This is a genomic window from Streptomyces sp. NPDC047869, assembly GCF_040704065.1.
Lineage (GTDB): Bacteria > Actinomycetota > Actinomycetes > Streptomycetales > Streptomycetaceae > Streptomyces.
Map to the genome: position 1 here is coordinate 56,619 of NZ_JBEYRK010000019.1, position 108,167 is coordinate 164,785.

93 protein-coding genes and 12 pseudogenes (1 of these 105 only partly in view) are annotated in these 108,167 nt (G+C 69.2%); 57 read left to right on the plus strand and 48 right to left on the minus strand.

What is annotated here, in order from left to right; genetic code table 11:
• On the minus strand, positions 1-1,079 hold the 5' portion of the coding sequence (locus AB0924_RS23935) for an APC family permease (RefSeq protein WP_358937236.1). 406 nt of this gene lie to the left of the window's left edge; the window shows 1,079 of its 1,485 coding nt (coding positions 1-1,079); it begins with the start codon at positions 1,077-1,079; its stop codon lies off the left edge, out of view.
• Between the two features lie 337 nt (positions 1,080-1,416).
• On the opposite strand from AB0924_RS23935, the gene AB0924_RS23940 reads away from it, so the two are divergent.
• Entirely contained in the window at positions 1,417-2,148 is a 732-nt protein-coding gene (locus AB0924_RS23940; RefSeq protein WP_358937238.1) for a TetR/AcrR family transcriptional regulator, read from the plus strand.
• A gap of 268 nt (positions 2,149-2,416) precedes the next feature.
• The gene (gene ppk2 / locus AB0924_RS23945; protein WP_358937240.1) at positions 2,417-3,412 is read left to right on the plus strand and encodes a polyphosphate kinase 2; all 996 of its coding nucleotides are present in this window, start codon (positions 2,417-2,419) and stop codon (positions 3,410-3,412) included.
• Between the two features lie 184 nt (positions 3,413-3,596).
• On the opposite strand, the gene AB0924_RS23950 is transcribed toward ppk2, so the two are convergent.
• The gene (locus AB0924_RS23950; RefSeq protein WP_366912513.1) at positions 3,597-5,225 is read right to left on the minus strand and encodes a HAMP domain-containing sensor histidine kinase; all 1,629 of its coding nucleotides are present in this window, start codon (positions 5,223-5,225) and stop codon (positions 3,597-3,599) included.
• Positions 5,226-5,257: 32 nt separating this feature from the next.
• Positions 5,258-5,920 carry a response regulator transcription factor gene (locus AB0924_RS23955; protein ID WP_358937242.1) on the minus strand — a complete coding sequence of 221 codons (663 nt, stop codon included), beginning with the start codon at positions 5,918-5,920 and terminating at the stop codon, positions 5,258-5,260.
• A gap of 151 nt (positions 5,921-6,071) precedes the next feature.
• Between AB0924_RS23955 and AB0924_RS23960 the strand changes: the two genes are divergently transcribed.
• Entirely contained in the window at positions 6,072-6,656 is a 585-nt protein-coding gene (locus AB0924_RS23960) for a PepSY domain-containing protein (protein WP_366912468.1), read from the plus strand.
• Between the two features lie 132 nt (positions 6,657-6,788).
• On the opposite strand, the gene AB0924_RS23965 is transcribed toward AB0924_RS23960, so the two are convergent.
• Entirely contained in the window at positions 6,789-9,338 is a 2,550-nt protein-coding gene (locus tag AB0924_RS23965) for a Helicase associated domain protein (protein WP_366912514.1), read from the minus strand.
• 444 nt (positions 9,339-9,782) lie between these two features.
• Between AB0924_RS23965 and AB0924_RS23970 the strand changes: the two genes are divergently transcribed.
• From AB0924_RS23970 to AB0924_RS23985, 4 genes are all read left to right on the plus strand, one after another.
• Positions 9,783-10,793 carry an aldo/keto reductase gene (locus tag AB0924_RS23970; RefSeq protein ID WP_358937246.1) on the plus strand — a complete coding sequence of 337 codons (1,011 nt, stop codon included), beginning with the start codon at positions 9,783-9,785 and terminating at the stop codon, positions 10,791-10,793.
• Between the two features lie 41 nt (positions 10,794-10,834).
• Positions 10,835-11,254: an SRPBCC family protein gene (locus AB0924_RS23975; RefSeq protein WP_358937248.1), complete on the plus strand. Its 420-nt coding sequence runs from the start codon at positions 10,835-10,837 to the stop codon at positions 11,252-11,254.
• 275 nt (positions 11,255-11,529) lie between these two features.
• The gene (locus AB0924_RS23980; protein ID WP_358937250.1) at positions 11,530-12,228 is read left to right on the plus strand and encodes a histidine phosphatase family protein; all 699 of its coding nucleotides are present in this window, start codon (positions 11,530-11,532) and stop codon (positions 12,226-12,228) included.
• 177 nt (positions 12,229-12,405) lie between these two features.
• Complete coding sequence (locus AB0924_RS23985; protein ID WP_358937252.1) at positions 12,406-15,198, plus strand: Pls/PosA family non-ribosomal peptide synthetase; 2,793 nt, start codon at positions 12,406-12,408, stop codon at positions 15,196-15,198.
• Between the two features lie 72 nt (positions 15,199-15,270).
• On the opposite strand, the gene AB0924_RS23990 is transcribed toward AB0924_RS23985, so the two are convergent.
• Entirely contained in the window at positions 15,271-16,389 is a 1,119-nt protein-coding gene (locus AB0924_RS23990; protein WP_358937254.1) for an AAA family ATPase, read from the minus strand.
• Entirely contained in the window at positions 16,386-17,051 is a 666-nt protein-coding gene (gene pnuC / locus AB0924_RS23995; protein ID WP_358937256.1) for a nicotinamide riboside transporter PnuC, read from the minus strand. Before pnuC ends, AB0924_RS23990 begins: the two co-directional genes overlap by 4 nt.
• A 343-nt stretch (positions 17,052-17,394) precedes the next feature.
• On the opposite strand from pnuC, the gene AB0924_RS24000 reads away from it, so the two are divergent.
• A complete protein-coding gene (locus tag AB0924_RS24000) occupies positions 17,395-18,186 on the plus strand; it encodes a hypothetical protein (RefSeq protein ID WP_366912469.1) in 792 nt (263 codons plus the stop codon).
• Positions 18,179-18,565, plus strand: a complete 387-nt coding sequence (locus tag AB0924_RS24005; RefSeq protein WP_358937260.1) for a GntR family transcriptional regulator — start codon at positions 18,179-18,181, stop codon at positions 18,563-18,565. Before AB0924_RS24000 ends, AB0924_RS24005 begins: the two co-directional genes overlap by 8 nt.
• A gap of 190 nt (positions 18,566-18,755) precedes the next feature.
• Here the strand turns inward: AB0924_RS24005 and AB0924_RS24010 are convergent, their stop codons facing one another.
• Positions 18,756-19,496 carry an alpha/beta hydrolase gene (locus AB0924_RS24010; protein ID WP_358937262.1) on the minus strand — a complete coding sequence of 247 codons (741 nt, stop codon included), beginning with the start codon at positions 19,494-19,496 and terminating at the stop codon, positions 18,756-18,758.
• Between the two features lie 409 nt (positions 19,497-19,905).
• Here AB0924_RS24010 and AB0924_RS24015 point away from each other — a divergent pair, with 409 nt between their 5' ends.
• Entirely contained in the window at positions 19,906-20,397 is a 492-nt protein-coding gene (locus tag AB0924_RS24015) for a GNAT family N-acetyltransferase (RefSeq protein WP_358937264.1), read from the plus strand.
• A gap of 161 nt (positions 20,398-20,558) precedes the next feature.
• Positions 20,559-20,960: a TraR/DksA C4-type zinc finger protein gene (locus tag AB0924_RS24020; RefSeq protein ID WP_358937266.1), complete on the plus strand. Its 402-nt coding sequence runs from the start codon at positions 20,559-20,561 to the stop codon at positions 20,958-20,960.
• A 315-nt stretch (positions 20,961-21,275) separates the two neighbouring features.
• Here AB0924_RS24020 and AB0924_RS24025 read toward each other — a convergent pair whose 3' ends face one another.
• Positions 21,276-23,357, minus strand: a complete 2,082-nt coding sequence (locus AB0924_RS24025; protein WP_366912515.1) for a SpoIIE family protein phosphatase — start codon at positions 23,355-23,357, stop codon at positions 21,276-21,278.
• A gap of 1,014 nt (positions 23,358-24,371) precedes the next feature.
• Here AB0924_RS24025 and AB0924_RS24030 point away from each other — a divergent pair.
• The 3 genes from AB0924_RS24030 to AB0924_RS24040 all read left to right on the plus strand — a co-directional run bounded on the left by AB0924_RS24030 (position 24,372) and on the right by AB0924_RS24040 (position 27,466).
• The gene (locus AB0924_RS24030; protein WP_366912470.1) at positions 24,372-25,586 is read left to right on the plus strand and encodes an MFS transporter; all 1,215 of its coding nucleotides are present in this window, start codon (positions 24,372-24,374) and stop codon (positions 25,584-25,586) included.
• A 313-nt stretch (positions 25,587-25,899) separates the two neighbouring features.
• Positions 25,900-26,619, plus strand: coding sequence for a peptidase E (locus AB0924_RS24035; protein WP_366912516.1), 720 nt, complete (start codon positions 25,900-25,902; stop codon positions 26,617-26,619).
• 1 nt (position 26,620) lies between these two features.
• Entirely contained in the window at positions 26,621-27,466 is an 846-nt protein-coding gene (locus AB0924_RS24040) for a DUF3626 domain-containing protein (protein WP_366912471.1), read from the plus strand.
• A 142-nt stretch (positions 27,467-27,608) separates the two neighbouring features.
• On the opposite strand, the gene AB0924_RS24045 is transcribed toward AB0924_RS24040, so the two are convergent.
• The 3 genes from AB0924_RS24045 to AB0924_RS24055 form a co-directional block, all read right to left on the minus strand.
• Positions 27,609-27,938 carry a hypothetical protein gene (locus AB0924_RS24045; RefSeq protein ID WP_366912472.1) on the minus strand — a complete coding sequence of 110 codons (330 nt, stop codon included), beginning with the start codon at positions 27,936-27,938 and terminating at the stop codon, positions 27,609-27,611.
• 354 nt (positions 27,939-28,292) lie between these two features.
• On the minus strand, positions 28,293-28,691 hold the full coding sequence (locus AB0924_RS24050) for an OsmC family protein (protein ID WP_358937274.1): 399 nt from the start codon (positions 28,689-28,691) through the stop codon (positions 28,293-28,295).
• A gap of 459 nt (positions 28,692-29,150) precedes the next feature.
• Complete coding sequence (locus AB0924_RS24055) at positions 29,151-30,464, minus strand: vanadium-dependent haloperoxidase (protein ID WP_358937276.1); 1,314 nt, start codon at positions 30,462-30,464, stop codon at positions 29,151-29,153.
• 566 nt (positions 30,465-31,030) lie between these two features.
• Between AB0924_RS24055 and AB0924_RS24060 the strand changes: the two are divergent.
• A pseudogene (locus AB0924_RS24060) lies at positions 31,031-31,135 on the plus strand (DUF4291 family protein); the annotation flags it as partial.
• Between the two features lie 14 nt (positions 31,136-31,149).
• Positions 31,150-31,284, plus strand: a pseudogene (locus AB0924_RS24065) (IS5/IS1182 family transposase); the annotation flags it as partial.
• 25 nt (positions 31,285-31,309) lie between these two features.
• Here the strand turns inward: AB0924_RS24065 and AB0924_RS24070 are convergent.
• Positions 31,310-31,621: a helix-turn-helix transcriptional regulator gene (locus AB0924_RS24070; protein WP_358937278.1), complete on the minus strand. Its 312-nt coding sequence runs from the start codon at positions 31,619-31,621 to the stop codon at positions 31,310-31,312.
• A 595-nt stretch (positions 31,622-32,216) separates the two neighbouring features.
• Between AB0924_RS24070 and AB0924_RS24075 the strand changes: the two are divergent.
• From AB0924_RS24075 to AB0924_RS24100, 6 genes and pseudogenes are all read left to right on the plus strand, one after another.
• Positions 32,217-32,459 (plus strand): annotated as a pseudogene (locus tag AB0924_RS24075) (DUF504 domain-containing protein); the annotation flags it as partial.
• A 374-nt stretch (positions 32,460-32,833) separates the two neighbouring features.
• Positions 32,834-34,303 (plus strand): ATP-binding protein, encoded by a 1,470-nt coding sequence (locus AB0924_RS24080; RefSeq protein ID WP_366912473.1) that lies wholly within the window; start codon positions 32,834-32,836, stop codon positions 34,301-34,303.
• Between the two features lie 66 nt (positions 34,304-34,369).
• The gene (locus AB0924_RS24085) at positions 34,370-34,768 is read left to right on the plus strand and encodes a roadblock/LC7 domain-containing protein (RefSeq protein WP_020937545.1); all 399 of its coding nucleotides are present in this window, start codon (positions 34,370-34,372) and stop codon (positions 34,766-34,768) included.
• Positions 34,769-34,771: 3 nt separating this feature from the next.
• Entirely contained in the window at positions 34,772-35,158 is a 387-nt protein-coding gene (locus AB0924_RS24090) for a DUF742 domain-containing protein (protein ID WP_358937282.1), read from the plus strand.
• Complete coding sequence (locus tag AB0924_RS24095) at positions 35,136-35,759, plus strand: ATP/GTP-binding protein (protein WP_358937285.1); 624 nt, start codon at positions 35,136-35,138, stop codon at positions 35,757-35,759. The genes AB0924_RS24090 and AB0924_RS24095 overlap by 23 nt, the downstream gene beginning before the upstream one ends.
• Complete coding sequence (locus AB0924_RS24100; protein ID WP_358937287.1) at positions 35,722-36,336, plus strand: GAF domain-containing protein; 615 nt, start codon at positions 35,722-35,724, stop codon at positions 36,334-36,336. Before AB0924_RS24095 ends, AB0924_RS24100 begins: the two co-directional genes overlap by 38 nt.
• A gap of 290 nt (positions 36,337-36,626) precedes the next feature.
• Here the strand turns inward: AB0924_RS24100 and AB0924_RS24105 are convergent, their stop codons facing one another.
• The 3 genes and pseudogenes from AB0924_RS24105 to AB0924_RS24115 form a co-directional block, all read right to left on the minus strand.
• Positions 36,627-37,079: a hypothetical protein gene (locus AB0924_RS24105; RefSeq protein ID WP_358937289.1), complete on the minus strand. Its 453-nt coding sequence runs from the start codon at positions 37,077-37,079 to the stop codon at positions 36,627-36,629.
• A gap of 186 nt (positions 37,080-37,265) precedes the next feature.
• Positions 37,266-39,459, minus strand: a pseudogene (katG, locus tag AB0924_RS24110) (catalase/peroxidase HPI).
• 510 nt (positions 39,460-39,969) lie between these two features.
• Complete coding sequence (locus AB0924_RS24115) at positions 39,970-40,716, minus strand: NAD(P)H-binding protein (protein WP_358937291.1); 747 nt, start codon at positions 40,714-40,716, stop codon at positions 39,970-39,972.
• Between the two features lie 190 nt (positions 40,717-40,906).
• On the opposite strand from AB0924_RS24115, the gene AB0924_RS24120 reads away from it, so the two are divergent.
• The gene (locus tag AB0924_RS24120) at positions 40,907-41,947 is read left to right on the plus strand and encodes a hypothetical protein (protein ID WP_358937293.1); all 1,041 of its coding nucleotides are present in this window, start codon (positions 40,907-40,909) and stop codon (positions 41,945-41,947) included.
• 392 nt (positions 41,948-42,339) lie between these two features.
• Here the strand turns inward: AB0924_RS24120 and AB0924_RS24125 are convergent, their stop codons facing one another.
• Positions 42,340-42,816 carry a MarR family winged helix-turn-helix transcriptional regulator gene (locus AB0924_RS24125; protein ID WP_358937295.1) on the minus strand — a complete coding sequence of 159 codons (477 nt, stop codon included), beginning with the start codon at positions 42,814-42,816 and terminating at the stop codon, positions 42,340-42,342.
• A 586-nt stretch (positions 42,817-43,402) separates the two neighbouring features.
• On the opposite strand from AB0924_RS24125, the gene AB0924_RS24130 reads away from it, so the two are divergent.
• The gene (locus tag AB0924_RS24130) at positions 43,403-44,308 is read left to right on the plus strand and encodes an NmrA family NAD(P)-binding protein (protein WP_366912474.1); all 906 of its coding nucleotides are present in this window, start codon (positions 43,403-43,405) and stop codon (positions 44,306-44,308) included.
• A gap of 199 nt (positions 44,309-44,507) precedes the next feature.
• Positions 44,508-44,591, plus strand: a pseudogene (locus tag AB0924_RS24135) (glyoxalase); the annotation flags it as partial.
• A gap of 408 nt (positions 44,592-44,999) precedes the next feature.
• On the opposite strand, the gene AB0924_RS24140 reads toward AB0924_RS24135, so the two are convergent.
• Both AB0924_RS24140 and AB0924_RS24145 read right to left on the minus strand, forming a co-directional pair.
• Positions 45,000-45,944 carry an MBL fold metallo-hydrolase gene (locus AB0924_RS24140; RefSeq protein ID WP_366912475.1) on the minus strand — a complete coding sequence of 315 codons (945 nt, stop codon included), beginning with the start codon at positions 45,942-45,944 and terminating at the stop codon, positions 45,000-45,002.
• A 146-nt stretch (positions 45,945-46,090) separates the two neighbouring features.
• Positions 46,091-46,888 (minus strand): DUF427 domain-containing protein, encoded by a 798-nt coding sequence (locus tag AB0924_RS24145; protein WP_366912476.1) that lies wholly within the window; start codon positions 46,886-46,888, stop codon positions 46,091-46,093.
• A 213-nt stretch (positions 46,889-47,101) separates the two neighbouring features.
• Between AB0924_RS24145 and AB0924_RS24150 the strand changes: the two genes are divergently transcribed.
• From AB0924_RS24150 to AB0924_RS24160, 3 genes are all read left to right on the plus strand, one after another.
• Positions 47,102-49,285 carry an MMPL family transporter gene (locus AB0924_RS24150; RefSeq protein WP_366912477.1) on the plus strand — a complete coding sequence of 728 codons (2,184 nt, stop codon included), beginning with the start codon at positions 47,102-47,104 and terminating at the stop codon, positions 49,283-49,285.
• 215 nt (positions 49,286-49,500) lie between these two features.
• A complete protein-coding gene (locus AB0924_RS24155; protein WP_366912478.1) occupies positions 49,501-49,926 on the plus strand; it encodes a hypothetical protein in 426 nt (141 codons plus the stop codon).
• Positions 49,927-50,194: 268 nt separating this feature from the next.
• The gene (locus AB0924_RS24160; RefSeq protein ID WP_358937307.1) at positions 50,195-51,409 is read left to right on the plus strand and encodes a hypothetical protein; all 1,215 of its coding nucleotides are present in this window, start codon (positions 50,195-50,197) and stop codon (positions 51,407-51,409) included.
• 566 nt (positions 51,410-51,975) lie between these two features.
• On the opposite strand, the gene AB0924_RS24165 is transcribed toward AB0924_RS24160, so the two are convergent.
• Positions 51,976-52,572 (minus strand): NAD(P)H-dependent oxidoreductase, encoded by a 597-nt coding sequence (locus tag AB0924_RS24165; RefSeq protein ID WP_358937309.1) that lies wholly within the window; start codon positions 52,570-52,572, stop codon positions 51,976-51,978.
• A gap of 227 nt (positions 52,573-52,799) precedes the next feature.
• Here AB0924_RS24165 and AB0924_RS24170 point away from each other — a divergent pair, with 227 nt between their 5' ends.
• Complete coding sequence (locus AB0924_RS24170; RefSeq protein ID WP_358937311.1) at positions 52,800-53,066, plus strand: hypothetical protein; 267 nt, start codon at positions 52,800-52,802, stop codon at positions 53,064-53,066.
• Positions 53,067-53,294: 228 nt separating this feature from the next.
• Here the strand turns inward: AB0924_RS24170 and AB0924_RS24175 are convergent, their stop codons facing one another.
• On the minus strand, positions 53,295-54,293 hold the full coding sequence (locus tag AB0924_RS24175; RefSeq protein ID WP_366912479.1) for a winged helix-turn-helix domain-containing protein: 999 nt from the start codon (positions 54,291-54,293) through the stop codon (positions 53,295-53,297).
• Positions 54,294-54,509: 216 nt separating this feature from the next.
• Here AB0924_RS24175 and AB0924_RS24180 point away from each other — a divergent pair, with 216 nt between their 5' ends.
• The 3 genes from AB0924_RS24180 to AB0924_RS24190 all read left to right on the plus strand — a co-directional run bounded on the left by AB0924_RS24180 (position 54,510) and on the right by AB0924_RS24190 (position 56,767).
• Positions 54,510-55,448: a hypothetical protein gene (locus AB0924_RS24180; protein WP_366912480.1), complete on the plus strand. Its 939-nt coding sequence runs from the start codon at positions 54,510-54,512 to the stop codon at positions 55,446-55,448.
• A 287-nt stretch (positions 55,449-55,735) separates the two neighbouring features.
• Entirely contained in the window at positions 55,736-56,164 is a 429-nt protein-coding gene (locus AB0924_RS24185) for a hypothetical protein (RefSeq protein WP_366912481.1), read from the plus strand.
• A gap of 231 nt (positions 56,165-56,395) precedes the next feature.
• On the plus strand, positions 56,396-56,767 hold the full coding sequence (locus tag AB0924_RS24190; RefSeq protein WP_366912482.1) for a hypothetical protein: 372 nt from the start codon (positions 56,396-56,398) through the stop codon (positions 56,765-56,767).
• A gap of 794 nt (positions 56,768-57,561) precedes the next feature.
• On the opposite strand, the gene AB0924_RS24195 is transcribed toward AB0924_RS24190, so the two are convergent.
• Positions 57,562-58,422, minus strand: a complete 861-nt coding sequence (locus AB0924_RS24195) for an SDR family oxidoreductase (RefSeq protein ID WP_366912483.1) — start codon at positions 58,420-58,422, stop codon at positions 57,562-57,564.
• A gap of 87 nt (positions 58,423-58,509) precedes the next feature.
• Between AB0924_RS24195 and AB0924_RS24200 the strand changes: the two genes are divergently transcribed.
• The 4 genes from AB0924_RS24200 to AB0924_RS24215 all read left to right on the plus strand — a co-directional run bounded on the left by AB0924_RS24200 (position 58,510) and on the right by AB0924_RS24215 (position 64,079).
• Positions 58,510-59,238, plus strand: coding sequence for a TetR/AcrR family transcriptional regulator (locus AB0924_RS24200; RefSeq protein ID WP_366912484.1), 729 nt, complete (start codon positions 58,510-58,512; stop codon positions 59,236-59,238).
• Positions 59,239-60,138: 900 nt separating this feature from the next.
• Positions 60,139-61,818 carry a SpoIIE family protein phosphatase gene (locus tag AB0924_RS24205; RefSeq protein ID WP_366912485.1) on the plus strand — a complete coding sequence of 560 codons (1,680 nt, stop codon included), beginning with the start codon at positions 60,139-60,141 and terminating at the stop codon, positions 61,816-61,818.
• Positions 61,819-62,095: 277 nt separating this feature from the next.
• On the plus strand, positions 62,096-63,091 hold the full coding sequence (locus AB0924_RS24210; RefSeq protein ID WP_366912486.1) for a hypothetical protein: 996 nt from the start codon (positions 62,096-62,098) through the stop codon (positions 63,089-63,091).
• Positions 63,092-63,389: 298 nt separating this feature from the next.
• Positions 63,390-64,079, plus strand: a complete 690-nt coding sequence (locus tag AB0924_RS24215) for a triacylglycerol lipase (RefSeq protein WP_366912487.1) — start codon at positions 63,390-63,392, stop codon at positions 64,077-64,079.
• 545 nt (positions 64,080-64,624) lie between these two features.
• On the opposite strand, the gene AB0924_RS24220 is transcribed toward AB0924_RS24215, so the two are convergent.
• Positions 64,625-65,806 carry a choice-of-anchor Q domain-containing protein gene (locus tag AB0924_RS24220; protein WP_366912488.1) on the minus strand — a complete coding sequence of 394 codons (1,182 nt, stop codon included), beginning with the start codon at positions 65,804-65,806 and terminating at the stop codon, positions 64,625-64,627.
• 225 nt (positions 65,807-66,031) lie between these two features.
• On the opposite strand from AB0924_RS24220, the gene AB0924_RS24225 reads away from it, so the two are divergent.
• Positions 66,032-66,625, plus strand: a complete 594-nt coding sequence (locus tag AB0924_RS24225) for a TetR/AcrR family transcriptional regulator (RefSeq protein ID WP_366912489.1) — start codon at positions 66,032-66,034, stop codon at positions 66,623-66,625.
• 265 nt (positions 66,626-66,890) lie between these two features.
• Here AB0924_RS24225 and AB0924_RS24230 read toward each other — a convergent pair.
• Positions 66,891-67,022 (minus strand): annotated as a pseudogene (locus AB0924_RS24230) (MerR family DNA-binding transcriptional regulator); the annotation flags it as partial.
• 456 nt (positions 67,023-67,478) lie between these two features.
• Here AB0924_RS24230 and AB0924_RS24235 point away from each other — a divergent pair.
• Positions 67,479-68,249, plus strand: coding sequence for an SDR family oxidoreductase (locus tag AB0924_RS24235; RefSeq protein WP_366912490.1), 771 nt, complete (start codon positions 67,479-67,481; stop codon positions 68,247-68,249).
• A 47-nt stretch (positions 68,250-68,296) separates the two neighbouring features.
• Positions 68,297-70,093, plus strand: a complete 1,797-nt coding sequence (locus AB0924_RS24240; protein WP_366912491.1) for an acyl-CoA dehydrogenase — start codon at positions 68,297-68,299, stop codon at positions 70,091-70,093.
• Between the two features lie 457 nt (positions 70,094-70,550).
• On the opposite strand, the pseudogene AB0924_RS24245 reads toward AB0924_RS24240, so the two are convergent.
• From AB0924_RS24245 to AB0924_RS24255, 3 genes and pseudogenes are all read right to left on the minus strand, one after another.
• Positions 70,551-70,664, minus strand: a pseudogene (locus AB0924_RS24245) (MerR family transcriptional regulator); the annotation flags it as partial.
• 109 nt (positions 70,665-70,773) lie between these two features.
• Positions 70,774-73,191, minus strand: coding sequence for an FtsX-like permease family protein (locus AB0924_RS24250; RefSeq protein ID WP_366912492.1), 2,418 nt, complete (start codon positions 73,189-73,191; stop codon positions 70,774-70,776).
• A complete protein-coding gene (locus AB0924_RS24255; RefSeq protein WP_358937341.1) occupies positions 73,188-73,880 on the minus strand; it encodes an ABC transporter ATP-binding protein in 693 nt (230 codons plus the stop codon). The genes AB0924_RS24250 and AB0924_RS24255 overlap by 4 nt, the downstream gene beginning before the upstream one ends.
• Positions 73,881-74,120: 240 nt before the next feature.
• On the opposite strand from AB0924_RS24255, the gene AB0924_RS24260 reads away from it, so the two are divergent.
• Both AB0924_RS24260 and AB0924_RS24265 read left to right on the plus strand, forming a co-directional pair.
• Positions 74,121-75,416 carry a histidine kinase gene (locus tag AB0924_RS24260; RefSeq protein WP_366912493.1) on the plus strand — a complete coding sequence of 432 codons (1,296 nt, stop codon included), beginning with the start codon at positions 74,121-74,123 and terminating at the stop codon, positions 75,414-75,416.
• Positions 75,413-76,099: a response regulator transcription factor gene (locus AB0924_RS24265; protein ID WP_366912494.1), complete on the plus strand. Its 687-nt coding sequence runs from the start codon at positions 75,413-75,415 to the stop codon at positions 76,097-76,099. Before AB0924_RS24260 ends, AB0924_RS24265 begins: the two co-directional genes overlap by 4 nt.
• Before the next feature lie 172 nt (positions 76,100-76,271).
• Here AB0924_RS24265 and AB0924_RS24270 read toward each other — a convergent pair whose 3' ends face one another.
• Positions 76,272-76,409, minus strand: coding sequence for a hypothetical protein (locus AB0924_RS24270; RefSeq protein ID WP_366912495.1), 138 nt, complete (start codon positions 76,407-76,409; stop codon positions 76,272-76,274).
• Between the two features lie 312 nt (positions 76,410-76,721).
• On the opposite strand from AB0924_RS24270, the gene AB0924_RS24275 reads away from it, so the two are divergent.
• On the plus strand, positions 76,722-77,921 hold the full coding sequence (locus AB0924_RS24275; protein WP_366912496.1) for a PP2C family protein-serine/threonine phosphatase: 1,200 nt from the start codon (positions 76,722-76,724) through the stop codon (positions 77,919-77,921).
• A 338-nt stretch (positions 77,922-78,259) separates the two neighbouring features.
• Here the strand turns inward: AB0924_RS24275 and AB0924_RS24280 are convergent, their stop codons facing one another.
• From AB0924_RS24280 to AB0924_RS24300, 5 genes are all read right to left on the minus strand, one after another.
• Positions 78,260-79,243, minus strand: coding sequence for an ATP-dependent DNA ligase (locus AB0924_RS24280; protein ID WP_366912497.1), 984 nt, complete (start codon positions 79,241-79,243; stop codon positions 78,260-78,262).
• 257 nt (positions 79,244-79,500) lie between these two features.
• Complete coding sequence (locus AB0924_RS24285) at positions 79,501-80,358, minus strand: zinc-binding dehydrogenase (RefSeq protein WP_358937365.1); 858 nt, start codon at positions 80,356-80,358, stop codon at positions 79,501-79,503.
• A gap of 149 nt (positions 80,359-80,507) precedes the next feature.
• Positions 80,508-80,714 carry a hypothetical protein gene (locus AB0924_RS24290; RefSeq protein WP_358940501.1) on the minus strand — a complete coding sequence of 69 codons (207 nt, stop codon included), beginning with the start codon at positions 80,712-80,714 and terminating at the stop codon, positions 80,508-80,510.
• A gap of 64 nt (positions 80,715-80,778) precedes the next feature.
• Positions 80,779-81,156 (minus strand): toxin Doc, encoded by a 378-nt coding sequence (locus AB0924_RS24295; RefSeq protein WP_366912498.1) that lies wholly within the window; start codon positions 81,154-81,156, stop codon positions 80,779-80,781.
• Positions 81,156-81,395, minus strand: a complete 240-nt coding sequence (locus tag AB0924_RS24300; protein WP_358940499.1) for a hypothetical protein — start codon at positions 81,393-81,395, stop codon at positions 81,156-81,158. The genes AB0924_RS24295 and AB0924_RS24300 overlap by 1 nt, the downstream gene beginning before the upstream one ends.
• Positions 81,396-82,313: 918 nt before the next feature.
• Here AB0924_RS24300 and AB0924_RS24305 point away from each other — a divergent pair.
• Both AB0924_RS24305 and AB0924_RS24310 read left to right on the plus strand, forming a co-directional pair.
• Positions 82,314-83,183: a hypothetical protein gene (locus AB0924_RS24305; protein ID WP_358940498.1), complete on the plus strand. Its 870-nt coding sequence runs from the start codon at positions 82,314-82,316 to the stop codon at positions 83,181-83,183.
• Entirely contained in the window at positions 83,180-87,448 is a 4,269-nt protein-coding gene (locus AB0924_RS24310; RefSeq protein WP_358940497.1) for a caspase family protein, read from the plus strand. The genes AB0924_RS24305 and AB0924_RS24310 overlap by 4 nt, the downstream gene beginning before the upstream one ends.
• A gap of 88 nt (positions 87,449-87,536) precedes the next feature.
• On the opposite strand, the gene AB0924_RS24315 is transcribed toward AB0924_RS24310, so the two are convergent.
• The gene (locus AB0924_RS24315) at positions 87,537-88,091 is read right to left on the minus strand and encodes a DUF6233 domain-containing protein (RefSeq protein WP_366912499.1); all 555 of its coding nucleotides are present in this window, start codon (positions 88,089-88,091) and stop codon (positions 87,537-87,539) included.
• Here AB0924_RS24315 and AB0924_RS24320 point away from each other — a divergent pair.
• Entirely contained in the window at positions 88,045-88,371 is a 327-nt protein-coding gene (locus tag AB0924_RS24320) for a plasmid stabilization protein (RefSeq protein ID WP_366912500.1), read from the plus strand. The genes AB0924_RS24315 and AB0924_RS24320 overlap by 47 nt on opposite strands.
• A gap of 124 nt (positions 88,372-88,495) precedes the next feature.
• Complete coding sequence (locus tag AB0924_RS24325) at positions 88,496-89,197, plus strand: diguanylate cyclase (protein ID WP_366912501.1); 702 nt, start codon at positions 88,496-88,498, stop codon at positions 89,195-89,197.
• 598 nt (positions 89,198-89,795) lie between these two features.
• Here AB0924_RS24325 and AB0924_RS24330 read toward each other — a convergent pair.
• Both AB0924_RS24330 and AB0924_RS24335 read right to left on the minus strand, forming a co-directional pair.
• A complete protein-coding gene (locus AB0924_RS24330) occupies positions 89,796-89,918 on the minus strand; it encodes a hypothetical protein (RefSeq protein ID WP_358940493.1) in 123 nt (40 codons plus the stop codon).
• Between the two features lie 63 nt (positions 89,919-89,981).
• A complete protein-coding gene (locus AB0924_RS24335) occupies positions 89,982-90,194 on the minus strand; it encodes a hypothetical protein (RefSeq protein WP_366912502.1) in 213 nt (70 codons plus the stop codon).
• 167 nt (positions 90,195-90,361) lie between these two features.
• Here AB0924_RS24335 and AB0924_RS24340 point away from each other — a divergent pair.
• Together AB0924_RS24340 and AB0924_RS24345 are read left to right on the plus strand one after the other, a co-directional pair.
• A pseudogene (locus AB0924_RS24340) lies at positions 90,362-90,884 on the plus strand (flavodoxin family protein).
• A gap of 323 nt (positions 90,885-91,207) precedes the next feature.
• Positions 91,208-91,924 carry a hypothetical protein gene (locus AB0924_RS24345; protein WP_366912503.1) on the plus strand — a complete coding sequence of 239 codons (717 nt, stop codon included), beginning with the start codon at positions 91,208-91,210 and terminating at the stop codon, positions 91,922-91,924.
• A 272-nt stretch (positions 91,925-92,196) separates the two neighbouring features.
• Here the strand turns inward: AB0924_RS24345 and AB0924_RS24350 are convergent.
• Positions 92,197-92,402, minus strand: a pseudogene (locus AB0924_RS24350) (nuclear transport factor 2 family protein); the annotation flags it as partial.
• A 169-nt stretch (positions 92,403-92,571) separates the two neighbouring features.
• Between AB0924_RS24350 and AB0924_RS24355 the strand changes: the two are divergent.
• Complete coding sequence (locus AB0924_RS24355) at positions 92,572-93,126, plus strand: hypothetical protein (protein ID WP_366912504.1); 555 nt, start codon at positions 92,572-92,574, stop codon at positions 93,124-93,126.
• A 182-nt stretch (positions 93,127-93,308) separates the two neighbouring features.
• Here AB0924_RS24355 and AB0924_RS24360 read toward each other — a convergent pair whose 3' ends face one another.
• Positions 93,309-95,234 (minus strand): cellulase family glycosylhydrolase, encoded by a 1,926-nt coding sequence (locus tag AB0924_RS24360; protein WP_366912505.1) that lies wholly within the window; start codon positions 95,232-95,234, stop codon positions 93,309-93,311.
• A gap of 399 nt (positions 95,235-95,633) precedes the next feature.
• Here AB0924_RS24360 and AB0924_RS24365 point away from each other — a divergent pair, with 399 nt between their 5' ends.
• The 3 genes from AB0924_RS24365 to AB0924_RS24375 all read left to right on the plus strand — a co-directional run bounded on the left by AB0924_RS24365 (position 95,634) and on the right by AB0924_RS24375 (position 97,662).
• Entirely contained in the window at positions 95,634-96,116 is a 483-nt protein-coding gene (locus AB0924_RS24365; RefSeq protein ID WP_366912506.1) for a hypothetical protein, read from the plus strand.
• A gap of 264 nt (positions 96,117-96,380) precedes the next feature.
• Positions 96,381-97,304, plus strand: coding sequence for a GNAT family N-acetyltransferase (locus AB0924_RS24370; protein ID WP_366912517.1), 924 nt, complete (start codon positions 96,381-96,383; stop codon positions 97,302-97,304).
• 181 nt (positions 97,305-97,485) lie between these two features.
• Positions 97,486-97,662 carry a hypothetical protein gene (locus AB0924_RS24375; protein ID WP_366912507.1) on the plus strand — a complete coding sequence of 59 codons (177 nt, stop codon included), beginning with the start codon at positions 97,486-97,488 and terminating at the stop codon, positions 97,660-97,662.
• Positions 97,663-97,882: 220 nt separating this feature from the next.
• Here AB0924_RS24375 and AB0924_RS24380 read toward each other — a convergent pair whose 3' ends face one another.
• From AB0924_RS24380 to AB0924_RS24390, 3 genes and pseudogenes are all read right to left on the minus strand, one after another.
• A complete protein-coding gene (locus tag AB0924_RS24380) occupies positions 97,883-98,770 on the minus strand; it encodes a neutral zinc metallopeptidase (RefSeq protein ID WP_358939953.1) in 888 nt (295 codons plus the stop codon).
• 268 nt (positions 98,771-99,038) lie between these two features.
• Positions 99,039-99,242 (minus strand): annotated as a pseudogene (locus AB0924_RS24385) (suppressor of fused domain protein); the annotation flags it as partial.
• A 119-nt stretch (positions 99,243-99,361) separates the two neighbouring features.
• Entirely contained in the window at positions 99,362-99,955 is a 594-nt protein-coding gene (locus AB0924_RS24390) for a hypothetical protein (protein WP_358939955.1), read from the minus strand.
• A 145-nt stretch (positions 99,956-100,100) separates the two neighbouring features.
• Here AB0924_RS24390 and AB0924_RS24395 point away from each other — a divergent pair, with 145 nt between their 5' ends.
• Both AB0924_RS24395 and AB0924_RS24400 read left to right on the plus strand, forming a co-directional pair.
• Positions 100,101-100,397 (plus strand): hypothetical protein, encoded by a 297-nt coding sequence (locus AB0924_RS24395; protein WP_358939957.1) that lies wholly within the window; start codon positions 100,101-100,103, stop codon positions 100,395-100,397.
• 176 nt (positions 100,398-100,573) lie between these two features.
• Positions 100,574-100,744, plus strand: a complete 171-nt coding sequence (locus AB0924_RS24400) for a hypothetical protein (protein WP_011113206.1) — start codon at positions 100,574-100,576, stop codon at positions 100,742-100,744.
• Between the two features lie 235 nt (positions 100,745-100,979).
• On the opposite strand, the gene AB0924_RS24405 is transcribed toward AB0924_RS24400, so the two are convergent.
• Both AB0924_RS24405 and AB0924_RS24410 read right to left on the minus strand, forming a co-directional pair.
• A complete protein-coding gene (locus tag AB0924_RS24405; RefSeq protein WP_366912508.1) occupies positions 100,980-101,222 on the minus strand; it encodes a hypothetical protein in 243 nt (80 codons plus the stop codon).
• 116 nt (positions 101,223-101,338) lie between these two features.
• Complete coding sequence (locus tag AB0924_RS24410) at positions 101,339-101,971, minus strand: MBL fold metallo-hydrolase (protein WP_358939962.1); 633 nt, start codon at positions 101,969-101,971, stop codon at positions 101,339-101,341.
• Positions 101,972-102,286: 315 nt separating this feature from the next.
• Here AB0924_RS24410 and AB0924_RS24415 point away from each other — a divergent pair, with 315 nt between their 5' ends.
• The gene (locus AB0924_RS24415; RefSeq protein WP_358939964.1) at positions 102,287-102,682 is read left to right on the plus strand and encodes a DUF2267 domain-containing protein; all 396 of its coding nucleotides are present in this window, start codon (positions 102,287-102,289) and stop codon (positions 102,680-102,682) included.
• A gap of 39 nt (positions 102,683-102,721) precedes the next feature.
• Here AB0924_RS24415 and AB0924_RS24420 read toward each other — a convergent pair.
• Positions 102,722-102,917: pseudogene (locus AB0924_RS24420) on the minus strand (hypothetical protein); the annotation flags it as partial.
• A gap of 7 nt (positions 102,918-102,924) precedes the next feature.
• On the opposite strand from AB0924_RS24420, the pseudogene AB0924_RS24425 reads away from it, so the two are divergent.
• Positions 102,925-103,188 (plus strand): annotated as a pseudogene (locus AB0924_RS24425) (RNA polymerase subunit sigma-24); the annotation flags it as partial.
• Positions 103,189-103,365: 177 nt separating this feature from the next.
• Here AB0924_RS24425 and AB0924_RS24430 read toward each other — a convergent pair.
• Together AB0924_RS24430 and AB0924_RS24435 are read right to left on the minus strand one after the other, a co-directional pair.
• On the minus strand, positions 103,366-103,569 hold the full coding sequence (locus AB0924_RS24430) for a cold-shock protein (RefSeq protein WP_143653936.1): 204 nt from the start codon (positions 103,567-103,569) through the stop codon (positions 103,366-103,368).
• Between the two features lie 534 nt (positions 103,570-104,103).
• Positions 104,104-104,610 carry a class I SAM-dependent methyltransferase gene (locus tag AB0924_RS24435; protein WP_366912509.1) on the minus strand — a complete coding sequence of 169 codons (507 nt, stop codon included), beginning with the start codon at positions 104,608-104,610 and terminating at the stop codon, positions 104,104-104,106.
• 186 nt (positions 104,611-104,796) lie between these two features.
• On the opposite strand from AB0924_RS24435, the gene AB0924_RS24440 reads away from it, so the two are divergent.
• Positions 104,797-105,637 (plus strand): IS5 family transposase gene (locus AB0924_RS24440; RefSeq protein WP_366912510.1). Its coding sequence is split into 2 segments (ribosomal slippage): positions 104,797-104,855 and positions 104,854-105,637, totalling 843 coding nucleotides; the frame shifts between segments, so codons are not numbered across the junction.
• 9 nt (positions 105,638-105,646) lie between these two features.
• Here AB0924_RS24440 and AB0924_RS24445 read toward each other — a convergent pair.
• From AB0924_RS24445 to AB0924_RS24455, 3 genes are read right to left on the minus strand one after another with little or no spacing between them, the layout of a single operon-like run.
• Positions 105,647-106,030: a hypothetical protein gene (locus tag AB0924_RS24445; RefSeq protein ID WP_366912511.1), complete on the minus strand. Its 384-nt coding sequence runs from the start codon at positions 106,028-106,030 to the stop codon at positions 105,647-105,649.
• Positions 106,031-106,070: 40 nt separating this feature from the next.
• Positions 106,071-106,931, minus strand: a complete 861-nt coding sequence (locus AB0924_RS24450) for an alpha/beta hydrolase (protein ID WP_366912512.1) — start codon at positions 106,929-106,931, stop codon at positions 106,071-106,073.
• Between the two features lie 9 nt (positions 106,932-106,940).
• On the minus strand, positions 106,941-107,372 hold the full coding sequence (locus tag AB0924_RS24455; protein ID WP_358939975.1) for a hypothetical protein: 432 nt from the start codon (positions 107,370-107,372) through the stop codon (positions 106,941-106,943).
• Positions 107,373-108,167 lie beyond the last annotated feature (795 nt).

Genomic DNA, 108,167 nt, shown 5'->3' on the forward strand with positions numbered 1-108,167 from the left:
GTCAGGACGGCGACGGCGGCGGAGATGACCGTGACGACGACGGTGCCGGCGGTGGGCCCGCCGTGCCGGGCGCTGATGCGTGCCCAGACGGGTCCGAGGGTGCGTTCGCGGCTCATGGCCAGGGTCAGTCGGGCGGTGGGGATGATGCCGGCCTGCAGTGAGGCGACGGCCGAGAACATGAGGGCGATCAGCGGGAGGGTGGCCCAGGGCTCGTCGGCGAGCCGGGAGGCGTAGTAGGTCAGGCCCTGGGGGCCGGTGTCGCTCATCTCGGAGGCGGTCATGACCCGCTGGAAGGCGACGGCGCCCAGGAGGAACAGACCGAGCATGGTGAACAGGGCGATGTAGCTGCCCCGGGCCGCGTCACCGGCCTGCTCCGTCTCCTCGGTGACCGAGAACGCGGCATCCCAGCCCCAGTAGAAGAAGACCGCCAGGACCAGGCCCTGGGCCAGGGCGGCGGGCGAGTCGAAGGCGAACGGGCTGAACCAGGACAGGGAGATGGACTGGTCGCCCGCGATCAGACCCCAGCAACTGAAGACCAGCAGCACGGCGTACTCGAAGACGAGCAGGTAGGTCTGCAGACGGGTGGCCTTGTGGACGCCGGTCACGGCGGTCACGGTGACCGCGGCGAGGACGAGCAGGCCGATCAGGGTGCACTGGAGAGTGGAGTTGGCGTCCAGGTGCCGGCCAAGAAGGCTGTTGACGCCGGCCTTGTGGGCGCACTGCACCAGGACGGAGCCGGTCACGGACGTGGTGTAGGCGAGGAAGACGACGCCGCCGGCGAGCGGGACCCAGCCGGCGATCATCCCGAGCCACGGGCCCATGCTGCGCCCGACCCATACGTATCCGGCGCCGCAGTTCGGTTCCGCCTTGTTCAGGCGGGCGTACGCGCTGGCGATGCCGAGCATCGGCAGGAAGCCGAGCAGCAGGATGAGCGGAGTCTGCCGTCCGGTGATCGAGGCGAGCACGCCCATGCCGATACCGATGCTGGTGGTCGCGGCGGTACTCGACGCGGCCAGTACGACGCCGTCGACGACGCCCAGCGATTTCTTCAGCTGTGGGGACGAAGTGGTGTGTTCCATGGGCAACCGGTCCAGGGTGGCGGGACGCACGCGCGGCGTCCGTGAGCGGTGGAGGAAGGGGTACCGGTGCGGCGGCCGGGGCCGCGGTGGTGCGCGGACCGTCGCCGCGTCGCGACGTAGGAGTGGTGGATACGTCGGACCCGCCCAGGCGCGGCCGTGCCGCCGGACTGCCGGTCAGGTCGGCCCGGACCGACCCGACCCGCGCAGTGACCGTCGGTACGAGCCGCACGGACGTGTCGCGCTGGTGGAGCCACATCAAACAGCTCTGGACTTTTAAGGTCAATCGCGTTGTCATAAGAGCGGTCTGCCGCACCTTCCCTCATGGATCGGAGTCCGGGTGAGCACCTTCGATGACGCGGATGACGCCGTCCCTGCCAGCCGGCTCGCGGCCGGTCGGCGGCGCCGTACGACGCGGACGGGCACGGTGCTCAGCCAGGAGCTGATCGTGCGGACAGCGATCCGGCTGCTGAGCCAGCACGGCCACGACGCGCTGGGCGTGCGACGCCTCGGCATCGCGCTGGGGGCCGACCCGTCGGCGCTGTACCGCTACTTCCGCAGCACCGACGACCTCGTCCTCGCGGTCGCGGACGAACTGATCGGGATGAGCCTCGAAAACGTGCGGGCCACCGGTGACTGGCGTGATGACCTGCGCCTTGTCGGGATCAACCTGCACCGCACGTACACCGCCCACCCTCATGCCGCGGTGCTCGCCGCCTCCCGGGTCACCCGTCGCCCCAACGAGATGAGAGGCGTCGAGCTCGGCCTGGGCATCCTGCGTGGCGCCGGCTTCGGACTGGAGGAGGCGGCCCTCTACTACCACCGGTTCATCGACTTCACACTGGGCTTCGCAGCCATCGACGCGGCCGCCAACGCCCTGCCGTCGGAAGCCGGTGCGGCCGACCGCGCGGCCTGGCGCGAGGTGTACGCCTCGCTGCCGCCCGACCAGTACCCCCGCATCGCCGAATCCGCCCACACCCTGGCACGGACCATGAGCACCAGCGCCTACCCAGGCGCGCTGGAGGTCTTCCTGGACGGACTGCAGGCCGCACTCGACCGGCACGCCCGGTGACGGCGGGCCGGGACGGACCGATGCCGTCGCCCGCCGGGCCAAGCGGGCGCCGGGTTCGAGAATGACGTCCCGGGCGGGCGCGCCGAGGCCGCCGCTGCATGAATCCGAGTCCCCTGCACTACCGCTGCGGTGCGGGAGCGCTGCGATGCGGCGGTTGAAACCAACCCGAAGCAGTACAAGGTCCGCAGTAGTGCGCCTGGTTCCGGCCTCCCGGGGCACGCGGAGGGGAGATCACCGGTCCCAGTGAAGAGGTGGAGAGGCGGGGCGCGTGGCCGAGCAGGAGCAGGTGCTGGACGCACAGGGGAGTCGGAGCACCGGGCGGGAGGACGACCTGTTGCACGGGCTCGCGGTGGACGATCGGCAGCCGGAGCGGCCGGTGCTCCTGGACGGCGACGGCCGGCCGATCGAGACCTGGCGGGAAAACCACCCGTACGACCACCGGGTCGGGCGACGCGAGTACGAGCGGACCAAGCGGATCCTGCAGATCGAGCTGCTCAAGCTGCAGCGGTGGGTGAAGGAGACGGGGCAGCGGATCGTCGTGGTCTGCGAAGGGCGGGACGCGGCCGGCAAGGGTGGCGCCATCAAGCGGTTCACCGAGCGGCTGAACCCCCGTGGTGCCCGTGTGGTCGCGTTGGACAAGCCCACCGAGCGGGAGGCGGGGCAGTGGTACTTCCAGCGGTACGTCACCCACCTGCCGGCTCGCGGCGAGATCGTCTTCTTCGACCGGTCCTGGTACAACCGGGCGGGAGTCGAAAGGGTCATGGAGTTCTGCTCGGAGGAGGAGTACCGGCAGTTTCTCGAGCAGGCACCGCTGTTCGAGCGGTTGCTGACCGATGACGGCATTCTGCTGGTCAAGTTCTGGTTCTCGGTGTCGCGTGCCGAGCAACGCACTCGGTTCGCGATACGGCAGGTCGACCCGGTGCGCCGCTGGAAGCTGTCCCCGACCGATCTCGCTTCGCTCGACCGCTGGGACGACTACACCGCGGCCAAGGTCGACATGTTCCGGGCGACCGACACCGCGCACGCGCCCTGGACGGTCGTGAAGAACAACGACAAGCGGCGGGGCCGGCTGGAGGCGATGCGCAGTCTGCTGAACCGGTGCGACTACCCGGCCAAGGACCTGGCGGCGGTGGATACGCCCGATCCGCTGATCGTCGGCGCGGCGGACACTCTGCTGGAACCGGGTGAGCAACCAACGGCTCTCTCGCCGACACCGCTGGCAGGACCCGGCGGCGGGCCCGGGAACCATCCGGACCCGAGCTGACGGTCGGGTAGCCGACCCCTTGATGAAGAACTGGCGCGCTGGTCCGCGGTGTCTGCCCGCATGGCAGTTGAGTTCCGCCCCGTTCCCGGCCCGCGGCTCGCGTGGTCCCCGTACGGAGCGGGCGGTTCGTCTCCGGGCAGGTTGGTCGGCTGCGGCGGGTGCTGTCACACAGGCGCCGGCCTTGTCAGGGCTCTGGGGCGTACTTCGGGGTTGCGTGCGGTCGGCGGGGTGCGGTGGCTGCGGGAAGGCGTAGTTCGAAGAGGGCACCTCCGGACGGTGCTTCACCTGCGGTGAGTGTGCCGCCGTGACGGCGCGCCACGTCGCGGGCGATGGGCAGGCCGAGACCGGCGCCGCCGTCGTCACGGGCACGGGCGTCGTCCAGTCGTACGAACCGTTCGAAGATCCTGCCGCGCTCGGCGGCCGGTACCCCGCCGCCGTCGTCCGCGACCGTGAGGACGATCCGGTCGCCTTGCCCCTGGACGCGCACGACGACCTCGGTGCGGGCGTGGCGTTGGGCGTTGTCCAGGAGGTTGCCGATCACCCGGTTCAACTGACCGCGTGAACCCGCCACGTGGTGTTGCTCGCCGGCGTCGACGGATATCGGTGTGCGGTCCGCGGGACGGCGCCCGACCTCCTCACGGACCAGCTCGCCGAGGTCGACCGGTGCCTGCCCGGGCCGCTCGCCGGCGTCGAGCCGTGCGAGGAGCAGCAGATCGGCGGCGAGGTCCTGCAACCGTTCGGTGTCCTTCACGGCGCCCGGTACGTCCAGGAGTTGCGGGTGGGCCGAGCCGACTTCGAGTTGGGTGCGCAGCGAGGCGATGGGGCTGCGCAGTTCGTGGGAGGCGTCGGCGACGAAGCGGCGTTGCCGGTCGACGGCGGCCTCCAGCGCGGTGAGCGTCTCGTTGGTGGTGCGGGCCAGATGGGCCACTTCGTCGTGCGAGGCGGGTTCAGGCACGCGCCGGGAGAGATCCTCGGAGGCGGTGATCGCCGCCATCTCCCGCCGAATGCCCTCCACGGGGGCCAGAGCGCGTCGTGAGACCAGCCAGGTCACGCCGCCGACAGCCGCCAGGACCAGCGGAAGTCCCGCCAGCATCGCCAGCGCGGTGCTGCGGACGGCGCTCTCGCGGGTCGCCAGCGAGGCGCCCGCGTGGACCAGGACCGTCCGGCCGCCGAGGTCGGTGGCCTTGATGGTGGCGAACCGGTAGGGGGCACTGCGGCCGTCGACCACCGCCCGTCCAGAGCGTTCCTGAACAGTGTCACCGATGGTCCCGATGGCCGGGTCCTTCGCCTGGGGCGTCGGGTCGGCGACGCTGCCGTGGTCGTCGGAACCGTGGTCGTCCGATGCGCTGTCGTGCGAGCCGCTGTCGTCGCTGCCGCGGTCCTTGTCCCGGCCGCGGCCCCCGCCATGGTCGTCGGCCGTTTCACCGCCGAACCGGGAGGAGGAGGCCGACGATGGCGATGGCGTTGGTGTCGGGGAAGCGGACGGGGACGGGGGAGGGGAGGAAGCGGCGGTCCGCGGCACGCGCACGGCTGTCACACCGGTGCCGCTGATGCTCTCCAGACCCTTGCCGACGGCCAGCAGGTGCCCGTCCTTGTCCGTGACCTGGACCGGGATCCCCTCCTGGGCGCCGTCCGGCAGCGGCAGCCGGGCCTCTCCGCCGCGCCAGGTGGCGACCTGGAGGGCGATCCTGCGGGCCGTGTCGTTGGCCTCGTTCTGCGCCTGCTCGGTGAGGTTCATGCGCAGCGACACCAGCACCGCGACCCCGGCGGCCACCAGCGCGACCGTGACCACGGCGGTGGCCAGAAGGACCATCGTGGCCTTCACGGAACCCAGCAGCCGCCGCTTCACGAGGCCACCATCCGGTAACCGGCCCCGCGCACGGTCTGGATCGTGTCGGTGCCGAGTTTACGGCGCAGCGTGCTGATGTACACCTCGACGATGTTCGGGTCGCCGTCGTAGGCGAAGTCCCAGACGTGCTCAAGGATCTCGAGCTTGCCGACCACCTGTCCGGCCCGTGTCACGAGCTGTTCCAGCACGGCGAACTCCTTCGCGGTGAGCGTCACTTCCCTCTCACCCCGGCACACCCGGCGGGTGGCCGTGTCGACGACGAGACTTCCGACGCGCAGAACCGGCGACGCGCCGGCGGAACCGCTGCGGCGCAGCAGCGCCTTCACCCGCGCCACCAGCACCATGTAGGAGAACGGTTTCGTGAGGTAGTCGTCGGCGCCGGTGTCCAGGCCTTCCGCCTCGTCGTACTCGCCGTCCTTGGCCGTGAGCATCAGGATCGGCACATCGTGGCCCGCAGCGCGCAGGGCCGCGCAAACCCTGTAGCCGTTGAGGCCCGGCAGCATGATGTCGAGCACGACCAGATCGTGGACGCCCTCGGCAGCCAGACGCAGGCCCTCCCTCCCGTCGTGGACGACGTCCACGGCGAAGCCCTCGGCCCGCAGGCCCTTCGCCAACGAGAGCGCGAGCCGCTTCTCGTCCTCCACGATCAACAGGCGCATGGGCCAAGCCTCCCAAACGGAACCTGAAGGGATCTTCAGGTTGCTTCAGGTCCCCTTCAGCTTCCCCCCGGCACATTGGCGTCACCGAACAGACAGGACACAGAACAGCTACGACACGGGCCGGGCAGCCGTCCGGCCGGGGAGGCTCGACATGAAGCGCACCACTTCCATCGCCACCGTCCTGGCGGCCGCCGTACTCATCGGCGGCAGCGGGTACTCGGCGCTCGCCATGGGCGGCACAGACCGGCACGGCGGCGGTCCCGAGGACCGACCGTCCGCCACCGCTTCGCCGGCACCCTCACTGTCGACGTCGTCGACGTCGCTCACGGCCGCCCAGGCGGCGGCCGCCGCGCGCAAGGAATACCCGGGAACCGTCACCGAGGTCGAAGTCGACGGCGACCACCCGGGTTACTGGGAGGTGCACATCGTCGGTGCCGACCGCATCCGGCGCGAAGTGCGCGTCGACACCCGCACGGGCGCCGTCATCCTGGACCGGCGCGTCGGCGACCACCGCCCGGGCGACGACCACGCAGGCTCCACCGGCACCGGCGCCCGTCGGAGGAGTGGCCATGGTGGATCCACCAGTATCGGCGACGACCGCCCGGAGGATGACCACGGCGTCCACGGCCGCGGCGACGACCGCCTGAAGGCGGGGGACGATCAGGCCGGTGACGACGACGGACGCGGCCGGGGCCGGGACCACGACCGTGGCGGCCACGGAGTCGACGACCACTGACGTGACGGCGCGGGCGGGGCGGTGCGCGGCGGGTCGCGTGCGTGCGACGAAGTCCGGTACTCCGCTGCGCCGTCACCGCAGACCAACGCCGGCTTCGCCGCACTCACCCGGCTCGTGCCCGGGCGCGCTGGACTATGCCCAGCGCATGCCGATGGCGGAGAGTTGCTCGATGCGTTCCGGTGACAGGGCCGCGGCCCTGCTTCGCTGGTTGCTGACCCATGCTCCGAGCCTGATCGCCCGCACCTCCTGGTGCTCACCGCTCCCGTTCACGTCGCCGTCGCCGTCGATGCGTTCGATATGTTTGCGGGGTACGCGAAGATGTCCTTCGCGCTGGTAGAACTGCTTGGCGGCGGCGAGGTTGAGCGCCCACTTGTCGGCCTGTGTGCGGCGCGGCTTCGGTCTCTCGCCGTCGTCGGCGGGTTGGACGCCGAGGACGTGTTCGAGCATCCACTGTTGTACGCCGGTGAGTTTGTCGAAGCCGACCCGCTGGGCTCGTACCCACCGTCCGAGGTCTTCGCCCTGGTGCACCACGTCGCCTGGCGTGGTGGGCAGCGTGCCGCCGGCCTCGAGGTGCTGCCGGGTGAGGTGAAAGGCGCGTTGCCAGTCGACCGGCCAAGCGGGGCACCAGGCCGGGTCGATGTCGTCCAACTGCTCGCGTCGCTCCTCGGACAGGGCCCCGGCGGCCGACTGGGCCGGTAGCCCTTGGGCACGCCGCTGCTCGTTCTCCCGCGCCCGCCGGGCGGCGGCCCGCGCGTTCTTCAGCCAGATGCCCACGCGGTATCCGTGATGGGTGGCGTCGGTGGGCGCCAGGAGGTGCCCGTTCTCCTCGGCCCACCCGCGCGCGGCGGCAAGCCCTTCTTCCCAGGCGACGTCGTAGTGCGACCAGACCATGCCGAGCTTCTTCAAATGCTCGACGCGCTCGGGATCCATGTCGCCGCGAGCCTGGAACCTTCTGGCGTCGGCGATCCACTGTCCCAGTGGGAAGGCCGCCAGAGCGCTCGGCCACTCCTCGTCTTCCGTCTTCTGGCCGCTCGCAGAGGGGACGCGGTACGTGAAGGGGACGCGTAGGTCGCCGTGGAGCCGGTGGTAGAGGGTGGCGGCCTCGAAACCGCGCCGCCCGTGGGCGTGTTCGGGGTTGAGGACGCGGAGGTTGATGAACGCGGCGAGCGCGGCGGGGTCGCGCGGGGTGGAGAACTTCAGCAAGGCGCGGGCCGGCGTCGACAGCCTGGCCTGTTCGCCGGCGTCCGAGCCCTCCTGGTCCTCGTCGTTCTCATCTCCGGAGCGGGTCTGTACGCCTCTCACCCGACTGCGCGCCTGGGGCTCGGCCAGCTGCTCCACGACGCGGGTGTCGTGTGCCCGGAGCGCCTCGAGGAGTTTGGCGAGTCCGCCGAAGGCGCGGCTGGTGAGCATGCTGTCCAGCGTCTCCCCGGGGCCGAGCAGCACCGGCACGACCAGTGAGGCCGTCTTGCCTTCGCCGGGGTGGATGCGTAGGGCGCGGCCGACGGCTTGGACGAGGTCGGGCATGGAGCCGCGTACGTCGGCGAAGTACACCGAGTCGCAGTTCCTGGTGTCGACGCCTTCGCCGAGCACTCTTACCGAGCCGAGGAAGCTCTTCTCGACGACCGTGCCGTCAGCGGCGAGACTGTCGGCGAACTCGCGCAGGACGCGCCGTCGGTGGTCGGCCCGGTGGTCACCGCACAGCCAGTCCGCCCAGACAGTGTGCGGGTACAGCCCGGGATCCGCGGCATGAAGCCGCTCGGCGACGCCGGGCAGGCCGGCCGCGAACGCCTCGGCCTCCTTGACCACGTGGTGGAAGACGAGGGTGCGGCGGAAGCCTTCCTCGGCGGAGGCCTTGACCAGCGCGGTCTGCAGGGCGGCGAGGCGGGCCCCGCGCACTGCCTCGGAACGCCCGTCCGCTCCGAGGAGCAGGGCGGCCTGGAACTGAGTGTCGGTGATATCGACGCACACCACCTGGTAGGGGGCGCAGATGCCTCGGTCGATCGCCTCGGACAGCGTGAGTGTGTAGCAGCGGGCTCCGAACGGCCCCTTGGGGTCGTCCTCCATCGAGGCGACCGGTTCGCCCGGTGCGCCCGGCGCCTCCTGGTCAGGGTCTTCGTCCGTCTGCCAGAGCCGGGGAGTGGCGGTCATGTAGAGCCGACGCAGGGCGGGGATGCGGGTGTTGTCGTGGACGACTGCCCAGGGCTTGCCGATCCGTCCCGAGGTCCGGTGGGCTTCGTCGACGACGATGAGGTCCCAGCCGGGCAGGCCGGCGGCGTGGGCGCTTTCGAGTGTGCCGAGTCCGAGGGACGCGTACGTGGCGAACACCGTGACTTTGTCGAACGGCTGCACCCAGGCGACGAGCTCGCTCACGTCCGTGGTGTTCGGGAAGCCCGCCTCGCCTCCGCGCAGGGAAGAGATCCCGATCATCGGACCGGTACGGCCGCCCTCGCGCCAGGCAGCCTCGGTCTGGGTGAGCAGGTCCAGCGAGGGCACGAGCACCAGCACACGACCCGCCTGCAACTCCTCCGCGCCGCGCACGGCGACGAGGGTCTTCCCGGAGCCGGTCGCCATGACCGCCTGCGTCCGCAGACCCCGCTCGGGCACGGTCGACCGTGCGGGCAGCTCGAGAGCGCGGAGCAGCGCGTCCACGGCCTCGCGCTGGTGTGCGCGGAGAGTCTTCATCACGCGTTACGTCCTGGGCTTGAGCCGGTGTGGTTGCGCATGCGCTGGGCGCAGGGAGGCCGGGCCAGTGCAGTTTGAGCGTCGCCTCGCCCCTCATGCTAGGCGGGTGACGGCCTCGCACCGGGCCCGCTGTGTGGCTCGGGGTGGACGACTGGGCGGCTGGCTCCGCCTGCGCGGTGGTGGGTTGGCCGAGTGCGTGTCTGGCGGGTGACCCACCAGGCCCCTGTTGGCGGGCGTGGGCCCCAGTTGCATTACCCCGCGTCTGCAATTATTGTCGAACGCATGTAAGACGCTTCTGCATCTAAATAAGGCGCCCGAACGGCCTCGCGGGTGATCCACCTCCGTGCCGGCTCCATCGACTGAGCCGCCGCACAGGCAGGAGGCGTCCGCTCCCCACCAGCCTCACCCCCCTTGACCGAGGCATCGATCGAAAAGGCACTGCTCATGTCACTGAAGGAAATCCTCCCCGGCCGTCTCGGCTTCGGTACCGCCCCGCTTGGCAACATGTTCCGCGCGATCGCTGACGAGGACGCCCGGTCCACCGTCGAGGCCGCCTGGGACCAGGGCATCCGCTACTACGACACCGCCCCCTTCTACGGCGCCGGCCTCGCCGAGGAACGCCTGGGCCAGGTGCTGTCCACCGAGCCTCGTGACTCGTACGTGCTGTCCAGCAAGGTCGGCCGGGTCATCCTCGACGAGCCGGAGACCAATGTCCCCGACTTCGGTGAGAAGGGCGGACTGTTCGAGCACGGCAACCCCAACAAGATCCTCCACGAGTGGACCGCCGACGCCACCGAACGCTCCATCGAGGGCAGCCTGAAGCGTCTCGGCGTCGACCGGCTCGACATCGTCTGGGTCCACGACATCGCACAGGACTTCCACGGCGACCTGTGGCTCCATAAGTTCGAGGAGGCTCGTACCGGCGCCTTCCGTGTCCTGTCCCGCATGCGTGACGAGGGCGTCATCAAGGCATGGGGCCTGGGCGTCAACCGCACCGAGCCCATCGAGCTGACCCTCGGCCTCGACGAGCCGCAGCCCGACGGGTTCCTGCTCGCCGGCCGCTACACCCTCCTCGACCACGAGCACGCACTCCAGCGGCTGCTGCCCATGGCCCAGGACCAGAACGTCAGCATGGTCGTCGGCGGACCCTACAGCTCCGGCATCCTCGCCGGCGGCACCAACTTCGAGTACCAGCAGGCACCGCCGGAGATCATCGAGCGGGTCAGGCGCCTCAGGGCCCTCACCGACAAGCACGGCATCAGCATCAAGGCCGCCGCCCTGCAGTTCTCCCTCGCCCACCCGGTGACCGCCGCCGCCATCCCCGGCGCCTCCCGCCCCAGCCGGATCGCTGAGGACACCGCCGCCCTCAACGTGCCCATCCCCACCGCGTTCTGGACGGAACTCCGCGCCGGCGGCCTGGTCAGCCCGGCCGCGCCCCTCCCCGACGGCGCCTGACCCGAACACACCACCAGCACCACCACTCCAGGAGAAAGACCATGGCATCCGCCTCCGTCAGCCGCGTAGTACCGGCCTCACCCCAGCAGGTATGGGACCTCATCGGCGGTTTCGACGTCCTGCCCGACTGGCTCCCCTACATCCCCGAGAGCACCGCACTCGAGGGCGGCCGGGTCCGCCGGCTGAAGAACTCAGACGGCGAGGTCATCGTCGAGCGTCTCGTGGACTTCAGCGAGACCGAACACCACTACAGCTACGCCATCCTCCAGGCGCCCTTCCCCGTCACCGGCTACCTCTCCACCCTGCGGGTCCACCCGGTCCCCGGCCGGCAGGATGCAGCCGAGGTGCAGTGGTCCGGACGCTTCGCCCCCGACGGCATCAGCGACGCCGAAGCGGTCGACCTGTTCACCGGGATCTACCGCGACGGCCTGCGGGCCCTGCACAAGACCCTCACGTCCTGAGACCGCAGCACAACTGCTCATGCCCCGTACCACCCCGCCGCGCCCCGCACCTGCCGTACCCGGCCGACGTGCCGCCTCTGCACGGGGGAGGCGGTGGCGGGTTCCATGGGCCGGTTGGCGGGGTGGTTCCGGACATCTGGCGGATGTTCCAGCGGGGCGCTTCCAATCACCCTGGAGCTCATGAGTCACGACGCAGCGCCGCCCGTGTCATGCGGTGCTGCCCCCGTGATGCCACGCCACCGGACTCATGCCGGGCCAATAAGGAGGTCGGTTCCATGATCCGCCTGACGTTCCTGTGCGCCCCCGACACGGACGCCGCCGTGGATCCGTCGTTCGGCGACGCCCCCCTCAGTGACCGCAGCGTGTGTGAGGCAAGCGTGATGGGAGCGGGGCTCCCATCGCACGACATGGTCGTCCGGGCCCCTTCCATCCGCTGCTCGCAGGCCGCCGACGCCTTCGGCCTGGCGGCAGCGTCCGAGCCCGCGCTGCGGGACCTCGACGTCGGCAGGTGGTGCGGTCGCACAGTCGGCGACATCGCCGCAAGCGACCCCGACGGGTTCACCGCCTGGCTCACCGACCCCGATGCCGCACCGCACGAAGGTGAGTCCGTACGTCAGCTCTGTAGTCGCATCGCGACCTGGCTGAGCGGCGTAGCGTCCGACACGGGCCACGCACTGGCCATTACCGAAGCGGCCGTCGTGCGGGCCGCGCTCATCCACGCGCTGGCCGTACCGGCAAGAAACTTCTGGCATGTCCATGTGCCACCCCTGTCGGCAGTCTCCCTCAGGTGGCGCGACGGATGCTGGGACGTACAGCTCGGCCACGCCCCTGTCCCCGAGGTCCGCCCGTGGCCCGTCCCGCGTTCGGCGATTCCCGTGCCCGCCGCAAGTGATCGCCCTTTGCGGGTGGCTCGCCTGGGCGGCGGGGAACGATCAAGCTCCTCCCGGGAGGCGATGTTCGCCGGCCATGGGTAGGTCCGGGGAGGAAGCATCCGGGCCCGGCGCAGCGCGGAGGCCGTGCCTCACCTGTCGCGGGCCGTCGCCCCAGCGCGCTCGGCAGGGACGTTGCCCGGGCGTCGAACAGTGGAGTGGCCTGACTGGAGACGAGAGCACATGTATTCCGATGCCATTGCCAAAGGCACGACCAGCGCGGTGACAGCCACCGAGACGCAGCTGGCGGAGGTGCTGGCCGGCGTTCTGCGTGCCGAGCGGGTGCCGGTGGACGGCGACTTCTTCACTGATCTGGGTGCCGATTCGATGGTGATGGCGCAGTTCTGCGCCCGGGTGCGGAAGCGGGAGGACCTGCCGACGGTGTCGATGAAGGACATCTACCGGCACTCGTCGATCCGGAGCCTGGCGGAAGCGTTCACCGCCGGCGCTTCCCCCCGGGCGCCGACGGGCACTCGAGCCGCCGCTATGCCGTCGACGGATTCGCCCACCGGCACAGAAGGGCTTCTGGCGGAGGTGCTGGCCGGCGTTCTGCGTGCCGAGCGGGTGCCGGTGGACGGCGGCTTCTTCACTGATCTGGGCGCCGATTCGATGGTGATGGCGCAGTTCTGCGCCCGGGTGCGGAAGCGGGAGGACCTGCCGACGGTGTCGATGAAGGACATCTACCGGTACCCGACGATCCGGAGCCTGGCCCAAGCGTTCACGGAGGCTCCCGCTGACGGCCGGCCCGCGGAGCCCTCGCCTGCCACCTCACAGACCGCATCGCGCGTCCCTGCGGAGAGCGGCTCCCGATCCGTCGTGCCGGCTGCGCCCCAGTGCAGCCCATGGCGGCACGTGCTGTGCGGGACCGCTCAGCTGGTGATGTTCCTCGTCTTCGCCTCCCTGGGCGCCACGATCGCCGTACTCGGGTACCAGTGGACCCTGGAAGGTTCGGGGACGGCCGGCGTCTACTTGAGGGCGGTTCTGTTCAGTGCGGTGCTCTTCGTCGGCTCTTGCGCGCTGCCCGTCGCGGCCAAGTGGCTGCTCATAGGCCGCTTCACCCCCCGCAGAATCCCTCTGTGGAGTCCCGCCTATCTGCGCTTCTGGTGCGTCAAGACCCTCGTCCGCACCAGCCCGGTTCGTCTGTTCACGGGTTCACCGCTGTACGTGCTGTACCTCAGAGCGCTCGGCGCGCACATCGGAAAGGGCGTCACCTTCCTGTCCCGGACCGTCCCGGTCGGCACCGACCTGCTGACCATCGGTGACCGCACGGTGGTCCGCAAGGACGTGCTGTTGTCCTGCTACCGCGCGCTCGACGGTTGCGTAGAGACGGGTCCCGTCGCCCTCGGCGCCGATGTGACCGTCGGCGTTCAGGCCGTCGTCGACATCGACACGTCGATGGGCGACCACAGCCAATTGGGCCACGCCTCCTCCTTGCACTCCGGGCAGGCGATTCCGGCCGGACAGTCGTGGCACGGCACACCGGCGGAGCCGACGACCACCGACTTCCGCACCGTCGAACCAGCCGCGTGCGGCCCTCTTCGCAGGGTCCTCTACAGCCTGTCGGAACTGCTCGCCCTGCTGCTGGTGTACCTCCCCCTGACCCTGGCCGGTGTGAGCCTCGTGTTCACCGCGGTCCCGCAGCTCAACGCGGTGTTCACCCCGGGACCCCAAGCCTTCACCAGTCCCGCGTTCTACGTCGAGGCACTGGCCGCGTCCCTGGTGGCCTTCTTCGGAGGCATCGTCGCGGGACTGCTGGTCGTGAGTACGGTCCCGCGGCTGCTCAGCCTGGCGATCGAACCGGGCAGGACCTACCCGCTGTACGGCTTCCACCACGGCATCCAGCGGGCGATCACACGGCTGACCAACATCAGGTTCTTCACCACACTCTTCGGCGACAGCTCCGCGATCGTGCACTACCTGCGGTGCCTTGGATACGACCTGTGCCATGTCGAACAGACCGGGTCGAACTTCGGCTCGCTCGTCAAGCACGACACCCCGTACCTCAGCACCGTGGGCACCGGGACGATGGTCGCCGACGGCCTCTCCATCATCAACGCCGACTTCTCCAGCTCGTCCTTCCGTTTCGCCCCCACCTCGATCGGGCCGCACAACTTCATCGGCAACCGCATCGCCTACCCCTCCGGCGGCCGGACCGGCGACAACTGCCTGGTCGCGACCAAGGCCATGGTCCCCATCGACGGCCCGGTACGCGAAGGCGTCGGGCTGCTCGGCTCACCCAGCTTCCAGATCCCGCGCACGGTACTGCGCGACACCCGCTTCGACCAGCTCGCCCAGGGTGCCGAACTGCGCCGCCGGCTCGCCGCCAAGAACAGGCACAACGCGGTGACCGCGAGCCTTCACCTGCTGGCGCGCTGGCTCCACTTCTTCGTACTCGTCCTCATCGCCATGACCGCCGTCGAGCTCTTCTCGACCCTCGGTGTGCCGGTCTATGCGCTGGCGGGCCTGCTCACCATGATGTTCACAGTCTTCTACTTCGCTCTGATCGAGAGGGTTGTCGCGGGATTCCGGCCGCTCAGACCGCTGTACTGTTCGATCTACGAGCCCGACTTCTGGGGCCACGAGCGCTACTGGAAGCTGACGTCGCACGAGTATGTGCAGGTCTTCAACGGCACCCCGTTCAAGGCCCTGATCTGGCGGCTGCTGGGCGCCAGGATCGGGCGGCGGGTCTTCGACGACGGCTGCTCCATCACCGAGCGGACCCTCGTCAGCATCGGAGACGGCAGCGCTCTCAACGCCGGCAGTGTCATCCAGTGCCACTCGCAGGAGGACGGCGCCTTCAAGTCCGACCGCGCCACACTCGGGGCGGGCGTCACCATCGGCGTGGGGGCCCTCGTCCACTACGGCACCACGATCGGCGACCGGGCACAGCTCGCCCCCGACTCCTTCCTGATGAAGGGCGAGGAAGTTCCCCCTGAGACGCGGTGGGAGGGAAATCCCGCCCAGGAAGCAGATACCCTCCGCGAACGACAGGCCGACCGGCCGATCCGCGGCTGACCGTCCAGGCCGTGTCTCAGCGGCCAGGGCAGATGTGGAAGCCGATGCAGGCGCTGGTGATCAACCAGGCCTTCAGCCGAGCGGGGCGGCCAGCCGCCAGCCCTCTTGAAGCAGCCGGTCGATTGCCTCCAGGGCGAGTCGTAGCCGGGTCGAGCGGTCGCCGCGTACTTCCTGCCAGGGCACACCGCGACCGGACAGCACCTTGCGGAACCGCCCGGTCATCCAGGGCCGCAACTCCTCACCGTCGCGCAGGCCGTCGTCGTGGAACGGCACATCCTCATGGTCGGTGAGCAGATACAGCGCCCTGGGCGGCATGGCGTTGGCGAGACTGTGCACCGCCTCGGTGGCCCGGCCGACATAGCGCTCCTGCCAGACGGTGGTGGCCAGCGCGTCGGTGTCGCACACCAACACAGGTCCGCCGGTTCGGGCGGCGCGTTCCTCCTCGGCCGTTTGGCGGGCCGCGACGGCCTCGAAGTCGGCGTCACTCCACTCCAGGTCGAAAACGGTGGGCTCCGGCAGGCCGCGGCGGGCTGCCAGCGCGCGGGCCACCGCGAGCTTGGCGACGGTCAGTTCGCGCCCGTACTCGGGAACCCAACGGGTGAGCGAATGGGGACCGCCACGCTTGCGCAGTGCCTCCGCCAGATCGCGGGAGAGCGTGGTGGTACCGGTGGATTCGGCGCCGAGTACCACCACCCGCCGGGCGAACCACGCCCGCACCGGCGGCTCCAGCGTGTCCCAGCGGCCCACCGGGTCGCTGCGGACCGCGGTAGCGGAGACCGCGAACGTCTCTCGCGCCGCGTCCAGGCGGACGTCCGCCGCGCTGAACCGGCGCGCCAGTTCGGCGCCGTACGGCTCTGAGGTGAACACCGCGTCCACCGGGATGGCCGCATGCGCTCCGGCGGCCACCGCCTCACGCATCAGGGCGACGTGCCCGGCCCAGGCGCTGTCGCTGCCGTAGTCCACCGGGATGTTGTCGACGACACCGGTGATGGCCACCTGAGGTCGGCCCGCGTACGCCTCGCGCAGCCAGCCGACCCGGTCGGCCAGTGGTATCGACTCCACGTCGGCTGCCATCACCACGACCGTGACGCGCCGACAGCTGTCGGCCGCAGTGCGTACCAGGAAGTGGTGGCCGGCGTGAGGAGGATAGAACTTGCCGATGACCAGTCCGTGGTCGAAGGGGGCGGTCATGCGCGCACCAGGTCCGCTGCGGCGGTCGACCGGCCCGCGGCCAGCTCCCGGTGCCAGCTGCGCAGTCCGATCAGGCACATCGTCAAGAAGAGGACGTAGACGATGCCGGTCAGATAGAGCGCCTTGGCGAAGTACAGCGGGATGTAGACCACGTCCGCGGCGATCCAGAAGTACCAGTTCTCGTAGCACTTGGTGTTGAGCAGCCACTGGGCGACCAGCGACAGTGCGGTGGTGAGGGCGTCCCAGAACGGTGCGACGTCCTGGGCGCGGGTCAGGATCACCGTCAGAGCCCAGGTCGCGGGGACGGCGAGCAGCAGCAGGACGACGACGGTGCGCGCGGAGGCATGGCCCATCGGGCGGGGAGAGCGGCGCTCGCCGCCACGCAGCCAGGTCCACCAGCCGACGGCCGCCAGCATCAGGTAGACGACCTGCAACAGGGCGTCGGCGTACAACTGGGCGCTCCAGAACAGGACCAGAAAGAAGAGGTTGTTGGCGATGCCGACGGGAAAGTTGGCGATCCGCGCCCTGACGGTCAGCCAGACGCAGGCAGCACCAGTGGCGAAGCCGAGCAGCTCCGCCCAGGTCACCGCATCGTGGCCGAAGTCGAACAACACGGTGTTCAGGGGCGCGACGATATCGCCCAGGACGTCGCTGACAGCCATGGAGAGCTCCTTGCCCAGTAAATGTCAGCATGACGATAAATGGTGGAACCGTCGCGTGCCAAGCCCTTCTGGCGGGTCCGCTCACCACCGGCAAGCTTGATGTCGGCGCCGCCGTGTCGGTAGTGACCCGACGCGGCGAAGGCGGTGCGGTGGCAGTGGGTGGCGACCGTGTCGTGCCGGGTGGCGGCCGTGATGTGCATGGGTCGTTCCCGGGCGCAGGGCTGCTTCGTGCCGGAAGCCACCTCTCACCCGCATCGTCTTGTACCGGATGTTTGACACAAGATTCCAGCTGGGGCATCTTGTGCTTGCTGCTTGATACAAGATGATTCGAGGGGGACCCTCTGTGCTCGATACCGCCCCGTTCCAGCGCTGCTTTCTCGACCACGCGAACTACTACGCCCGCTGGTCCGGCCTGGCCATCGGCATCGTGGCCGCACAGGCGCTGTCCACACTGGGGCAGGTCGAGTTCGAGCAGCGCGTCGTGTTCTGCATCACGGCCTTCGGCCTGTGCGCGGTGGCAGGCGTCCTTCTCGCCGACGCCCTGACCCTGATTCCCCAGGACGCGGTACGCACCGCGAGTCTCGCCCCGCGCCTGGTCAGAGATCATGTGCCACCCCGCATGGGCCCTCTGATCGCCCTTCAGGGAGTCTCGCTGGCCGTCCTGCTGGCCATCACCGCCGCCACGGCCTCCGTCGACCCTCACCGTATCTTCAGCACGGGTAAGGTCATCGCCGTCTCCTGCAACGGGATGCCGGCCACCCTGGGCCCCTGGCCAGGGATGTACTACAGCCTTCCGACGTTCGGCGCCCTGGCCATAGCCACCCCGACCTGTGTGTGGGCCCTGCGCCGCATCGCACACGGACCGGGCGGGGAGCAGCAGCGTCGCGACCGCGCGTGGGCCGTCACCGGGGCGTGGGGCCTGCTGGTGTCGAGCCAGCAGCTGTACGCAGTGCTGATGATCTCCATCTCGCTCACGGAGACGGGCTGCGCCGGCGCGATGGGCGCGCTCACCTTCTGGGTGTTCTATCCCTTGGCCCTGCTGAACCTGTTCACCGTCATCTGGTCCCTGATCACCGTGGTGGCCCCCCGGGCCGTCGACGACGATGCGGCGATGGGATCCCTCGACGATGAATGAGCCCGCCGTCCGTGTCGATACTGCCAGCCAGGTACCGCCGTACGCGCAGATCCGTGCGCAGCTCGGCGCGCTGATCGTCACCGGCCGGCTGGCCGAGGGCGACCGGCTGCCGACCGTGCGCCAGCTGGCCACGGACCTCGGCCTCGCACCAGGCACCGTGGCGCGCGCCTACCGTGAACTGGAGACCGCCGGGCTGATCCGCACCCGTCGCGGGGCGGGCTCCCGGGTCGCGGCACCCCCAGCCGACCCAACTCGCCCATTCGCCTCCGTACTAGCCACACTTGCCCGCGATTTCACCTCTTCCGCCCGCGCGCTGGGCGCCGACACCGAGACCATCATGGCCGCCGTCCGCGATGCCCTGGGGCCGGACCGCTCCTAGCTACTTGCCCCTGGGCAGCACCCGAAGCACCGCAGGAATCGAACAGTTCATCGCTTGCGGCGGCGTGGGCCCCTGCCGAGCTGGCAGGGGCCCACGGCGTAGACAGCAGAGGAGTGCCCGGGCCTGCCGTTGATGCGCGGCATCCTGGCCGACATGGCTTGGCGTCTGCTGATGGCCTGGCGGCTCGGCCCTACTTCAGGTGCCGGGTGAAGAACTGGGCCGCGGCGTCCCCCGCGAACTGCGGGACGCCGGCGTGCCCGCCCATATTGGCGTGGAGGGACTTCTCCTCGGAGCCGAAGGCGTCGAACAGGTCCAGGGCCGCCTGCCGATGGTTGCCTTCGTCGTCCCACTGCAGCAGGACGTGCAGGGGAATGGTGACCTGGCGGGCTTCCTCGAACATGGCGCGCGGCACGAAACTCCCGGCGAAGAGACTGGCGGCCACGATCCGCGGCTCGACCACCGCAAGTCGAACACCGATGGAGATCACTCCTCCCGAGTACCCGACCGGGCCGCCGATCTCGGGCAGCGACAGCAGAGCGTCAAGGGCGGACTGCCATTCCGGGACCGCCTTGTCGACGAGCGGGAGGACGAGGGCGTCGATGATCTCGTCGCTGACCGGCTCGCCGGCTTCCATGGCCCGGCGCAGGTCGGCGCGGGCCTGCTCGGCGGCGGCCCATCGGGGTCGGTTACCGCTACCGGGAAGCTCGATGGTGGCCGCGGCGAAGCCATCCGCCGCGGCGCGCCGGGCTCGCGCCACCAGTCGGGGATACATCTTGTGCAGTCCGAGCGGGGGGTGGCCGAGCAGGATCAGCGGCACCGGCGCGGATGCGGATGCTGGTGTCCACAGGATGCCGGGGATCTCGCCGAGGGTGAATTCGCGTTCCAGGACGCCGTCGTCGAGGTGCTGTTCGGAAGTGAAGTGAAGGGCCATGGTCGTGCCTTTCGGGAGTGCGCTTGAACGGCGCTCCCGGACGACCTATCGCCCGACCGTGACCCCGAAGGAGAGCACCCATGTCGATTCGTTCACGGGTACCACCTCCTTGTTCTCTCGCACGGCTTCCGCGAAGGTAGCAGCGACCGTCGCCGTCCCGCCAATCTATTTCTGCGCGGGCTCCGGAGCCGGATGCCAAGGGGCCGGAACACCGCACAGAGCCACCGGGATGGTGCCGGCCTGATGCGCCGACCTTGAGCAGGCCGTGCTGTTCTTGCGCGCGGCCGAAGGGCCGCTCCTGGGCGGACCAGCATGTTCCTGCGCCTGCGGGGTGGCCCTGCGGCCTTGAGCCCGCCCGAGCAGCCGACCCGCTGCACGAGAATGTGCGCCGGTGCGAAATACTCTCCCGATGAGTTCACGTACTTCCCCGACCGGCCAGTCGATCACGATACGAAGGGCCGTCGCGCGGGACGCCAAACGGCTAACGCGGCTCGTGCGTGGCTCGGGCGCCTACGAGGGCAAGTACGCATCCGCAGTCGCGGGCTATCGGGTCGGTCCCGATTACATCGAGGCCCACCGCGCCTTCGTAGCCGTCGGCGCGGACGAGCATGGAGGCAGCCGGGTCATCGGGTTCTACTCGCTCGTCCTCGATCCACCGGAGCTCGACCTGCTGTTCGTCGCCGACGAGGCGCAAGGACGGGGTGTTGGACGACTGCTCGTCGCGCACATGCAGTCCGAAGCCCGTGCCGCCGGGCTCGACCGTGTCCTGGTCGTGTCGCATCGTCCCGCCGAGGACTTCTATCACCGCGTCGGTGCGGTGCGGATCGGGACCGCGCTCGCGAACCCGCCCGCCGTACTGTGGGATCGTCCGGAATTCGAGTTTCGTATTACGTCGGAATGACGCGAATGACGCGGTGCACCGTTTCGCAGGGCAGCTGACGCGCCAGCGAGCCGAACCTGCCCGCGCTCCAGCTTGCTGCCGTCGCCGGTCCCGCACCTGCGCGGAGGCGGTGCGCGGATGGCCCGGTGGAATAGGCGACCGTGAATCAGCGCTGACCAGGTATGGACGAAGTATCCCGGTACGACCATGGCGGGCCCGGCCCGTCCCCCTTCTCGACCGCCCGCGCACGCCTCGCGGCCGACCGCGCCGACACCCTGGCTCGGGCTGCCGCGCTGAGCCGCGACTACGACGGGATCGTCGCGGCGAACGCCCTGGTCGCAGTGGACGACGAACACGACCCCGAAGGGGGCACCACCGCCTTCGAGCGTGCCCACGTCGCCGCCCTGATGACTCAGACGCGCGAGCACCTGGAAGAACTGGACCGAGCACTCGAACGACTCGAACAGGGACAGTACGGGCGGTGCGAAGGCTGCGGCGAGACGATTCCCCCCGAACGCCTGGAGATCCGTCCAGCAGCGACCACCTGTGTCCGCTGCGCCCGGCCCGACCCACGCCGCCCTTGACGGCAGCCAGTCAGCCGCCGCGGTAAGCACCGCCATATCCGGACGGACCCCCTGACCTGTGTAGAGCCCCCTCCGGCCGCCGCTGTCCAACCCATGAAATGAGCTGCCCACCGAGCCCTGGGCGCCGAGGCTCATGCCCCGTACCACCCCGCCGCGCAGGACAGCTCAGCGCCAAGGGGGTGGCTCGAGGCTGTGGTGGTTGGTGGAGAGCTGTCACGCTCGGATCGCCAGGAGCCCGGACCTCGTCCACCAACCGCGTCGCTCGTCGCTCGAATGAAGGCGCGTGGGGGTGTGCGCCCCCGGGACAAGCCCGCGTCAGGTCCCGGTTCGGAGTGGGCTGATCAGCAGCAGGGCGACGTCGTCGCTGCGGGGTGCGGATCGTTGAGCGCGGGCGATCAGACTGTCGGCCAGGGCGTCCATGGACTGGGTTCGGGCGCACGCGAGCTGGTCGGCGAGGGCGGCGATCGCTTCGTCGATGTCCGTACCCGGAGCTTCGACCAGTCCGTCGGTGTACAGGGCGAGCACGGCGCCTGGCGGCAGCGGTAGCTCCGTCGTGGGGTAGTCGGCGGCGGGGTCGATACCGAGAAGGAGCCCGGGCTGCGGCTGAAGAACCTCGGTGTGGCCGTCCGGGTGACGCAGGATCGGCGGGAGGTGCCCCGCGGTGGCCATACAGGCGCGTCGGCGGGCGAGGTCGAGGGCGACGTAGAGGCAGCTGGTGAACAGGCCGGCATCGAGGTCGGTGAGCAGGCGGTTCGCTCCGGCGAGGACCTCGCCGGGCGGTGCGCCGGCACCGGCGTGGACGGCGGTGCGGACCTGACCCATGAGGGTGGCGGCCTTGACGTTGTGTCCCTGGACGTCACCGATGGCGGCGACGGCCGCCGTCCTACTGAGGCGGATGAGGTCGTAGAAGTCGCCCCCGACCTCTATCCCGTAGCTGGCGGGAAGGTAGCGGGCGGCCACATCGAGGCCGGGAATGCAAGGCAGCGTGCGAGGCAGGAGGCTGGCCTGGAGGTCGTGCGCGAGCTGCTGTTTGGCGTCGTAGAGACGGGCGCGGTCCAGTGCCTGTGCGATCAGTCCGGCGGTCGCGGTGAGGACGGAGCGCTCCTCGGAGGGGAAAGTGCGCGGCCGATCGAAGGCGAGGACCAGCGAGCCGACCGGGCGGCCGGAGGCGATCAGCGGCAGAAACGCCCAGGCGGCCATCTCGTCCTGTCGGACGGCGGGCGGGTAGGCCCGTGCGAGGTCGGCGAAGGTGCCGAAGAAGCTCGGTTCACCTGTCGTCAAGACACGCACCGCAGGGGCCTCCGAGGTGAGCGGGATCGCGTCGAAACGGTCCATGAGTTCCGCGGAGTAGCCGTCGTATCCGATGATCCGCAGCCTGCCTTCTTCGGCGGCCATCAGGGCGAGGGCCTGACCGCCGAAGGCGGGCAGCACCTGGTCGGCAACCCTGGCGACGACGTCCTGCACGCCGACCGCTTCGGTGAGCGTGGCAGCCAGGTGCATCAGCTGGTACAAGGCAGTGGCCCGGCCGGGGTCGGTGGCGGGTGCGGGGTGCAGCAGCTCCGGAGGAGGCACGGCATCCGACGCGGGGGTCGGCACGATACGCACGCTGATGCCGGACGCGTCCGGATACAGGTGGAACTGCAGCCACTGGTCCGGGGGGCGCCGGGCGGTGAACGACGTCGGTCGGTGACTGAGCACCGCCGCCCGGTAGCGGTCCTCGGCGACCGGGTTGTCCAGCCACGCGAGCGCCTCCCATGGACGAGCCCCCAGCAGGTCGGCGATGTCTGCGCCGAGGAGTTCGGCCGCGGCGGTGGTGAGGAAGGTGATCCGGCCGTCCGTGTCGAGCGCGCAGCAGCCGCTGGGTAGGCGCTCGGTGAAATCGACCGCGGCCTGGGCTTCGGCCGGGCCGGCGGTGCGGTTGTGCGGGGCAGGCAGGATGCGTGGCTCGGGCCCCACCAGTACGTGGCCACTCGCGGCGGCCCGCTGGAGGATCGGGCGCATGCTGCGGCAGGTGTCGCTGATCACCTCACGCTCATGCGGGCTCAGCGTGGAAGGGTGCGCGCTGGACCAGTGCAGCACCAGGCCGCCCCACGCCGTCGAATCGATGCCGATCGGAGCGGCGGCCATGGTGAAGGGGTGCGGCAGGACAAGTGCCAGCCGCGGGTAGCGGCGCGCCAGCTCCTCCTGGCTGCCGATCCATACCAGACCTCGCTGCCGCACCGCATCACTCACCGGGGTCGCGGCGGCCAGCGGGACTCGTGCCCAGGGTGCGGCGATTCGTCTGGAGATTCCGCTCAGCACCGCGAGCTGCAGTACCTGACCGTCCGGGGACAATACGTAGACACCGCTGGCGTAGGCACCGGTCTCCCGCGCGCACTGGCCAAGGACAGGTTCCAGTGCGTCAGGGCCGCACCCCGGGGAGCGAGCGTCAGCGGCTGTGTCGCACACGCTTCACCTCCCCGTGAAGCGCCAACCGGCGATCCGCATGCCCGTCCGCCGTTGCCGGACGCCATTGTCCGGGCCGAGACCCGGGATCGCGTCGAGCGCCCCACGGGTTCTGACCGGCGGGTTCCGTCCCCGCGCAGCCGTTGTGTGCCGATGGCGTCGGACAGCGTCGGCACCGGCAGCGACGAGAAGACGGTCCCAGGAGCCCGGTACCGGACCGGCCGTACCTGACGTCACCCATATACGGACAATACGTCCACTGTCGTCAGGGGGCAGTGCCCCAATCTGACAGAGCCGGGGTTTGCTGATGCGAATCGTACGGATGTGACCCGGACCTCAGCTTGTTCCTCAACCTCACGAGCACCGCTCCGGACGTGCCGAACGGCGCCGTGACCTCACTTGACCTTGCCCCAACGGGAAGGGCGACAGTGTCTCCGTCGGCCGCATGAGCGGGCCGCATGCGCCAGCTTGGGGCAGTGGGGCCAGTAGGAGCACGCCACCTGCGCAGGCTTTGCCGTATGACAGGGCCCGCAGGATGGCCCACCGCAGTCCACGAGGGGATCCACGAGGGGCACGTGCCCTCGTGGATCCCCTCGACGGAGGCCGTAGGCCGCAGTGCATCCGGCTTCCGGGCCTTCGAGGATCCGGTTCGGGAGCTCCTCGGTCAGCCCGTAGCGCGTCCGGGACGGTGACCCCTCCCGATTGGTGTCGGGGCCCAGCGGTTATCCTTGCTCACCGGCCGGGGCTGCCGCCGCAGTCAGGGTGTCCGAGCCCAGCTCCGATGCCGCACATCGCCAGGCGATCTTGGAATGGATGCCTTCGCTCCATTGCTGCATCCCTATGGGCTCACCCTCTTCCAGGGCGCTTCGGGTCATGACGACTGGTGCGACCCGACGAGGGAACCGCGGAGGAGTCCGTCCCGCTTCTGGCCCCCGGCCCGTCGTCTTTGAAAGGTTCTCCTGCACCATGCCCTTGGCTCTGCTGGCCCTGGCTGTCGTCGCGTTCGGCATCGGCACGACCGAGTTCGCCACCATGGGGCTGCTGCCTCAGATCGCAGACGGAATCGGTGTGTCCGTACCGCACGCCGGCAACGTCGTGTCGGCGTACGCGCTCGGTGTCGTCGTCGGCGCTCCGCTGCTGACGGGCATATGCGCGCGTGTCCCGCACAAGCGATTGCTGCTGCTCCTGACCGGGCTGTTCGTGATCGGCAACACGGCGTCGGCCGTCGCCCCGGGCTTCGGCACGCTCTTCGCCGCCCGTTTCCTGGCAGGCCTGCCGCACGGCGCGCTCTTCGGCGTCGGCGCCGTCGTCGCCTCGCGGCTGGTCGCTGCGGACAGGGCGGCACGCGCCGTCTCGAAGATGTTCCTCGGGCTCACCATCGCCAATATCGTCGGGGTTCCGGCCGCCACGGCCCTCGGCCAGCATCTGGGCTGGCGCTCCGCCTACGGCGCGGTCGCCGTCATCGGCCTCATCGCGCTGGCCGCGCTGGCCGCCTTCGTCCCGCACCAGCCACGCGGGGAGCAGTCCGGCATCCGGCACGAGCTGCAAGCCATGGGCAACAAGCAGGTCGTCATCGGTCTGGCGACGGCCGTCGTGGGCTTCGGCGGCTTCTTCGCCGTGTACAGCTACCTCGTCCCGATGCTCACGCACCTGACCGGAATCTCCGACTCGTCGACGACCTGGGTGCTCGCCCTGTACGGCGTCGGCATGACGCTGGGCACCCTGATCGCCGGACCGCTCACCGACCGCGCACTGCGCCCGACGATGTACTGGGGGCTCATCCTGCTGGCCGCGGCCCTGGTGACGTTCTACTACGCGGTCCACGGCACCGTTCCCGCCCTGGTGACGATCACCTTCATCGGCGCGATGGGCTCCCTCATCACCACACCTGTCCAGATGCTGCTCATGGCCAAGGCCAAGAACGCCCCGACGATGGCGGCGGCCTCCAACCACTCGGCCTTCAACCTGGCCAACGCGGGTGGTGCCTGGCTCGGCGGCCTGGTCATCTCGGCCGGCTGGGGCTGGGCCGCGCCCAACCTGGTCGGCGCGGCGCTCGCCGTGGCCGGTCTGGCCCTCGCCTTCACGGGCGGTGTCATGGACCGGGGCCGGCGGCCCTCCGAAGTGATCACGCAGGCATCGCCGGCGACCGAACAGGAGACACCGGTCCCCACCGCGGACTGACCGGGCGAACGGGACTCGACGTCTCCCGGCGAGGCGTCGCGTCCGGCAGGCGGGCGGGGCTACTCGGACTTGCCTCGCCCCCGTGGTGACCGCGGTGTGGCGCGCTGGCGTAGCGGCGGTGCAGCAGCCGGCCCTGCTCCCCGGGCGGCGGCCGTTGCCATCGCCGCCCCTCCTGGCCTGTGGCGCACCGGCGTCCGTGCCGCCACGGCCGTCTATTGGGTTGCGGATGGGGCTCGTGGCGCGGCAGTGTGCGCGCAACCCTGGTTCCGCGGCGTGGTTCCGCGGCGTCTGCAGCTTGGGAGGCAGTCTCGTGGTGGTCGTTCCAGCTCGTCGTGTCGCACTTCTTGGAGGCGGCTTCTCAACGGATGAGGACGGACTGCTCGACGACTGGCTGCTGAACCACGCGAGGAGCCTCCGGCCCAAGGTGTGCTTCGTTCCAACGGCCAGTGGCGACGCGCCTGTATACATCGATCAGTTCTTGAGCGCGTTCACGTCACGCGACTGCCAGCCGTCTGTCCTGTCGCTCTTCCGGCGAGAGCTGGACGATGAGGCTCTACGGGCGTTTCTGCTCAGCCAGGACGTCGTGTACGTCGGCGGTGGCAATACTGCGAACCTGCTGGCGGTCTGGCGTGCACATGGAGTCGACCGGCTGCTGCGCGAGGCTTGCAGCCGCGGGACGCTGCTGTGCGGGATCAGTGCTGGTGCGAACTGCTGGGCGGAGGGCTCGCATACGGATTCTTTTGGTCCGCTGACGTTTCTGCAGGACGGACTGAGCCTTTTGCCGGGGTCGGTGTGCCCGCACTACGACAGTGAACCAGGGCGCCGCACTTCCTTCCGGGAGGCTGTGGCTCACGGCATGCTGCGCGCCGGCTGGGCGCTCGAGGACGGGGTGGGCGCCCTCTTCACGGATGGACGTCTCGAGGAGGCCGTCACCCTGAGGCCGGAGGCCCGCCTGTACTGGGTGCAGGCCGATGAAACTCACGGTGTGACGGAGGAAAGCCTGTCGTGCCGGTTGCTCAAGGGAGCGACGTGACATGGCTGCCGACGTCACCGTCTCAATCCAGGACAGGGCCTTGCGACATGTCGCGGCCGCGTCCAAGGGAAAGCCGCTCCCCGCGGACCTACGGGTGACGATGCACTTTCATCCCGACCGAGCCGCGGGGAGCCGTCCCATCCTGGTCCAGATGGCTCACGACGGCGTTTACCGGTCACAGTTCGTCACAGGAACGAGTAACGGCGGGCTGACCGCTCGTCCGGGCGGAGACCGATGGCGCTGGGAGAGCCGTATCTTCGCCGGCGCGTACGACGACGCCGCGCCTGACCGGCGTCCTGTCTACGGCGCGTTGAACCACCGCCGTGATTTGCACGGTGGTGCTCCCCGATTCGGCTCCTCCTTCTTCAGGCTCAAGCCTGAGGCCCTCACGCGCGCCACATTCTGCTATCCGGACAGTTCCGCCGAGCCGTCTGCCTTCGGTGTCGCCGATCGATGTGCGCTTGTCGCGCTTGCCGAGGCAGCGGACACGGATCCCCTGGACGGTCACATCGAGGCACACATCCACGGCCCAGTTCGCTTTGACGGTGACGTAGAGGCGCTCGTGCTGGACCCCAGCTATCGCGGCACAGCGGTCGAATACGCGGCAGAAAGCCTGCCGTGCTCCGTCGAGTGGCATCCCGGATTCCGGCTAAGCGTGGCCGAACTGCGTCAGCATCCGCACTATCGAGGCCCAGCGTATGTGGACCTGGGAGCCGAGATCGCCGCCTGTGGCTGGCTCACTCCCAGGGTCATAGGAGAAGCCGCCCACACAGGCCGGTACGCTCTCCAGGATCTGAAGAAGGTCTGGCACTGCCTGGCCCGGTTCGGGAAGCTCAGCGGCTCCTGAATCCCCTGCACACCAACAGCAACTCACCCTGGTCAGCTCCTGGGGCAGGTACTCCCACTGGGTGCCGACATGCAGCACGAACAGATTTCCGGGCCGAACGAGCCGGGCCATGCGTGAATGCCCGCCTCCGGTGCTGTTGATATCACGTGTGGAAGTCATCCGGAGTTGGCGCACCTTGTGGATCTTGCGCTTCTTCTCCTTGTCTTCCCGCTGGTGTCGAATCGCTGCGATCGTCGGTCGGGGCCACTCCGACGCCGCGGCTGAGCCGTGCCGTGTAGTTGTGCGTGAAGCTGCACAGGCATGCCACGACGGTGCCCAGGACGATCTCCAGTGCGACGACCACGGTGGCAATGACCAGCGTCTGCGACAGCGACGGCCCCACGCCGGGAGCCACGATGTAAAGAATCATCGACGCGGTGAACACGGCGCCGAGGACGCACACCCCCAAGCCCCCCAGCACGAGGAAGCTCATCAGGGTGACCGACCAGGGATTGGTCTCGGATATGCGTATGCGTGTGGGCCGGCGTGGTGGAGCGTGCGGGAGGGCCCGAGCAGATACCGGCGCCGGCTGTGGCGACTCGGGTTCGGGTGCCGTTGGTCCGGGCGCCGCCGGTTCCGTAAGGATGCGAGAGGCGATCCCCGGCGTCCGCTTACGACTCACGCTGAGGGTCCTGCCGCGCTTGGTTGGGCTCATGTCCACTCCCTGGCTACTCCCCACCTGCGACGTTATGTGCTGGGGTGCCGCCTCGCACGCCAGACGTTGACAGTGAGTGAACGGTGCGTGGAAAGGGATGGCGGCGCTGTCGCGCGAAGCTCGTCTTGCGTCTCAGCCCGACGAGCGGGTGACCGCGGCACCCTGGCGCAGGGCGCGGGGGATCTCGGCGACCTCGTCGACGGTTGCGATCAGTGCCGCGATGAGCGCCTGCGGCGCGTCGCTGTCGACCTCGATGGCGTAGGAGATGCCGGTGGATTTCCAACTGGAGGTGTCGAAGCCGCCCTCCGCCCGCACCCGGACACCCCGCAGTTCCACCCCGCCGGCCTCGGCCTCGCGGTAGAGGTCGTTGAGCACGCACGCCGCCACCGCCAGGTTTAGCACGTGGCCACCGGTGAACGCCGACCGCACCCCGACGCCGCCGGGCGTCCACCGGTGCGGGAGCCGGACGTCGTCGCCGTCTTCCTTCAGAAACGACCCCGCGCTCGCCACCACCGCGAACCGCTCATTCATGACCTGCCTCCTGTGGCCGTTTCCCAGTCGCAGCCCAGCCCGGATCCGTCCACGCATCATGGCGCACATCGAAGTGATGAGGCGGAGACTTCGAATTCCCGGTGTCGGCACCCCCGGCGCCGGTACCGCTCCCACTGGTCTCTTCTTCGTGCCCGCGCCCGCTACTGCGACGCAGACGACTGCAAGGGCCCCGAGCAGACGCACACCTTCCTGCGTGAGTACATCGCCACCCAGCCCGCCCCGGTGCCAGCCCGTGCGCCTTCGGTCCTCCGGGTAACAACGCCCCGATGGCGACGTCTTCTCCGACGCCTGAGCGACACGACACGGGCGTTCACGGCCTTTTCCCTCTGTCGGAAGTGGCTGGCCCCTGCAAGGGAAAGGTCTCCCCGCTGATCCAGTGCTCGAGGCAGGATCCGCAGAGGACCCGGCTCGACGCCGGGTCCTCTGCGGATCTGTGGGTCAGTCGGTGTCGTCGCCGCACTCCGGCTCGGCGAGGCTGTCCTGCCGAGCCGCTCGGGTCGGCAGCGACGGCTGGGTGCCGTCCTTGGCGACCGGCTGGAAGTAGTGGTCCAGCGCCCAGGCGGCCACGCGGGTGCCGGCCCGGCAGCCGACTACGTCCGCCGTGCGGGAGTGGACGCCGCCCCACACACGCGCGTCGACGACGTCCCGGTTGAGGTCGTCGGCGGACCCGTAGAACCGCGTGGTGCCGGTGACCGCGGAGGGGACGTAGAGGTCGATGTGCGAGGTGCGGAGGGCGCCGGTCAGGGCGCGTGCCACGGCGGCGGCGACGGTCGTATGGCCGGCGATGTAATCCGGGTGTGGTGGGGTGAGGAGGAGCGGCTCCCAGGCCGGGTCCGCCGTCGTCGCGGGGTTGCCGTCGGTGTCGGCGAGGCGGATGGCGGTGATCGGCCGCCAGGTGCCGTAGTGGAGCTTCGCGTCCCATGCCGTGACGACGGCGTCGGTCGCCGACGCGTTCACCGCGGCGAACAGCCGGGCCGTCTCGGCGATGCCGAGCCGGTGCCGGGCGGCGTGGTCCCGTACGGCGATCTGGACCTGTTCGACCAGGTTGCCGCTGAAGAAGAGGGCGGTCTCGGTCTGCTGCGCGCTCCTGCCCGAGCCGGTCTTCACGCCCATGGTCTTCAGCTCCTGGACATCCTCGGCGTAAGCGGCCGAGGAGAGGGCGGGTGGTCCGCCGGGCCGGAACTGCTGCGGGGAGGCGAGCAGGAGGGGGCGGAGCCTGGCGAGCCAGGTGTCGATGAAGGGCTGGAACGCGGGCGGGGTGGGCCGCCAGACCCCCGGTGCCGGGGAAGCGGTGAACGGAACGTCCGCGAACCTTCCGTCCCCTTCCCGGAGTTCGATGATGCGGGCGGCGGCGCGCTTTCCGTAGTCCACGCCCTGGTCTCTGGTATGACTGGCCGGAAGAGCGGCGAGCGAGTCCGCGTAGGCGGTGTCGAGCCGCTCCTTGAAGGCGGGGAAGTAGGTGAGCAGCATGTCGTGGGCCGCGGTGGCGGCGGCCGCCGCGGAGGATGCCTTGGCCGGACCGCGCTCGTGCCATTTGTACAGGGCGTAGCCGCCTTCGATCCCCACCACGGCGTTGTACACGGCGACGGAGACGAATCCCTGCCAGATCGCTGCCTGCCCGGAGGGGCGTGGGCCGAGGCTGGTCTTGATCGTGTCGGTGGCGATGGCGTTCCACTCGCGGACCACGGCTGCCGGGTCCGCCGCGGTCCGGGTGTGCGCGTCGGGGGGACTTGTCGCGGCGGTGAGCGTCACGAGGGCGATCGCCGCGACGGCACAGATGAATCCCCGGGCACGTGAACGCGGAGGAGCGGGAAGAGGGGGCTCTTGATACACAGCGTGCTCCCTAGAGTTGAGTGCCCAAGGCATAGCAACGGCCTACTTGGTGAGCAAGACAACTCGCCGCGAACCGGGCAGGTCAAGGCGCCCTCGAACGCCTCACCGCCCGCTGTGCGGAGATCACCGCCGGACAGCCCCTGCATCCGCCCCGGGCCCCGGCGAACCGCTGTGCCCTTGTTCCCCGAGAGTTCCCCATCGCAGCCTGTTGACCTGCTCTGTGACCGTCCGTCGAATCCTCGCCACGTTCTCGGTTCGTGTCCGACGACGGCCAATACCCGATCGCAACCTTCGACCGCATCCGCACCGCCCTTCGCACTCTCACCCCGGACACCGCGTCAGCCCCCAAGCCGGCCGGTCCGACTCCTCAGCCACTCGAACCGAAACGTTGCTGGTGGAAGCGACGTGGCTGCTGTCGCCGAAAGACTCTCGGCGCAAAGGGCTGTCAACGCGGCTTGACGTGGATCAAGCCGTCGTTCCTATGGATGATGTACCGCTGCGGGTGGGGCACCAAAGAAGGACAGGAGACCGTCCTCGCCGTCGAGATCACCCGTGACGGATTCGAGTGGGCACTGGAACACGCCTGCCTGTTGACACCGTCCGCCGCTGGGCAGTCGAGCGAACTGGGTCCTGGCTGGCCGACTGCCGACGGCTCCGCCGCCGCTGCGAACGCGAGTCCGAACACTTCCTCGCCTTCGTTGGCATGGCGGCAGCCCTCGTCGGCTGCCGCCGTCTTTCAGTGCGTTGTCACGGACCAAGCGCGCTCAACCCGCAGCGATCACGGCCTGGATCAGGCCCGGGAACCGGCGGTCCAAGTCCTCCTTGCGAAGGCGCATGTACAGGCCGTTCCCAGCGTCGCGCTGATACACCAAGCCCGCCTCGCGCAGTACTCGCCAGTGGCGGGTGCGACTGGACTTGCCCACCGGCAGATCGAAGGAAGCGCACAGCCGTTCTTCCTCCGGTCGTTCGGCCAGTTCGGCCACGACCCGACGCCGGTTCGCGTCGGCCAGTGCCAGAAGGATGGGCCCCACCTGCAACTCCTCGGCGCGAGGGTGCTCCAACTCGCCTGTCGTCATCACTTCACCCCTCGACAAGGTACGCCTAGTTGCGTACCTTCCTTGAGGTACGCAACCATGCGTACCTTACCGCCGCTGGGGGAGTCATGTCTGTAACCGCGTCACGGCGTCGCCGAGTCCTGTCGCGCATCTGCACGTCACTGCGCAAGCTCCTGCTCAGGGAGCACTCGCCCTTCATGACCCTCTGACCCGGCATGGCTCCGGCCGGTACCGCCGCTGGCACGCCCGACGTGGCGGTGCCCAGGGCGGTGGAATGGTCCGTCGGACGGAGCCACGCGGCCGGGGTTGACAGTCCTTGCTTGCCTCGAGGGTCATCGCTGTCCCCTGGGGTACCCGAATCACCACGATGGTCCGCGGTAGCGGGAGGCGGCGATGAGCGGCCCGGATGGTCCGCAGGAAGCCGTTGTCAGTGTTCTTGACACCCTCGGTATGGGTGCTTACTCAGGGGCTCGCGAACGGTCGCCCGGTGCGCCCATTGCCCACGCCTGCTCCCTCACGCACCGCACCTCATGGGTCGCGAGGAGTGAGGAAGGGCTGTCGAGGACAGGGGGCGGCATCCTGGAGGAAGAGGTGCGGCAGCAGGAGAGGAGGCGTGATGCGAACCAGCGACGAGATCTATCACCGGGTCCGCTGGGACCCGCGGTTCGATCCGGCCCGGTTCGTGCTGGGAGTCAGCGAGCGCGGGGGTGCCTTCCAACGCATCCCCCTGACGTCCTTCGTGCCCGGCGGCGACATCCCGTGGCACCGGGTGGTCTTCATCGAGGCGGACGGCTGGGTGGTCTGGGATCGAGCCACGGGCGTGGACCGCATCGACTCCTCGGGCGCAGGCCGGGTGCGGGACCACAACGGCTGACCCCGCTCGGCTCGCTGCTCGACGGACCTTCTCGTGGAGTCATGGCGATCGCGCACCGGCCTGCTGGTGACGGCCGCAGGCACGATGCTGCCCCCCCGTGCTGGTGGCCTTGCCCCCACTCGCAGGTCTGGGACGAGCGCTTCGGGATGCGTTCAAAGTGCAACGGTTCGATTTCTGTACACGCCAGGGGCTGACACAGGGGTCCTGGTGCGCGATAACGTGCCCGCTCGGCCTGATCATCGTACTGTCCGGGGACTGTTATGCCTGATCCTTCCATGCCGCCGGACGACCGGTCGGCGTCACCGGTGACGCCCCGTGTGACGACCGAGTCCCCGGCCGGGTCTCTGAGGCGGCGTCTGGTGCTGTCGTCCGTGCTGCCGCCGGGTGTGGTCGCCGTGACCGGTGCGGCGGCCACCGCGCTGCTGGGCGATGGCCACGCGGACCAGGCGTACCAGGGCGCGGTGTTCGGCGGCGTGGTGCTCATCGGCACCATGGCGGCCGCGATCGCGGGCATCCGGGCTTCGGCGGAGGCACGAGCAGTCACCAAGCACTGGGCGGAACTGTCCCGCGCAGCCGACCGAAATCGTGCCGCGCTGGTCGAGCTGACCCGTGCCGTAGCCGAGGGCAGGGCCGAACTGGATTCGCTGCGCCGTCGGTTGCGGGCCGGGGAGCGGCCTGTGAGCCGCCGGCCGGAACTCCCGCCGCAGACCGGCCCGGACGAAGTCTCCCGCCTCGGATTCGAGATCGCTGTGGCCCGGCACGAGGCGGAGGCAGCCCTGCTGGAGACGGCCGCCTCAGCGATCGGCGCGGAACACTACTCCCGGCTGGAGCAGTTCGAGGTGTTCGCCAACCTGGCGCGCCGTCTGGAGTCCCTGGTGCACCGCGAGATCGGTCTGCTGGACAACCTGGAGAACGAGGTCGAGGACCCCGACCTGCTCAAGGGGCTGTTCCGGGTGGACCACCTGGCCACCCGGATCCGCCGCTACGCCGAGAACCTGGCCGTGCTCGGCGGCGCGAACACCCACCGCCAGTGGACCCGCCCCGTCAGCCTGACCGACGTGCTGCGTTCCGCCGTCGCCGAGATCGACCAGTACGCCCGGGTCAAGCTGGTCCCGCCCGTCGAGGGATCGGTCAGCGGCCACGCCGTGGTCGACGTCGTCCATCTGCTGGCCGAATTGCTGGAGAACGCGACGGTCTTCTCACCGCCCCAGACCACCGTGCACGTACGGGTGGAGCCCGTCGCCGCGGGGGTGGCGATCGAGGTCGAGGACCGGGGCCTGGGCATGTCCCCGGCCGAGCGCGGCCAGATGAACACCGTCTTGAGCGCACCCGACAAGGTTGCGCTCGGAGAACTGCTTCAAGACGGCCGGATCGGCCTGTACGTGGTCTCCGTCCTGGCCCAGCGGCACGACATCGCCGTGCAGTTGCTGAGCAACGTCTACGGCGGCACTCAGGCCGTCATGGTGCTGCCCGAGGCACTGCTCGGTCCGCAGCCGGCTGCTCCCACGCCGGCGCCCCGCACCGTCCCGGCCCCTGACGCGGAGCCGCACGACCGGACGCAGACCGAGGCGGTGGACCTCCGGGCGACGGAGACGACCGTCGTCGCGGATCCGAGCGTGTCCGTTTCCGCACCCGAGCCCGCCCCGGCCCCCTCCGACGGCGAGGACGACCGCCCGCGGCTGCCTCAGCGCCGCCGTCAGGACCACGCAACCGAAGTGCCGCAGCCGGTACGCGGCGCCGGTGCTGCCGAGGACATCGCACACGACCCCGGCCTGATGGCCGCGTTCCAGACCGGACTACGCAGGGCCGAGGAAGCGGAGACGCCCTGATGGCCGAGGCCGCCCTGAAGGCCCAAGGTCCGTGCAGCAAACGTTTCTTTTGTCGAAGAGGAGTACATGATCGTGGCGAGCGAAGACCTTTCCTGGCTGTTGACGGGTCTGGTGAACCGGGTGCCGCACACTCGAAGCGCGTTGTTGCTGTCCTCGGACGGGCTGGTGAAGGCAGCGGAGGGGCTCGACAAGGACGCCGCGGACCAGTTGGCCGCGCTCGCCAGTGGGCTGTACTCGTTGGCGCGCAGCGCGGGCCGGCACTTCGACGACGGCGGTGACGTGCGACAGATCGTGACGGAGCTCAGCACCTCGCTGCTGTTCGTCTCGTCCGCCGGGCACGGCGCGGTGCTGGCGGTGCTGGCCGGACGCGATGCGGACGCGGCGGTACTGGGCTACGAGATGGGGATGATGGTGAAGAGCGTGCGTCCGCACCTGGCCACACCGCCCCGGCATCCGGTGGGGTGACCGATGACGCCGGTCCTCCCAGACGGACCGCAGCGCGACGAAGCGGCCGGGCGGCTGGTCCGTCCCTACACCGTGAGCGACGGCCGGACCAGGGCCACGTCCCACTTCACGCTGGTGACCACGGTGCGGGCCACCGGTGCCCAGACGCAGGGCGCTTTCGGCCTGGAGCATGCGCAGGTGCTGGCGCTGTGCGAACAGCCGGTGAGCGTAGCCGAGGTCGCGGCCCGGATGCAGGTGCCCGCCGCCGTGGTCAAGGTAGTGCTGTCCGATCTGGCCGAGGGAGGCGCGGTGGTCGCAGGTGATACGCACCCGGCGCCCACGGGCGACTCCGCACGACCTGATCGAGACCTCCTGGAAGCGGTACGCGATGGCCTTCTCAAACGACTGTGACCCGCTGCCCGCCGAAGTCCTGCCGGTGGGCGTCAAGGTGCTGATCGCCGGCGGATTCGGCGTGGGCAAGACCACCTTCGTCAACGCGCTCAGTGAGATCGAGCCGCTGAGCACCGAGGAGATGCTGACCGCCGTCAGCGCGGCCACGGACCGGCTGGACGGTGTGGAGAACAAGGCCACCACCACGGTGGCCTTGGACTTCGGCCGGATCACGCTCAGTGCGTCCCACGTCCTGTACCTGTTCGGTACTCCCGGGCAGGAGCGCTTCTGGTTCATGTGGGACGAACTCTCCGAGGGAGCGCTCGGGGCGGTGGTTCTCGCCGACACCCGCAGGCTGGAGCACTCCTTCGCGGCGGTGGACTTCTTCGAGCGCCGCGGCATCCCCTTCGTCGTCGCCGTCAACGAGTTCGACGGGGCCCACCGCTACCGCGGGGAGGAGGTGCGCACCGCCCTCGACCTCAGGCAGGAGGTGCCGGTGGTGCTGTGCGACGCCCGCGTCCAGAACTCGGGCATACGCGTGCTGCTCGATCTGGTTCAGCATCTGATCACAACAAGGAGTTCCCATGGCAGCGACACCGACCAACCCACCGTCCGGGCCTGAGTCCGGGATCGCCCTGCGCCATCTGCTCCTCCCCCCGGAGGATCCGCAGGTGCGTGCCCGATCCGAGCGGCTGCGTGAGCTGGGCATCGACGCTCGTCCGGATGCCGAACTCGACGCCTTCGCACGGGAGCTCGCACACCGTACCGGCGGCTGCTACGCCGGGGTGAACTTCTTCCTCGACGCCGACCGCCAGTACTTCGCAGGGTTGTACAGCGCGGCGCAGGACACCACGGCTCACGTGGGGCCGCCGTTGCTGGAGGAGCCGGTACCCGGCCGCGTCATGCCCCGCGACATCGACATGGGCATCTGCCCGCATGTGGTCAAACGCCGCCGGGCGCTGGTGCTGGAGGACATCCGGGACTTCCCGCGGTTCGCCGGCAACCCGGTGGTCGACGCGATCGGCGTCCACTCCTACCTGGGCGCACCGCTGATAGACAGCACCGGCGTGGTGCTGGGCACGATCTGCGTGGTCGACCAGGACCCACAGCCGTGGGGGCGCGAAGGGCTGGAGACCATCAAGGCCATGGCTGCCGAGCTGGTCGAGCGGCTGGAGGAGTCGGCGAACCGCCGCAGCTGACCGGCGCGGCCGGACGCGCACGCGGCCGCCCCGGAGCGGCGCCTACGGTGTTCCCATCTCAGCGGTCCCCCAAAGGGTCGAGCAGTTTGTGCAGCCTGTTCACGACGGCCCTTACACCGAAGCCGCTGAACCGGGCGCTGGCATCGCGTGCATCGCTGGGACGAGGCGGAGACGGTCATTGAGTACCGGCCCGATCACCCATGGCACTTGGCGTTGTACCTCAACGCCACCGGGGCCGAGCGCTTGGCGTGCAGCGGCCTCCAACGCGTGCCGCCTTCGCAGGAGGTCGGTCAGAAGCTCCAGCTGTAGAGGCCGGCACCTGTGTTCATCGCAGACGCTGCGAGCCGGGCAACTCCCTGGAGGACCGCCAGTAGATCGTCGTCGGTCATGTCCTCCCCGTCCTCAGCCCTGAGCCGCGTGGTCCAGCGAACAGCTAGCTCTTCGAGTTGGGCGGAGCTCGCGTGGGCCAGCGCCCGGGTCAATCGCTTCGGCAGAGCGAACACCTCAACACCGTCGTTCAAGGGTGCGGTGACCCACTCCGGCCACGTCCACCGAAGCAGCCGCTCTATTGGCGGGATCTCGGCCGAAGGCTCCTCGAAGTACATGTCCCACTCGGCGATAGCGCTATCCGGCTCAATGGAACGGCAGGTCACGGATTCGAAGGCCGCACTGGGTCCCTGCAGGCGTGTCGCAGCGGCGGTCTCATCGTCGGGGGCGAGGAAGAACACTATGTCGTGGGCCATCTGAGCATGATGGCAGCGGCATGCATGAACCATCTCGGTGAGGCGCGCCTGCGCACCTGGACGCTGCACTTCATGGCTCTCCTGGCAGCCGACATACATGCCCGCCCCCTTGCACGCCAGGTCGGGACCGGCACGGCCGTCCCCACCCGTCCGGGCGGCCGATGAGGGCCGCCCGGGACGTCGGGCTCAGGCGAGGTCGAACCGGTCGAGATTCATCACCTTGTTCCAGGCTGCCACGAAGTCACGTACGAACTTCTCTCGCCCATCCTGGGACGCGTAGACCTCCGAGATGGCTCGGAGCTGGGCGTGCGCACCGAAGATCAGGTCGACGGCGGTGGCGGTCCACTTGACCTCGCCGGTGGCGCGATCCCGGCCTTCGAACACGTTCTCGCCCTCAGTGGACGACTTCCACTCCGTGCCCATGTCGAGCAGGTTGACGAAGAAGTCGTTGGTCAGGACTCCGGGTCGGTGGGTGAGGACACCGTGGGGGGATCCCTTGAAGCCGGTGTCCAGGGCCCGCATGCCGCCGATCAGCACCGTCATCTCGGGAGCGGTCAGTGTCAGCAGGTTGGCGCGGTCCAGCATGAGGGTCTCCGGCGACAGCTTCTCGCCCGCGGGAAGGTAGTTGCGGAAGGCATCCGCCTTGGGCTCCAGTACGGCGAACGACGCCGCGTCGGTCTGCTCCTGCGAGGCGTCCGTACGCCCCGGTGCGAACGGAACCGTAACGTCGCACCCGGCGTCCCTCGCGGCCTGCTCGACGGCCGCGCACCCGCCGAGGACGATCAGGTCGGCGAGGGAGACCCGCGTTCCACCGATGTTGGACTGGTTGAAGTCCTGCTGCATCCGCTCGAGCGTGCGCAGTACCTCGGTCACCTCCGGGAGGTCGTTGAGCTCCCAGTCCTTCTGCGGCGCGAGCCGGATCCGTGCTCCGTTCGCCCCGCCGCGCTTGTCGGTGCCGCGGAAGCTCGCCGCCGACGCCCAGGCGGTGGTGACCAACTGGGAGATGGAAAGGCCCGAGGACAGGATTCTGCTCTTCAAGGCGGCGACGTCCGCGTCCCCGACCAGTTCGTGCTCGACGTCGGGGACGGGGTCCTGCCACAGTTGCGGCTCGGGAATCCACGGGCCGAGGTAACGTGAGAGGGGTCCCATGTCGCGGTGCAGGAGTTTGTACCACGCTTTGGCGAACGCCACCGCGAGTTCGTCCGGGTTCTCGTGGAACCTCTTCGTGATCGGGCCGTAGACCGGGTCCACCTTCAGCGCGATGTCCGTCGTCAGCATCATGGGGGCGTGCCGCTTCGACGGATCATGGGCGTCGCGTACGGTGTTCCTTGCCGCGGGATCTGAGGGAGTCCACTGGTGGGCGCCGGCGGGGCTGGTCGTCAGCTCCCACTCGTACCCGTAGAGATTGTCCAGGTACCCGTTGTCCCACTTGGTCGGCTCGGTGGTCCATGCTCCCTCCAGACCACTGGTGAGCGCGTGGGGGCCGGTGCCGCTGCCGTATGTGTTCCGCCAGCCGAGACCCTGCTGCTCGATGGGGGCCGCCTCGGGTTCCGGTCCGAGATAGCTCGGGTCGACCGCGCCGTGACACTTGCCGAAGGTGTGGCCGCCGACGATGAGTGCGACTGTTTCCTCGTCATTCATCGCCATGCGCCCGAACGTCTCTCGAATGTCCCCGGCGGCAGCCATCGGGTCCGGGTTTCCGTTGGGCCCCTCCGGGTTGACGTAGATCAGGCCCATTTGAACGGCGGCGAAGGGGCCCGTGAGTTCCCTGTCGCCGCTGTAGCGCTCATCTCCGAGCCATGTGTCCTCGGGCCCCCAGAAGATTTCCTCGGGCTCCCAGATGTCCTGTCGTCCGAAACCGAACCCGAACGTCTTGAACCCCATGGATTCCATGGCGCAGTTTCCGGTGAAGACCAGGAGATCGGCCCATGAGATCTTCGGGCCGTACTTCTGTTTGACCGGCCAGAGCAGACGGCGCGCCTTGTCCAGGCTCGCGTTGTCCGGCCAGCTGTTGAGGGGGGGCGAAGCGCTGTGCGCCGCTGCCGCCACCACCGCGGCCGTCCTCAATGCGGTACGTTCCTGCGGCATGCCAGCTCATTCGAATGAAGAGCGGCCCATAGTGACTGTAGTCGGCAGGCCACCAGTCCTGGGACGCCGTCATTACCTCGAACACGTCACGCTTCAGAGCCTCTACGTCAAGGGTCGCGAACGCTTTCGCGTAGTCGAAGTCCTCGTCCATCGGATTGGACCGGGCCGAGTGCTGGTGAAGGACCTGAAGGTCCAGCTGATTCGGCCACCAGTCCCGGTTCGTCCTGGGCCGCTGAGTCGGCTTGGGCGTCGGTGAGGGGATTGCTGGATTCTCGCTTTCACTACCGGACATGCCCGTTCTTCTTCCTGTATGGGTGTTCCTTCTGCGGCCGGAGAATGTGTCCTACCGCGTCCGTATGGTCGCGCACCGCAGAGCACACCTTTGTGAAACACGCAGAGCACTCCGCATCACAGAAGTAGGAGAAGGGGCGGCCTTTCATCTCCCGTACCGATATCCGACGCGATACGTCAGCCCCCGGCCTTGCAGGGGGTGCCTGGCTGGTGGCGGCCGTGAGGCGTCGCACGCCTCACGGGCCCGGGTGAGCAGTGGCCGTCAGCAGACCGAAGCGCATGGGCCGAGGCGACGCGAAGACGACTCCTCCCGACCGGTAGTCACAGCCTCCCTCAGTCACCGCGCTGGCGCACGGCGAGTCAGCAAGGGGAAACCCGGTCGGTGTCTCCTGAGAGCCCGGTCATGCGGAGGAAAGTGTGTGCCGCCTGTCGGCTTCAGCAGCGCCTCGCTCCGTCCGCACGCCTGGGTGGCCGGGGAAGACTGCTGACGGTGGCGCAGCAAGGGGTCGCGTCATCGCCGAGCGCCGTCGAGCCACTCGTCGAAGGTGGTCGGCGCGATGCGGGCACCCTCGGCGGGCATGAGGACGTTGCCCGCCATCTCCGGTCCCAGTATCGATGACCACGTCGGGACCAGCCTGACCGTATGTCCGCGGGCATCGTTGGTGCGGCGGGCCATGTCCACCAGGTCCTGTGGCTCCGGGCCGGCGACATCGCGGTAACGCCCCTGTGGTGTGCCCGTGGCGATCTCGGCGAGGATACCGGCCACGTCCGCGGGTGCGATCGGCTGGATGAGCAGCGGTGGGATCGGGGCGACGCCGTCCTGTTCGGTCCAGCCGGTCACCGTCGCGGCGAAGTCCTGGAACTGAGTGAAGGGAACGATCGTCCACGGCACGGGGCTCTGGGTCACGAGGCGCTCCTGCTCACGCTTGCCGGCGTAGTGTGCGTTGCCTTCGACACGGTCGATTCCGACTATCGAGAGCAGTACGTGGTGACGGACACCGGCTCGTTCCTCGGCGGCGAGCAGGTTGCGGGTGGCGGTGCCGAAGTACGCCACCGCATCGTCCCGGTCGGCTGCCTCGTGGCTCGTGGCGTCCACGACGACGTCGACGCCCGTCAGGGCGGCGTCGAGGTTGTCTCCAGTGATCAGGTCCACGCCCAGTGAGCGGCTGATGCGCACTACTTCCTGTGCGGCCTGCTCCAGGACGGCGGCGGTGCGGGCGCCGATGTTCCCGGTCGCTCCGGCGACGGCGATGCGCATGGTCATTCCTCCTCTGTCATTCGTGATGTCACTCAGCTTTCCCCGTTGTCGGCATCCGTGGAGTGGGCGCGCACAGGGACAGGCCTCCGCGTGCTTGCCGCCCCCCCCAATAGGAGTATATGCTCCTATTGCGGGTGGGGCCCGCGCCGGGCCTTTTCCCCAGCCCGTTGCCCAGTCAGAAAGTTGTCCCATGACTACCTCCACTGGATCGGCCGCCGAGCGTGAGCGAACGCGAGACGCGGCGGTGGAGCAGACCCGGAGGACGCCACAGGGCGCTCGCCGGCCGCCCGTGAAGGCGTGGCTCCAGCCGGCCCTGATCTCGCTGATCGTCGTGGCCGCCTTCATCACGTGCTACATCGGTCTCCAGCGCGACCCGCAGCCCCACCAGGTGCCCATCGCCGTCACCGGGTCAAGCCTTCCGGGTGAGATACAGCAAGCCCTGGGGGACGCCGTCAAGGTTCACCCCAGCGCGGACGCCGCGACGGCGCGCCTCGCTCTGGAGCGGCACGACGTCGTGGCCGCGCTCGGTACCGCATCTCCCGGCCACCTGAGACTGGAGATCGCCGGAGCCGCCGGCGCGTCCACCACGTCGGCCGTGAGCACACTGGTCGACGCCTACGCCCGCGGTACCGGCGCGCACGTGACCACCGCGGACGTCGTGCCGCTGGCGGCGCACGACGCTCGAGGCCTGGCCGGGTTCTATCTGGCCTTCGGCGTGAGCTTGGCCGGTTTCGTTCTGGGCTCGAACGTCCTGGGGCTGGCCGGCGTCATGCGTCTGCGCCACCGGTTCTTCCTGCTCATCGGAACCTCCACCGCCATCGGCGCCGTCGGGGCGCTCGTCGTCGGCCCCGTCCTGGGTGCCGTTCCGGCCCCGCTGGTACCGCTGATCCTCGTCCTGGCCCTGCTGGCCGTCGCCACCGCGTTCACCACCAAGCTCCTGGGTGTTCTGCTCGGCCCGATCGGGCTCCCGGTCACCACGTTGCTGCTGCTGACCGTCGGCAACGCCACGAGCGGCGCGGTCATCGGAGCCGACCTGCTGCCCGCCGGGGCCCGCGCGGTCTCCGCCCTGCTGCCACCCGGAGCAGCTGTGAGGGGCATCGCCGATCTCAGCTACTACAACGGCGCACACCTGGGTGGCCCCGTGATCACCCTGACCGTGTGGGCCGTCCTCGTCGGGCTCCTGCTGAGCCTGCGTCCCCGCCTGATACGACGTCGAGCAGCCGTCGCCTGACCGACGCCTCGCACCCCGCAGCCGTGATTGACGGGGCTCGGTGCCCGGCAACCGCAGGGCGACGCGGCCGCCAACGACTGCTCCAAGCCGCTGCGCACGAGCCCGTAGCCGTACCGCGTACGCTGCTCGAGTCCGAGAGAGGCCATTGTGAAGTCACGGAAGATTTTTCTCCGGCTGACGTCCCTCGCAGCCGCCGGAGCGGTCGCGGTCGGGTGCTTCCTTCACGTCTTCTAGCCGAACCCCGCCAGGGCTCGTCGCCGGAGCGCTTGATGCGGAAGGCGGCCTGGCTGGTCGCGCCCCTGGTGCACCGGTTTCGGCAGCCCTGGTGATTCACCTGGGTCGGGCTTGGAGAAGGCCGCCGAGCGAAGCCGAGCACCTGTCTCCTGAGCCGTCTACTCGGCCCAGGGATGGAACCCGGTGTCGAGGACGTCTTCCAGCGCGGCGCGGAGCTGGGCTGCCTTGTCGCCGCCGAAGCTCTCCTCGAATTCGGACTGCACGGTACGCCAATAGGGGAGGGCGGCTGTCATCCGGGCGAGGCCGCTGGGGGTGAGGGTGACCACGCGAGCGCGGCGGTCTGTCGGTGACGGTTCGACGGTGACCAGGCCCTGGCGAGCCAGTGGTTTGAGGTTGCTGGCCAAGGTGGTGCGGTCCATGGCGATCATCTCGGCGAGGCTGCTGATGGTGATCTGCTCGTGGGTGCTCAGCTTCTGGAGGATGCTGAACTGCGTGGCGCGCAGGCCCGTCGGCGCGAGTGCCTTGTCGTAGGTCGCGCTGAGGTACCGGGCTGCCTTGCGCAACGCCAGGTTGTTGCAGGAGCTAGCGGTGTCCCTCTCGGTGCCGGCCATGCTCTCCTCCAGATGCGGGAACAAAGTACGAGTATATGCACCCAACGTCTGGAGGTCCCACGGCATCGGCGCCCAGCAGGGCGTACGGCAGTGCTCCGGTGGTACCGAGGGATGCAGTCGGCCACCCCCGGGCTCCTCGCCGATGCCTCGGCATGGCCAGAAGCCGCTGCTCGACTGCCAGGGCGCGCAGCGAGTCATCGGCGCGGGACAGTGCCTGTCCGGTTGGCCGCGACGACCGTTTCGCCGGGGCGTAGGCTCGAAAGACGCCGTCGCCGTCGGGTGCGGCAGCCGAGCTGTCAGAGGGCGGGCCGTCGCATCGCGCGGAGTCGCAGCCTCCGGAGCCGTGCCCCAGAAGCCCGAATCACGGCACTACCAGCCTCCGCTCGTAAGCGCCGCCGTGACCCCCGTGCGGTCCCCCCTAGAGGGGGGAGCGCCCTTGCGGCTCACCAATTAGGAGCATTGCTCCTTAATCCTGGATCGGTGTCACCAAAAACCTTCTCCGCACTTCCCGCGGCACCCAGGGAAGCGCCGCAGCGACGGCCGCGCCCCCGGGTCCGCCCGCAGATGCGATTGCGATCTTGCCTCCTCACGAAGAAAAGGAGACATACCTATGGCTGCCGGTCACCTCGCCCTCATCACAGGCGCGGGCGGCGTAGGTCGCGCTGTCATCGAGAAGCTGCGTGCACAGGACGTACCGGTGCGGGTCATGGTCCGTCGGGAGGACGACCGTGCCGCCCAATTGCGGGGACTCGGGGCCGAGGTCGTCCTTGGTGACCTCACGCGGCCCGAGACCGTCGCGGTCGCTCTGCAGGGCGCTCGGAGCATGTACTTCGCCATGCCCGTCTCGCCGGACCACCTGCTCGCGGCAACCGCCGTGGCGAGCGTTGCGCGCGAGTACGGCAAGCTGGACGCACTTGTGGACATGTCGCAGATGACCGTGTCGCAGATGACCGCCACCAGTACAGCGGAGTCCCGTCAGCAGCGGCTGCACTGGCTGGCGGAGCAGGTGTTCAACTGGTCGGGGCTGCCGGTGGTCCACATCCGGCCCACGTCGTTCCTGGACAATCCGCTGTTCACCACGCTTCCGGCGCAGACGATCCGCAAGAGGGGCACGATCGAGCTGCCGTTCGGAACCGGTCGCACCTCGCCTATCGCCGTTGACGACGTCGCCAGAGTGATCACCACTGTGTTGCGCGACCCCGCCTCACACGCGGGTCACGTCTACGAGCTGACCGGCCCGCGCACGGTCGACATGACCGAGATGGCCGAGACGTTCGCCAAGGCGCTGGGCCGGCCGGTCCAGTACGTGGACGTCCCCCTGGAGCAGTGGCGCAACGAGGTGCTCTCCACGATCGGCCTGCCGTCCCACATCGAGCAGCACATCGTCACCATGTGCCGCCTGCATCAGCAGAATCGGTACGACCGGGCTTCGGACGATGTCGAGCGCCTGACAGGGGCCGCGGCCCAGACGATCGAGGAATTCGTCGCGGCACGCAAGGACTTCTACCTTGCCTGACTTTGCCCCGGGTGCTCGCCGCCCGTGGGGGGCAAGCGCCAGAAAGCAAGGCGCCTGCCCCCGGACACGGGTAGCCGCGCCACTCGCACCCGCTCATCGAGCCAAGAGCTGTGCCAGACCGCCCCCAAGTCCCGTACGCACCCCCGTCCTTGTCCCGTACATGGATCCCGGGGCACGGATTATGGAAGTGATCAAGGAAATGCACCTGAAACTAGAGCTTTGCGTCCTGCCGGTCTCGGACGTCGACCGCTCCAGGGCCTTCTATGAGAAGGCCGGATTCCGGCAGCACGTCCTGGCGCCACTGACCGGTGCCGTGCGGTACTGAGGCCAGCTCCACTCGGCGGCTTCGCGTCAGAAGGTGCCGCATCCGCCGAGCGCCGGCCGACGCCGGGCAGGCGATCGCGCCGCGCAGCGATGACCCGCCACCAGTGCCAGCACAGCGCAGGCAACGACGGCGGCGTCGGATCACTGGGGGCCGCGGCGGCCCGCCTTCTGGGGCCTGGGGCGCGTGGCTCCTGGCCGGCCGCCGGACACGCCCTCGACCGCTTCCGCGACACGTTCGGCCCCGATGCCGTCGGTCCCGCCGCCACCTGCTCCTGCCGCCGTCCCGCGCCTCCAAGGTCTCGACGGCGACGAATGGGACCACCTCACCGACGCCATCGCTCACACAGCCAGGTGCGAGGTCTCGCCCTCAGGCCAGGCAGGTGAGGGGGCGTCCGCCGTTGTAGGCGACCATGTCGCCGAGGGCGGCCGCGACATCGATGGACCGGCCGAGCGGGCCGTCCTCCAACTCCGCGTACGCCCGGTGCAGGTTGCCGACGATGCGCTCGGCGTCGAGCAGCCCGGCGTACTCGCCCAGGTCGGTCTCGCGGGCGGTCTCCAGGGGCGTCAGCCCGGCGTCGCGGCCCGCCCGGGCGGTGCGCTGCACGAACCGCAGGTAGCCGAGCACCTCGTCGACCAGCTCGGGACCGGCGACCCCGCCATGGCCGGGGACGACGGTCGTCGCGCCCAACGGCTTGACCACCTCTTCCAGCACCTTCACGGCACCGGCCACCGAGCCCTGCAACAGGAAGGGCGTGCCGCCGTTGAACAGCAGGTCGCCGCTGAACAGGACCCCCCGTTCGGGCAGCCAGACGATGGAGTCGTTCGTGGTGTGGGCGGGCGTGCCGACGTGGCGCACCTCGGCGCGCAGGTCGTCGGACCACACCGTGACGCCCTCCGTGTAGGTGAGGAAGGGCGGTTCGATCGTGACGTCACCCCACTCGACGTCGGTCCAGAACGCGGCCGCCGCGCCCGGCTCGCCCCACTGCAGGACGCTCGTCCGGGTCCCCTCGTGGCCGACGATGGTGGCGCCGTCGAACAGGTGGTTGCCGAAGGTGTGGTCGCCGTGGTGGTGGGTGTTGATCAGGGTCCGTACCGGCTGGGACGTGACGGTGCCGATCGCGTCCAGGTAGGCCCGCGTGCGCCGCACGGTCGAGCAGGCGTCCACGCTGATCACGCCGCGCCGCCCTACGAGGAATCCGGTGTTGTTGATCCACCAACTGCCGTCGGGCTGTATGTAGGCGAAGACGTTCTCGCTGACCTCCTCGACCCGGGGTGGGGGAAGGAGGTTGACGTCGTGGTGGACACTGCTCACTGCGAACTCCTGTCGTGAGAAAGGGAGTCTGCCGGAGCGGTCACGGAACTCCCACACCCGGCCGGGCTCGTCGAACTCCGCGGGGATCATCGCACCGAAGATCCACCGGCCGGTACCCCGACCCGAGGCGCCCGGCGGCCGGCGCCTCAGGGGCGCCGGGTGAAGTGGGTGACCGGGCGCTCCAGCCGTTCGCCGTCCACGGTGATGTCGACCGCCTCGTTGTAGAACGCGAGCAGCCCCCTGACCGCGCCCACCGCGGGCAGCGGATCGGCGTAGCTCCACAGTACGTCGGCCGGGACGTCGTCCCCGCCGCGCCAGGACCAGTACGCGGCGGTGCCCTTGTAGGGGCAGCCGGTGCTGTGGTCGGTGGGCTCGAACAGGTCCAGGCGGACGTCCTCGTGGGGAAGGTAGTAGCGGGTGGGCAGGCCTGTCTCGAAGAGCAGGACCGGGCGGCGGGTGTCGGCGACCGGTGTGCCGCCGATCTCGACCTGGACGTGCCGGCTGCTGGGGAGGGCGTCGACCCGCTTGTGCGGGTCGCGGGGGTGGACGAAGATCTCCTCTTCCTCCTCGTACCAGTGGTCGAGGCCGGTGCCGGTGCGCCGGGACCACTCGAAGGCGATGTGGTCCGCCAGGGCGTCCGAGGGGAATGTCCAGGCGGCGTTCGCCCGCGACTCGCCGCCCGCCTCCAGGTCGTAGAAGACCGTCGATCCGGTGTGGGTCCCGGTGGGCGGGTTCCGCGCCGGACTCAGCAGGTTCTCGCGGACCTCGCCGCGCGGAAAGGCGTACAGCGGCACCGGTACGCCGGGTTCCCACACGAGGACGGGGTGGCGGCTGTCGACGACCGTGGCCCCGGCCGCACGGCCGCGCACCCAGCGGTCGCTGGGCTCCCAGAGGATGCCCTCGGGAGTGCGATGCGGCGGCCCTGAGACGCTGTTCGTGGTCATGTCCGGTGCTCCTTCCGGCCCGCCGGCGGCGGCCGCCCGATATCCGGTCGTGCCTCGGCGCGCCTGCTGGAATGATCCCGTTGCGTGGTCACTACTCTGTGACCCTAAGACAACCATTCGGCCGGTGCGTTGGACGCGCGCCGGCCGGGGTCGCCGATGCCGGGGTCCGCTCCCCGGGCTGCGGTGATCTTCCTGTCCAGGAGGACCCCCCGCATGTTCCGACGAATAGGCAACGCTGTCGTCCGACATCCCGTCTGGACGATCGTGGCCTGGCTGATCGCCGCGGTGGCGATCGTCGCCACCGCTCCCGGACTGCCTTCGAACAGTGACGAGAGCAGTTTCCTGCCGAAGAGTTACGAGTCCATCAGAGCGGCGGACCTGCAGCAGAAGGCGTTCCCCAGCGCCTTCACGCCGTCCGCGATCGCGCTGTACCAGCGCACCGACGGCGGCCGGCTGACCGACGCCGACAAGCAGGACGTCGCCCGGATCACCACCGAGCTGGGCAAGAAGCACATCGACCAGGTGCAGAAGGTCGTCCCCGGCCAGCCGTCCAAGGACGGCAGGTACGACCTGACCCTGGTCCAGATGGACAGCAAGAAGGCCGGTCAGCCTGAACAGGCCGACGCGGCCAAGGTGTTGCGCGACGACGTCAAGCAACTCGCCAAGGGCACGCATCTGGAGGTCAAACTGGGCGGCTCCGCGGCCCAGGCACTCGACCAGCAGGACTCGTCCAAACGCGGACAGGCACTGATCGGCATCGGCACCTTCGTCATCATCCTGGTGACGCTGCTGATCATCTTCCGGGCGCCGATCCTCGCCATCCTGCCGCTGATCCTGATCGGCCTGGTGTCCGCCGTCGCCAACGGGCTGATCGCCTACGCCACCAAGCTGTTCGACCTCCAGGCCAACAGCTCGATCTCGTCGATCCTGATCGTCGTGCTCTTCGGCGTGGGCACGGACTACTTCCTGTTCCTGATGTTCCGTTACCGCGAACGCCTGCGCGCCGGCGACGAACCCAAGCAGGCCATGGTCAACGCGGTCGACCGTGTCGGTGAGGCCATCGCCTCGGCCGCCGGGGCGGTCATCATCGCCTTCCTCGCGCTGGTGCTGTCCACGCTCGGCTTCCTCAAACAGATGGGACCGGCGCTCGCCATCGCGGTCGCCGCCACGCTGGTCGCGGGCCTGACCCTGATCCCGGCCGTGGTCTCGCTCATCGGGCCGAAAGTCTTCTGGCCGTCCAAGTCCTGGCAGCGGGAACCGGAGAACGCCCGCTTCGCCGCCTTCGGCCGCGGGGTGCAGCGCCGCCCGGCGCTGACCGCCGGACTGTCCGGACTCGTCCTGGTCGTGCTGTCGCTGGGCATTCTCAACTTCAACGCCACCTTCGACCTGGCGTCCGGCTCCATGCCGAAGACCAAGGAATCCATGGTCGCCCAGGACGAGATGCAGAAGGCGTACTCGGCGGGCGCGGCCGCTCCCACCGACGTCTACCTGTCCAGCACCGACGGCAAGCCGCTGGACCGGGGCGCGTTCGACTCGTACGCGGGCAAGCTCGGCGCCGTGGACGGGGTCGCGGACGCCCGGATGACCCAGGTCAACAAGGCGGGCACCACCGCGGACTTCACGGTCACGCTGAAGTACGAGGCGTCGACGGACAAGGCCATCGATGCCGTAAGCCGGGTGCGCGACGTCGCCCACGCCGACGCCCCCGACGGCACCGAGGCCCTGGTCGGCGGCATGTCCTCGATCTACAAGGACATCGACGCCGCGGTCAACCACGACTACCGCACGGTCTTCCCCGTCGCCGCGATCCTCACCATGATCATTCTGGGCCTGCTGCTGCGCAGTGTGGTCGCGCCCTGGTACCTGATGGCCTCCGTGGGACTTGGCTTCGGCGCCACCCTCGGTGCCACCGTGTGGATCTTCCAGAATGGCCAGGGGCATTCGGGCCTGATGTTCATGCTGCCGGTGATCATGTATCTCTTCGTGGTCGCCATCGGCACGGACTACAACATCCTCATGATCGCCCGGCTGCGCGAGGAGGCCCGCGAGGGCCGCGAGCCGCGCGAGGCCGCCGGCATGGCACTCCGGCACGCCGGGCCGACCGTCGCCGCGGCCGGCTTCATCCTGGCGGCCACCTTCGCCACGATGATGCTGGCGGGCAACTCGCTGCTCACGGAGATGGGTTTCGCCGTCTCCTTCGGCATCGCGGTCGCCGCCTTCGTGATGTCGATGTTCTTCACGCCCAGTCTCACCGCGCTCATCGGGCACGCGGCCTGGTGGCCGGGGCACGGTGACCGGGCCACCGAGACGGGGACCGGTTCCGCCGGCGCGGACCCGGCCCACGGGGACGAGGCCCGCGACAGCGTCGCCCACGATCCGGCGGGCCGCGGAAACTAGCGGCAGCGCGACGAGCGGCCCCGCCAGGCGGTGTTCCGGCGGGGCCGCTCGCGTTCGTCCGGGGCCCGAGGGCTTCCGTGGGGTGGGGGAGGGGCGGCAAGGACAGGGGCTGGGCCCTCCGTGGTTCCACTGCGAGAAGCGTCCCTGGCTCGTGGTACCGGCCCTCTTCTCGAGTGGCTCTGCCGGCCCACGCAGTCACTTGCATGTCTCGTCTCATGCCGAGGCCAATCGACAAGCTGAAGCGACGGTCTCCAGGTCGGTGGACGGGTTCGCCGGACGGACCGGGCCGACAGCGCGACGAAGACGAGCAGCAGGCCTACACGAACCTCCTGACCGCCATCGGTGACTACCGGCGCCGCCACCACCGCGCCGGCCCCGACATCTTCGGCCCGCGGACCCAGGGCCTGGACGGCGACGAATGGGACCACCTCACCGACGCGATCGACCTCTACACCCACGCCCGCGTCCGATACTGCCTCGAACAGCTGAGCCAGCGCACCACCGCCGAACGCGCCACCCAGCCGTCGGCGCCGGCGGGGCGTCGGGACTGCGCGTCGCCGTGGCGAGTAGCCGCATGCAGCGCCTGCAGCTCCCGCAGCAGCGCCCGCCCCTTCATCCGGGAGGAAGCCCCCGACCTTTAGTCAATGCCACGGCTTTGGTGCGGAATGAGTGGGCCGACCGGTGGAATGTGTGTAGTGACCCCGGCGGAATGTGTGCAGTGATCGCGTAGATCACTCAGTGCACCGCCTGGATCACTCGGAGCATGGTGATCGGATTCCGGTGTGCAACCAGGAAGGTGATCATGTGACGACTTCCCCAGGGTCCGACCCAGGAGCCCGCTCCGGCGCATACGTGATGGGGCGGAGAGGCCTGAGATGCCCGTGCTCGCGGACGGAAATGGTATGGGTTGTGCTGGTCCTGCTCGCGACGGCGCTGCCCGTGGGCTGCTTTGGTTTCAAGGACTTCAGGCAGGCTCTGACTTTCGCGGGGTGCGTCACCGGAGCGGCCCTCATGGTGGCGGCGCTCATCATGGTCCTGGGTGTCGGCGCGGTCGTGGACTGCTGGGTCCGCGGGCCGAGTTCCAACTTTCGAGTGGTCGCGCTGATCTCTACCGGCGTGGCGTTGTTGACGAACGTCTTGCTCGCGTTACAGGCATGGAATGACGGCGAGAAAGTCGTCTATAAAGTACTGTCCGTTGTGCTCAGCGTAAGTTCGCTGTCCGCTGTCGTCCTGGTCTGGCGAAGACTGGATGAGATCCCCACTCCGAAGCGGGTGGCTGCGGCACTCATTGTCTCCGCGCTCGTAGCGGTCGCCAATTTCAGCTACCAGTACCTTTTCCAGCCGTACCGGCGCGAGGTCACCCCTCTCGTGCAGCTGAACCCGGGCAAGGCAGTGCTCAGTGCGGACGGCAAGGTGTTCTCCGTGCCGGTCGACATCAAGCTCGTGAATCACAACGACATGGGCTTCTACGTGCTGGGCGCCGAGTTCCATGCCATGGGAGAGGACGTGACGGTGAGCCCGAGGGACCTGGCCCCGGCGAAGTGGCGGCAGCACGCCGAGCAATGGGCTCAATACCGGGAGAAGCACCCGCTCACCCGCAGGGAGGTCTACCAGCCGGGCAAGCTGGTGGCGGCGCAGCCGTGGATGCTTCCTGGGCATTGGGTCGAGGCGAACGACGAGTTGCTCACGCGGACCGTTGTTCAGCTTCCCAGTAACACGAATTTCGACAAGCTGACGTTCTACGCCACCCTGAACCTGGCACGTAAAGACAGGCTCAATATGGGTGAATTCAGAGGCTCTAGCTACTCCTGGCGGGGTGCTGCTGTGCCCCGATGGATGAAGAAGGATCAAAAAGAAAAGAAGTTCGACGCCATTATTCAAACGGCCGAGATGCAAGAAAACAATGCGATCGATCAACTCACGAGAAATGGCCGCCGCGTCACTACCTATTGGCGCTTTGGCGTACATGGTGTAGACGTGGTTCCGGTTATCGCGCCGGTAGGTGAGGAAAACCGTACCCCCTCCGAGCGGACGAACCGCGAGGTACGGAGCCGCTACGGTCTGCTCGACGTCTTGGCGGGCCCGGTCGAAGTAACGCTCGACGAGGTCAAGGCCCGGCGCTGACCAGCCCCTCCGGTCACAGTCAGTCCGTCACCGCGCTGCTCACCCCGGTCGAACGAGGACGACCACCTGCGTGCGAGTGCCCAGGAGACCTGCACCGACCTGACGCACAAGTTCGGCCTCACCGGCTACCTGTAGCCCGAACCCCGCACGGAGCCCAGCGCTGTGACACCTGCTGCGCCCGCCGGACAGCGGATGATGAGCGAGGCGGGACCCGCGCTGATCCCTGAGCCGGCGTGGGCCCCGCTGCACGCTCTGGACGCCCCATGCCTTGCTGGTGTTGTGACCGCACAAGGTTCGCACGCGTCGCCCTGCACGAGCCGGTTGGCCGCAGCCGTCCCGACGCCGTCGGCCTCATCGGTCACGCTAGCGGCTGCCCCTGCCGGTGCGGATCCCGCACCACCTGACCACGTCCCGGGGCCAGTCTGAGATGGCCGTCAAACTCCGGCCACCGGGACAGACCCAGCCCGGGAGCCCATCCCACTCTCGAGCGGGGCCAGGGCACCACCGCAGACGTAGAGTGCCGCGTCCGTTTCGCTGACTCCCGCCCTCGCTGCGCGCCGTACGTATCAGGCCAGCAGTGCGGCGGCGTGGTGACGTGCCTGGCGCAGCCAGGAGGCGCGGGTTTCATCGGAGGAGTCGGTGACCGTTCGGAAGACGACCCGGCGAACGTCGGCAACTCCTACGTACGGCAGGACGCATGCCGACCAGATCCTTTGCAGCGGGTCCCCGAACTCGGCCTCTTCACGGTCGGCAGGGGTGTCAGAGGTGTTCAGGACGAGAGCCCGGCCGGCCCTGAGCAGCCCTTCGGGCTCCCCCTCCGGGGCTCCCAGTTTGTACGCAACGCCAGGCGCGAGTACACGCTGCACCCAACCTGCAAGGACAGCGGGTGGCATGCCCCACCAATTCGGGTGCACGAACACCATGGCGTCAAGTGTGGCCACCTCCGCCTGATGGAGCGCTACCTGCGCGTCGTGAGTGCCCACGGCAGATCGGACCGTCTCCGTCTCGTCGGCGGACAAGCCTGGTGCGAATTCCTCAGCACACAGGTCATGCGCGAGAACCTCGCATCCAAGGTCGCGCAAGTGTTGCACAACGGTGTCAAACACGGCGTGGTTGAAGCTGCCAGGCCGCGGGTGCGCGAGATAGACCCCAATACGCGGCATTTGCCCCCCCAACAGAGAACATCAGTAGTAGTCAGCCGTGGTGGCCTGCAACCGGCCCCCATGGCTGATCATCATCATTTCCGGTGACGACTGCCCAGGGAACCGGTTAACAAAGTCATCCGCCGTCCCTCCGCCTGGCGGAAGAACACTTCGACGGCGACAGATGGGGTCCTCGATATCTTCGAGGGTGAGCTTCCTGGAATGTGGGTGGTCAGCCTTCGCTGTCAGTGCCGACCACTGAGCAAGGCCAGCGACGAAAAGGTTTTTGCTGTCGTGAACACGTCATTCTGGCCCTGAACGAGGTGGATGAAGCCCACGACGAAGCCGCCTTCGAAACCGGCGAGCGCGAGGAGTTGTTCGACTACATCGACCAGTCGCTCACCGGGCACGGCGTCGATGTCGTCGGCCTGACGGCGCGCCACGGGCTGGGCCCGGTGCCAGCTCACCGACAAGTGGCGCAAGTGGTGAGGCTGCTCACCGAGGCGGCCCGCTGAGCAACCCAACGCTCCACACCACGAACGCACCAGATCGAGCGGCGAACAGCGTGGAGTCACGGTGAAAAGCAGCCCGGTTCGAGGAGGCTGCCGCCTGGCCCTTCGTCCAGGTCAACGCACAAGCGAGCTTCAAATGATCGCAGCTTCCCAAGCTGATGACCTAGCCCCAGCCTTGACCTCATCGGCCCTAGCAGACGCCTGGTGTCCGGGCGGGGACACGTCTTTGCGTCATGGGCTTTGTGTTAGTCGGGTTGCGTGGGGTGTTTGGCGGTAGAGGACTGTTCGGCCGGTTCGGGTGCGGGTGATGAGGCCGGCTCGGTGGAGTACGCCGAGGTGGTAGGAGACGGTGGCGGGGCTGAGGTAGTGGCGTGCTGCGAGTTGTTGGGTGGTGGCTGGTTGCGTGAGGGCGGTGAGGAGTGTTGCGCGGGTGGGGCCGAGGAGTTGGGCTGTTCGGGTGGTGGGTGCTGTGGGGGTCATGGTGTCGGTGATGGTCTTGTCGCGCACGGGGTGGATCAGCATCGGGGGCCTGGTGCCATCATGTGTCGGGTCCACGGCGACGGCTGGATGGGGTGCGACGAGGGACGGTACGACGATCACCTGGGGCACGGGCAGTGCGATCTGGTACCGGCTTTCGACGTGCAGGGTGCCGTCGGCCCATCGGATATCGGGGTGCAGGGAGTTGAAGAGCCCGGCCGCGCCGTGTCGGGCCAGCACGCCGGCGCATCGGTCGACTTCTGCGTCGAGGGCGTTCTTGGCGGCGCCCCAGTGCGGGGCGAAGGCCAACTCCCAGTATCGGCGCATCTCGTCCGCGACCTGCCGGGCCACGTGTGCACCGCCCCGTGCCATGGCCCGCCGCACTCCTGGCGGCAGCTCGGAGCCGGGGAGGCCGTTGCACGGCCGCCCGTCGCGCAGCGCTTGCAGTTCGCCCAGGACACGCTCGGGCGGGGTGGAGCGGACCCGCTGAAGCTCCTCCTCGACGCTGGGGGAGGGCTGGACGGGATGCGGGCTGAGGAAGTCGGGCACGTACCCGCCTGCGTCCAGGGCCAGTTCGGACAGCAAGGGCAGCTGGGCCCGGCGCAGCACGCGTCTGGCGCGGGCGACCCACGGGGCGGCGTCGGGGGCCGGGCGCATGCCCCAGGGCAGCAGGGTCGCGACAACCTCGTGCAACGGTGAGATGGCGAAGCGGGAACGGGCGAGCCCTGCGGCGTCCACGGTGAGCTCGATCAACGAACCTCCCGACCGTCCAGTCCCGTTGGCTGTGCGCCCCGTCCCTTCGAACCTGCTCGAATCATGGCACGGAACGTCGCGGCGGCATGCCGGATTGGCGCAGCCTGGTGGCCGGCCGCTTGATCGCCGATGGAACCGAGGTTCAGGCCGAGCCAGGGGGCGATTGGCGCAGCAGACCCTGCAGGTCATCGTTGGGGAGGTGGATGGATGCGCGTCATGACACGTCTGCTCTGTCTGGGGGCTTCGGTGCTGCTCGCAGCGACCGGCCAGGCCGTTCCCGCGGGTGCTCGGGACCTTCCCGAGGTCTACGTCGTCTCGCACGAGCCCGGCATCCTGCCGGAGGGAGTAGCGGTGGAGCAGGACGGCACCGTGTACGTGACCTCCAAGGGCACCGGCCTGCTGTTCAGGGGCCATATCGGTGACGCCGAGCTGCGGCCTTTCGCCGCTCAGGGCATCGCCGATCGTCCGAGCGCGCTCGGGGTGCACACTGATGCCCGCCACCGCGTCTTCTCCGTGGGCGGCTCGATTCTCACCGTGCACGACCGAGCCGGGCGACTGGTCGCCCGCCGCACGGCCGAGGACGGTCCCCTCGGCGCCGCGAACCTCAACGATCTCGTCATCACCAAAGGCGCCGTGTACGTCACCGACTGGGCCAATCCCGTGATCCACCGAGCCGTACTGCGCGCCGGTCGCCTGGGCCCGCTGCGACCCTGGGTCGACATCCGCAGCGCTGCTCCCCGATTTCCGGCGCAGTACTGGCTGCTCAACGGCATCACGGCTGACCGCACCGGCAGGACGCTGCTCGTGGCGTCCAACGGCACGGAGGCGGTGTGGCGGGTGGACGCCGACACGAAGGCCGTTGAGGAGGTGCAGCTCGGCGGGTCGTCGTTCGGGGCGGACGGCATGCTGCTGCACGGCCGCGATCTGTACGCGGTGCTCAATTACGGTGCACCGGCGGGGGTGTACATCGCCCAGCTGAGTGAAGATCTCCGCACCGGGACGGTGAAGTTTCAGGTCACCGGTGACCGGTTCGACCTGCCGACCACCCTCGCTCGTCACGGCTGCCGCCTCTACGTCGTCAACAGTCAGCTCGATCAGCCGCCAGGACATCCGCCCTACACCGTCTCGGCGCTCTCCGACCCCACCTGCCGGTAGCCGGCGTCGCACGGTGCCGAGGAGCCCCGCAGCCGGCATAGAGCCGGATTGCGGTCGGGCGGCGTGGGCAACGACAGCGACCGCCCGGGACAAGCCGACGAACAGCCCATGCGCAGGGTGACGCTGCGTCGGGGGCGGGCGTCGGCGGTCTGCCGCCGCGCGGCCGGCCGACATGACCAACGGGATGGCCCTCTGTCCGCAGGGCCCGTTGAGAGGAGCAGCCCCAAGCAAGCAGAGCAACCCACAAGCAAAACCATCCAGAAATGACAGATAGGGAGAAAGGCCTCATGAAGAGCGCTGTTTGGTTGATCCTCGTCGCGGCGGTCGCCACGTCGTCGCTGGCGGCAGTCGCACCCTCGGCCAACGCAGCCAACCGCGGCTACGCAATCTCCCGGGGCACGACGATGTACAAGGGCGACTATCTGCACAGGGACATGGGCGGCTGGGCCGTAGAGCTGATCATGCAGCCGGACGGGAACCTCGTTCTGAAGGCGACGAACGGGCACGTCTGCTGGGCGGCCGGCACGAACCCCAGTGGCTACAAGGCCGCTTACCAGAGCGACGGAAACTTCGTCGTCTACAACAGCAGTGGCCGGGCGTTGTGGGCGAGCAACACGGTCGGCGCCTCGTGGGACACCGGTCAGACGGTCAGCATCAACGCTCAAGGAACGCTGTACGTGGGCTACAAGAAGATCTCGACCTGCTACTCGAAATGACGCCGCACTCGAGCAACGCGCGTCACCTTTCAGTACTCCGGTCGTCTGACGGCGTCCTCGTGGATCCCGTTGAACATCCGCTGCCGCGCCGGATCCGGTACTGCCCGGCCCGCAAGGCGGTGGCGTCACCACTCGGGGCTTGATGCCTCCAAGGGGTTCATCCCCGTCCTTACTGCGCCCGGCAAGAGGCCGGACACCGCGCATGCCGCACCAGCGAAGGAGACGTACGTGATGAAGAGCGCGTGGGGGAAGATCATCGCTGTGGGCGCTGGAGTGGTCGCGCTCGCCGGCGGAGTGCCGGGAGCGGCGTCGGCCGCCCAGCAGGGCGCGACTCAGATCTGCCAACTTCCCGCGGCGACGTTGCACTACAAGTACTACACGTCCAGTGGCACGATCGCTGACTGGTCCAAGAACTGCAGCGGCAGCTACTCCCTCAACTCTTCCGGCTACAGCATCCAGGCCGGCGGTTGGTCGGGGTACGTCTACTTCAGCGACGGGACGTCCAGCGACTTCTGCGACGGCCAAACCCGTTACCTGGGAGGGCGGCGGGTCATCAGGATCTACATGGCCGAGGCGAAGATCGAGGAGTGCGTACGCCGCTGAGGCTTCGGCGACCGCGCCAGCAGCGCGGCGGCATCCGCTGATGCCTGGCCTCGTCGCGGGTCGGCGAGGCTACCGGTTGGCGCGGTTCAGCGCGTGAGCGGACGGGTCCTGTAGCGCCGGACCGGGTCGGCGTCAGTGGCCGGTGCGAGCGCATCAGCAGGCGTTCGCCTGACCCCGGCGAGATGCCTTACTGGAGGCGGCCGGCGCTGCGGTTCGCCGAGCGCCTCGCGGGCAGGCTTCGCGGCCTTCCGCGGTCCCGCCCTGGTCGGCTGTGACCGGCCTGTCTCTCCAGGGACATCGGCGGTGACGGAGATTCGGATGCCGCCGGCGGTAACTGGACTGGACGGCATCGTCCTTCGTCAGTGCGGACACCTGACGTGGCCCAGACCGTGATGGTCTGGGCCACGTCTGCCGTGTGCCGTCGCGGCCTCGAATGCGGGTGACGACTCCGGCACCCGGTCGACGTCGGGCGTCACCGCGTCGACGACGTCCTCACGGGCGAGTTCTAAGGGCGGTCAGGGGCGGCGGGTTGCGCTGGCAGGGCTGGCGCGGCAACGGTTGATCGCCGCTAGGGGGAACACGTGGATTCCGGCCCGATCGAGCGGTGGGAACCGTGGACTGGGACATGGGGTGGGGTGGCGAGGGGAGTCGGCCCCGTGTGCGGTCGCATGAGGCGCCGGGCACGCGCTGCCGGCCTGGAGGGTGTTCGGCGCCCTGCAAGGCGGTGGGCCGCTGACGGCGTGTTCGCCGGATGCGTGCATGCGGACCCACACCTTCTGCGCGTCGCATCGGATCTATGCGGCCCAGGCGCGTTCGAGCAGGGCGCCGAAGATGGCGGGCTCTCGCCCGATCAGCTCGGCGAGCGTCGGGTCGACGGCGGTGAACTCGCCGTTGCGTGCCGCTGTGAAGATGCTCAGCATGAGGTCGGCGATCGGGGCCGGGGCGCCGTGGGCCAGGGTCTGCTCGCGGAAGGCGTCGTCGGGGACGACGGTGCGGGTGAAGGGCCGTCCGGTGGCCTGGGACGCGATCTCGGCGACGGTGTCGAAGTCGAGCGCCGCCGGGCCGGTGAGCGGCGGGGTGGGCCCTTCGAAGCGGCCCTCCTCGGTGAGGATTGCGGCGGTGGCGTCGGCGAGGTCGTCGTGGCCGGTCCAGGCGACAGGGCCGTCGGCGGGGAGGGCGATGTCGCCGGTGTGGCGGGCGGACTCCAAGAACTGCAAGGCGCTGGCCGCATAGAAGCCGTTGCGCAGCGCGGTCCAGGGGAGGCCGGTGGCGCGCAGCAGGTCCTCGGTTCGGGCGTGGTCGCGGCACGCCTGGAAGCGGGAGTCGTGGGCGGCGCCCATTTGGCTGGTGTAGAGGATGCGGCCGACGCCGGCCTTCACGGCGGCGTCGATGGCGGTGCGGTGCCCGGTGACGCACTCCTCGCCGGTGCGGTCGAGGGAGACGAGGAGCAGTTGCTCGGCGCCCTCGAAGGCATGCACGAGCGAGGCGGGGTCGTCGAAGCTGCCCTGCCGGACACGGACGCCGCGGTCGGCGAGGTCCTGGGCCTTTTGGGGGTCGCGGACGCTGACGCCGACGCGGTCGGCGGAGACGCGCTCCAGGAGGCGTTCGACGGTGCGGCGGCCGAGCTTTCCGGTGGCTCCGGTCACGATGATCACGGGTTCTCCCGACGCTGTTTCCAGTGGAATCATGATGACGTTAACACCGGAATATCGGTGGAATCGAATCTGCGATATCATCGATTCGTGACTACGCGCGACACCACCGACAGCCCTCGTCGCCGCATCGTCGAGGCGGCCATCGAGCTACTGGAGAACGGCGGCCCGGACGCGGTGAGCACCCGTGCGGTCGCCGCTGCGGCCGGGATGCAGCCGCCGGCGATCTACCGCCTCTTCGGCAACAAGGAGGGTCTCCTTGAGGCGGTCGCGGAGCACGGCTACGCACAGTTCCTGGAGAGCAAGCGCGCGCAGCTCGATCCCGAACCACAGGACGCGGTGGAGGACCTGCGCCGCGGCTGGGACACGGTGGTGGAGTTCGGGATCTCCCGCCCCGAACTGTTCGCGGTGATGAACAGGGCCACCAGCCGGGGGGCGGACATGGCACACCGCGCGGGCCTGGAGATCCTCCATGGCCGGGTACGCCGACTGGCGGCCGGGGGATGGCTGCGGGTCGACGAGGAGCTGGCTGCCCAGATCATCCAGGCCACCGGCCGAGGCGCGGTCACCACCTGGCACTCCACCCCGGTAGACCGCCGCAATCCGGCGCTGCTGACTGCCCTCCGCGAGGCCATGGTCGCCGCCGTCACTCGCGCCGAACCGACGGTCCCCGCCGCGGAGACCGGTCCCGCCGCGGCGGCCCGCGCGCTGCGCGCCGCTCTCCCCGACGATGCCGATGTCCTGAGCGACGCCGAGCAGCACCTGCTGCGTGAGTGGCTCACCCGCCTTGCGGCGGACCGTGGCGTTCCGCAGGCCTGATCGGGCGTCAGGAGCCTGCGTGCAGGTTGCGTCTCGGTCCGCGACTGAGGTTGGCGGGGCGTAGCTCCGTCCGGCGACAGTTGATCCGGGGTGTTGCGGCGGCCGTTGACAGGTGTGAAGTGCGGTGCTCGGTCGGGATATTCACTGGCCGCCGCTTGCTGGTGGCCGGGCGTTTGACATTCCGATGTTGCGCGGCAAGGTGTACAGGCCTCGAAGAGAGAGGCGGGGCCACTCGCCTCGGGGGCGGGGGCGGGGGCGGGGGCGGACCCGGGCGGCTCGTGTGGGCGTCGGTCACCGTTCGAAGCATCGGCGTTCCGTCCGTGACGGCCTCGGTTCGGCCAGTCGGGCTTCGATGCCGTCGTCGCTCGGTGGTCGCGTCTGCGCTCCGGTCAGTCCCTCCAGCCCCTTAGTCCTCGTTGTCGAGCGGTCGACGGCGGTAACTGGCCCGCTGCACTCGTCGGGCGTCCCTGCCTCGATGCGCTCGGTGACATCGCACAGGCACCGGGACGCCACGGGGCAAGCGGGGTCCGGCCAGTGTACGCAGGTCACCGTGAAGGAACCTGTCCTGATGAACGGGCAGTTGAGGGGGACTGCGCGGTGAGGCCGAAGGCGCGGGCACCGGTCTGACGGGTGGGGTGTCTGGCGCAAGATCGGGAAAGTCACTACCATGCGCACAATCCGGCCACAGTCGGTCGGTCAGGCGATCTTCCTGAAAGCGCGGGAACGCACTCCTCTGCGAGAGCCCCGTTCACATCGAGGAGGGACGGTGTCGCAGTTCCGTAGGCTCTCGAATCGCCCCACTGGCCGGTTCCCATCGAACACTCACTACAGTGCGTGGCTGATCCAGTCGAGCACCGTTGATCCCTCAGAGGGAAGTTCACGCCGCGGCAGGGAGATCTCGTGAAAGACGTCGGATCCGTGCGTACTGCCGTGCGCCGGGAAGATGAGTCCGGTTCCGGCGCCTTCCAGGCCAGCGCGAGCATCGTGCAGGCGGGCTTCTACTCCTGGGAGATCTCCACAGGCGAGGTGAGCTGCGATCCCCTCACCCTCGCACTGCACGGCATGCCCGAGAACGGCCCGTCGGACATCTCGAGCTTCCTGGCCGCAGTACACGAGGCGGATCTGGCCGACGTGCGCGACGGCTTGGGACTGATAGCGAAGTCCTGCGGCAACTACCAGATCGAGTACCGCGTCACCTCCGACGACGGCCGGCACCGGTCCCTGGAAGCCCGAGGACGCGTCCTGCCCGGCGCCGACGGGCTGCCGGCCCGCATGGTCGGAGTGGTCATGGACACCACGGCCGTGCACGAACGCCACGAGGCGGAGAGGCGGCGGTTGTACGAGCGTGCGACCCGTGACCGCTGGATGCGGGAGCTGACCGCGGCTCTGGCCGCCGCGGTGACCGTCAAGGACATCATGGCCGCCGCACGGGCGGGATTGCGGGCCTTCGGGGCGGGCGCGCTGGCGGTGATCGCCCTGGAGGGCAACCGGCCGACCGTCGTCGCCTCGTGCTCCGACGACGAGCGGGGTGAGAACTCCCTGCAGGTCCTCGACGCCACGGCCCGCACCCTCGTGCAGCAGTCGCTCGACCACGGGGCGCCCGTTCTCATCGGCTCCGCGGACGCGCTGACCACCGTTCATCCACACCTGGCACCCCTCGCGCAGTCGGCCGCGCAGGCGTGGGCGGCACTGCCGGTCACGGACTCGCGCGGCGGCGTCAGTTCCTGCCTCGTCAGCTTCCCCGAGCCGCAGGAGTTCCTGCCCGAGGAGCGGGCCCTCCTGGTCGCTGCCGTGGGACTGCTCGCCCAGTCGCTGGAGCGGGCCGGCATGTACGAGTCGGAACACGCACTCGCCACCGAGCTCCAGCGCGGCATGCTGCCGCGCGGGCCGCTCACGGTGCCGGGTGTGACCATCGCCGCTCGCTACCAGGCCGCCACCTCCGGCATGTGGATCGGTGGCGACTGGTACGACGCCATCAGTCTGCCCGACGGCGGCGTCGCTCTGGTCATAGGGGATGTGCAGGGACACAGCGTTCACGCAGCGTCCCTCATGGGGCGGCTGCGTACCGCCGTACATGCCTACGCGAACGAAGGACACCCGCCCGCAGCCGTCCTGGAACGCACCAACCGCCTGCTGGCGGAGATGAACACCGATCCGGACAGGGCCCTGTTCGCCACATGCTGCTATATAGCGCTCAACCCCTTCGACGGAACGCTCCGGGTGTGCCGGGCGGGCCATCCGGCACCGGCGCTGGTCACACCCCGCAAGCCGCCGCGCCTCCTGGAGGTCCCGGGCGGGCTCCCTCTGGGAATCGACCGGGAGCAGCGGTACCCGACCACCCGCCTGCGCATCGCTCCGGGCAGCGTGCTCGCGCTGACCACGGACGGCCTGCTCGAGGCCGTGAACAAGGACATCGACCAGGGCACCGAGAGGTTCCTCGAAGGCCTGCGAGGCGCTCCCGCGGCGGACCTGGAGGCCGTTGTGGACGACCTCCTCGCCGGTACGCGGAAGGATCACAGCCTGGGGGACGACGTCGCTCTGCTCCTGGCCCGGCTGAATCGGCGCGGCCACCGCGGCTGACGCGCTCCTGGCCCACCTGTTCACAACCGGCCTGATTCGCCGATTACTTGAGTCAGCTCACAGCGGTATTCGCCCGTTCCATGCGGTGCTGTCCCGCCAAGGGCGATATGGCACCGGAGAAGCGAGACCTCTGTCGAACGTCATCACCAGGCAGGGTAATTTACGTCGGTGGCCGGGGCCGCCTGGTCACGACGCCATGCGGGCCTCGGGCGTTCCGCATCGGCAATGGGGCTGGATGTCACGAACGGCAGAAAAGCACCGGAAAGCGAGCTGACGTATGGACAATTTCCGGATCCCGGACCTCTACACACCCGTACCGGCAGCGCTCAATCCGGAACTCCGGGTGGCCACGGCGGCCACTGAGGCGTGGCTGGACGAGTTCGGTCTGGTGCCCACCGAGGAAGCGCGCCGGCATGTGTATCGCACTCGCGTGGACCGGCTCACCGCGTGGCTGTGCCCGAACGCCTCACAGGAGACACTGACACTGATCACCCAGTGGAACGCGTGGCTGTTCCAGTTGGACGACCAGTTCGACGACGACCCGGTGCGGGGATACCAGCCCGAGCGGTGGCGGGAGGCGTTCGGCCCCTTGTTCGCCGTCTTCGACGGAACCGTCACGGCTGGGCGGCTGGCGCGCTCCCTGGCCGATCTGTGGCGCCGTACGACGGCTGTCCGTTCTTCCGCATGGCAGCGCAGATTCATCCCCCACCTGCTGTGGTATTTCGACAGCTACCGGGCCGAGATGATCTATCGGGAAGAAGGGCGCATACCCGGTCTGCAGCAATACCTCGCCCACCGACGCGCCTCGTTCGCGTTCGACGCCGTGCTGGACCTGGTGGAAATCGCCACCGATGTGAACCTGCCCGACCGACTGCACGCGAACCCGGCCTTCGCGGACATGCGAGAGGCGGTGATTTACGCGAACGCCTGCGTCAACGATCTCTATTCGCTGCCCAAGGAACTCGCGCACGAGTATGCCTTCAACGCCGTCACGGTGATCAGCCACCATCACCGGTGCGGCCTTCAGGAGGCGGCGGAGCGAGTGGCCGTCATGCAGGCCGGATACGTCCAGCGCATCATCGACCTCGAACAGGTCCTGCCCGGGCGTCTGGTGGGTTCGGGCCTCACCGAGGACGTCGTCGACGACGCACTGCGCTGCGTCAGGGACTTCCACGCGCTCACCGCCGGGAACGTCGCATGGTCGAAGGAGACCGGGCGCTATGCACAGGTGGAGGCCGAACCGACCTATCTGACGGACCTGTTCACGCCTTAGAACCCGAACCGGTAGAAACCGGCATCACCGCACCGGGAACGCCGCGCCGAGGCGTCGGCCGAGTCAAGAATTTCCGCGCACGTCTCTTGACCACCCGTACCTACCGGTCAGTACGCTCGCGCCACCCTCGATGACACCGGTGTCCTCTCCCCTCGTGCGACCACGGCGAGCCGGCTCCCCGGCATGCCGTCGCACGCCCGCAGACACGGCTCCCGCGATCCGGGAAACGCCCCCAGCGCTGTCCTGTGCCAGAACGCGCCGTCGACCGCTGTCCCCGAACCCCACCCTGGAGTCCCCCATGAAGCAAACCCTCGCGATCGCGGCCGCAGCCGCGGCCGGCGTCCTTCTCGCCACACAGTCCTCCCTCCCCGCCCAGGCATCGACCAGCTCCACCTTCGACTCGACCAGCAACCCCGTCCTCTTCGTGCACGGCTACACCGGTGACGCCACCAACTGGAACACCATGGCGGGCCGCTTCAGAACCGACGGCTGGCCGTCCTCCTACCTCGACCAGTGGTCCTACGACTGGCGCCAGTCGAATGCCACGACTGCCCAGCAGTTGTCCACCGAGGTCGATCGTCTCCTCACGGCCACCGGTGCCGCCAGGGTCGACATCGTCAGCCATTCCATGGGAGGGCTCTCCTCGCGCTACTACCTGAAGAACCTCGGCGGAGCCTCCAAGGTCGACGCCTGGGTGTCACTGGGCGGACCGAACCACGGCACCGACAGCGCCAACAGCTGCTTCGACACCTCCTGCACCGAGATGCGCATCGGCTCCGGTTTCCTCGCGGCCCTCAACTCCGGCGACGAAACACCGGGTTCACCCCGTTACGCCACCTGGTGGTCGCCCTGCGACACGGTCATCAACCCCGACACCTCCGTCTCCCTGTCCGGCGCGACCAACACCAAGACCGCCTGCCTCAGCCACACGGGACTGTTCAGCGACGCGACGGTCTACGCCCAGACCCGGGACATGATCAACCACTGATGCCTCCTCGACCAGCCGGCACGGGCCGCGGCCCCATGAGCCGCTTGCCGCGGCCCCTGCCGGCCCCCTCCCGGACAGGGAAAGGGGACTGACGGGTGCCGCCCTCGTTCGCGGTCCCCCATTCGGATCGGCGCGTGTGCGGTGCAACCCGCCGCAGTGCTCGCCGCGGGTCGCACCGGCAGGGGGCTCACTTCCCGCGACGCCTCCCTCGGCAACGGGTGGTCGACGCCGGCACGGTCGTCGTCCCCGGCGTCGCGAGTGCGGGGGCCGGGGCGTGAGCGAAGGAACCGAGAGCCCGGCCCGGTGCCGGGTGGGCGCGCCCGAGACGCAGCAGCCGCGACGTGGTCGTCCGAACCTCGGCCAACGGCCGTCTGCCGCGACCCCGGTCCGGTCGGACCGGACTGCGGGAATACCCGTCCAGATCCTCATCCGCTTGGCGTAGGGCCGCAGAACACGAAGCTGTACCGCTTCGGCCGCTTCCGTCGGAAGATCCGCGCCTCGAGGACTCTGCGTGCATGGAGAGTCCTCGAGGTGTGGGGCGGAGGTCAGGGCCGGTATTCGAAGGCTCCGATGTCGCATGCAGGACCTTGAGGCCGTAGCACGCCGCGCTGGTCGGCGGAGGGGCAGTCAGCGCCACCGTCGAGGGCGGGGCTGCCGGGCAGTAGGGCCACAGTGTCTGTCGGACCGCCGTTTTCGCCGAGGGGTGCGAGGTGGGGATCACGGCTGGGAAGATCGCCTTCGGCCGTGAGGTGGCAGTGGTTTCCGCTGTCGAGGTTGTTGCCCCGTGACTCGATGGCGGCGAAGACGTTCTTGCAGTCGCTGGTGGTCTGGCCGATGGTGTTCTCAGCGATGATGGTGTTCTTCAGGGTGAGGTGACCCAGCGGCAGATTCACGGGGTCGGTAATGGGTCCCGGCAGGCTGTCCAGGTAGGCGGGGGCGATGTTGATCCCGCCGCCGCCGTCGGTGGCCGTGTTGCCGGTGATCGTGGAGTTGCGGATGTCCACCAGGCCGGTGCCGCGTATATCGATGCCGCCGCCGTATCCGGACAGACTGCCCGGCCGGTCCCAGTCGCCGGTGACGCGGTTGTCCGCGATCGTCGAATTGACCACGGTGCCGGTGTCGTCGAACCGGATGCCTCCGGCCTCGCCCGCTGTGTTGCGGCTGACGGTGCTGTCGATCAGCGTCAGGTGGGAGTTGGGGATGTTGAAGATGCCGCCTCCGTAGCCGGCGCGGTTCCCCGTTACCGTTACCCGGCGCAGCGTCATGTTCTTGCCATTGGCGATGCCGCCTCCGCCGGGGTCGGTGATGGGCACCTCCCGCTGCTTGGCGTCTCCTCCGGTGATGGTGAGGTCGGACAGTTGCGTGTCGGCGCCCATGCGGAAGACCCGGTCGATGTGGTCGGCGTCGATGATGGTCTCCCGCGCGCCGGCCCCGCGGATGGTGGTCGGTTCGAGGATGTTCAGGTCGCCCTTGGTCGGGTCAGCGGTGCGCCCGTTGAGCTGGTCGGGGTCGGGGGGAATGGTCAGCCGGTAGTGGGCGGCGGGTAACTCGATGGTGCTGCCGGGCTGGGCGTTCGCGGACATGACCGCCGCGCGCAGGGTGCAGGTGCCTCCGGCGGTGCGGCAAAGACCGTCGAACGCATCCGCATCCACGGCGTCTCGGGTGGAGTCGACCGTGAAGGTCGCCGACGCGGAGGCTGCTTGCGCAGAGGTCGGGGCGGCGGCCACGAGCCCTGCGAGGGCCACCGGAAGAACCGCCAGTGCCCAAAGTGAAGTTGCTCTTCGCATGAAGGCGCGCTCCTGCTTCCTCGGAGGATGACGTGGGGTGAGAAACGCTTGCGTCTATAACGTGTACCAGACTGTTTCTCACTCATGAGAGAACCAATCCGGCCGCTGCTGCAGCCGAGCCTGACCGACCTTCCCCGCGGGCCGCACGGGCTCGCGCGTGAGCGTGTGACGGGTTCGCAGCGCCAGCGGCTGCTCTACGCGATGACGGCCGTGGTTGCTGACAAGGGCTACGTCACCGCGACCGTGGCCGATGTGACGGCACGGGCAGGCGTGTCCCGTAAGACGTTCTACGAGCTGTTCGCGGACAAGGAGGAGTGCTTCATCGCCGCTGCCGAGACGGGCCGCGAGCTGATGGTCAAGCGGCTTGAGGCGTCGTTTGCCCGCTCGTCGACGCAGTCGCTCTCTCCGGTGGCGACGCTGCGTGCCTCCATCCGTGCCTTCCTCGGGTTGCTCGCCGAAGAGCCCGAATTCGCCAAAGCGTTCTTCCTGGAGACGGCGGCGGCAGGCGGCCCGGCGCGGGAGCACCAGGACGCCTGCCGCTCCTGGTTCGCCGAGTCGATGCGCGCCTGGCACCACAGGATCCCCGGCCACCGCCGTGTCCCCCATGAGACCTACATGGCCGCGGCTGACGCTACACACGAAGCCGTTTGCCGCCTCCTGCGCCAGGGGCGCATCGGCGAGGTCCCCGCCCTGGAGGACGCCGTACTGTACATCTGCCTTGCCCTGCTGGGCGTGGCCGATCCGGCCGAGGACGCCTGAGGGTGAGCCGGGAGGCGCGGCGCGCCGGAGGCCGACCGCCGTATGGGTCGCCTCACGATGTCGGCCGCTGTGAAGCGCCACGCGGGGTTGTGCCAGTCCGTCAACTCTCTTCGACGAGGCCGCCGACGGCAAAAGGCAACAGCTCCTTCGCCAGGCGACTCTGAACGCGCAACCGGCAAGTGGAGTTGCGCGCAGCCGCGAGAGCAAGGCCAGATCACGTGCACCTCATAGAGCTGTGACCTGCAGAAGGGAGATGTGCTCCAGCGTCGGGCTCGTGGTCCGTGCAGTGCCGCTGTCCGCTGACACTGCGGGTGCTCGTGAGCAGCCCCTGCTCCTCGTAATAGCGCAGGGACCGGACGCTGACTCCGGCCCGTGATGCCAGTTCCCCGATGCGCACGCCGTCTCCCTCTGCGCTGTGGGCTGCGCCAGAGTCCTTGCCCCTGACGCCAGTGTCACGCACCCGGGACGCCCTCGCCGGGCTGATGACCATGGCGCGGGCACATCAAAAACGCCCGCGGTCGGCGGTAGCTGACTGATGTCCGCGGCGCGGCGGGGAAGTCCTTGGTGTCGAAGTCCTCGGTGTCGCGCAAGGCCGTTGGGCAGGTCGCGCGCGGCGTGGTGGTGTATGAGTTCGTCTATCTGAGGTGAGGCCGAGCCGGCAGTGGAAGGCGCGGGCAGCGCCCGGGGTGTCGGACGAAGAGGGATCCGCTGCCGGTGTACTCCGCGTCGAGGCGCGGAGGCTCGGATTGAGTGCCGGGGGCGCGGGGCTTGGCCAGCAGCTAAGCGACTGCTTAGTATCCAGTATGCGACGGGAACAGCCTGCCCGGCCGCCCTCCCACCTCTGGAGTCCACCGTGCTCTCACTGTTCTCCCTCTCCGGCAAAACCGCCCTCGTGACCGGGGGCTCCCGCGGCATCGGCCTGATGATCGCCCGGGGCCTGGTCGAGGCGGGAGCCAAGGTCTACGTCAGTTCCCGCAAGGCGGAGGCCTGCGAGGAGGCCGTGCGCGGGCTCTCCGGTTACGGCCAAGCGGTCGCGCTGCCCGCCGACCTGTCACGCGAGGAGGAATGCCACCGACTCGCCTCAGACATCGGCGAGCGGGAGGAGCGGCTGGACATCCTGGTGAACAACGCCGGCGCCACCTGGGGCGCGCCCCTGGACGAATTCCCGGTCAGCGGCTGGGACAAGGTGATGGACCTCAACCTGCGCAGCCCCTTCCTGCTCACCCAAGCCCTCCTGCCGAAGCTGCGGGCCAGCGGGTCGACAGAGGACCCTGCGCGGATCATCAACGTCGGATCCATCGACGGCCTGCACGTCAGCCCGGCCTCGGCCTACTCCTACGCGGCCAGCAAGGCGGGCCTGCATCACCTGACCCGTGTGCTGGCCAAGGAGCTCGGGCCACAGGGCATCACGGTGAACGCAATCGCGCCCGGCCCCTTCGAGTCGAAGATGATGGCCGCGACCCTGGACGCCATGGGGGAGGCGATCGCGGAGGCGGCTCCGCTGCGCCGGATCGGGCGGCCGGACGACATGGCGGGCATCGCCGTCTATCTGGCCAGCCGTGCGGGCGCCTACGTCACCGGCGCCGTCATCCCCGTCGACGGCGGCCTCGGCACCACGGTCTGACCGGCCGACAACAGCCCCAGCAACCCGAACCCGAGAAGAAGAACACCATGGCCTCCCTCCTGCTCTCCCGCCGAGACCTCGACTTCCTGCTGCACGAGTGGCTCGAGGTCGAAAGCCTGACCTCGCGCCCCCGCTTTGCCGACCACTCGCGCGAAACCTTCGACGCGGTACTGGACCTCAGCGAGACGATCGCCACCCGGCACTTCGCCCCGCACAACAAGAAGAACGACACCCAGGAGCCGCGCTTCGACGGCGAGCGCGTGCACATCATCACCGAAGTCGAACAGGCCCTGAAGGTCTTCGCCGGCGCGGGGTTGATCGGCGGGGGCATGGACCACGAGGTGGGCGGCATGCAGTTGCCCAGCGTGGTGGCCAACGCCTGCTTCGCCTGGTTCCAGGCAGCCAATGTGGGAACGGCCGCCTACCCCTTTCTCACCATCGGCAACGCAAACCTGCTGCTGGCCCACGGTACGCCCGGGCAGATCGACACCTATGTCCGCCCGATGGTCGAGGGCCGCTTCTCCGGGACCATGTGCCTGTCAGAGCCACAGGCGGGCTCCTCGCTGGCCGATGTGCGCACCCGCGCGGAACAGGCCGACGACGGCACCTACCGCCTGTTCGGCAACAAGATGTGGATCTCGGGTGGCGACCACGAACTGACAGAGAACATCGTCCACCTGGTCCTGGCCAGGATTCCCGGCGGCCCGCCCGGGGTGAAGGGACTCTCGCTCTTCATCGTCCCCAAGGTCTTGGTGGGGGCCGACGGGACGCTCGGCGAGCGCAACGACGTCGCCCTGGCCGGACTCAATCACAAGATGGGGTATCGAGGGACGACCAACACGCTGCTGAACTTCGGTGAGGGCGCCTTCCGGCCCGGCGGGTCCCCTGGTGCCGTCGGCTTCCTGGTCGGGGAGCCCCACCGCGGACTGTCCTACATGTTCCACATGATGAACGAGGCCCGCATCGGTGTCGGACTCGGTGCCACAGCGCTCGGTTACACCGGCTACCTGCACGCCCTGGACTACGCGCGCACACGGCCCCAAGGGCGCCCGCTCAAGGCCCGGGAGGCGACCACCCCCCAAATCCCGATCGTCGGGCATCCCGATGTCCGACGCATGCTCCTCGCCCAGAAGTCGTACGTCGAAGGCGCGTTGGCTCTCATCCTGTACTGCGGGCGGCTGCTGGACGACGAGCGCACCGCCCCGACCGCCGACGAACGGGCCAGAGCTGGGCTTCTGCTGGACATGCTCACTCCCATCGCCAAGAGCTGGCCTTCCCAGTGGTGCCTGGAGGCCAACAACCTTGCCATCCAGGTCCACGGCGGCTACGGCTACACCCGCGAGTACAACGTCGAGCAGTTCTACCGGGACAACCGTCTCAACCCCATCCACGAGGGGACGCACGGCGTCCACGGCCTCGACCTGCTGGGCCGAAAGGTTGTCATGGACGGCGGCGCGGGGCTCCGCCTGCTCATCGAGACTGTCTCCATGACGACCATCCGCGCGGCGGCCGCGGACGACCAGGTGGCCGGCTTCGCACGGCAGCTGGACGCCTCCGTCGCCCGCGTCGCCGACGTGACGCAGCGCCTGTGGGAGGCCGGAGACGCCGAGACCGCCCTCGCCAACGCCTCGGTCTATCTTGAGGCCGTAGGACACGTCCTGGTGGCCTGGATGTGGCTGGAGCAGATACTGGCCGCCGCTGGACGCAGCGGCGCCTTCTACGAAGGCAAGCGCCGCGCGGGGCAGTACTTTTTCCGGTACGAACTGCCCAAGACACAGGCGCAGTTCGAGCTGCTGGCAAGCCTCGACCGCACCACCCTCGACATGCCCGCAGACTGCTTCTGAGCTTGTCCGATCTTCCAAGCGTGAGTCTGAGCCGGTCATTCGTAAGATCGGCCGGAGCGTTCGCCGTTGTGGTAGACGTGCACCTTGGCAGGAGGCACTGACGGGCCAGTGATGGTTGTCCCCACCTGAGCCGTGCCCCGGTCGAGCACCGGGGCACGGCTGGCACCCCAGCACGGTGTTGGACACCAACAAGGAAGGGGCTGCACGGTCTCACCTGTTCAACGGGTGTATGAGAACCAGCCCTCCGACTGTGCGTGTGCCCCTAATCCCCGTCAATGTGGGCACCGTTTGGCTGCACGGGGAGGAGGAGACCGGCCCGGTGAAACACGACCGGCGGCCGCGCTTGGCGGCTGGAGCCCGGCCCCGCCTACCTGGGCGGCGGCCGACCGGGGGACCGAGCGCAACAGCGGCCTCGCCGGCCTCGACGCGGCAGATCTCGGCCTCCGCTTGCTCATGGCCACCGGCCGGAGTCGAGGTCGTCGCTGAGGCTTCGCACCGCCCGCTGCTCGGCCTCCGGCCCGACCCTCGTCCACACCGATATCGCACGGCGCACATGATCCTCCAGATACGCCCTTGAGCCGCGTTGCCGGTTCAGCGTCATGGCGGATCTTGGGCGGTCCGCTGGTGCTTGACCCAGCCGGCCTGGCGGATCTGCCCAGCGGCGCGCGCTCGGCCGGACGTTACTCGGTGCGCAGCGCCGTGGCCGTACGGGCCTTGGCCGCCCAGCCGGCCGGAACCAGCGCGCCCAACATCGCGATCATGACCCCACCCAGCCCCAGCAGGACCAGTTGAACAGGACTGTACACACCGAGGACCGGCGACGGCATACGGGTGCCTACGGCACGCCCCATCACTGGCATGACAACGTGGTGCAGCGCGTACCCCGCCGGTACGCCGATCAGCCCTCCGATCACCCCGATCGCGGTCACCGAGGCGAGCACGAGGCTCATGGTCTGCCGCGGCGACATGCCGATCGCCTTGCAGACGCCCAGGTCGTGGACACGTTCCCAGGTGTCCAGGATGACGGAGTTGAGTACGCCGAGGCCGGTCACGGAGACCAGCATGAGGGTGAGCAGCACCGCCATCGCATCCATGATGAGAATGACGCCCTTTTGCTCCGATGGGGCGTTGGTCGCAGCGTCGCCGCCCAGCGGCTGCACGACCGCGGCGAGCTTCTGGGCGTACTCGTCGGCGGAGACACCGGGCTTCACCTCGACGAGGAAGGTACTGGGCTCGGACGACCGGAAGTTGGCCATGTCCGCGTGGATCTCCAGCTCGTTGCCCGAGGTGTCGAAGGACTCGCCCACGATCCGCAGGTTCGCGGTCTCGTTCTCGTAGGTCACCCGTACCGTGTCACCGATCTTGGTGCTCGTCCTTTCCAGGAAGCGCGTGGGCACCACGACCTGCCCCTTGCCGGTGATCCAGTGCCCGGAGAGCATCTCGTAGCTGCCGGAGCGCGAATCACCCTCGTAGAGGCTGGCCTGAACCGATCCGGAGATCCCGGCCACGGCGACCTCGCTCTGGGCCTTGCCGTAGTACGATCCCGTGCCCGCCTGCGACGTGATGGCAGACCGCACCTTCGCCGGTGCGGCGACCTTGGGTTTGGACGTGCTTGCCACGCCGCCACCCACGGGAGACGTGCTTGCCGCGCCGCCCTCTACAGGAGGGGGCGGAGGGGGAGCGACGTTCTTCAGCTTGGTTGTCTTGACCGTGACCGCGGCACGGCTGTCGGTGTCCTGGGAGGCACCGACCTCGCTCAGGGACGAGGTCAGCCCCACCGCGAAGGTCGTCGCGATCGTTCCGAACGCCACCGCGAGCAGCATCGCGAGGGTACGGACCGGATGCGTGAAGGGGGTGGCGAGCCCGTAGGTCACTGGTCGTGGCAGCGGTAGCTGCCCGATCGCCCGGTGCGCCCACTGGCCGCGGCCCGTGCGCGGCGACCGGCCGACCGCGATGGCCTCGACCGTACGCAGTCTTCCGGCCCGTAGTGCGGGAATCAGCGCGGCGAGCCCCACGACGACCAGGGTGGTGACCGGCACCGCGACGTCCACCCACCAGGCCGTCGAAAGCGAGACGGTGCCGTACACCTCCTGGGTGTCCCCCAGCAGCGGCGCTGCCAGGAGGTTTCCCAGGACGACCCCCGCGGCGATGCCGGCGCCGGCCGGAATGAGTGCCTGGGCCACGTAGGCGCGTACGACCTCGCGTGGGGTGAAGCCGATGGCCTTGAGAATGCCGATCCTGCGCAGGCTGGTGCCGACCGCACCGCTGATCACACCGCTGACGGTGATCACCGACATCACGATGCCGAGCACACCGAAAGCCATCACGAACGGGACGGTCGCCGCTGCACCCTGATCTGCGGCGCGCTTGGTGTCCAGCCAGGACTGGGTACCCAGCAGCGCCCCGGGCCCTACGGAGGCGGCGAGCTTCTTCCGGTCGGCGAGGATCTGCTCCTTCGTGCTTGCGGAGTCGAAGCGGTAGAGCATCTGACTCGTGACCGGGCGGCCCTCCGAGGCCAGCGCGTCGACCTGCGCGGGGGTCGCCCAGGCGTCGGCGGTCTTGCCGGCCGACACGACGAAACCGACGATCGAAAGTGTCTGGGCGTTCGTGGTGCCCGAAGCCTTCAGGGTGGAGCCGATCTCGATGGCAGGCCCTTCGAACGATGCGGCGAGCACGATCTCGCCCGGCTTCTGCGGCCACCGGCCGGACTTCAGTTCCACGTGGTCCACGTCGCCGTCCGGACCGGACCGCCCGACCAGGGTCAGCGTCGGCATTTGGAAGCCCGACTGGTCCACCGGGCGGAACACCGTGGACGGGTACGGTCCAACGCTCGCGGTGACGCCGGCCAGCTTTCCGGTCTCCGCCAGTTGCGCAGCGCTCGCCTTGGCAGGATCGAACTGTGCGGTGATGTGCGCGCCCTGCTGCTTGTTGAAGGCGTGGTCGAAGGGGGCGGCTGCGGCGACCATGAGCGACCCGGCAACCACGGCCGAGGCCACGGCCATCAACGTGGCCACGGCGATCACCACCGTCTGCACCCGCCGCCGGCCCACCCCGGAGCGTACGACCCGGCCCATCGCGCCGGTACCGAACAGGCTCATCGGACGGCCCGCGCGTACGAGTCGAGGGCAACCTGACCGTCGACCAGGTGAATCGTGCGGCTCGCGCACGCCTCCGCCAGCGCCAGGTCATGCGTCACCAGCACGATCGTCTGTCCGCCGCGGTGCAGATCCATCAGCAGACTGCGGACGTCGTGGCCCGAGGCGGTGTCGAGCGCACCGGTGGGCTCGTCAGCGAGTAGCAGCGCGGGCCGGTTGACCAACGCCCGGGCGATCCCGACCCGCTGGCGTTCACCTCCGGACAGCCGGCCCGGGTAGGCGCGGGCATGCTTCTGGATGCCCAGCATCTCCATGAGCTCACCCGCACGGGCCGCGGCCTTGCGTCGACCGGTCCCGGTCAGCTGGGCCGGGAGCTGGATGTTGTCGGTGACAGTGAGGTCGCCGAGAAGATTGAAGAACTGGAAGGCCATGCCGATGTGCTCGCGACGGAACCTGGCGAGGGCGTGCTCGCTCAACTGGTCGATCCGCCGCCCGGCCACGATCACCGCTCCATCGGTCGGCTTGTCCAGGCCGGCGACAAGGTTCAGCAGTGTGGACTTGCCACTGCCGGAAGGGCCCGTCACGGCAAGGGCCTCACCCTTGGCGACGCTGAGCGTGAGCGGTCCCAGCGCCGGCGCGCCGGCGCTGCCGTAGCGCTTCGCCGCTCCCTCCAGCTCGATCACTTGATGCATACGAGTTGTCTGTCCTTCACGGTCGCGAGGCACATGCCGTTGTCGGCCCCGCGAACCTAGAGGCTGCCGCGGACGAGGCGCGTCGGCCGCGGAACCAACATCAGACCCTCCCTCCGGAGGATTGGGCCGCGGAGTCATACCTGAGAAGGAGTCCTTTCGGACAACGCCCTGAACAGACAGACAGACAGACAGACAGACAGACGGACGCGGGCCGGGCGGAGAGCGCAACACAATGTGCGGATGGAGACGGAAGACCGGCGCAGCTCGCATCAGCAACTCATCGACGCGCTACGCCCGGAGGCGAAGGCCGCCCCGCTGTCCCGGCGAGCGGTGCGCACCGATGTGGTGCTGGCGAGCCTCCTGACCGTCATCGCCCTGTTCGTGGCAGTGCGCTATCCCGGCGACGGGCCGGTGAACATCGACCCGAAGGCCAATGTCGGGGCCGGGATCCCGGCCCCGCCCCCGCCGCCCGTCCCCGGTCAGGCACCCCTGGAGGACGAGCCCTCCTCCGTGCCCTGGGCCCTGGTCGTCCTGTCGACGCTGCCGCTGGCAGCCCGGCGCCGGTATCCGCTGACCATGTTCGTGACGGTACTGGGCGCGGCACTGGCCATCGGCAGCTCCGCCTACTGGATCACCGTCCTGGCCTGTGTCATCGGCGCCTATAGCGCCGTCGTATACAGCCGATACCGGATAGCGGCGATTGCCGTCCTGGTGATCGCCGCCGCGCTGTCCGGTGTCGCTTTCCGCAACGCGGACCCTGTCCTCCCGGGATGGTCCAGCCCGGGATTCGTGCTGCTGGTGGCCGGGATGCTGGCCAGCCTCGTCCGCTTCCTGCAACTGCGGCTGGCCTCCAGCCGGGACCGGCTCACACAACTGCAGGAGGCTCAGGAAGAAGCCACGCGCCGGGCCGTCGAGGAAGAGCGCGCCCGCATTGCCGCCGAACTGCACGACGTTGTGACCCACAATGTGAGCGTGATGGTGATCCAGGCAGGCGCGGCCCGCAAAGTGATGGACGTGGAACCCGAGCAGTCGAAGGAGGCACTGCTGGCCGTCGAGGCGAGCGGCCGGGCCGCCATGGCCGAACTGCGCCATGTGATGGGCCTGTTGGCCGCCCCGGACCACGAGAGACTCGACGGCCTGGAGCCCCAGCCCGGGCTCGGGCAGCTCGACGCGCTGGTGGCACGAGTACGCGCCGCCGGGACGCCCGTCAGCGTCGAGGTGTCGCTGCCACCGGAACCGCTGCCACCCGGGGTGGACCTCGCGGCGTATCGCGTCGTACAGGAGGCGCTGACCAACACGATCAAACATGCGCGCGGCGCGGAGGCGTCCGTCGCCATCGGTTACACCGACGACGGGCTGGATATCGAGGTCACGGACACCGGCGGCGCCAAGGAATCCCCGCCGGTGGAGAGCAACGGCCGTGGCCACATGGGGCTGCGCGAGCGGTTGGCCGTCTACAAGGGCGAGCTGACGGCCGGGCCGACAAAGGCCGGCGGATACCAGGTCACGGCCCGTATCCCGCGGAGCTCCGTATGAACATGGACCAGCCACCGCTGCGCGCCGTCATCGCCGATGACCAAGCCCTCGTACGCACCGGTTTCAAGATGATCCTGGCTGCGGACGGCATCGAAGTGACGGCCGAGGCGGCCGACGGGGCCGAGGCTGTCGCAGCGGTTCATCGTACGCGGCCCGACGTCGTCCTCATGGACATCCGGATGCCGGAGATGGACGGCATCGAGGCCACCAGGCGCATCCTCGGCGACGCCGGCCCGGATGGAACGCGGGTCATCATCCTCACCACGTACGACCTCGACCACTACGTCTACGCCGCGCTCACGGCCGGCGCCAGCGGCTTCCTGCTCAAGGATGTCACCCCCGAACATCTGGTCTCCGCCTTACGCCTGGTGCAGTCCGGCGACGCTCTCCTCGCGCCCACGATCACTCGTCGGCTGATCGAGCGGTTCGCCCATCGCGACGAACCGCAGACCATCGCCGCGCACCGCGGTCTGTCCGAGCTGACCCCGCGCGAACTCGAGGTGCTCCGTCTGCTGGCGACGGGCCTCAGCAATGCCGAACTCGCCTCCCGGCTGTTCCTCAGCCCGACCACGGTCAAGAGCCACGTCGGCCGCATCCTGTCGAAGCTGGACCTGCGCGACCGGGTCCAGGCCGTCGTCTTCGCCTACGAGACGGGTCTGATCGCCCCGGGCGGTGGCGCCTAGCTCAAGCGTATGTCCACTATCCCGGGCGCCGCTGCTGACCAGTGGCTTTGTCACTCGGCGACCTCCGCACGGCTCGGCGGTCGGCCGAGCCGTGAACGACGCACACCGCCGCCGGAGGCATCCGGCGGCGGTGTCGTCTCGAGGTACTACAGGCCCTGTCAGCCTGGCGGGGTCACAGCACCTGGGCCCACGGATCCCGGCCCAGGGACTTGATGCGGCGCTCCTCCGTCCGGGTCAGGAACAGCGGGGCGGTACGGCCCCACAGTCCCTCGCCCGAGAGGGGATGGTCGTCGAACTCCCGCGAGCACATCGCCCGCGCCTGCGAGAGAACCCTTCAGGCGCTCCGCGCCGAGCAGGGCTAGCGCGCGTCGACGGCCGCTGATCGTCGGGGGTCGTGTTGAGGGCGCCGCATGACCAGCACTCGCAGAGGGCTTCGAAACGCCGCAGGAAGCGGTCGGTAACGCATCACCGCCTGCATTCCGCTGGCCGCCGGCCCCGACGGGGCCGTCTTTGGACGCCCACTCCAGTAGAACCCCGGCTGGCTCGCCCCGGGTGCCACAACTTGGTGCATCCGGTTTTCCGATTGGCGGGGAAGCCGGATGGGGTGGATTGGGAGGTGGCTGTGGAGGGTGATGTGAACTTGGCCCTGGATGAGGTGTTGGGTGAGGCGGAGGATGCCGCGCCGGTGGAGTCGGTGGACGTGGTTGCACGGAATCTGGAGAAGCGGTTCTCGGCGACGGAGGTGTCGTTCTGGTTCGTCGACATGCTCGGGCGTGAGGCTGTCCGGCTGCCCAGAGCCGGCACTGCTTCGCAGGCGCGGGGTGCGGCGGAGCGGATCGGGCTGGCAGGCAGCGTCTTTGACCGGGTGCTGCGCTCCCAGCGCCTGCGCCAGGAGGACGTCGAGGGTGGTTGTCGGCTGGTGGCGCCGGTGACGAACCGCGGTGACTGCATCGGCGTCCTGGACCTGGTCGTGCCGTCCGCGGACGAGAAGGTGCGCGAGGCGGTGGGACAGGCCGCGCACGCGCTGGCATACATAGTGGTGACCGACCGCCGCTTCACTGATCTTTACCACTGGGGACGGCGTACCACCAGGATGAGTCTGGCCGCGGAGATCCAGCACCAGCTGCTGCCGTCGGCGTCCTGCTGCGAAGGGGCCCACTTCACCCTGGCGGGCGGCCTGGCCCCGGCCGACGACATCGGCGGCGACACCTACGACTACGCCCTCGACCAAGACACCCTCCACCTGTCGATCACCGACGCGATGGGCCACGACACGGCCTCCGCGCTGCTGGCCACGCTCACCGTCAACGCCCTCCGCGGAGCCCGCCGCGCAGGGCACAGCATCCTTGACCAGGCCGACGCCGCGCACCGGGCTCTCCGCGATCACGCCCGCGGCACGACCACCGGGCAGCTGCTGCGCATTCGGCTGGACAGCGGAGTCTGCGAACTGGTCAACGCCGGCCACCCCTGGCCCTTGCTGGTACGCGGAGGCCGGGTGGAGGAGCTGCCCATCAAGGTCAATCTGCCGTTCGGTGTGCCCGCCCCGGTCACCTACGGGGTGCAGCACCTGCGCTTGGAGCCGGGCGATCGGCTGGTGCTGATCACCGACGGCATGCGGGAGCGCAGCGCGGCCGCGGTCGACCTGCTGGCCCTCATCGCCGACACCCGCGACGAGCACCCCCGTGAAGTGGTCCGCGCCCTGACGGCAGCAGTCCTCGCCGCGTGCCGGGCGTCCCTGGCAGACGATGCCACCACGCTGGTACTGGACTGGCACGGCAGCCGTACCGGGCAGCGCCGCACCAACGGGGGATCCAACACCTGATCCATCTGTATGGGTCAGGCGGAGGGAAGTCTTGGTTCTACGGCTAGGCCGGCGTCGCTCGCTGGAGTGGCAGACCTGGCCGGGATCCTCGGTTCGGCAGCGTGCCGGGGGACCGCCCCTCTGGCTCGGCTGCTTCAGGCTTCCCTGCTCATACGCCGTACGGCGACGGCCGGGAAGGACGCTGTCTGCCGCCCGTCCGGCCTCGATCCAGGAGCGGCGGCACCGCTCAGGTGGTGAGGCGGAGGCTGGGGTAGCAGGGGATGGTGAACAGCCTCCCGCAGAGGATCGTGCATAGGGCTGGTACCGACGCCGTGGCTCCTGTCACCTGCTCGCTGTAGTCAGTCGGTTGGTGAGGTCAGGCGCTCGACGTCGCCTGGCTGCAGATCGGGGCGCAGACGGTGGAATCGGGCGGGATGCCGCCAGCGGCCGGCTGCATCGCGGGCGGTGTCGACGCCGACTTCGACCACGAGGTCGGGGTTCACCAGGTTTGCGTCCAGCGGTTGGCGGCTGCCCCATCCAGTGGCGAACGTCCATCCCGCCCATGGGTGGCCGCTGGTGGCCGGGGTGAGGAGAGCGGCGGCCGAGCCGGCGACGGTCCGGGCGAGGGTGGTGGTCCGTCCCACGTACTGGAAGCGGCCGCTGATGTCGTAGCGGCCGAGCAGCAGGGTGCCTGGTGCGGTGGGCGGGCCGGTGACGGCGCCGACGATGGCTTCGGTCGTCTCCCGGGTCTTGTACTTGCGCCAGCCCCTGACCGAGGGCCGGTAGGGGTCGTTGAGCCGTTTGAGGACGACGCCCTCGATGCGGACCGTTCCCCAGGTGAGCCACTCGCGGACCATGGCGGGGTCGGTGGTCGACGGGCACAGCGCCCACGGCGCGAGCAGCCCCCGCCCAGTGAACAGTTCCTCGAGCGCGGCCCGGCGCCGGGTGTAGGGCCAGGCGGTGGTGTCGGTCCCGGACAGTCGCAGCAGGTCGAACGCGACGAACTGCGCCGGCCACTGCTCGGCCGCGCGCGCGGCGCCGGCTCCGCGACCGTGCAGCCGGTTCTGCAGCTGCTCGAAGGAGAGCTGCCCCTGCTCCCAGTCCCACACGATCAGTTCGCCGTCCAGGGCGGTCTGGTCCGGCAGCTGTGCGGTGCCCACCACGATCTCCGGGAACGCCGGGCCCATCTGGGTGCCGCGGCGCGAGCGCAGCATGACGGTGTCCGCGTCGATGCAGACGGCCGCGCGGAAGCCGTCCCACTTCGGCTCCGCCGCCCACCCGGTGGTCAGCTCGGGGCTGTCCGTGGCCACGCTGAGCATCGGCTCGGGCAGGGACCACGTCATAGGGCAAGTGTTCCACCACATGCCGCCGGTGCCCCTGGATGAAAATGCCGCTGAACGGTGCTGAACTCGGGAAGTGATGGCCTGCAACACCTTGCGGAGCCCAGTGATTGAAGGCCCACTTCAGGGCCGTACCCCGAGGGTCCGCGGCAGTGTTCCATGCTGGCCGTCAAGCGCGGCTGTGGCGGCGCTGCGCGCTGGCCTTCGGCCACCCTGGCACGACACCGGACCGGGACTTCTACAGCGGGTGGAGTTGCCTCTTATGGGGTGAGGACGATGCGGCCGTCGGTTGCGTGGTTCCCGAGCCGTTCGTGTGCGGTCGCCGCGTCAGCCAGGGGGAGCACTTCGATCTCGGTGTCGGCCAGTCCGCCCGCGACCGCCTTCAGGGCGGCCTCAGCGGCGGGCTGAACGGCCTCGGGGTGGGCCGGCACGTAGCGGCCAGCGTTGAACCCGGCGACGGTGATGTTGCCCTGCCAGACACGGTTGCCGTCGATGCGGTGGTCCCAGTCGCCGCTGGCGTTGCCGACCAGCAGGAGACGGCCTGACGGTGCGAGCAGGTCCATGCTCTGGGTACGGACGAGCCCACCGACGGGGTCGACGATGACGTCGAACTCCTCACCGCCGAGCACGTCGGGCAGTTGAGCGGAGTCGACGATGGTGTCGTAGGGCAGCCTGCTGGCGGCTGCCGCGCCCGTCCTCTGGGAACGGACCGTGCCGACCACCCGGGATGCGCCGAGCTGTCGGGCGATGCCGGGGAAGGCGGCGGCCAACCCGCCCAGCGCGCCGTGGATGAGGACGTTTTCCCCTGCGGACATGCTGATGGCGCGGGTGAGCGCGATGTGGGCCATGATCGCGTTGGGGACGACGGCGACGGCAAGGGCGGGATCGATGTCGTAGTCCTGCGTCGACACGACCCGCGCCTGGTCGCTGACGTGCACCGACGCGTATCCACCTGTCGCGTTGGCGGACAGTGACACCACCTTCTCGCCGACGGCGAAACCGGTGACGCCCTCGCCGAGTGCGCGCACTGTGCCGGCGACCTCGAGACCGGGAACGTACGGCGGCTGCGGCAGCCCGGGAACGTCCTTGAACAGGCCCTGCCGGATGTAGACGTCGATGAGTCCGACGGCGGCGTGCCAAGGACGCCGCCGAGAAGGCCGCCGAGTCCCTCAAGGCCGCCGGCGCCTCCGTCGAGGTCAAGTAACACCTCCCGGGTTGGTTCCACTGAGCAGGTGTGGGGTCACCCCCGGGCAAGGGGTGGTCGGTTTCAATGAGCGCCATCAAAGGCGCCGCGCTGCTGCGCACCGGCGCCGCACAGATGCTGGACGCTCTCGACCTGGCCGAGGCTCCCGCCCATGGCGAGACCGCCCAACTCCTGACGGCTCTGGCCCTCTTCAACCGCCTGGCCTTCGGCTTCGAGACCGGCCAGTTCCACGGACTCGTCGAGGACGCACAGCGCAGCATCCTGGATCACCTGATCACCGTCGGCCGCTTCTCCACGACATCTCCTGGTGCCCGGCTCACCGCTGCGCCCGGCCTCAGAGCTTCCAGGATCGCAGTGCCTCGGCGACGGCATAGACACTTAGGCGGGTGTCCCGGACCTTGCGGACGAGGTCGGAAAGGGCGCCGTAGGGCGGATCGATGCCTTCACCGGACTGGTCCATGTACTGGGCGGCGACAAAGGCAGCGAAGAGACTGTTCCGGTGTGGAAGGGGCTCAAGCCGCACGATGGTGTGCAACAGGGCGGCTGCGCGCCAGGCGGCATCCGGGTCGGCCGTCTCGAGTGTCGGCATCTTGGTTTTGTGCCGTGCGACTGCCGCCACCAGCGCCGAGTAGTCCGTTACCGTCACGTCCTCCTGCCCCAGGGCCGCCTCCTGGACGTCGAGCAGCCACGAGACGTCGATGTGCAGGTTCATCAGGCTGCTGCAGCTCCGTCGCCGCGTTGTGAGGGGGGAACCTCGTCGGGGAACGCATCGTCGAACTCGCTGCGCAGCCTGTCGGCCCAGGCGACGGCGCCGGCGACGAACCGCTTGCGGTGCATCTCGCGTACGCCGAGGTCGTGCAGGTACTGCTTCAGGCTCTTGCCCTCCGCGGCGGCGGCGGCACGGACGCCCTCCATCTCCTCGTCGGAGAAAGACACGTTCAGTGATGGCATACCTGAATGGTACCTAGTTGGTACCAGGTATGCCAGAGCTTGCCTTCCATGGCTTCCGTGGCGACGCGTGACCACCTTCCCTGCGTCAATCCCACCAAGGCGCCGGACGCGACTGCCCGACCGTCGGCGTGCTCCGCCCTATCGCCCCCGTCCCTCGACCCGCCGCCCGCGTCCGCGGTGAGCGGTCCAGTCGGGGGTCGGCCGCCGTCCGCCTAGAGGCTGCAACGCCCGGATGTCCTGTGACATGGAACCTTGAGCGCGGGCCAATGGAGTTTGAGTGACGCGTAATGGGTCGCCCCGCATTCCGGCCCACCTGGCGAGCCACGCAAAGGTGACCTCTGCCTCGCCGCACCGCTTCTCCACTCCTCGACACCTCGGTCGGTGAAATACACGGAGAGGGCGGCGTACCGGCTGCCGCCCCTTCGTGACAGCAGTCACCAGGACTTCAGCCTGCTGACGCGTACCTCGTGTCCGAAAGTCACGGTCACCGGCAACCCGTCCCGCCAGAGTGCTCGATCGCTGAGCTTTCCGGTCCTGTGCCGCGTCGGGGTCTTGTATGACCCTCCGCATCGTCTGTCCGGATACGTCACCTTTGAGCACCCCTCGTTCGGTACTGCCGCCCTCTTGGTGGGCGTCGGTGTGGTGACACTGATACATCTGCTGATGAGGCAGCGCTGACCGGCTTTGCGCCTGCGCTCAAAATCCGATGGCAGGCGGTCAAGATTCGGTGACACAGGACACCAGATTCCGCTTACCGCCTCGGCGCCCGGGACGGCAGGCGCAGCGCATCTCGCAGTCTGTCCGGGGCTGTTTTTGACCTGACCGGCCTTTCCCGGGTGCCGCGCGGGAGCCTTGTCCGGCCCCATACTGTTTCGGCGGCTTCAAGATGGGCTGCAGAGGGACGAGCCGGGGGGCGGGATGGCGCGGGTCGTGGCGGTGCACGGAGTGGGCAAGCAACTTCTCGGTGAGGAATCCCTGTTAGGGCAGTGGCGTCCCGCGCTGGCTGATGGGCTGCGACGGGCGGGGGCCGGGCGCACCGCGGCGGAACTGCATGTGGAGATGGCGTTCTACGGTGACTGCTTCCGCCGGGCAGGCGGTTTCCTGGCCCCCGGTGACCCGCCATACACAGCGGACGACGTCGAGGAAGGCTTCGAGAGGGAACTGCTGCTCGCATGGTGGCGTGCGGCCGCCGAGACCGACCCGGGCGTCGTGCCGCCCGGTGCGGAGACACTCGCGGCCACTCCGCAGACGGTGCAAGCGGCGCTCCGCGCGCTGTCGGGGTCGCGGTTCTTCGCAGGGGTGGCGTTGCGCGCTCTGATCTCTGACCTGAAGCAGGTCCGTCTCTACCTGACCGACGCCGGGATCCGGGAGCGGGTGCGGGATCGGGTGCTGCAGGTGATCTCCGAGGACACGCGGGTGGTGGTGGCGCACTCGCTGGGCTCTGTGGTCGCCTATGAAGCGTTGTGCGCCAGGCCCGGCCACGGGGTGCGGGCGCTGGTCACCTTCGGCTCACCCCTCGGCATCCCGCATCTGGTCCTACACCGGCTCGACCCTGCGCCGCTGCGCCTGGGCGGTGGGGTACAGGGGATCTGGCCGGGAGGGCGGGGGCTGGTGTGGACGAACATCGCCGATGACGGTGACGTCGTGGCGCTGGTGAAGGATCTCCGCCCGTGCTTCGGTGACCGTCTGCGGTCCGTGAGAGTGCACAACGGCTCGCATGCACACGATGCGCTCGCCTACGTCACGGACGCGCTGTGCGGTCATGCGATCGCCGACGGCCTCCTGTGAATGTCCCTGCGGACCGGGATGGTGAGGAGCCGCGCCGCTTCCTGATCGCCACGGCCGTCACCACGTACTCCGAGTGTCCCGCGTGGGATCGGCCGGAGCTGGCGGAAGCGCGGGAACGGATCATCGATCTGTTTGTTCGTCAACTCGGCTATCAGCACCGGAGCGAACTGGGGCTGAACCCGACCCGTGCCGAGCTCACCAACCGTCTGCGCGCGTTGTGCAAGGCCCCGGACCGGCGCGAGGATGACCTGTTGGCCGTGTACATCTCGTGCCACGGCGAGGTCCTCGACCACAGCGGCGACCATGTCCTGTACCTGGCCGACACCGACCCCGGCGACGTGTCGCACACCGCGCTGCGCACCGTGGAACTCGCCCGCGTCACCCTGCTCGAGACCAAGGTCCGCCGCCTGCTGCTGATTCTGGACACCTGCTACTCCGGTCAGGGAGGCAATGAACTGGCCGCGGCCGCGCTCGAACGGGTCGGCTGGGGGAAGTCCCCTGGAGCCGGTCTGATGGTCATCTCGTCCGCTCAGCCTCACGAGCAGGCGATGTCCGGCGCCTTCCCGACGCTGTTCACCGAGGCAGTCGGCAGCTGGGCCACCGCCGGGCACGGGCCGCAGGCGCTGCCGGTGCCCACCGTGGTGCAGGCGATGAACGACAACCACGCCCGGCCCGGTTACCAGCGCATCTCCCTCACCGTCGTCGGGCTGACCGGCGAACCGCCTCCGTTCCTGGCCAACCCCCGGCACAGCACCCGGCTGACCCACGTCGACCTGGCCGTTCAGCACGCCGCCGAATTCGCCGCACAGGCCCGTCGCCGGGACACGGAGCTGACGACGCGCCTGCTGGCGCGCGCAAAGGCCTCTCACGGTGACAGCACGGACGAATGGTGGTTCTGCGGTCGCCACTCGGCCCTCACCGCCATCACCGACTGGCTCGGCCGGCGCGCGCCGGACAGGCATCCGGCCGCGCTCGTGGTCACCGGAGCACCCGGTTCGGGAAAGACCGCCCTCCTGGGACTGATTGCTGCTCTCTCCCATCCCGAACGCAGAGGCACCGTGCCAAAGCCCCATCTCGGTCTCGCTCCGCACATGATCCCCGCCAAGGGCTCCCTCGACGTGGCCCTCTACGCTCAGGGCCTCACCGACAGCGATGTCCTGCGAGGCCTGGCGGCCGCGATGGAGGTCCACGCCGACACCCCTGCTGCCTTGCTGGCGGCCCTCGCAGGCCGCAACGGCACGCGTCCCTTCACCGCGCTCATCGACGCCCTCGACGAGGCCGCCACACCCGAGACCCTGTGCTCCGACGTCCTGCGCCCACTGATCGAGAAGTCCCGCGGCCGCATCCGGTTCCTGCTGGGCCTGCGCCCACACCTGGAGGGCGCCCTCGGCCTGCGCGACGAGAGCACCCCTGACCGTGAGCCGGTCATCGACCTGGACGCCCCCCGCTACGCCGACCGCGAAGCCCTGCACGCGTACACCGTTCGCAGCCTGCTTGATTCCCACCCCCGCTCCCCCTACCGGCTCAACCGCACCGCGCTGGGACCAGTGGCCGAGGCGGTGGCAGACGCCGCCGGCAACTCCTTCCTCGTCGCCCGCATCACCGCCGGCACCCTGGCTGCGGCCGACCACGCCGCCGACCCGCATGACCCCGAGTGGATCGCCGCGCTGCCACGCCACGCCGGGCAGGCCTTGCGCGAGGACCTCACCCGCAGACTGGGCCGGGACGCCGAACGCGCCGCCGACCTGCTGCGCCCCCTGGCCTTCGCCGCCGGACAGGGCTTGCCCTGGGAGGACATCTGGGCCGCGCTGGCCCGCGCCGTCTCCGGGCGGGACTACACCGACGACGACCTCCTGTGGCTAAGCCACAAGGCCGGTTCCTACGTCGTGGAGGCCACGGAGTCCGGTCATTCCGCCTACCGGCTCCACCATCAGGCCCTGGCGGAACACCTCTGCGAGGGAACCGACCCCCAGGCCGTGCACGCCGCGTTCACCGACACCCTCATGACACGCGTTCCCTACCGGATCGACGGCACCCGCAACTGGTCCCTCGCCCACCCCTACACACTGCGCCATCTGCCCTACCACGCCGCTGCCGCGCACCGCCTGGACGACGTGGTCACGGACCCCGGCTTCCTGGTGCACGCCGACCCCGACGTCCTCGTTCCCGCCCTGCGGGCCGTCCGTTCGGCCCAGGCCCGGGCAACCGCCACGGTCTACCGCGCCTCCCTCGACCAGCACCGCCGCGCCGCGCCCCCGGTCAGACACCACGTGCTCGCCCGCGACGCAGCCCGGCACCAGCTCTCCGCTCTGCACGCGCCCCTCGTCGAGCGCCTGCCCCCGGACAGCTGGAAGCCGAGGTGGGCCACGGCAGGCCCCGCCCTCCCCGGGGCGCTACTGGACACGTTGCTCGGGCACACGGCCGGTGTCATCGCCGTCTCCTGCGTCAGGGTCAACGACCGCCCGGTCGCCGTCACCGGCAGCCACGACCGCACGGTACGCGTATGGGACCTGGAAACCGGCCGGGTCCTGAGCGACCCCCTGCCCGTGGCCAGCAGTTGGCAGTGCGCCGTGGCCTGCACCGCGGTCAACGACATTCCGGTGGCCGTGATCGGCGACAGCGACGGAGTGGGGGTGTGGAATCTGACCAGTGGGCGGCTGCTCGCAGAACCTCTCCCCATACCCGCCCACCGGGCGAACGCCCTGGCCTGCGCCACGGTCGATGGCCGCCCTGTCGCGGTGGTCAGTGAGGGCGACGCGATACGAATCTGGGACCTGCAAACCAGCCGCCCTCTCGGCGCGCCGCTAACCATTCCATTCGGATGGGGGAGTGAGCACCTGGCCTGCGGGGTGATCCACGGCCAGCCGGTCGCCGTCACCGGGAACGACGAGTGCGTGCTGGTGTACGACCTTGCAGGTGACCGCCCCGTACACGTGCCCCCCGGTCTTCACTCCTGGATGACTGACCCCGTGGCCTGCACCACGGTCGGGGGCCTGCCCGTCGCCGTCACCGCCAGCTGGAACGGAGCTCTGAAGATCTGGAACCTGATCACCCGCCGTCCCATCGGCGACCCGCTGACCGGCCATACCGGATCGGTGCGGGCGGTGGCCTGCACCACCGTCGACGGCCGTCCCGTCGCCGTCAGCGCAGGGGTGGACCGCACCGTACGCGTCTGGGACCTGAGCACCCGCAAGCCCGCCGGCGATCCCCTGACCGGGCACACGAAACCGGTGCGGGCGGTGGCCTGCACCACCATCGGGGGCCGTCCCGTCGCCGTCAGCGCCGGGGAAGACCGCACCGTACGCGTCTGGGACCTGAGCACCCGCCAGCCCGGGCCGGAGACCGGGACCGTCGGACCGATGCGGGCGGTGGCCTGCGCCACCCTCAACGGTTTGCCCGTCGCCGTCAGCGCCGATGCCGATGGGAGGGTACGGATCTGGGAGCTGGCCACCGGCCGGCCAATGGGCAAGTGGGTGGCCGGGCACACCGGCGCGCTGTCCGCGATGCTCTGCACCACGGTCGGTGGTGACGCCGTCGCCGTCACCGCCGCCGAGGACGGGAGCGTGCGCATCCAGGATCTGGCCACGGGGCGGCTGCGTGACGAAATCCTTCCCGATCACTTCCGAGGGCGGGCGGCGGTGGCCTGCGCGACGGTCTTCGGCCGTTCGGCCATCGTCGTCGCCAGCGAGATGGAAGGACTGCGAGTGTGGGATCCGGCCACCCGTCAAACGCTCACCGGCCCCGCGAGGGCCTCCGGACCACACACGGTGGCCTGTACAACGGTCAAGGGCCGTCCCATCGCCGTCACCGGCAGCGCACACCGGACGGTGGCCATGTGGGACCTCATCACGGGCGAGCCGGCGGGCGACCCCCTCACCGGTCACACCGGGGCGGTGCGGACGGTTGCCTGCACCACGGTGAGGGGACGTCCCGTGGCCGTCACCGGCAGCGAGCACCGGACCGTACGGGTGTGGGACCTCGCCGCAGGACATACCCTCGGTGACCCTGTGGACGCCCATGCCGGGGCGGTGCGGGCGATCACGTGCACTACGGTCGACGGCCGCCCGGTCGCCGTCACCGGCGGCGACGACAGCACCGTGCGCGTGTGGGACGTGGAGCACCAGCGTTGCATGGCGGAACTGGTGATGCCTGCGCCCGTGTACGCGTGCGCCGCCGGGCCGGGCGGGAAACTGGTCGTGGGTACCGGCAGCAGTGTCGTGATGCTCAGCCGCGACCGGGCCGGCCTGCCCGTGGTGACCTGGTGACCCCCTCGTGAGTCCCGCCGGGGCGGGAGCCCAGGCGGCGTCGGTTTGTCATAGGGAGCTCGCCACTATCCGGTCGGCGACGGGATGTTCACTCCAGGTAGCCCAACTCAGCGTCCGGCCGGCACTGCGGGCACGCCGCGACCCCTGCGGCGAGCGCCCGCAGCGCCGCATCCCGTGACACGCCCCGGCTCCGTTTCGCGATGTTCCAGCAAACCGCCGGTGTGAACGTACACCGGCGCGCTGTCCCGATTGAGGCCGAGCTCGAGGAACCAGATCGGCGCCGGGGGCCGGGCCTGCTCGCCCTGCCGCTGCTCCGCCTGCCGGGACCGGCTGGCAGCCGGGAACTTGCGCCCGGGCCTACTGCCTCGGCCATACGGCTCCCGTCCTGCACAGGTCTGTCCGGGCCGAGGGGGCCTTCCACATGCCCCTGGCTTCGAATGACCCGACGCCGCCGATCGGCCTTGTCGCGTCGCGGCCCGTGCTGCCTTCCGATGTAGTGGAGGCTGAGGCTGCATTTCCTGCCGTGTGGGCTCCACAGAGGCGGGAACGCGGTATCGAAGAGCGGCCCGTTCTCGACAGTCTCGTGGGAGAGAGTCATGCCGGCAGGATCCAGTTCCAAGCGTGAACGCCAGTACGAGCACATTAAGGAGGGCGCGCAGGAGCGCGGTGCCTCGGCGGGGCGGGCGAAGGAAATCGCCGCGCGGACGGTCAACAAGGAGCGTGCAAGGGCGGGGGAGTCGACGACGGCCGGCAAGACCTCCACCGGCGACAAGAAGTCCGCCTCTCAGCGTGGCGGCGAGCGCTCCCACGGCGGTGCGCAGGGCCCCACCAGGGACCAGCTCTATGAAGAGGCCAAGAAGAAGAACATCGAGGGCCGCTCCTCGATGAACAAGGAGCAGCTGCGCAAGGCAGTCGGGCGCTGACTGCCGGCCGCCGTAGGCGCCCTGACAGATGAGGCCTTCACTGGCGTTCGTTCTAGCTCTGCGCCTGCGAAGGATGAGCGATCGGGGATCTGCACCGCGTGCCTCACCGACGAGAAAGGCATCCATGCGTATTGCTCGCCGTTCCGCGCTCACTCGCTGGCAACGCTGGCGTTCCGGCCCCACCCTTCGCATCCCGCGTGGCGCCGACGACGTCGAGAACACCAACCGCAGGTTTCTGCTGTACGGCGTCATGCCCTTGTGGTTCGTGCCAGCTGTCGCTGACTGGGTGATGCACCGCCGTTCCGATATCGAGCACACCAGCGGTGTGCGCGAATCAGCGATCCACGCCCTGATGATGACCGAGGCAGGCCTGCCGGTGGTCGCGGGCCTGACCGCCAAGGTGAACCCGCTAGTGCTGTCGCTCATGGGCGGCGCTGCGCTCGCGCACGGGGCCACAGCGCTGTGGGACGTGTCGCTGGCCACCCACAAGCGTGAGGTGACGCCCGTCGAGCAGCACATTCACAGCTTTCTCGAGGTATTGCCGCTGACGGCCGCGGCCTTCACCACCTGCCTGCACTGGGACCAGGCCCGCAAAGCCATCAAGGGCGGAGGCCGCGCCGACGACTGGAAGCTCCTTCCCAAGGAGCGCCCGCTGTCCGCCCGCTACCTTGGCGCCATCGCCGCCGGAGTCGGCCTCTGCATTGTCCTGCCGTACGCGGAAGAGATGATCCGATGCGTACGGGCTCGCCGCAATGATGAGGTCGGCGTTGTCAATCTGGGCGCGACCCAGACCCCGACGTCAGACCGCTATGCCCTGCCGTCCTGACTGACCCCCGTTGCCGGCGGAGGAGTTACCTCGCCGGAAGACTTCGAACACCGTGCTGGCCCGGCCCAAATTTGACCCAGGCCCCCTCGCTGACCCTGGCCTGGCTAGAGCACAATGCCTCGCGGTGCGCACCGGCCCGGGCGGCGTGGCTCAGCAGCGGGCCTGGCCGGGTCTGCTGGCCATGGTCTAAGCACTACGAGTCCCCGGGCGGGTGATCCGATGCTGCACGAGCACGTGGTCATCTCCCCGCGTGTGCAGGACCGGACGGACGCTGGTGGAACCTGGACTCCCGGCTCAAGGTGTTGGACGCACCTTATGGGCTGCCGCTGACAGCACGGGCATGGTCAGCGTCTCGCGGCCCGCCAGGCTCCTCTGCTGAGACGGCGATACCCGATGAGTGCTGCGGCGATGGCAACGAGCGCGAGGAAGCGCGCGGCTTTGCGTTGATGGCGGCGGTGCAGACATCGGCAGCCGGCCCGCCGGGACACACGGTTGTCTCCGACCACCTAGCGGTGGTGGCCCAGCCACGGTGAGGACTCGACGCCCTACGTCGGCGGGGAGGACCACGCGCCGTCAATATCGGCGTTCGGTTGGCGAGTTACTCGGTGAGGTGTTCCGAGTGGGGGAGCAGGCCCTGGAGCACAGCTACAAGGGGGGCGTAGGAGGCGCTGGTGATCATGTCGGTGGGGTCTTCGCCGGGCTGGAGGAAGACGGGCGCCATGATCCGCGCGACCTTCGTGCTGCCGTTGAGACAGCGCCCCCTCCTTGGGGGGCCTCGCTGTTCCTACGGGCAGTCCTCCCCGAACTTGACCGCGTCCAGGCTGACCGGCTGTCCGTTCAGCCTCACCCCCGCAGCCGGCTTCTGCGTGCACACCTGCCAATTCGACTCCATCAGCACCCACCGGCTTGCGCCCGTAGCGTCAGTCACGGTGATCGACGTGCTGCTGTCGAGGGCCTGCCGGGCAGCCTTCACGCTCTTGCCGTGGAAGTTCGGCATCGTCCTGCCGACCGTCGAGGGCGCGGCCTCATCGTGGGCCGGGCAGGTCTCAGCGAGCTTGACCGCGCCGAAGTCGAGCTCCGTCGTCGTGGGTCGCCTGCACCGTCCGGGGGAACACAGGCGCGACTTGTCGTTCAGGGGCCGCCGTTCGGGGAACAGAGGGTGCTATGTGTGCTCTCGTCATCAACTGCACTCTCAAGCCGTCTCCGCAGACCTCGACACCGAGGCGATGGCCAGCACCGTCATCACCGCCCTGCGGGGGCGTGAGGTAGAGATGGACGTCGTGAGGGTCGTGGACTTGAACATCAAGCCCGGGGTGGAGACCGACATGGGCGAGGGGGACGACTGGCCGGACGTGCACGAGAAGGTGCTGGCACGCCTGGACGCCGTGCTCAATGAAACCGACCACGAGGAGCGCCCGGTCGCGTCCACCGTATGGCGGGTGCCCTGGTCACCGGCAACGAGGACGGCGCACACCACGTCATCAGCGACGCGCTCGGCGCCATCGGCTTCACGATCCCCGGGCAAGCCTGGACCTATTGGCATCTCGGCCCCGGGACGGGTCCGGACTACTTGGACGACCACCGTGGTCACGACTGGGCGGCATCGACTGCACAAAGCATGGCATCCAACCTCGTCCACGAGGCACAAGCACTCGACGCGGTACCCCTGCCCGCTCCGCCGTCCTGACCACACCTCCGGTCTGCCAGGGTGCCTTCTGGGCGCATCACCACAGACACGGTCGCCGGTCGCTGCCGCCCCTGACGGCGGCCGAGTCACGGCCCCCGACCGCTTCGCCGCCGTGGACCCCTCGTCCTCCGCCGCCAGAACGGTTCACCGAGGAGGCCGCCAGAGCGGGAGCGGACGCGACACGTCGGCGTATGGCCCTGGTACGAACCCCGGATCGGGGCGATTGCCGCCCACCATCGCGTGTACACGCCAAGAATCGCACAACCGTGTCGATGCCACGCGTGTATGGCCGTCCGACAGAGCCTGACAGGGGAAGAGGGAATGTGACCCGCACCCGAGCGGATGCCCGCACCCGGCACCCACGCCACGAACGCAGGGGGGAAGCCCGTCTGCCCGCAGTGGTCGCGACGCTCGCGGCGATCACCCTCTACCTCGCCCTGCCGCAACGGCTGCTGATCGCCCCGCGCTACGTGCTGCCGGCTCTGGAGTTCCTCCTCCTCGTGCCGCTCGTCGCCATCAACCCCAAGCGGCTGACCCGCCAGACGAAAATGTTTCGCGTACTGTCCCTGACCCTGGTCGCTGTCATCGCGGCGAGCAACCTCGTCGCGCTGGGACTGCTGATCCACGAGCTCGTCTACGCGGGCGTGAAGGACGGCCGCGGGCTGCTCGTCGCCGCGCTGCAGGTCTGGCTCACCAACATCATCGTTTTCGGGCTGGCCTACTGGGAGCTGGACCGGGGTGGTCCTGTCAGCCGCACGCAAGCTCCCCGAGACGAACTGCCCCTGGCAGACTTCCGCTTCTCGCAGGACGAGGATGACGACGCTGTCGAGGAAGTCGCCGCCGGTGCCAGCCGTACATCGGACTGGGTGCCCACGCTCACGGACTACCTGTACGTGTCCGTCACCAACTCCTCGGCCTTCAGCCCGACCGACACCATGCCGCTGTCCACTCGCGCCAAGTTCCTTATGAGCGTCCAGGGCGTCTCCGCTCTGGTCACCTCACTGCTGGTCATCGCCCGGGCCGTCAGCATCCTCCACTGACATCTACGCCCCTCCTTCGACGCCCGGCCACGCGGGCGGCGGTGACGGTGACCACCTGCAGCTTCAGCAGGGCGTGTTCGGGGACTCGTGCGCCAGCTCGCACTCGGGCGGCCGCTCCTGGTGGTAGAAGTGCCGGACGGTGCGGGGAGAGTCGTGCGAAGACCCGCCCCCCGGCACTCCTTGCACGCCAGCTGCTGCCGGACCCGGTGGACGTCCGCCCAGGCACGACCGCACTACAACGGGGGCGCACCCGGGCGCGACATCCCAGTCGTAGGCTTGAACTCGAAGCCGGGGAACTGTTCGTGTGTGCCGCCTGGATGACCGCGGTGGTCTGCTCGTGGCCGCGTACGTCGGCCGGCGGGTCGGTGTAGGTGCCGTCCTCGGACCACGCGGCAGCGACCGCCTTGGCGAGCGTGTCTGCACCGGTGGCGTTCCACGCCTCGAAATAGCGGGCGACGGCGGCAGCGTAGAGCGACATGGCGAGAGTCCCGTTCCGGTGAAGTGGCATGACATGCAGCCCGGTTGGGCCGGATTCGGGCCGGAGTGCGCCGGCCCGAACCCGATGGCCTCACCATGCCGGGTCCCGTCTCACCGCGCGATTACCGCACAGGTAATGAAGCCCTGACCTCATGACGAGGAGCGGTGCCATGCCTGGTCACAGCCTTAATCAGCCCTTGGACGGTGTCCAGTGCAGCGTGATCGAATGGGGGATGGCATCTTTCTGGACGGGCACCCGGGTTCGCCTGCGCGGTATCGAGCCTGACGACTGGGCGGCGTTCATGCACTTTGCCGTCGATGAGGAACGGTTGGGGGACGTGCTGAATCCACCTCGTTCGGCCGAGGGCTACCGCGCCTGGGCGAGGGAGCAGGCCGCGGCCGAGCCCGGGATCACCCCGCACGGAGGACGAGCCGACAGCCACCGGACATCCCACCCGCTGGAAGAGGTCACCGGCGAGCGGGATCTGCATGCCGAGGAGGACGACTCTCGCAAGCAGACGGCACCGGGCACGGCTGACGAAGAAGCGGATACCCGGCCCACGAGCGGCAGCGAGCCGCCGGCTCAGCCGCGGCTGTCGTACTTCGTCTCGGCGATTACACGGCCGCCGCCGGGCGCCGCACCACCCCTCGACGCCCACGAGGCACGGTGCGCGACGAAATCCTCGCCGACGCCAAGGCCGTGCGCGCCACCGCGGCCCGCCTGAATCAGAAGGAGTCCGCGTCGGCTGCCGAGAAGGACGAAGCGCCTTGCTGCACGCTGTCGCTCAACCGCCGCCTGCCCTGCGGCTGCTGCCCCCACCAGGTTCGAACGGACTGCGAGTGCTGCGCCCACAGGTGCGTGTGCGGTGGCATCCCGGCGAAGTAGTGCGCCGCGGCCGGGTGCCCCCTACGCGCCCGGCTCGCCACCACCAGCACCACACAGCAGGGCGTCGGGCCCGGGGCGGCTGCCGAACCGGGTGGTGAACGCGATCCCGGCGGCGTACTCGTTCGCTGCGCACTGCCCCTTGTAGTCGCCCTCCGCGAAGTCACCGCCCGCCGCCCCGCCGGGACGGTTGTCGGACCGGTCGAACCACACCGTGCGGGCGGCTCCCGCGAGCGCGGTACGGCCCGGCGCGCACAGCGCCGCCGACACGCGCTCCCCGCGCACGCTGTAGCCGGTCAGGAGCCTGCCCGGCGGGCACTGGAGCTTGGTGTACCCCGACGCCCAGTCGCCGCCGGCGGGCACGTACCGCTCGTCGGTGACGACGGTCTGCCTCGCGTCCGTGGCCGGAGTCGCCGTGCCGGCGTCGGTGCACAGGCCGCGGCCGCTGGTGTGGCCCAGGCCGATCAGCCGCAGCCCGTCCGGGCAGGCGGCCTTGCGGGCCCCGGGGTCCCAGTCGCCCGTTGCCCGTGCGCGCAGCGACTCCACCGCGTCGCCGTGGTCGGTGGCGAGCATCCGCCAGACGGGCACGGATGCCACAGGGCCGGTCGTGCCGGGCGCGGACATGAGGTGCCGCCAGGCCGTGCCGCGCCAGTCGGCGCTGTCGAGCACACCGGAGCGGTGCCCGGCGCCGTCGTAGCGCAGCAGCGCCCAGTCGTCGTGGCCCTCGAAGCCGATCAGCGGCCAGTACGCGAAGTCGCTGTCGTGGTCGGTGAGGTAGTCGGTCATGTTGCCGAACCAGGTGCGGGCCACCGGGTTCGTCTCGCCGCTCCCGATGCCGAACTCACTCACCCAGACGGGCGCGGTGTAGTGCCGGCCGCTCTCCTCGACGAAGAACGCCTCGTCGTCCAGCGCCGCGCCCAACTGCTCGCGGGTCATGTCCTGGTAGCGCGCGTCGTGCGTCTCGCCGATGCCGGTGGCGCCGCTGTGGTGGGGACCGGTGTAGCCGTAGAAGTGGGCCGAGTACACCAGCTTGTGGGCGTCCACGAGGGTGTGCGAGAGCGTGCGCACGGGGGTGAGCTGCGGCCGTCCGTGCGGGAGGCCGTCCACGGGCAGGCCGGTCCAGTTGATGCCCTCGACGACGATGAGCAGACGGGGGTCGCCCTCGGTGAGGATCCGGTCCGCGGCGATCTGGGCGGCCGCGTACCAGTCGTGGTCGTCGCCCAGGCCCCAGTTGGGGTCGTCCAGGACGTTGCGCCTGACCTCGTTGTACAAGTCGGCGCCCACCACCCCCGGGACCCGGGCGTAGCGGCGGGCCATGAAGACCCAGTCGTCGGCCCACTGCCGGGTGGACTGCCCGGTGTTCCACCGCTCGTTGCCGTCGACCCCGCAGCACCAACGGGAGGTGTTGGTGTGGTTGTTGAGGATGACCGCGAACCCGCTCCGGCTGAGCGCGTCCACGACGGCGTCGTAGACCTGGAGCGGCGTCCTGCCGCGCAGCTGGGGGTTGGCGGTCACGGCGTTGTTGGGCACCGCGGCCGTGCTGTGGATCATCTCGTTGGAGAACGGCAGCCGGACGGTGTTGATGCCCAGTTCGTGGAAGTCGGTGAGCAGCCCGTCCAGCGGCACGCGGTCGAGACCGAGCGGTATCCCGTGGGAGTCCTGGCCCGCGTGGTGGCTGGCGGGATCGCCGATGTCGCCGCTGCCCGTCCACGAACCCTGCGCGCCGTCCCAGTTGGCGCCCTTCAGCCGGAAGCGGTCACCCCGGGCGTCGACTATGTAGCGGCCCCGGGTGGACAGCGGCGGATACCAGGTCTCGGCCGCCGCCGAGGCGGCGGTCGGGGCTGGTGAGCGGGCCGGCGGCGCGGCGGACGCCGTCGTTGTCTGTGCGGTCAGGAGCACGAGGCCGGCGACCGCTCCGGCCAGACGCAGGACAGTTGGTGCCATCGACATGTGGCCAGCCCTCGGTTGGTGTGGGGGAACCGTTCTCCGAGGCTGTACGGTGCCCTGTCCCGCCGGGAAGGTCCAGACGGCCGACGCACGCGGCGCCATCCGCGCACCGCGGCGGCTTAGATGTAGCTCCCGCCTGGAGCCGGGCTCGAAACCGCCTGCATCGACTGTTACATCGAGGAGGGGACCCGCAGCCTCCAAGGGATCATCACCTGCGACCAGCCGGGCACGTACTCGAGGGCACGGCCCGCACATCATCCGGCCACACCGCGTGAATATTCTGCGGTTCGAGGTGGACGGCCGACCGGTGTTGCGCATCACCCGAGCGCTCGGTCGCGCACGAAGGGGGACCCTAGTGTCCGTTTCTTCCTCCGTCCGTCGTGGCGGCCGCCGCTGTGGGCGGTGGTGCCGCCGGCTGCGGCCGCCGACCACCACCCGGGCCGCGCGCACGCCGCGGTGTACATCTCCAAGGTGCAGTACGACTCCCCGGGCCGCGATGACCGCTCCATCCGGACCAACTCCACCTGGCGCGCGGTGAACCTGAACGGGTGGTGCGGGATGAGGACGGCCACACCTTCACCTTCCGTCGCGTCCGTTTGGACGGCCGCTCCACGGTCCGCGTCCACACCGGTGTCGGCTGGCGAGACCCCCGACCCCCGCGAAGCCCAGATCACGCGTCTCAAGGCGGAGAACGCCAAGCTCCGGGAACGGCTGGCCGCATCGGAACGGGCGGTCGACGAGCTCACGGACTTCCGCGGCCAGGCCCTCGCCCGACTCGCCGCCCAGCACGAGGAGATCGTCCGGCTTCGCGAGTCCGTCGCTGGATCAAGCCCAGTGAGACGCCTGCCCGCGCCGCGAACCACGGTGACTGGCAACTGCAGTTGACACCCCCCGGGCTCGCTGTTCGGCGTTGTCGGAAAGCAGAGTGATCGAAAAGGGTTTGCGGACGAGGGCTGCGGTTGGATAGACGTATCTGCTGGACCCCCACCACGAGGGTTGAGGGGCCACGACAGCGAGAGGAGGGATAAGCCCATGATCCCCATGATCACCGCGCTTGTGTCCTCCTGGGGTGCGGACCGCGTCTGACCTCGGAGCGGACGGGCGCCTTCACCGGAGCGTGCCTTGACCGTGAAAACGAACGACCTGACCATGCGTCCGATCACCGGACACGAAGAACTCGACCTCTTCTCCCAACTGCCTTACGTCCTCAATGAGGAACTGGCGGACGACCTTGTCGCCGGCCGCCGACGTCCGGAATGGATGTGGGTCGCCCTCCGCGGTGACCGCCTGCTCGCCAGGGCAGCCTGGTGGAGCCGATCAGCCGGCGACGCACCACTCATCCTGGACATCCTCGACATCGAAGACAGCGCCTCGGGCTCCGATCACGTGAACATCGGGGTTCGACTTCTGCACGCCGCGACGGCCGCTACCCTCCCGACCGGGTCGCGTCCCCCTGAGTACAGCCGTTTCGTCCCGCCGGACTGGCGTGAGAACGCGGTAACGAGACAAGCCGTCGAAGACCGGATGACGGTACTTGAACGGACCGGTGCCCGGCTCTTCGTCGAACGACTGCGTCTGGAATGGCGTCCGGCATCGCGAGTTCCCGAGCCCAACGGGCGCCTCGTCTTCCGGCCGGTCCGCGATGGCGAGGAACTCGTGGCTCTGATGTCCTCAGTTCTGGACGGGACTTTGGACGCACACGGCCGTGACGACCTGACCCGGATGTCAGTACACGAAGCGGCCGTCCGGCACTACGACGACGAGCTGGCGCGTTACACCAGCCCCCGGGACTGGTGGCGCATAGCAACACTGCCCCATGGAGAGCCAGTGGGGTTCGTCATCCCGGCCCGCAACGACTACAACGCGATCATCGCCTACATCGCGGTCCTGCCCTCACACCGAGGCAACGGCTACATCGACGGCATCCTCGCCGAGGGCACCCGAATCCTCGCCGAGCAGCACGTCCCCCGCATCCGCGCATCCACAGACCTCGGCAACGTCCCGATGGCGAACGCCTTCCGGCGCGCTGGATACATCAATTTCGAGCGTGAGATCAACATGACCTGGAGCTAATCGAGTCCGGGGCGGGGGCTCCGCAGACGGTGCCCCCGCCTCCAGTCGAGTGATCTACACCACATCAACAAGGTCAGAATGCAGAACGTGTCGGTCCCATCATCGCGAAAGTGGTTCCGGCAGCGGACCTGCTTAATGACGACACGAACTCACGCACACGGCCTCTGCGGACACAAGCCACATGTACGCCACGCACGCGCTCTCCAAGGGCGCGGCGCTGCACCGGGTCCAGAACGCCCTGGGGCACAAGGACGCCCGGGCCACCCGCCGCGCGGTAGCGCGGCTGGGCGCAGCACGGGGCTACCCGAGGGAGGGGCGTGCCGGGGCGTGGAATCAGCGGCTGGGGAGGGAGTCCTGACGGCGGTTCGGGTGCGGTGGTCTGACGGTCGCCGGCTGGGGGAGTCGGTGACGAGGGTTTTCGCGGTGGCGCCGGGTGGGACGAGGACATAGGCGACGGCGGCCGGGGTGTGGGCTGTTGGTGTCGGCCGCTAACCACCGACCGCGGCGCGGCATAATACGCGATCTGCCCACCAGCGGCGGCCCAACAGCCGGGCGTCGTACCGTGGTTGTCAGTGTGATCAGCTGAACGTGTTGCAGCTGGCGACGCGGCCGGAGCGGTAGCCGGTGGAGAACCATTGCTGGCGCTGGCTCGCGGAGCCGTGGGTCCAGGTGTCGGGCGTGACCTTGCCCTGGTAGCGCTGCTGGATACGATCGTCTCCGACGGCGGCGGCCGCGTCCAGCCCGCGGTTGATGTCGTCCTTCGTCAAGTCGGTGATCAGTGGCTTACCGCTCTTGGGGTCGGGGGTGGTGGTGGCGTGGTGGGCCCACACCCCGGCGTAGCAGTCCGCCTGCAACTCGAGTTTCACCGAGCCGCTGTTCTGGCCCTTTCCGCTGCCGCGGGAGATCGTTCCGCTGAGGTCCTGGAAGTGGTGGCCGTATTCGTGCGCGATGACGTAGGCCTCGGCGAATGGGCCGCCCTTGGCGCCGAACTTGCTGCTCAGGTCGTTGAAGAAGCCGAGGTCGAGATAGACCTTGTCATCGGCTGAGCAGTAGAAGGGGCCGACGTCGGAAGTCGCGTTCCCGCAACCGGTGTTCACACTGCCGGTGAACAGGAACGTCGGGGCCTGCTGGTAGGGCTTGCCGGCGGCTGTCTCCGTCTGCTTCCAGAATGCCTGCACGCTGTCGACCACGGCGACGATCCGGCACTCCTCCTTGCGGTTGGCGTCGGCACCGGTCCGGCAGTCCGCCGCGAGGTCCGCGGCTGACTTGCCGGACGAGGACGTGTCGCTGCTGCCCGAGCCGAACATGCCGGGGTCGACACCCAAGAGCACGGACGCGACCAGCACCACGAGTCCGACCAGTCCCCCGCCGATGGTCTTCCCGCCGCCCGGGATCCCGCCCAGCGCACCTCCCCGACCGTCCTCGACCTCGGACGTGTCCAGAGCAGCATCGTCGTCGAATTGCATACGTTGACCCTCCCTCAAGCAGCGCGCCGGACCGCCCCGCGTCGTCCCGCTCGCCTACCCCGTACGAGGACATCCCCATCCCGTCCTCTTCCTGCTCCGCATCTCGGAGGAGCCGGCGGGCGACGCCGCGACGCCGCTCTGTGGGTGAACGGCGGACCACAGTGCGCGGTGACGGCCCCTCCATTCCGTCGACCGCGCAGCGGCACCCCGCCTGTCGCCGGTGCCGGGACCGTGCCCGCGAGGTTCGGACGACGGACGGCCGCCTCGGGTCGGTCGGGACGATCGCGTACTCGTCGAAGAGCCGTACAAGGGCTTCGTGACCGTGCGTGCGGCGGTACTCCATCTCGGCCGCCGTCACCGGCAGCACCCAGGGAATGGGGGCGTGTCCGTCGGCCAGCGGGCATTTCTCCAGACCGGGGCCCTGGAGGTAGGGGAGGCTGATCAGCAGGTGGTCGCAGTGGGACCCGGGCAGCCACGGCTCCCTGAGTTACCCGGATCAGGCGGCTGTCGCCGCGGTGCGTCGGGCGGCTGCGGCGCGGGTGCGGGCGATGTCGGTGGGGTGGATGCCGTAGCCGGCCGGGTCGATGCTGATCAGGTCGTGGTGCAGGCGGCGTATCCGCAGGGCCAGGTCGAGGTGGAGGCGGGGGTGTGTGTCGCGGACCTCGGCGATCGTGCGGGCGTTGACGTCCAGGCGCTGGGCGAGTGTGGTGGCGGGCCATCCGGCGCGTGCCAGGTCGGCCAGCAGCCGTGATGCCTGGTGGAGTCGGTCAGGCCGGGGGTGCCGGGGGTGCGGCGGGCGGGGAGCGGGATGCCGGGGATGGCGTCGGCGGAGGTGCGGGCGATGTCCCGGACCGTGGTGCCCTGCGTGGGAGTCCGGAGGACGCGGCGGACCGGCGTCACGGAGAGCCCGGCTCGGTCGGCGATGTCCTGCGCGGACATGCCCTGCTCGCGCAGCCGGACCGCCCACCGTGCGGCGGCATGCGGTGGGACACGGGCGGACAGACCACGCCCGCGGTCCTGCTCGCGCTGGCGGCGGGCTCGCAGTGCTGCCTGGCGGAACTCGGCGCGGGTGCAGCCGTAGTCGGCGCACGATGCCTGGCCGTGCCGGACCGACGACCGCCGCGGCCGACGCTGCCACGCGGCCGGCACGGCGACGGAAGCGGACTGCTCTCCAAGACGTGGCATGGTGGTTCCTGCTGCGAGTTCGTTGTGCCGGCTCACGCTACGCGCCCCCACGGACAGAGCAGCCCTGCGCACCGCGTTTGGTGTCCACGGGCCCCGACAACGGACGGAGAACTCGTTGTCAGTGGTGGCTGCAACGCTGTTCGGTATGAACGGCGATGAGCAGTTGCTGCGTGGCCGGGTCTACGGCTGCGACCACGACGACCCCAACCCCGGCCCACTCCCCGCGCGGACGTACGCGACGCTCGTCGGCGGACCCCTGGACGGTCTGCTGCTGGACATCACCGGCTGGACGCCGGAGGAAGTCGACGGCGGTGTCGCCCTGGCCACCGAACTGTCGCGGTGGCCCGGCGGCCGCGCCCTGTACGACCCAGGCGCCGACGAGCCGCGCACACCAGGCCCAGGGGTCGCCTGCCGCTTCCACTACTCCGGCGACACACCCTGACCACAGACCCGCACACCGCTTGACGAGGCGCTCTGCGCTGGGTGAGGAACGAGGCCGAAGGAACCAGGCGTGGCGCGCGGCGCCGGCATATGCCCCGTCCCGCGCTGAAATAACTCCCGCTTTGTGGGCTTGTCAGCCTGAGGTAAGGGCACCTGGTGGCCAGGAGGTTGATAACGATGGTTCCCCTGCTTCTGGTTCTTCTGCTGGCCCTGATCCTCTTCGGTGCGGGTTTTGCGCTGAAGGCGCTGTGGTGGATCGCGGTGATCGTGCTCGTCGTGTGGCTGCTGGGCTTCGTCGTTCGCACGGCGGACAGTGGCGGCCGCAAGGGCCGCTGGTACCGCTGGTAGCCGATAGACGCCAGGCGCGATGAGCGCGCCACGCGCGCGAGGTGAGTGGGGCCCGGCCGGATACGGCCGGGCCCCACTCACGTAACCAGCCTTCCTGTGCGAACGGTTGGGAGGGATCGGACGTATCGGACGCACCGTAGGGTACGTGAGTAACGCACCGGCCCCGCAGGCCCAGCAGTGGAACCCTGCTCCTCCTGCCTGCGGGGCCGCCTGCTGGATCGGTGACCGTCCGCTCTCAGAAGGCCGTCCAGTGGCCCTCGGAGACCACTTCGACTGCGCCGTCGTCCACCTTGATGGCGGCCTGCTCGTCGATCGCGTATGCCGGACCCGCGAGTCCGGCGGCCCATCGCTCTGCCGCGGCCATGGTGTTCTCCGGACAAGCTGGATGATCCAGGTGCGGGAAGATCGAAAAATCGACCACGCCCAGCGTGCTGTCGCCGCCGGCGGGCGGTTGCCAGCCCACGAAGTTCTGCCCCATGCGGGGGGTCACCAGGGGCTTCACCACGTTGTCAGCCCAACTACCAAGCACCTTCCTCGGATTGGAAAGGGCTCAGTGACACCCTGGCCGTCTTCGGCTTCCTGGGCCTCTCGCTCTCATGTGATGCGGCGGAGCCAGTCCTCCACCCGCTCGCCCACTTCGCCGACCGTGGTGACGTCGCCATGCCCCGGGCACACCACCGTCTCGGGGGGCAGGGTGACGAGGCGCTCGCGGATCGAGTGGATCATCGCCTGGAAGTCGGAGTCCTCCGGCCCGATGGCTCCAGGGCCGCGCGAGAGCAGCATGTCCCCGGTGAAGACGCTGTGCAGCGCCGGATCGTACAGACTTACGGATCCCGGCGTGTGTCCCGGAGTGTGACGCACCGTCAGAACAGTTCCGGCAACGTCGATCACCCGGCCGTCGACGAGTTCCTCGTCGGGGACACGGCTGGGAAAGCTGCGACGCCACAGCTCCAGGTCATCCGGGTGCAGCATGATCGGAGCCCCGGTGCGGTCCGACAGAGCCACCGCCGCGTCGACGTGTCCGCTGTGTGCGTGGGTGCACGCGATCGCCACCACGCGGCGGTCGCCGAGCGCCGTGGCGATGACGTCCGGCTCGTGTGCGGCGTCGACCACCATCGCCTGCTCGTCGTCACCGACGATCCACACGTTGTTCTCCATCGGCGTGGTGTCGGCGTCCGGCCCGGCCACAACGCCGGTCGTCACCACGCACTCGACCCGGGCGGTCACGACATCACCGCCGGGAGCGCTCGGCCGCGGGCAGTCACCCGCGCTCTGGGGTCCTTTGCCTGCCGTTCCATGGAACAGCCCCTTTCCGGATGAGGCCCTCTACCCCCAGTGGACCCCGCCCGGCATGCGGCAGCAACCGGCAGGTCATCCCTTACCGGGGCGCATACGCTGACCTGCAGGAACTCATGGCCACTCCGCGACACGGCGGGATCGATGCCGGCCCTGCCCAGTGGCCGAGGCGACAGGTATGGGTTTGACTGGATCTGTTGGTGATCACGCCGACTGACGGCCTGACGACGACTGGGGCAGGGTCGCATGGAGTACGACGCATTCCTGGCGAAGGCAGCCGAGCGGGCGGGCGTCTCCCTCGACGCTGCGGAGACCCTCACACGCGCCACCTTTGAGGTGTTCGCCGACCGGATCAGCGGCGGAGAGGCCCAGGACCTCGCGGAGCCGCTGCCGGAGCCGCTGAAGAGCTGGCTGCGCACGGACGAGGAGATCGCGAAAGGCTACGGGGCCGACTCGTTCGTCCGGCGTGTAGCCGACCGCGCGGACGTGCCCCGCGAACTTGCGGAGGCCGGGATCCGCGCGGTCCTGGCCACCCTGAGGGAAGCGGTTGGCGACCAGGAGTTCCGCAACGCGACCGCCCAACTGCCCAGGGAGTACGACGTCCTGCTCTCCAAACCCGCGGGCCCGGCCGGTGCCAGCTAGCGACCGTTTCGCGAACCGCGTCGTTGCCGCGATCGGTGGTCAGCGACTGTCGACATCAAGGCTTTTCCACGGGCCTGAGCTGGTCAGATGCAGAGTGAGGGCGGCTTGGACAAGCCAGGTGATCCGGGTTGGTCGAGCACCGGAACTTGCGGAGGAGTCGCCAGGACTTCAGGATGACCATGGCCTCCTCGACGAATGCACAGATCTTCGCGTGGGACCGGTCCACCTGCTGACCGGGCTCTAACCGCGCAGTGGCCGTCGGCGAGGCCGGCGGACCGCGCGCCGGGCTGGCGGCGCTCGCGACGCTGAACGACTTACTGCCCCCGCCACACCGCCGTGGCGGGGTACCTGCACGAGCGCGACGGCGACCTGGCGACGGCGGCACGGCTGTACGCCGGCTGTACGCCGGGCTGTACGCCGGGGCGGCCCAAAAGGCACCCGACCTCGCCGAGCGCGACCACCTGACGCGCCAGGCCGCCCGGCTCAATGCCCGCCGGTGTCGATGACAGGTCGCGCTCGGTTGTCCCGGCAGAGGGGTCACCTTCACCGGGCACTTGAGCGGGCCGTCTGTTGAGGCATCATGCCACCCAGGCTGATCCACGAAGAGCCACTGAAGGGTGAACCATGGGGCCCGTCACCGGTCGACCGTGGGGCCCGGCCGGCCGTCTCCCTCATACCGTCTGTCAGACGACGCGGATGTTCTCCGCCTGGGGGCCCTTCTGGCCCTGAGTGACGTCAAACTCGACGTGCTGGCCCTCCTGCAGTTCCCGATAGCCCTGACCAGTGATGTTGGAGTAATGGGCGAAGACGTCCGGGCCACCGCCCTCCTGCGCGATGAAGCCGAAACCCTTCTCCGCGTTGAACCACTTCACCGTGCCCTTAGCCATGCCTGTTCTCCTTCGAGGGGGTTTGGGCCCGCAAGGTACCGCGGGTCCTGAAGTGATCGCCTTGGTCCGGGGAGGTTGGACAGCAAAGCGCCCGCGGGCACAGTGACCGCGGGCGAACGACTTCGGAACCACGACTGCTCTGCGAACAACGCTAGGCCCTTCGAGGAGGCCTCGCCAGGCGGCAACGCCGCCCCCGGACGAAGGAGGCATCGAAGACCCAAGGCATGCCGGTCACGACGGTTTTCCGTCAATACCCCGACGGCCTGGGCCGAGGGCAGGGCAATGTTCACGATGGTGGCGTCCAGGACCACCATCAACTGGGCCAGTCCCAGGAGGGCCAGGATGCGGCCCCGATGTGGCGCGGCCGTGCTGTCGGGTTCGAGGGCCGCAGTGGTTGCGGTACTCATGGCGGACTCTAAGTGAAAATGGAAGAAGCCGGCAGGGGCGGGCGAGCCGGTCGTCGCGCAGCTCGCCCCGCGGACTCAGGAGCGGCGGGCGATCCAGGTGGTGCGGATGGTGCGTACGCTCAGGTCATCACGGTGCGCGACGCTGTGCGGCTGCGCCCTGTCCAGCAGGGCGTCCAGGTCGTCGGCGTCCAGGACGTCGGTGGCGGGGGAAGCGCAGCTCGGCCAGGAAACCGTGGGCGTAGGCGTTCAGAGACGGTCCCGTCTGCGGGGCATCGAGGCGGATCGCGATGGGACGCTGCTCTACGAGGGTGAAGCCGGCGCCCCGGAGGTGGTCGGTCCGTTCGTGGGGCGGCCGGGTGTTCGTGGCGGCATGCAGGCGGGCCTCCAGACCGGGCCGACCGACACCGGTGTCCTCGGGCAGGTACCGGGGGAAAGAGTCCATCTCGGTGACGGCCACGAGCCCGCCCGGACGCAGCTGCTCGAAAGCCCGGGCGAAGGTGCGGGCTGGGTCGGCCACGTGGTGCATGAAGGCTGCGGCCCAGATCAGGTCGTACGGCGCGCCCTCACCGATCTCGACCCAGGACTCGTCGATGTTCGCCTCGACCGTGCTGATCCGGTCGGTGACCCCCTGCACGGAAGCCCGATTGCGCGTGAGCCGGAAGCCGGGATTCGAACAGCGGCGGCGGGGAGGAGAGATCCCGGGGCATGACGAAGGCCGGACACTCGCTGTCGAAGTCCTCCAGGCCGTGTGAAGTGGATCTTGCGCTGTGAATGATCACGGTTCAGGGGTCGGGGAGATCTCACGGATGAGCAGTGGGCGGTGCTGGAGCCGCTGTTGCCGAAGGGTGCCAGGCTGGGTCGGTCACCCGTCTGGCCCTCGGCGGCAACTGATCGACGGCATATGGTTCCGTGTCCGGACTGGAGTTCCGTGGCGGGACGTCCCCGTCGAATTCGGACCATGGAACCGGGTCTACGACCTGTTTCGCCGGTGGCAGCGGAACGGCATCTGGTACCGGATCCTCACCCGGCTCCAGGCCCTGGCCGACGCGAAGGGCGCGATCGTCTGGAACGTGGGCCTCGACTCCGTGGTCTGCCGTGCCCATCAGCACGCGGCCGGGGCCCGCAAGCAGGGCGACCTGCAGAAGGAACCACCGGGCGGCATCTTCACCGAGCCCCATGATCATGGGCTGGGACGGTCGCGCCGCGGGTTCACCACCAAACTGGACCTGGCTGTCGAGCAAGGTCAGAAGCCCATGTCGTTCGTGATCGCGGCTGGGCAGCGCGGGGACTCACCGCAGTTCGAACCCGTGCTGGAGAAGATCCGCGTGCCCCGCATCGGACCAGGCAGACCCCGCGTCCGACTAAATCGAGTCCGCGCCGACAAGGCTTACGCCTCCCGCAGAAACCGTGCCGATCTGCGCCGCCGCGGGATCCGCTGCACCATCCCGGACAAGACCGACCAGGCGCGCAACCGCCAGAAGCTCGGCTCGCGCGGCGGCCGGCCGCCGTACTTCGACCCGGCCGACTACCGCGAGCGCCACGCGGTCGAGTGCGGGATCAACTGCCTCAAGAGACACCGGGCGGTCGCCACGCGATATGACAAGCTCGCGGTCCGCTACGAGGCAACCGTCCTCATCGCAACCATCGACGAAGGGCTGTGACCAGGGCCTTCAAGACTCATAAGGGCCGCCCCGGAAGTACATACTCCTGTGCGCTCTGGGACGGTCACCGCGCCCGTGGGCGGCATCGGAGCGGTCGGCAGGTGCCATCCGTCCGGCCAGCGCCCGCAGCGTCTCCAGGCCGGCCAGCACCTCCGCGCGATTGTCCGACACCTTCATCCACGCCGGCAGCCGAGCGAACATCGACATCGTCGACTGCACGCCGCCACGCTCTCGCAATCGCGCCCCGACGTAGGCGGACAGCTCGTCGACGTGCTCCTCGTTGTAGGCCCACAAAATGTGACCGGCGCAACGGGTCTGCAGCCACAGAGGCCGCTGGAAGAACGGATCCTCAGTACCACCCAGCACCGCGCCGACCAGCCCAGCCCCCTGCACCTCAGGTTTCCAGTCGGCGACGGCACCGCACTCAATACACCTAGGCGCCGGTCCGCTTCTCGATCCGCTCCAGGGCCTGCCCCAGGTATTGGGCGAAGCGCGGGTAGTTCTCGCTCATCGGGAAGTGGCCGATCTCCTTCATCTCGATGAACTCTGCTCCGCGGATGGCCTCTGCGGTCCGGCGCCCGTCCTCGGGGGTGGTGAGGTAGTCGTACTCGCCGGTCAGCATGATCACGGGACACCGGTCGCCGTCGATGTCGTCCAGCCGGTCCCTCAGATCGTGGTCGACCGAGTAGAAGTACAGGTCGCCCTTGAACGCCTCCGATCCCTGGGTGTAGTAGAACCAGGTTGCCCAGCGGTCCTGCTCCGGGGACTGCGGCGCCATGAGGTCCCACACCCCGCTGGCGCACACCTGGGCGGCATTGGCGTGGGGATGCTGCCACCAGTCGAGGTAGAAGCCGGGTGAGTAGTCCGCGCCCTCGACGGGGATCACCGCTTTGAACCGGTCCGGGTGCCGCAGGGCGAGTTGCAGGGCCACGTTCCCCCCGAACGACGACCCCATGAAGATCGGGTCCTGCAGTTCGAGGGCGTCGCAGAAGGCGACGATGAAGGACGTGAAGTGGTCCGCGGTGAGCCGGTACTCCTCCTTCCACCACCCCTGGTTCCACGGCGGGTCCGACTTGCCGTGCCGGGCGAGGTCGTAGGCGATCACCCGGTAGCGGCCGGTGATCTCCTCGTCCTCGAGGAGGCCCCGCCACTGGTGGTTGTGGCAGCCCGCTGTGTGCTGGCACACCAGAGGCGTGCCCTGCCCGTTCTCCAGGTAGAACACCCTGTACTGCGCGTCCTCCACGTCGATGGTGACGTAGTGGCCGGTGACCGGAGAGATCCTGCCGCTGACCATGGGGAGCTCCTATGTCTCACAAGGGGACGGGGCGGGCCCGGCCTCGTCTGCCGGCCCGAGGGGGCCCGTGACGCGCAGCAGCTCCAGCTGCCGGGTCACGCAACGCAGGTTCTGCATGAGCACGAGCAGGTCGCCCTCCAGGCGCATGCCCCGCCGGAACGTGGCCGCCCAGATGCCGTGGCACATCGGCGGAGGCGTCTCCCGGCAGAAGCCCTGCCATGTCTCAGCGTCCGCGCGGATCGCGAAGTCGTAGGCCGCCAACGGCTCGGGGTCGGTGATCAGTTCGTCCACCTTTCCCTTGTGCATCCGCACGAGGAACCGGTGGAGGTCCATGTCCAGCAGGAAGCTGCACGAGTAGTACGCGCCGTGGGCCTGCAGTTCCGGATCGTCGTCGCTCAGCCGACGGAACTCCTCCGCCGCGTCGGTCGTCGCTGATGTCATCTGCCACCTCGAGACGTGTCGTCGCTGCCGCACGCCGGGACGTCGCACCGGCACGGTGACCAGCCGATCGCCGGCCGGCGACCACTTCCCGGCCTCGCTCCTTCCAGCCTGGGCATCCTGTCGGCCGCCTGCAATCCGGGTGCGGGCCCCCGGGCAGACGGAACCCTTCGCAGAGGTCCTCTTCCTGCTCGTGGTCGAAGACCTCTGGTACCGGGACACGGCCTCGTACTGCAACGGTGCTTGCCGTGACTGCAAGTTCAGGGGCTGTGCCCGCGTCGTTTGTAGTGGCTCGTGCGGGCCCGGTGTTGTCGTCGTCGGCGCCAGGTCGACCAGTGCAGGATGTGCTCGACGGGTGCGGGGCGGCGGTCGGTGTGGTGGGTGATCAGCCAGGAGCGGGTCTGCGCGGCGCATGCTCCTGCTGCACCTGCCTGAGGCGATGTGGATGACTGGCTTCTGTGTCCGGGACGTCGATGGTGACGGGCATCTGGATGTGGTGACGCGGGGCAACGGCGACGACGGTCCTTATGGCGGCGACGGGCTGGTTGTGGTGGTATCCGGTGCGGACTCCTTGCCCGGGACGGCGGGGCGTCGGGGACGGGTCGTGATGTGTGGCCGGATTAGCGGCTGGTTGACGTCTGTCATCCCTCATTCGCGCGGTTCTCACGGGGGCGGCGAGTCGGTCGGTGCGATCACTTGCTTGCTGGTGTGGGCTGGTGGCGGGGGTTGGATGGGGTGTGTGTGTTTGCGGCATCCGTCGCCGGGGTGGGCGGGTCGGGGGTGGGTGGCGGGGTCGGG

Bases quoted from the DNA above. Each gene is read 5' to 3' on its own strand.
- AB0924_RS23950 (WP_366912513.1), bottom strand. From the start codon at position 5,225: ATGGTCCTTCTGGCCACCGCCGTGGTCACGGTCGCGCTGGTGGCCGCC.
- AB0924_RS23955 (WP_358937242.1), bottom strand. From the start codon at position 5,920: ATGCGCCTGTTGATCGTGGAGGACGAGAAGCGGCTCGCGCTCTCGTTG.
- AB0924_RS23960 (WP_366912468.1), top strand. From the start codon at position 6,072: ATGAAGCGCACCACTTCCATCGCCACCGTCCTGGCGGCCGCCGTACTC.
- AB0924_RS23965 (WP_366912514.1), bottom strand. From the start codon at position 9,338: ATGAAGACTCTCCGCGCACACCAGCGCGAGGCCGTGGACGCGCTGCTC.
- AB0924_RS23970 (WP_358937246.1), top strand. From the start codon at position 9,783: ATGTCACTGAAGGAAATCCTCCCCGGCCGTCTCGGCTTCGGTACCGCC.
- AB0924_RS23975 (WP_358937248.1), top strand. From the start codon at position 10,835: ATGGCATCCGCCTCCGTCAGCCGCGTAGTACCGGCCTCACCCCAGCAG.
- AB0924_RS23980 (WP_358937250.1), top strand. From the start codon at position 11,530: ATGATCCGCCTGACGTTCCTGTGCGCCCCCGACACGGACGCCGCCGTG.
- AB0924_RS23990 (WP_358937254.1), bottom strand. From the start codon at position 16,389: ATGACCGCCCCCTTCGACCACGGACTGGTCATCGGCAAGTTCTATCCT.
- pnuC (WP_358937256.1), bottom strand. From the start codon at position 17,051: ATGGCTGTCAGCGACGTCCTGGGCGATATCGTCGCGCCCCTGAACACC.
- AB0924_RS24005 (WP_358937260.1), top strand. From the start codon at position 18,179: ATGAATGAGCCCGCCGTCCGTGTCGATACTGCCAGCCAGGTACCGCCG.
- AB0924_RS24010 (WP_358937262.1), bottom strand. From the start codon at position 19,496: ATGGCCCTTCACTTCACTTCCGAACAGCACCTCGACGACGGCGTCCTG.
- AB0924_RS24015 (WP_358937264.1), top strand. From the start codon at position 19,906: ATGAGTTCACGTACTTCCCCGACCGGCCAGTCGATCACGATACGAAGG.
- AB0924_RS24020 (WP_358937266.1), top strand. From the start codon at position 20,559: ATGGACGAAGTATCCCGGTACGACCATGGCGGGCCCGGCCCGTCCCCC.
- AB0924_RS24030 (WP_366912470.1), top strand. From the start codon at position 24,372: ATGCCCTTGGCTCTGCTGGCCCTGGCTGTCGTCGCGTTCGGCATCGGC.
- AB0924_RS24040 (WP_366912471.1), top strand. From the start codon at position 26,621: ATGGCTGCCGACGTCACCGTCTCAATCCAGGACAGGGCCTTGCGACAT.
- AB0924_RS24045 (WP_366912472.1), bottom strand. From the start codon at position 27,938: ATGAGCTTCCTCGTGCTGGGGGGCTTGGGGGTGTGCGTCCTCGGCGCC.
- AB0924_RS24050 (WP_358937274.1), bottom strand. From the start codon at position 28,691: ATGAATGAGCGGTTCGCGGTGGTGGCGAGCGCGGGGTCGTTTCTGAAG.
- AB0924_RS24070 (WP_358937278.1), bottom strand. From the start codon at position 31,621: ATGACGACAGGCGAGTTGGAGCACCCTCGCGCCGAGGAGTTGCAGGTG.
- AB0924_RS24085 (WP_020937545.1), top strand. From the start codon at position 34,370: ATGATCGTGGCGAGCGAAGACCTTTCCTGGCTGTTGACGGGTCTGGTG.
- AB0924_RS24090 (WP_358937282.1), top strand. From the start codon at position 34,772: ATGACGCCGGTCCTCCCAGACGGACCGCAGCGCGACGAAGCGGCCGGG.
- AB0924_RS24095 (WP_358937285.1), top strand. From the start codon at position 35,136: ATGGCCTTCTCAAACGACTGTGACCCGCTGCCCGCCGAAGTCCTGCCG.
- AB0924_RS24100 (WP_358937287.1), top strand. From the start codon at position 35,722: ATGGCAGCGACACCGACCAACCCACCGTCCGGGCCTGAGTCCGGGATC.
- AB0924_RS24105 (WP_358937289.1), bottom strand. From the start codon at position 37,079: ATGGCCCACGACATAGTGTTCTTCCTCGCCCCCGACGATGAGACCGCC.
- AB0924_RS24115 (WP_358937291.1), bottom strand. From the start codon at position 40,716: ATGCGCATCGCCGTCGCCGGAGCGACCGGGAACATCGGCGCCCGCACC.
- AB0924_RS24120 (WP_358937293.1), top strand. From the start codon at position 40,907: ATGACTACCTCCACTGGATCGGCCGCCGAGCGTGAGCGAACGCGAGAC.
- AB0924_RS24130 (WP_366912474.1), top strand. From the start codon at position 43,403: ATGGCTGCCGGTCACCTCGCCCTCATCACAGGCGCGGGCGGCGTAGGT.
- AB0924_RS24145 (WP_366912476.1), bottom strand. From the start codon at position 46,888: ATGACCACGAACAGCGTCTCAGGGCCGCCGCATCGCACTCCCGAGGGC.
- AB0924_RS24150 (WP_366912477.1), top strand. From the start codon at position 47,102: ATGTTCCGACGAATAGGCAACGCTGTCGTCCGACATCCCGTCTGGACG.
- AB0924_RS24155 (WP_366912478.1), top strand. From the start codon at position 49,501: ATGCCGAGGCCAATCGACAAGCTGAAGCGACGGTCTCCAGGTCGGTGG.
- AB0924_RS24165 (WP_358937309.1), bottom strand. From the start codon at position 52,572: ATGCCGCGTATTGGGGTCTATCTCGCGCACCCGCGGCCTGGCAGCTTC.
- AB0924_RS24180 (WP_366912480.1), top strand. From the start codon at position 54,510: ATGACACGTCTGCTCTGTCTGGGGGCTTCGGTGCTGCTCGCAGCGACC.
- AB0924_RS24185 (WP_366912481.1), top strand. From the start codon at position 55,736: ATGAAGAGCGCTGTTTGGTTGATCCTCGTCGCGGCGGTCGCCACGTCG.
- AB0924_RS24190 (WP_366912482.1), top strand. From the start codon at position 56,396: ATGAAGAGCGCGTGGGGGAAGATCATCGCTGTGGGCGCTGGAGTGGTC.
- AB0924_RS24210 (WP_366912486.1), top strand. From the start codon at position 62,096: ATGGACAATTTCCGGATCCCGGACCTCTACACACCCGTACCGGCAGCG.
- AB0924_RS24215 (WP_366912487.1), top strand. From the start codon at position 63,390: ATGAAGCAAACCCTCGCGATCGCGGCCGCAGCCGCGGCCGGCGTCCTT.
- AB0924_RS24240 (WP_366912491.1), top strand. From the start codon at position 68,297: ATGGCCTCCCTCCTGCTCTCCCGCCGAGACCTCGACTTCCTGCTGCAC.
- AB0924_RS24250 (WP_366912492.1), bottom strand. From the start codon at position 73,191: ATGAGCCTGTTCGGTACCGGCGCGATGGGCCGGGTCGTACGCTCCGGG.
- AB0924_RS24255 (WP_358937341.1), bottom strand. From the start codon at position 73,880: ATGCATCAAGTGATCGAGCTGGAGGGAGCGGCGAAGCGCTACGGCAGC.
- AB0924_RS24260 (WP_366912493.1), top strand. From the start codon at position 74,121: ATGGAGACGGAAGACCGGCGCAGCTCGCATCAGCAACTCATCGACGCG.
- AB0924_RS24265 (WP_366912494.1), top strand. From the start codon at position 75,413: ATGAACATGGACCAGCCACCGCTGCGCGCCGTCATCGCCGATGACCAA.
- AB0924_RS24270 (WP_366912495.1), bottom strand. From the start codon at position 76,409: ATGTGCTCGCGGGAGTTCGACGACCATCCCCTCTCGGGCGAGGGACTG.
- AB0924_RS24280 (WP_366912497.1), bottom strand. From the start codon at position 79,243: ATGACGTGGTCCCTGCCCGAGCCGATGCTCAGCGTGGCCACGGACAGC.
- AB0924_RS24295 (WP_366912498.1), bottom strand. From the start codon at position 81,156: ATGAACCTGCACATCGACGTCTCGTGGCTGCTCGACGTCCAGGAGGCG.
- AB0924_RS24300 (WP_358940499.1), bottom strand. From the start codon at position 81,395: ATGCCATCACTGAACGTGTCTTTCTCCGACGAGGAGATGGAGGGCGTC.
- AB0924_RS24305 (WP_358940498.1), top strand. From the start codon at position 82,314: ATGGCGCGGGTCGTGGCGGTGCACGGAGTGGGCAAGCAACTTCTCGGT.
- AB0924_RS24320 (WP_366912500.1), top strand. From the start codon at position 88,045: ATGCCGGCAGGATCCAGTTCCAAGCGTGAACGCCAGTACGAGCACATT.
- AB0924_RS24315 (WP_366912499.1), bottom strand. From the start codon at position 88,091: ATGTGCTCGTACTGGCGTTCACGCTTGGAACTGGATCCTGCCGGCATG.
- AB0924_RS24325 (WP_366912501.1), top strand. From the start codon at position 88,496: ATGCGTATTGCTCGCCGTTCCGCGCTCACTCGCTGGCAACGCTGGCGT.
- AB0924_RS24330 (WP_358940493.1), bottom strand. From the start codon at position 89,918: ATGGCGCCCGTCTTCCTCCAGCCCGGCGAAGACCCCACCGACATGATC.
- AB0924_RS24335 (WP_366912502.1), bottom strand. From the start codon at position 90,194: ATGCCGAACTTCCACGGCAAGAGCGTGAAGGCTGCCCGGCAGGCCCTC.
- AB0924_RS24355 (WP_366912504.1), top strand. From the start codon at position 92,572: ATGCCTGGTCACAGCCTTAATCAGCCCTTGGACGGTGTCCAGTGCAGC.
- AB0924_RS24360 (WP_366912505.1), bottom strand. From the start codon at position 95,234: ATGTCGATGGCACCAACTGTCCTGCGTCTGGCCGGAGCGGTCGCCGGC.
- AB0924_RS24370 (WP_366912517.1), top strand. From the start codon at position 96,381: ATGCGTCCGATCACCGGACACGAAGAACTCGACCTCTTCTCCCAACTG.
- AB0924_RS24375 (WP_366912507.1), top strand. From the start codon at position 97,486: ATGTACGCCACGCACGCGCTCTCCAAGGGCGCGGCGCTGCACCGGGTC.
- AB0924_RS24380 (WP_358939953.1), bottom strand. From the start codon at position 98,770: ATGCAATTCGACGACGATGCTGCTCTGGACACGTCCGAGGTCGAGGAC.
- AB0924_RS24390 (WP_358939955.1), bottom strand. From the start codon at position 99,955: ATGCCACGTCTTGGAGAGCAGTCCGCTTCCGTCGCCGTGCCGGCCGCG.
- AB0924_RS24395 (WP_358939957.1), top strand. From the start codon at position 100,101: ATGAACGGCGATGAGCAGTTGCTGCGTGGCCGGGTCTACGGCTGCGAC.
- AB0924_RS24400 (WP_011113206.1), top strand. From the start codon at position 100,574: ATGGTTCCCCTGCTTCTGGTTCTTCTGCTGGCCCTGATCCTCTTCGGT.
- AB0924_RS24405 (WP_366912508.1), bottom strand. From the start codon at position 101,222: ATGGGGCAGAACTTCGTGGGCTGGCAACCGCCCGCCGGCGGCGACAGC.
- AB0924_RS24415 (WP_358939964.1), top strand. From the start codon at position 102,287: ATGGAGTACGACGCATTCCTGGCGAAGGCAGCCGAGCGGGCGGGCGTC.
- AB0924_RS24430 (WP_143653936.1), bottom strand. From the start codon at position 103,569: ATGGCTAAGGGCACGGTGAAGTGGTTCAACGCGGAGAAGGGTTTCGGC.
- AB0924_RS24450 (WP_366912512.1), bottom strand. From the start codon at position 106,931: ATGGTCAGCGGCAGGATCTCTCCGGTCACCGGCCACTACGTCACCATC.
- AB0924_RS24455 (WP_358939975.1), bottom strand. From the start codon at position 107,372: ATGACATCAGCGACGACCGACGCGGCGGAGGAGTTCCGTCGGCTGAGC.